The 114111-nt window shown below is 69.1% G+C and carries 104 protein-coding genes and 3 tRNA genes (2 of these 107 only partly in view); 55 read left to right on the top strand and 52 right to left on the bottom strand.

Annotated features, from left to right (window positions below; genetic code table 11):
* A protein-coding gene (locus tag ACLJQ7_RS16995) for a DUF1702 family protein (protein WP_410649157.1) crosses the window boundary here: on the top strand, positions 1-522 show its 3' portion. It extends 474 nt beyond the left edge of the window; the window shows 522 of its 996 coding nt (coding positions 475-996); the start codon falls outside the window, past its left edge; it ends in the stop codon at positions 520-522.
* 77 nt (positions 523-599) lie between these two features.
* On the opposite strand, the gene ACLJQ7_RS16990 is transcribed toward ACLJQ7_RS16995, so the two are convergent.
* Positions 600-1298 carry a helix-turn-helix domain-containing protein gene (locus ACLJQ7_RS16990; protein ID WP_410649215.1) on the bottom strand — a complete coding sequence of 233 codons (699 nt, stop codon included), beginning with the start codon at positions 1296-1298 and terminating at the stop codon, positions 600-602.
* A gap of 466 nt (positions 1299-1764) precedes the next feature.
* On the opposite strand from ACLJQ7_RS16990, the gene ACLJQ7_RS16985 reads away from it, so the two are divergent.
* A complete protein-coding gene (locus ACLJQ7_RS16985) occupies positions 1765-2370 on the top strand; it encodes a DNA-binding response regulator (protein ID WP_126730009.1) in 606 nt (201 codons plus the stop codon).
* A 12-nt stretch (positions 2371-2382) separates the two neighbouring features.
* Here ACLJQ7_RS16985 and ACLJQ7_RS16980 read toward each other — a convergent pair whose 3' ends face one another.
* A complete protein-coding gene (locus ACLJQ7_RS16980; RefSeq protein WP_410649156.1) occupies positions 2383-3462 on the bottom strand; it encodes a glutamate--cysteine ligase in 1080 nt (359 codons plus the stop codon).
* Between the two features lie 132 nt (positions 3463-3594).
* Between ACLJQ7_RS16980 and pip the strand changes: the two genes are divergently transcribed.
* Complete coding sequence (pip, locus tag ACLJQ7_RS16975) at positions 3595-4530, top strand: prolyl aminopeptidase (protein ID WP_410649155.1); 936 nt, start codon at positions 3595-3597, stop codon at positions 4528-4530.
* Between the two features lie 457 nt (positions 4531-4987).
* Here pip and ACLJQ7_RS16970 read toward each other — a convergent pair whose 3' ends face one another.
* A complete protein-coding gene (locus ACLJQ7_RS16970; RefSeq protein ID WP_410649154.1) occupies positions 4988-6244 on the bottom strand; it encodes a DUF222 domain-containing protein in 1257 nt (418 codons plus the stop codon).
* Between the two features lie 638 nt (positions 6245-6882).
* Complete coding sequence (locus ACLJQ7_RS16965) at positions 6883-7692, bottom strand: DUF4097 family beta strand repeat-containing protein (protein WP_410649153.1); 810 nt, start codon at positions 7690-7692, stop codon at positions 6883-6885.
* A gap of 175 nt (positions 7693-7867) precedes the next feature.
* On the opposite strand from ACLJQ7_RS16965, the gene ACLJQ7_RS16960 reads away from it, so the two are divergent.
* Together ACLJQ7_RS16960 and ACLJQ7_RS16955 are read left to right on the top strand one after the other, a co-directional pair.
* Positions 7868-8170: a hypothetical protein gene (locus tag ACLJQ7_RS16960; protein WP_410649152.1), complete on the top strand. Its 303-nt coding sequence runs from the start codon at positions 7868-7870 to the stop codon at positions 8168-8170.
* 6 nt (positions 8171-8176) lie between these two features.
* Positions 8177-9223: a polymorphic toxin type 44 domain-containing protein gene (locus ACLJQ7_RS16955; RefSeq protein ID WP_410649151.1), complete on the top strand. Its 1047-nt coding sequence runs from the start codon at positions 8177-8179 to the stop codon at positions 9221-9223.
* Between the two features lie 44 nt (positions 9224-9267).
* On the opposite strand, the gene ACLJQ7_RS16950 is transcribed toward ACLJQ7_RS16955, so the two are convergent.
* A complete protein-coding gene (locus tag ACLJQ7_RS16950) occupies positions 9268-9681 on the bottom strand; it encodes a VOC family protein (RefSeq protein WP_410649150.1) in 414 nt (137 codons plus the stop codon).
* Positions 9682-9785: 104 nt separating this feature from the next.
* Between ACLJQ7_RS16950 and ACLJQ7_RS16945 the strand changes: the two genes are divergently transcribed.
* Together ACLJQ7_RS16945 and ACLJQ7_RS16940 are read left to right on the top strand one after the other, a co-directional pair.
* Complete coding sequence (locus ACLJQ7_RS16945; protein WP_410649149.1) at positions 9786-10640, top strand: sigma-70 family RNA polymerase sigma factor; 855 nt, start codon at positions 9786-9788, stop codon at positions 10638-10640.
* Positions 10641-10645: 5 nt separating this feature from the next.
* Positions 10646-11044, top strand: a complete 399-nt coding sequence (locus tag ACLJQ7_RS16940) for a VOC family protein (protein ID WP_410649148.1) — start codon at positions 10646-10648, stop codon at positions 11042-11044.
* Here ACLJQ7_RS16940 and ligD (ACLJQ7_RS16935) read toward each other — a convergent pair.
* Positions 11022-11987, bottom strand: a complete 966-nt coding sequence (gene ligD, locus ACLJQ7_RS16935) for a non-homologous end-joining DNA ligase (protein WP_410649147.1) — start codon at positions 11985-11987, stop codon at positions 11022-11024. The genes ACLJQ7_RS16940 and ligD (ACLJQ7_RS16935) overlap by 23 nt on opposite strands.
* A gap of 46 nt (positions 11988-12033) precedes the next feature.
* On the opposite strand from ligD (ACLJQ7_RS16935), the gene ligD (ACLJQ7_RS16930) reads away from it, so the two are divergent.
* From ligD (ACLJQ7_RS16930) to ACLJQ7_RS16910, 5 genes are all read left to right on the top strand, one after another.
* A complete protein-coding gene (ligD, locus tag ACLJQ7_RS16930) occupies positions 12034-12951 on the top strand; it encodes a non-homologous end-joining DNA ligase (protein ID WP_410649146.1) in 918 nt (305 codons plus the stop codon).
* 60 nt (positions 12952-13011) lie between these two features.
* Positions 13012-13284 (top strand): hypothetical protein, encoded by a 273-nt coding sequence (locus ACLJQ7_RS16925; protein ID WP_410649145.1) that lies wholly within the window; start codon positions 13012-13014, stop codon positions 13282-13284.
* Positions 13285-13553: 269 nt separating this feature from the next.
* The gene (locus tag ACLJQ7_RS16920) at positions 13554-14087 is read left to right on the top strand and encodes a MarR family winged helix-turn-helix transcriptional regulator (RefSeq protein WP_410649214.1); all 534 of its coding nucleotides are present in this window, start codon (positions 13554-13556) and stop codon (positions 14085-14087) included.
* Between the two features lie 79 nt (positions 14088-14166).
* Complete coding sequence (locus tag ACLJQ7_RS16915; protein ID WP_410649144.1) at positions 14167-15531, top strand: pyridoxal phosphate-dependent decarboxylase family protein; 1365 nt, start codon at positions 14167-14169, stop codon at positions 15529-15531.
* Between the two features lie 35 nt (positions 15532-15566).
* Complete coding sequence (locus ACLJQ7_RS16910; RefSeq protein WP_410649143.1) at positions 15567-16955, top strand: amino acid permease; 1389 nt, start codon at positions 15567-15569, stop codon at positions 16953-16955.
* On the opposite strand, the gene ACLJQ7_RS16905 is transcribed toward ACLJQ7_RS16910, so the two are convergent.
* Both ACLJQ7_RS16905 and ACLJQ7_RS16900 read right to left on the bottom strand, forming a co-directional pair.
* Positions 16933-17901 carry an ROK family protein gene (locus tag ACLJQ7_RS16905; RefSeq protein WP_410649142.1) on the bottom strand — a complete coding sequence of 323 codons (969 nt, stop codon included), beginning with the start codon at positions 17899-17901 and terminating at the stop codon, positions 16933-16935. The genes ACLJQ7_RS16910 and ACLJQ7_RS16905 overlap by 23 nt on opposite strands.
* Before the next feature lie 8 nt (positions 17902-17909).
* On the bottom strand, positions 17910-18332 hold the full coding sequence (locus ACLJQ7_RS16900; RefSeq protein WP_410649141.1) for a winged helix-turn-helix transcriptional regulator: 423 nt from the start codon (positions 18330-18332) through the stop codon (positions 17910-17912).
* Positions 18333-18387: 55 nt separating this feature from the next.
* On the opposite strand from ACLJQ7_RS16900, the gene ACLJQ7_RS16895 reads away from it, so the two are divergent.
* Positions 18388-19878: an MFS transporter gene (locus ACLJQ7_RS16895; protein ID WP_410649140.1), complete on the top strand. Its 1491-nt coding sequence runs from the start codon at positions 18388-18390 to the stop codon at positions 19876-19878.
* On the opposite strand, the gene ACLJQ7_RS16890 is transcribed toward ACLJQ7_RS16895, so the two are convergent.
* Entirely contained in the window at positions 19818-20282 is a 465-nt protein-coding gene (locus ACLJQ7_RS16890) for an SRPBCC family protein (protein WP_410649139.1), read from the bottom strand. The two genes, ACLJQ7_RS16895 and ACLJQ7_RS16890, sit on opposite strands and share 61 nt — an antisense overlap.
* Positions 20283-20338: 56 nt before the next feature.
* On the opposite strand from ACLJQ7_RS16890, the gene ACLJQ7_RS16885 reads away from it, so the two are divergent.
* Positions 20339-20827 (top strand): hypothetical protein, encoded by a 489-nt coding sequence (locus tag ACLJQ7_RS16885; protein ID WP_410649138.1) that lies wholly within the window; start codon positions 20339-20341, stop codon positions 20825-20827.
* Here the strand turns inward: ACLJQ7_RS16885 and ACLJQ7_RS16880 are convergent.
* The 3 genes from ACLJQ7_RS16880 to ACLJQ7_RS16870 all read right to left on the bottom strand — a co-directional run bounded on the left by ACLJQ7_RS16880 (position 20808) and on the right by ACLJQ7_RS16870 (position 23576).
* On the bottom strand, positions 20808-21806 hold the full coding sequence (locus ACLJQ7_RS16880; protein WP_410649137.1) for an aliphatic amidase: 999 nt from the start codon (positions 21804-21806) through the stop codon (positions 20808-20810). The genes ACLJQ7_RS16885 and ACLJQ7_RS16880 overlap by 20 nt on opposite strands.
* The gene (locus ACLJQ7_RS16875) at positions 21793-22416 is read right to left on the bottom strand and encodes an AmiS/UreI family transporter (protein ID WP_410649136.1); all 624 of its coding nucleotides are present in this window, start codon (positions 22414-22416) and stop codon (positions 21793-21795) included. The genes ACLJQ7_RS16880 and ACLJQ7_RS16875 overlap by 14 nt, the downstream gene beginning before the upstream one ends.
* An 83-nt stretch (positions 22417-22499) precedes the next feature.
* On the bottom strand, positions 22500-23576 hold the full coding sequence (locus ACLJQ7_RS16870; RefSeq protein ID WP_410649135.1) for a substrate-binding domain-containing protein: 1077 nt from the start codon (positions 23574-23576) through the stop codon (positions 22500-22502).
* 87 nt (positions 23577-23663) lie between these two features.
* Between ACLJQ7_RS16870 and ACLJQ7_RS16865 the strand changes: the two genes are divergently transcribed.
* Positions 23664-24074: a MarR family transcriptional regulator gene (locus ACLJQ7_RS16865; RefSeq protein ID WP_410649134.1), complete on the top strand. Its 411-nt coding sequence runs from the start codon at positions 23664-23666 to the stop codon at positions 24072-24074.
* Between the two features lie 3 nt (positions 24075-24077).
* On the opposite strand, the gene ACLJQ7_RS16860 is transcribed toward ACLJQ7_RS16865, so the two are convergent.
* The 4 genes from ACLJQ7_RS16860 to ACLJQ7_RS16845 all read right to left on the bottom strand — a co-directional run bounded on the left by ACLJQ7_RS16860 (position 24078) and on the right by ACLJQ7_RS16845 (position 26806).
* Complete coding sequence (locus ACLJQ7_RS16860) at positions 24078-24689, bottom strand: MFS transporter (RefSeq protein ID WP_410649133.1); 612 nt, start codon at positions 24687-24689, stop codon at positions 24078-24080.
* A 174-nt stretch (positions 24690-24863) separates the two neighbouring features.
* Positions 24864-24937 (bottom strand) — tRNA-Arg (locus ACLJQ7_RS16855).
* Between the two features lie 242 nt (positions 24938-25179).
* Positions 25180-25569: a peptidase inhibitor family I36 protein gene (locus tag ACLJQ7_RS16850; RefSeq protein ID WP_410649132.1), complete on the bottom strand. Its 390-nt coding sequence runs from the start codon at positions 25567-25569 to the stop codon at positions 25180-25182.
* A gap of 187 nt (positions 25570-25756) precedes the next feature.
* Positions 25757-26806 carry a LacI family DNA-binding transcriptional regulator gene (locus tag ACLJQ7_RS16845; RefSeq protein WP_410649213.1) on the bottom strand — a complete coding sequence of 350 codons (1050 nt, stop codon included), beginning with the start codon at positions 26804-26806 and terminating at the stop codon, positions 25757-25759.
* Between the two features lie 121 nt (positions 26807-26927).
* Here ACLJQ7_RS16845 and ACLJQ7_RS16840 point away from each other — a divergent pair, with 121 nt between their 5' ends.
* On the top strand, positions 26928-28106 hold the full coding sequence (locus ACLJQ7_RS16840; protein ID WP_410649131.1) for an MFS transporter: 1179 nt from the start codon (positions 26928-26930) through the stop codon (positions 28104-28106).
* Positions 28107-28197: 91 nt separating this feature from the next.
* Positions 28198-29331 (top strand): sensor histidine kinase, encoded by a 1134-nt coding sequence (locus tag ACLJQ7_RS16835; RefSeq protein WP_410649130.1) that lies wholly within the window; start codon positions 28198-28200, stop codon positions 29329-29331.
* On the opposite strand, the gene ACLJQ7_RS16830 is transcribed toward ACLJQ7_RS16835, so the two are convergent.
* Positions 29305-29943: a histidine phosphatase family protein gene (locus ACLJQ7_RS16830; protein WP_410649129.1), complete on the bottom strand. Its 639-nt coding sequence runs from the start codon at positions 29941-29943 to the stop codon at positions 29305-29307. The genes ACLJQ7_RS16835 and ACLJQ7_RS16830 overlap by 27 nt on opposite strands.
* 42 nt (positions 29944-29985) lie before the next feature.
* Here ACLJQ7_RS16830 and ACLJQ7_RS16825 point away from each other — a divergent pair, with 42 nt between their 5' ends.
* From ACLJQ7_RS16825 to ACLJQ7_RS16790, 8 genes are all read left to right on the top strand, one after another.
* A complete protein-coding gene (locus ACLJQ7_RS16825) occupies positions 29986-32013 on the top strand; it encodes a cytochrome c oxidase assembly protein (protein WP_410649128.1) in 2028 nt (675 codons plus the stop codon).
* A 193-nt stretch (positions 32014-32206) separates the two neighbouring features.
* Positions 32207-32656, top strand: coding sequence for a single-stranded DNA-binding protein (locus ACLJQ7_RS16820; RefSeq protein WP_410649127.1), 450 nt, complete (start codon positions 32207-32209; stop codon positions 32654-32656).
* 96 nt (positions 32657-32752) lie between these two features.
* The gene (gene ettA / locus ACLJQ7_RS16815) at positions 32753-34429 is read left to right on the top strand and encodes an energy-dependent translational throttle protein EttA (protein WP_125793032.1); all 1677 of its coding nucleotides are present in this window, start codon (positions 32753-32755) and stop codon (positions 34427-34429) included.
* A 16-nt stretch (positions 34430-34445) separates the two neighbouring features.
* Complete coding sequence (locus ACLJQ7_RS16810) at positions 34446-36971, top strand: hypothetical protein (RefSeq protein ID WP_410649126.1); 2526 nt, start codon at positions 34446-34448, stop codon at positions 36969-36971.
* Positions 36972-37314: 343 nt separating this feature from the next.
* A complete protein-coding gene (locus ACLJQ7_RS16805) occupies positions 37315-42288 on the top strand; it encodes an NAD-glutamate dehydrogenase (RefSeq protein WP_410649125.1) in 4974 nt (1657 codons plus the stop codon).
* Entirely contained in the window at positions 42288-42707 is a 420-nt protein-coding gene (locus tag ACLJQ7_RS16800; protein WP_034313873.1) for an acyl-CoA thioesterase, read from the top strand. The genes ACLJQ7_RS16805 and ACLJQ7_RS16800 overlap by 1 nt, the downstream gene beginning before the upstream one ends.
* Positions 42700-43335 carry a hypothetical protein gene (locus tag ACLJQ7_RS16795; protein WP_378372559.1) on the top strand — a complete coding sequence of 212 codons (636 nt, stop codon included), beginning with the start codon at positions 42700-42702 and terminating at the stop codon, positions 43333-43335. Before ACLJQ7_RS16800 ends, ACLJQ7_RS16795 begins: the two co-directional genes overlap by 8 nt.
* A gap of 63 nt (positions 43336-43398) precedes the next feature.
* On the top strand, positions 43399-43683 hold the full coding sequence (locus tag ACLJQ7_RS16790) for a hypothetical protein (protein WP_410649124.1): 285 nt from the start codon (positions 43399-43401) through the stop codon (positions 43681-43683).
* A gap of 151 nt (positions 43684-43834) precedes the next feature.
* Here the strand turns inward: ACLJQ7_RS16790 and ACLJQ7_RS16785 are convergent, their stop codons facing one another.
* Positions 43835-44476: a DUF305 domain-containing protein gene (locus ACLJQ7_RS16785; RefSeq protein ID WP_410649123.1), complete on the bottom strand. Its 642-nt coding sequence runs from the start codon at positions 44474-44476 to the stop codon at positions 43835-43837.
* 87 nt (positions 44477-44563) lie between these two features.
* Here ACLJQ7_RS16785 and ACLJQ7_RS16780 point away from each other — a divergent pair, with 87 nt between their 5' ends.
* The gene (locus ACLJQ7_RS16780; protein ID WP_410649122.1) at positions 44564-46024 is read left to right on the top strand and encodes an LVIVD repeat-containing protein; all 1461 of its coding nucleotides are present in this window, start codon (positions 44564-44566) and stop codon (positions 46022-46024) included.
* Positions 46025-46102: 78 nt separating this feature from the next.
* Here ACLJQ7_RS16780 and ACLJQ7_RS16775 read toward each other — a convergent pair whose 3' ends face one another.
* Genes ACLJQ7_RS16775 through ACLJQ7_RS16765 form a run of 3 tightly spaced genes read right to left on the bottom strand, consistent with a single transcriptional unit; the run spans position 46103 to position 49048 of the window.
* On the bottom strand, positions 46103-47656 hold the full coding sequence (locus tag ACLJQ7_RS16775; protein WP_410649121.1) for a glycoside hydrolase family 13 protein: 1554 nt from the start codon (positions 47654-47656) through the stop codon (positions 46103-46105).
* The gene (locus ACLJQ7_RS16770) at positions 47656-48051 is read right to left on the bottom strand and encodes a globin (protein ID WP_125676391.1); all 396 of its coding nucleotides are present in this window, start codon (positions 48049-48051) and stop codon (positions 47656-47658) included. Before ACLJQ7_RS16770 ends, ACLJQ7_RS16775 begins: the two co-directional genes overlap by 1 nt.
* A 19-nt stretch (positions 48052-48070) precedes the next feature.
* Positions 48071-49048, bottom strand: a complete 978-nt coding sequence (locus tag ACLJQ7_RS16765; protein WP_410649120.1) for a mechanosensitive ion channel family protein — start codon at positions 49046-49048, stop codon at positions 48071-48073.
* Between the two features lie 431 nt (positions 49049-49479).
* Between ACLJQ7_RS16765 and ACLJQ7_RS16760 the strand changes: the two genes are divergently transcribed.
* From ACLJQ7_RS16760 to ACLJQ7_RS16750, 3 genes are all read left to right on the top strand, one after another.
* Positions 49480-49974, top strand: a complete 495-nt coding sequence (locus tag ACLJQ7_RS16760) for an HNH endonuclease (RefSeq protein WP_007034711.1) — start codon at positions 49480-49482, stop codon at positions 49972-49974.
* Between the two features lie 750 nt (positions 49975-50724).
* On the top strand, positions 50725-50982 hold the full coding sequence (locus tag ACLJQ7_RS16755; RefSeq protein ID WP_410649119.1) for a hypothetical protein: 258 nt from the start codon (positions 50725-50727) through the stop codon (positions 50980-50982).
* Complete coding sequence (locus ACLJQ7_RS16750; protein ID WP_410649118.1) at positions 50969-51451, top strand: DUF5130 family protein; 483 nt, start codon at positions 50969-50971, stop codon at positions 51449-51451. Before ACLJQ7_RS16755 ends, ACLJQ7_RS16750 begins: the two co-directional genes overlap by 14 nt.
* A gap of 174 nt (positions 51452-51625) precedes the next feature.
* On the opposite strand, the gene pepN is transcribed toward ACLJQ7_RS16750, so the two are convergent.
* Positions 51626-54199, bottom strand: a complete 2574-nt coding sequence (gene pepN, locus ACLJQ7_RS16745; RefSeq protein WP_410649117.1) for an aminopeptidase N — start codon at positions 54197-54199, stop codon at positions 51626-51628.
* A 168-nt stretch (positions 54200-54367) separates the two neighbouring features.
* Between pepN and ACLJQ7_RS16740 the strand changes: the two genes are divergently transcribed.
* On the top strand, positions 54368-54988 hold the full coding sequence (locus tag ACLJQ7_RS16740) for a disulfide bond formation protein DsbA (protein WP_410649116.1): 621 nt from the start codon (positions 54368-54370) through the stop codon (positions 54986-54988).
* A 105-nt stretch (positions 54989-55093) separates the two neighbouring features.
* Here the strand turns inward: ACLJQ7_RS16740 and ACLJQ7_RS16735 are convergent, their stop codons facing one another.
* Together ACLJQ7_RS16735 and ACLJQ7_RS16730 are read right to left on the bottom strand one after the other, a co-directional pair.
* Entirely contained in the window at positions 55094-55897 is an 804-nt protein-coding gene (locus ACLJQ7_RS16735; RefSeq protein WP_410649115.1) for an MBL fold metallo-hydrolase, read from the bottom strand.
* A complete protein-coding gene (locus ACLJQ7_RS16730) occupies positions 55894-56613 on the bottom strand; it encodes a 2-phosphosulfolactate phosphatase (protein WP_410649114.1) in 720 nt (239 codons plus the stop codon). The genes ACLJQ7_RS16735 and ACLJQ7_RS16730 overlap by 4 nt, the downstream gene beginning before the upstream one ends.
* A 45-nt stretch (positions 56614-56658) precedes the next feature.
* On the opposite strand from ACLJQ7_RS16730, the gene ACLJQ7_RS16725 reads away from it, so the two are divergent.
* On the top strand, positions 56659-57132 hold the full coding sequence (locus ACLJQ7_RS16725) for a ribose-5-phosphate isomerase (RefSeq protein ID WP_007034718.1): 474 nt from the start codon (positions 56659-56661) through the stop codon (positions 57130-57132).
* Position 57133: 1 nt separating this feature from the next.
* A complete protein-coding gene (locus tag ACLJQ7_RS16720) occupies positions 57134-57943 on the top strand; it encodes an Fpg/Nei family DNA glycosylase (RefSeq protein WP_410649113.1) in 810 nt (269 codons plus the stop codon).
* A gap of 258 nt (positions 57944-58201) precedes the next feature.
* On the opposite strand, the gene ACLJQ7_RS16715 is transcribed toward ACLJQ7_RS16720, so the two are convergent.
* On the bottom strand, positions 58202-58984 hold the full coding sequence (locus ACLJQ7_RS16715) for a hypothetical protein (RefSeq protein WP_410649112.1): 783 nt from the start codon (positions 58982-58984) through the stop codon (positions 58202-58204).
* Between the two features lie 110 nt (positions 58985-59094).
* Here ACLJQ7_RS16715 and ACLJQ7_RS16710 point away from each other — a divergent pair, with 110 nt between their 5' ends.
* Both ACLJQ7_RS16710 and ACLJQ7_RS16705 read left to right on the top strand, forming a co-directional pair.
* Positions 59095-59970 (top strand): TIGR03619 family F420-dependent LLM class oxidoreductase, encoded by an 876-nt coding sequence (locus tag ACLJQ7_RS16710; protein ID WP_410649111.1) that lies wholly within the window; start codon positions 59095-59097, stop codon positions 59968-59970.
* Positions 59971-59973: 3 nt separating this feature from the next.
* Positions 59974-60420, top strand: coding sequence for a nuclear transport factor 2 family protein (locus ACLJQ7_RS16705; protein WP_410649110.1), 447 nt, complete (start codon positions 59974-59976; stop codon positions 60418-60420).
* On the opposite strand, the gene ACLJQ7_RS16700 is transcribed toward ACLJQ7_RS16705, so the two are convergent.
* The 9 genes from ACLJQ7_RS16700 to ACLJQ7_RS16660 form a co-directional block, all read right to left on the bottom strand.
* Positions 60417-61631 (bottom strand): RNA polymerase sigma factor, encoded by a 1215-nt coding sequence (locus ACLJQ7_RS16700; RefSeq protein ID WP_410649109.1) that lies wholly within the window; start codon positions 61629-61631, stop codon positions 60417-60419. The genes ACLJQ7_RS16705 and ACLJQ7_RS16700 overlap by 4 nt on opposite strands.
* Positions 61632-61658: 27 nt before the next feature.
* Entirely contained in the window at positions 61659-62561 is a 903-nt protein-coding gene (locus ACLJQ7_RS16695) for a TauD/TfdA dioxygenase family protein (RefSeq protein WP_410649108.1), read from the bottom strand.
* A complete protein-coding gene (locus tag ACLJQ7_RS16690; protein WP_410649107.1) occupies positions 62558-63880 on the bottom strand; it encodes an LLM class flavin-dependent oxidoreductase in 1323 nt (440 codons plus the stop codon). The genes ACLJQ7_RS16695 and ACLJQ7_RS16690 overlap by 4 nt, the downstream gene beginning before the upstream one ends.
* On the bottom strand, positions 63877-64713 hold the full coding sequence (locus ACLJQ7_RS16685; protein WP_410649106.1) for an ABC transporter permease: 837 nt from the start codon (positions 64711-64713) through the stop codon (positions 63877-63879). The genes ACLJQ7_RS16690 and ACLJQ7_RS16685 overlap by 4 nt, the downstream gene beginning before the upstream one ends.
* A complete protein-coding gene (locus ACLJQ7_RS16680; protein WP_410649105.1) occupies positions 64713-65474 on the bottom strand; it encodes an ABC transporter ATP-binding protein in 762 nt (253 codons plus the stop codon). Before ACLJQ7_RS16680 ends, ACLJQ7_RS16685 begins: the two co-directional genes overlap by 1 nt.
* Positions 65471-66490 (bottom strand): ABC transporter substrate-binding protein, encoded by a 1020-nt coding sequence (locus ACLJQ7_RS16675; protein ID WP_410649104.1) that lies wholly within the window; start codon positions 66488-66490, stop codon positions 65471-65473. The genes ACLJQ7_RS16680 and ACLJQ7_RS16675 overlap by 4 nt, the downstream gene beginning before the upstream one ends.
* A gap of 90 nt (positions 66491-66580) precedes the next feature.
* On the bottom strand, positions 66581-67747 hold the full coding sequence (locus ACLJQ7_RS16670; protein ID WP_410649103.1) for an ROK family transcriptional regulator: 1167 nt from the start codon (positions 67745-67747) through the stop codon (positions 66581-66583).
* 42 nt (positions 67748-67789) lie between these two features.
* The gene (locus tag ACLJQ7_RS16665) at positions 67790-68236 is read right to left on the bottom strand and encodes a GNAT family N-acetyltransferase (RefSeq protein ID WP_410649102.1); all 447 of its coding nucleotides are present in this window, start codon (positions 68234-68236) and stop codon (positions 67790-67792) included.
* 152 nt (positions 68237-68388) lie between these two features.
* Positions 68389-68462: transfer RNA gene (locus ACLJQ7_RS16660), tRNA-Pro, on the bottom strand.
* Positions 68463-68546: 84 nt separating this feature from the next.
* On the opposite strand from ACLJQ7_RS16660, the gene ACLJQ7_RS16655 reads away from it, so the two are divergent.
* Positions 68547-68620: transfer RNA gene (locus ACLJQ7_RS16655), tRNA-Gly, on the top strand.
* A gap of 115 nt (positions 68621-68735) precedes the next feature.
* Here the strand turns inward: ACLJQ7_RS16655 and ACLJQ7_RS16650 are convergent.
* Entirely contained in the window at positions 68736-73415 is a 4680-nt protein-coding gene (locus tag ACLJQ7_RS16650) for a HAMP domain-containing protein (protein ID WP_410649101.1), read from the bottom strand.
* Between the two features lie 130 nt (positions 73416-73545).
* Between ACLJQ7_RS16650 and ACLJQ7_RS16645 the strand changes: the two genes are divergently transcribed.
* On the top strand, positions 73546-75123 hold the full coding sequence (locus tag ACLJQ7_RS16645; protein WP_410649100.1) for a SpoIIE family protein phosphatase: 1578 nt from the start codon (positions 73546-73548) through the stop codon (positions 75121-75123).
* Here ACLJQ7_RS16645 and ACLJQ7_RS16640 read toward each other — a convergent pair.
* On the bottom strand, positions 75106-76113 hold the full coding sequence (locus tag ACLJQ7_RS16640; protein WP_410649099.1) for a DNA topoisomerase IB: 1008 nt from the start codon (positions 76111-76113) through the stop codon (positions 75106-75108). The two genes, ACLJQ7_RS16645 and ACLJQ7_RS16640, sit on opposite strands and share 18 nt — an antisense overlap.
* Positions 76114-76213: 100 nt before the next feature.
* On the opposite strand from ACLJQ7_RS16640, the gene ACLJQ7_RS16635 reads away from it, so the two are divergent.
* Complete coding sequence (locus ACLJQ7_RS16635; protein ID WP_410649098.1) at positions 76214-76756, top strand: type 1 glutamine amidotransferase domain-containing protein; 543 nt, start codon at positions 76214-76216, stop codon at positions 76754-76756.
* Between the two features lie 60 nt (positions 76757-76816).
* Positions 76817-76993, top strand: a complete 177-nt coding sequence (locus ACLJQ7_RS16630; protein WP_410649097.1) for a hypothetical protein — start codon at positions 76817-76819, stop codon at positions 76991-76993.
* Here the strand turns inward: ACLJQ7_RS16630 and ACLJQ7_RS16625 are convergent.
* Together ACLJQ7_RS16625 and ACLJQ7_RS16620 are read right to left on the bottom strand one after the other, a co-directional pair.
* Positions 76986-77372 carry a hypothetical protein gene (locus ACLJQ7_RS16625; protein ID WP_410649096.1) on the bottom strand — a complete coding sequence of 129 codons (387 nt, stop codon included), beginning with the start codon at positions 77370-77372 and terminating at the stop codon, positions 76986-76988. The two genes, ACLJQ7_RS16630 and ACLJQ7_RS16625, sit on opposite strands and share 8 nt — an antisense overlap.
* Before the next feature lie 48 nt (positions 77373-77420).
* Positions 77421-78740, bottom strand: a complete 1320-nt coding sequence (locus ACLJQ7_RS16620) for a serine/threonine-protein kinase (protein WP_410649095.1) — start codon at positions 78738-78740, stop codon at positions 77421-77423.
* Between the two features lie 144 nt (positions 78741-78884).
* Here ACLJQ7_RS16620 and ACLJQ7_RS16615 point away from each other — a divergent pair, with 144 nt between their 5' ends.
* Together ACLJQ7_RS16615 and ACLJQ7_RS16610 are read left to right on the top strand one after the other, a co-directional pair.
* Positions 78885-79982 carry a hypothetical protein gene (locus tag ACLJQ7_RS16615; RefSeq protein WP_410649094.1) on the top strand — a complete coding sequence of 366 codons (1098 nt, stop codon included), beginning with the start codon at positions 78885-78887 and terminating at the stop codon, positions 79980-79982.
* Positions 79983-80121: 139 nt separating this feature from the next.
* The gene (locus ACLJQ7_RS16610) at positions 80122-80952 is read left to right on the top strand and encodes an SAM-dependent methyltransferase (protein WP_410649093.1); all 831 of its coding nucleotides are present in this window, start codon (positions 80122-80124) and stop codon (positions 80950-80952) included.
* A gap of 107 nt (positions 80953-81059) precedes the next feature.
* Here the strand turns inward: ACLJQ7_RS16610 and ACLJQ7_RS16605 are convergent, their stop codons facing one another.
* The 3 genes from ACLJQ7_RS16605 to ACLJQ7_RS16595 form a co-directional block, all read right to left on the bottom strand.
* The gene (locus ACLJQ7_RS16605; RefSeq protein ID WP_410649092.1) at positions 81060-82901 is read right to left on the bottom strand and encodes a M48 family metalloprotease; all 1842 of its coding nucleotides are present in this window, start codon (positions 82899-82901) and stop codon (positions 81060-81062) included.
* A 215-nt stretch (positions 82902-83116) separates the two neighbouring features.
* Positions 83117-83950, bottom strand: a complete 834-nt coding sequence (locus tag ACLJQ7_RS16600; protein WP_410649091.1) for an aldo/keto reductase — start codon at positions 83948-83950, stop codon at positions 83117-83119.
* 28 nt (positions 83951-83978) lie between these two features.
* A complete protein-coding gene (locus ACLJQ7_RS16595; RefSeq protein WP_410649090.1) occupies positions 83979-85160 on the bottom strand; it encodes an MFS transporter in 1182 nt (393 codons plus the stop codon).
* Between the two features lie 143 nt (positions 85161-85303).
* Between ACLJQ7_RS16595 and ACLJQ7_RS16590 the strand changes: the two genes are divergently transcribed.
* From ACLJQ7_RS16590 to ACLJQ7_RS16575, 4 genes are all read left to right on the top strand, one after another.
* Positions 85304-85756: a MarR family winged helix-turn-helix transcriptional regulator gene (locus ACLJQ7_RS16590; RefSeq protein ID WP_410649089.1), complete on the top strand. Its 453-nt coding sequence runs from the start codon at positions 85304-85306 to the stop codon at positions 85754-85756.
* A 137-nt stretch (positions 85757-85893) separates the two neighbouring features.
* Positions 85894-87351, top strand: a complete 1458-nt coding sequence (locus ACLJQ7_RS16585; protein ID WP_410649088.1) for an amidohydrolase — start codon at positions 85894-85896, stop codon at positions 87349-87351.
* A gap of 39 nt (positions 87352-87390) precedes the next feature.
* On the top strand, positions 87391-87795 hold the full coding sequence (locus ACLJQ7_RS16580) for a hypothetical protein (protein ID WP_410649087.1): 405 nt from the start codon (positions 87391-87393) through the stop codon (positions 87793-87795).
* A gap of 59 nt (positions 87796-87854) precedes the next feature.
* Positions 87855-88319 (top strand): DUF2127 domain-containing protein, encoded by a 465-nt coding sequence (locus tag ACLJQ7_RS16575; RefSeq protein WP_410649086.1) that lies wholly within the window; start codon positions 87855-87857, stop codon positions 88317-88319.
* Positions 88320-88328: 9 nt separating this feature from the next.
* Here ACLJQ7_RS16575 and ACLJQ7_RS16570 read toward each other — a convergent pair whose 3' ends face one another.
* The 7 genes from ACLJQ7_RS16570 to ACLJQ7_RS16540 all read right to left on the bottom strand — a co-directional run bounded on the left by ACLJQ7_RS16570 (position 88329) and on the right by ACLJQ7_RS16540 (position 99191).
* A complete protein-coding gene (locus tag ACLJQ7_RS16570) occupies positions 88329-89027 on the bottom strand; it encodes a PP2C family protein-serine/threonine phosphatase (protein ID WP_410649085.1) in 699 nt (232 codons plus the stop codon).
* Between the two features lie 328 nt (positions 89028-89355).
* A complete protein-coding gene (locus tag ACLJQ7_RS16565; protein WP_410649084.1) occupies positions 89356-90177 on the bottom strand; it encodes a hypothetical protein in 822 nt (273 codons plus the stop codon).
* A 44-nt stretch (positions 90178-90221) separates the two neighbouring features.
* Positions 90222-92063 carry a glycosyltransferase family 39 protein gene (locus ACLJQ7_RS16560; RefSeq protein ID WP_410649083.1) on the bottom strand — a complete coding sequence of 614 codons (1842 nt, stop codon included), beginning with the start codon at positions 92061-92063 and terminating at the stop codon, positions 90222-90224.
* 4 nt (positions 92064-92067) lie between these two features.
* Positions 92068-93321: a glycosyltransferase gene (locus tag ACLJQ7_RS16555; RefSeq protein WP_410649082.1), complete on the bottom strand. Its 1254-nt coding sequence runs from the start codon at positions 93319-93321 to the stop codon at positions 92068-92070.
* Between the two features lie 74 nt (positions 93322-93395).
* Complete coding sequence (locus ACLJQ7_RS16550; RefSeq protein WP_410649081.1) at positions 93396-95243, bottom strand: ArnT family glycosyltransferase; 1848 nt, start codon at positions 95241-95243, stop codon at positions 93396-93398.
* A gap of 4 nt (positions 95244-95247) precedes the next feature.
* A complete protein-coding gene (locus tag ACLJQ7_RS16545; RefSeq protein WP_410649080.1) occupies positions 95248-96777 on the bottom strand; it encodes a sensor histidine kinase in 1530 nt (509 codons plus the stop codon).
* 401 nt (positions 96778-97178) lie between these two features.
* Positions 97179-99191, bottom strand: coding sequence for a fatty acid desaturase (locus ACLJQ7_RS16540; protein ID WP_410649212.1), 2013 nt, complete (start codon positions 99189-99191; stop codon positions 97179-97181).
* Positions 99192-99821: 630 nt separating this feature from the next.
* Between ACLJQ7_RS16540 and tig the strand changes: the two genes are divergently transcribed.
* From tig to ACLJQ7_RS16510, 6 genes are all read left to right on the top strand, one after another.
* Positions 99822-101192: a trigger factor gene (gene tig / locus ACLJQ7_RS16535; protein ID WP_410649079.1), complete on the top strand. Its 1371-nt coding sequence runs from the start codon at positions 99822-99824 to the stop codon at positions 101190-101192.
* A 172-nt stretch (positions 101193-101364) separates the two neighbouring features.
* The gene (locus ACLJQ7_RS16530; protein ID WP_410649078.1) at positions 101365-101967 is read left to right on the top strand and encodes a ClpP family protease; all 603 of its coding nucleotides are present in this window, start codon (positions 101365-101367) and stop codon (positions 101965-101967) included.
* A 27-nt stretch (positions 101968-101994) separates the two neighbouring features.
* Positions 101995-102666, top strand: coding sequence for an ATP-dependent Clp protease proteolytic subunit (locus tag ACLJQ7_RS16525; protein WP_410649077.1), 672 nt, complete (start codon positions 101995-101997; stop codon positions 102664-102666).
* Positions 102667-102885: 219 nt separating this feature from the next.
* Positions 102886-104181, top strand: coding sequence for an ATP-dependent Clp protease ATP-binding subunit ClpX (gene clpX / locus ACLJQ7_RS16520; RefSeq protein ID WP_034313997.1), 1296 nt, complete (start codon positions 102886-102888; stop codon positions 104179-104181).
* A 116-nt stretch (positions 104182-104297) separates the two neighbouring features.
* Positions 104298-104681: a hypothetical protein gene (locus ACLJQ7_RS16515; RefSeq protein WP_410649076.1), complete on the top strand. Its 384-nt coding sequence runs from the start codon at positions 104298-104300 to the stop codon at positions 104679-104681.
* Positions 104682-104756: 75 nt separating this feature from the next.
* The gene (locus ACLJQ7_RS16510; RefSeq protein ID WP_410649075.1) at positions 104757-105677 is read left to right on the top strand and encodes an anti-sigma factor RsbA family regulatory protein; all 921 of its coding nucleotides are present in this window, start codon (positions 104757-104759) and stop codon (positions 105675-105677) included.
* 2 nt (positions 105678-105679) lie between these two features.
* Here ACLJQ7_RS16510 and ACLJQ7_RS16505 read toward each other — a convergent pair whose 3' ends face one another.
* Positions 105680-106621 (bottom strand): alpha/beta hydrolase-fold protein, encoded by a 942-nt coding sequence (locus ACLJQ7_RS16505; RefSeq protein ID WP_410649074.1) that lies wholly within the window; start codon positions 106619-106621, stop codon positions 105680-105682.
* Positions 106622-106718: 97 nt separating this feature from the next.
* Complete coding sequence (locus ACLJQ7_RS16500) at positions 106719-107417, bottom strand: TetR/AcrR family transcriptional regulator (protein ID WP_410649073.1); 699 nt, start codon at positions 107415-107417, stop codon at positions 106719-106721.
* 72 nt (positions 107418-107489) lie between these two features.
* On the opposite strand from ACLJQ7_RS16500, the gene ACLJQ7_RS16495 reads away from it, so the two are divergent.
* On the top strand, positions 107490-108935 hold the full coding sequence (locus ACLJQ7_RS16495; protein WP_410649072.1) for a carotenoid oxygenase family protein: 1446 nt from the start codon (positions 107490-107492) through the stop codon (positions 108933-108935).
* A 108-nt stretch (positions 108936-109043) separates the two neighbouring features.
* Here the strand turns inward: ACLJQ7_RS16495 and fdhD are convergent, their stop codons facing one another.
* Positions 109044-109874: a formate dehydrogenase accessory sulfurtransferase FdhD gene (gene fdhD / locus ACLJQ7_RS16490; protein WP_410649071.1), complete on the bottom strand. Its 831-nt coding sequence runs from the start codon at positions 109872-109874 to the stop codon at positions 109044-109046.
* Between the two features lie 119 nt (positions 109875-109993).
* Between fdhD and ACLJQ7_RS16485 the strand changes: the two genes are divergently transcribed.
* From ACLJQ7_RS16485 to ACLJQ7_RS16470, 4 genes are read left to right on the top strand one after another with little or no spacing between them, the layout of a single operon-like run.
* The gene (locus tag ACLJQ7_RS16485) at positions 109994-111355 is read left to right on the top strand and encodes an OFA family MFS transporter (RefSeq protein WP_410649070.1); all 1362 of its coding nucleotides are present in this window, start codon (positions 109994-109996) and stop codon (positions 111353-111355) included.
* Positions 111352-111480 (top strand): hypothetical protein, encoded by a 129-nt coding sequence (locus ACLJQ7_RS16480; protein WP_255355414.1) that lies wholly within the window; start codon positions 111352-111354, stop codon positions 111478-111480. Before ACLJQ7_RS16485 ends, ACLJQ7_RS16480 begins: the two co-directional genes overlap by 4 nt.
* Before the next feature lie 21 nt (positions 111481-111501).
* Positions 111502-112233, top strand: coding sequence for an SDR family NAD(P)-dependent oxidoreductase (locus tag ACLJQ7_RS16475; RefSeq protein WP_410649069.1), 732 nt, complete (start codon positions 111502-111504; stop codon positions 112231-112233).
* A gap of 48 nt (positions 112234-112281) precedes the next feature.
* Complete coding sequence (locus tag ACLJQ7_RS16470; RefSeq protein WP_410649068.1) at positions 112282-113685, top strand: LCP family protein; 1404 nt, start codon at positions 112282-112284, stop codon at positions 113683-113685.
* Positions 113686-113691: 6 nt separating this feature from the next.
* Here the strand turns inward: ACLJQ7_RS16470 and ACLJQ7_RS16465 are convergent, their stop codons facing one another.
* Positions 113692-114111, bottom strand: partial view of a hypothetical protein gene (locus ACLJQ7_RS16465; RefSeq protein ID WP_410649067.1) — the end only. The gene runs 468 nt beyond the window's last position; only the last 420 of its 888 coding nucleotides appear in the window; the start codon falls outside the window, past its right edge; it ends in the stop codon at positions 113692-113694.

Here is a 114111-nt window from a genome sequence, read left to right as displayed (position 1 = left end):
TACTTCGACACGCGCAAGTGGGTCGGCGAGCAGTTCGTCCCGAAGCCGTACCCGTGGGCGGGCGCCCCCGCGTACTTCCCGCGCGCCTGCGACCAGGGCATCGGACGGGCGTTGTGGTTCATCAACGGCGGTGATCCGGTGAAGGTCGCCGAGGCGGTGGACCGCTTCCCCGCCGGACGCCGCCCGGACCTGTGGAGCGGCGTCGGGCTGGCCTCGACCTTCGCGGGCGGCTGCGACCAGCCCGGGCTGGTGAGGCTGCGCGAAATGGCGGGGGAGCACCAGGACGAACTCGGTCTCGGCGTCGTGTTCGCGGTGAAGGCGAGGACGTTCTCGTCCTTCGTCCCGCCGCACACCCGCCGCGCCGCGCGGACGCTCGCCGGGCTGAGCATCGAAGAGGCCGTCGACCTGGCCGACTCGACCGAGGTCACCGAAGACGCCGCGGACGGGACGCCCGCGTACGAGCTGTGGCGGCAGAACATCCGCGACGGTCTAGCCCCCGCGGCGGGCCGCCTGTCCGCCTGAGGCCCCTGGACGCCAGGAAAGGGTCGGTCAAGACGTTCTGCGTCTTGACCGACCCTTTCCCGCCCCGCGGGTGAAGCTCAGGCCGCTCGCCTGACCGGCTCCGGCCGGTGCCGGAGATCGGGGAGCGCGAGCAGGACCGGCGGGTCGAACAGGTGCTTGGGGCGCACCCGCAGGTCCGCCAGCCGCGCCGTGACGCCCGGCTCCACGGTGATCGGCCCGTGGTGCCCGGTGAACCCGGTACCGCGGCGCGTGAGCGGCCCGGTCACGCAGTGCGCGACGAGGTGCCAGGTGCCTTCCGGGACGTCGGTCAGCTGATAGGGGCCGGGGACGTCGATGACCGTGTGCCGCACGGGCGCGCCCTCGGGGATGCGGGTCGGGAAGAGACCGACGAACACGAGGCCGGGTGAGATCTCCGGCGGCGCGGACACGAAACCGCGGACGACCGCCGGCTTCACGCCGGGAAGGGGTTCGCCCGCCAGGCGGTGCTGGAAACCGCCCTGCCGGCGGTACACGGAGGGCGAGAGGCCCACGCGGTTGCTGAACCGCGTGCTGAAGGTGCCGACACCGTTGTAACCCACGCGGTGGCTGATGTCGGCGACCGAGATCGAGGTCGTCAGCAGCAGGCGTTTGGCTTCGTCGAGCCGCAGCGCGGACAGGAACCGGCCGGGAGAGACGCCGGTGGCCTGCTGGAACACCCTGCTGAAATGGAATTTACTGAAGGTCGCGGCCCGGGCGATGTCGTCGATAGTGAGCTCTTCGCCCAGTTTCTCGTGCATGGCCCCAATGGCTCGCTCCACGGCTCGCCGGACAGTCTCATCCATTGTGCCGTCCTTTCGCTCGAGGATTTCTGGGATGTTTGCGGTTTCGACACTACTGTTCGCCACCGCTACTCCTGAAGTGCTTGATTCATCGCCCGATATGAATTCATGTGCGTGGCGACATGAAAATTTCACGGTGCGTCTTCGGCGGCGGGACCATGCGAAAACCACGGTCCGGCAATGGTGCGCACACTGGATCCCCGCACCGGGTGGCCGCAGAATTCCTGGTAGTGCATTCACGTCGGAACCACACCGACCGTGTTGGCGTGGTGCGAAGAACGTATTCCCGCGACAACACAGAACCGGCCCTTGACCGCGCACCCCCTCGGCGGTCAAGGGCCGGTTTCCATTTCGCGGATCGGGTGTGTGAGGATAGTATCGTCGGCTCAGGGGAGGGGCGCGGGTGGAAAGGCGGATGGGGTCGATGATCAAGGTGCTGGTGGCCGAGGACATGCATATTGTCCGTGGGGCCTTGGTCGCGCTGCTCGGCTTGGAAGCCGACATCGAGGTCGTCGCCGAATGCGCGAGTGGCGACGAGATCCTCCCGCTCGCCCAGTCCACGCGCCCCGACGTCGCGCTCATCGACATCGACCTGCCGGGCAAGGACGGGCTCACCGCGGCCGCCGAACTGCACGAGCGGCTTCCCGGGGTCCGCACACTGATCCTCACCTCGCTCGGCAGCCCCGGCACGTTGCGGCGGGCGCTGGCCGCGAAGGTCAACGGTTTCCTCCGCAAGGACGCGCCCGCCGACAGGCTCGCCAACGCGGTCCGCGGGGTCGCCGCCGGACGGCGCGTCGTCGACGGCGATCTGGCGCTCGCCGCCTGGGACAGCGAGGACTGCCCGCTCACCACCCGCGAGATCGAGGTGCTCCGGCTGGCGTCGGTCGGCTCCGACCCGACCGAGATCGCCGCCGAACTGTTCCTGTCCGCCGGCACCGTGCGGAACTACCTGACGACGATCGTTTCGAAGCTCAGCGCCCGCAACCGGGTCGACGCGGTGCGGATCGCCAGGGAGTCCGGCTGGCTGTGACGCCCCGGGCCCTCACCTGGCCGGGACGGTCATCGTGGCGTGGGCGAGCTCCGCGGCGAACTCGCCGGGGGACGCCGCTTCCGCGAGCAGCCGGCGCTGCCGCGCCGCGCCGGTCCCGTGGTCGAACAGCGCGTCCAACCCTCGTTCGACGTCCTCCTCGTCGCCCGCGGCCCTGAGTGCCGGCCGCACGAACTCGACGAGTTCGCCCAGCAGATCGCGCTGATCGGCCTCCCCGCCGGTGAAGACGTCGACGCCCGGCCCGTCCAGTCCCCGGCGCGCGGCCGCCGTCAACGCCGCGCCGATCCGGGCACCGCGGGCCCGCGGCGGCCTCGTCGTCGCCGCGCAGGTCGCGACCAGTCCGCGCACCAGCGCGGCGAGCAGCACCGCGTCGTCGACCGACAGGCAGACGTCGGCGATCCGCACCTCGACCGTGGGATATCGCGGGGAGAGGCGGGCGTAGAAGTACACCCCCGCCGCGTCGAGGGCGGCGCCGTGGCGCACGGCGTCCCCGATGCTCCGGTCGTACGCGGCGGCGCCGGACCATTCGTCGGGTGGCCGCGCCGTCGGCCACCGGTCCCAGAGCGGGAAGCGCCTGCTCGACCATCCGGAGTCGGCGCCGTTCTCGACCGGGGAGTTGGCACTGAGTGCCAGCAACGGCGCGAGCCACGGCCGCAGCCCGGCGAGAACCCGTGCGCCGAGGTCCCGCGACGGGAGACCGACGTGCACATGGCAGGCGCAGGTCCCCGCCTCGTGGATCAGGTCCGGGAACGCCTGTGCCATCCGCCAGTAACGGGGCTCGGGCGTCAGCGTGTCTCCCCGAAGGCCGCAGGGCGGGATTCCCGTCGCCGCCATCAGGCAACCGTCGGCCAGCGCCGCCGTCGCGACGATCTGCCGTAGTCGTGTCAGTTCCGAGCGCACCTCGTCCAGCCCGCGGCAGACGCCGGTCGCGGTCTCGATCTGGAACCGCATCAGCTCACCGGTGACGTCCGGTCCGGGGGCGAGGCTTTCGAGAAGTTCGGGGGCGCGTAACGCGACCGAGCCGTCCACCGGGTCGAGCAGGACGAACTCTTCTTCCACACCAAGGGTGAACATGGTTCCCCGTTCCGTGGTTTCGCCGGTGTCACTGAATCTGCCCGCTCACGCGCGTCGAGGAAAGGGCCGGTGTGCTGAACTTCGTTGCGGCGAAAGTGTTTCGTGGCCTCACCGACGGTCTAGCCTTGGTCCATGATCGCTCTGTATCCACCGGCCGAGCCGTACGACAGCGGGCTGCTCGATGTAGGTGACGGCAATTCCGTCTACTGGGAGACCTGCGGGAATCCGGCCGGGAAGCCGGCGGTCATGCTGCACGGCGGCCCCGGGCAGGGCTGCGCGCCGGGAATGCGGCGGATGTTCGACCCGGCCCGCTACCGTGCGGTGCTGTTCGATCAGCGCGGCTGCGGCCGCAGCACCCCGCACGCGAGCGACCCGGCGACCGATCTCCGGCACAACACGACGGATCATCTCGTCGCCGACATGGAACGGCTACGGAAACATCTGGGTATCGAACGCTGGCTTGTCACCGGAGGTTCGTGGGGCACGACGCTCGCGCTCGCCTACGCCGAACGGTTCCCGGAGCGGGTCACCGAGATCGTCGTCAGCTCCATCAGCACGACACGGCCGTCCGAGATCGACTGGCTGTATCACGGCGTCGGCCGCTTCTTCCCCGAAGAATGGGCCCGTTTCCGCGGCGATCTGACCGGCGACCTGGTCGCCGCCTACGCACGGCTTATGCAAGATCCCGACGCCCGGGTGCGGACCGACGCCGCGCGCGCCTGGTGTGTCTGGGAGGACACCGTGCTGTCCCTGGAACCCGGCGCGGCCGTCCACAATGGTCCGATCAGCGAGTGGGAACTCGCTTTCGCACGCCTCGTCACGCACTACTACTCCCACGCGGGCTGGCTGGAACCCGGCGAGCTGATCCGCGACGCCGGTCTGTTGCGGGACATTCCGGGTGTGCTGATCCACGGCCGCCGAGACCTGAGCTGCCCGGTGGACACGGCCTGGGAACTCGCCCACGCCTGGCCCGGAGCGGAGTTGCTGATCGACGACGACTCGGGACATCACTCGAGTGACGTGAAACGAGCGTGGAAGCTGGCCGCGCTGGAGCGGTTCGCGGCCTGAGGGCGGTGGGGGCTCGGGCGTGTGTTCGTGCGCCGCGCTTGATGGTCCTGGGTAGACCGGCGAGGCGGGACCGTGTGGATTCGTTCAACGCAACGAATCCACATAGTCGGCGGTTGCTTCAGGAACGCCGTTTGGCTTGGTGCTCAAGAGGAAGCAGACGGTCTGGCACCTGTCCGAGCTTTGCCTGGGTCGGTAGGCGTTCGGCACGGTGGTGCCTTGTTCGGCCAGCTCCGCGATCATAGGAGTGTTGCGCTGGCTCCGACACGGCCTCCCGTACCGCCGGAGGTCCAGTATACGACCGCGATTCCGTCGGTGGTCAGCCTCTTGTGGCTGTCCGATCGGAAAGCGCGCCGAAACGGACCGCCGGACATCGGCCGAGGGCAATCCGCCTACGTCGCACCGTTGAGGTAGCCATGTCAAGCCAGTCGAGTTCGGATGGTTTCTCACAGGGGTCGGCTTATGTCCTGAGGTGCATGGTGTTCCGTCTCGGTGTGCCGGCGGGGTCGAGGTAGCCAGGTGGGGTGAATTCGGGGAGTCCGTCTTGGGCGATGCGGACTTTCCATGTGCTGTGGTGGATGAGCCGGTGGTGTTTGGTGCACAGCAGCACGAGGTTGTCGATCTTTGTTTCGCCGTGTTGTCGCCAGAAGACGATGTGGTGGGCGGTGCAGCGGGGCACGGGCATGTCGCAGCCCGGGAACGCGCAGCCACCGTCGCGGAGGGTGAGCGCGTATTTCTGGGCGAGGGACACGGTGCGTTTCGACCGCCCGATGTCCAACGGTTCGCCTGCGGTACCCAGAACACCGGGCCGGACGCGAGCGTCGCAGGCGAGGATGCGGGCGTCGGTGGCGCTGATCGGCCCCACCAGATCCAGGTGCGCCTCACCGAGGTCGTTGATCAGATCCTCGTAGGACATGGTGACCAGAATGTGCGTCGCTTCCCCAGCTTGTCCGGGAAGATTCCGGCTGGTGGTTTTCAAGCGGACGTAGTCGGTGAAGGCGTCCCCGTAGCGCTCGTCCTGGCTACGGGAGTCCCGCACCCCGTCGACCGCCTTGTGCGGCTTCGCCATGGGATCCAGGTCGGATTTCAGGCGGGCGTAGGTTTCGAGGTCGAGTCTGGCTTTCACGCCGAGGGTGCCGTCACGGTGCTTGACGAACCGCAACTCCGGCCGGGTCTCCTTCGGATCCTCATTGCGGGGCTCTTTCCCGTCCGGATCCAGCTTGTCCAGCAGGCGGCGTCCAGCCCGGGCGATCTGCCGAGGCCCCGCCCGACGCGCCAGCTCGACCAGGATCTTCTCCCCGCCCCGCACGTCCTCCTCCGGCACACTGGACGGGATACGGGTCAGGGTGCGGATGATCGCGTCGATCTGCGAACCCCCGATCACCCCCTCCGCGGCAGCCTGGGCGGTCAACGGGGCTAGGGGTGGTTCGGGGTCGCCGCCGATCGCCGGGCCGGGATGTAGTGCCAGGACGCGGTCGGCGCGGTCGCTGGCCTCTTTGTCCGTTACGAGGAAGTCCTCGAAAATCAGTGCCGCCAACGTCGCATGCCCGCTACATCCACGGATACCGCGGGAATTGATTTCCGCGAGGATCGCGTTCTGCTCCGCATCCGCCCGACGCTTCACAACTTCGAGTTCTTGTTTGCGGGCATGCAGCGTCGCGGTGTCGACGCGCCACCACTCGGTGGACGTCCCTGGAGATGCATCGTCGCTGGCCACAACACCGACATTACCCCGAGTCGAACACCTGCGCTAGCCCAAACGGCTCAACGAAGGAAATCGCTTAAATCCGGAAGCGAAGCGCTCTTAAGGGCGCGAAGGGCCTGAAGGAACGCGAAGGTAACCGCAATTAGCCAACTAATTGCGACCGCCCCGGGCCGAGGCCCACGCGGCGTGCCGGATGTTGTCACCGAGCCGGATCGAGCACCTGCGCTAACCCGAAAGGCCGAACAGAGAAAAGTGCCCGCACTGAGCAGCGAAGCGCCCTTAAGCCCGCGAAGCACATGAAGGAACGCGAAGGTGACCGCAATTAGCCGACTAATTGCGACAACCCAGACCCGAGGGCCCACGCGGCGGGGCGGATGACGATGTCATCGGGCCGAACCGACCACCCGAGCCAGCCTCAAACCGCCCAGCATCCAAGGGCGCGAAGGACCTAAAAGTGCCCGGCGAAGAGAGCCGCGAAGGAGCCTTAAAGCGGCGAAGCGAGCGAAGAGCGCAGAGAAGTCAAAGGCGTGGGCCGCATTCGGCAACCGGGGACACACGACGTCCCGAATCCCCACCCCCGCTCGCTTCACCCGACCGGACGGAGGTGGCCGCAATTAGCCGACTAATTGCGACCACCCCGGACCCGAGCTTCACGCGGCGCGGTGGATGACGATGTCGTCGAGCCGCGTGCGCGCGTGGACCTTGACGCTCCCGCCGGCGGCGACGGAGTTGCGCACGGATCCCTTGGTGCTCTTGGCATCCACCGACGCGGCGGCCGCGTCGACGCCGACTTCGATGCCACCGGACGCGTTCGCCAGCTCGGCGGAACCGTGCGACAGGCGTCCGACGCGGATCGGGCAGTTGGCGGCCTGCGCGACGACGTCGCCGTCGGCGCGGTCGATGTCGAAACTTCCGCTCGCACCGGAGAGGTCGACGTCGGACCGGGCGTGCCCGATCCAGACCTTGCCGGTCGAACCCGAGTACCTGACGACGCCGCCGGCCTCGCCGATCCGGAGTCCGGCCGAGCCGCCTTCGAGGTCCGCCGTCCCGGCAATGTGCCCGATCGCGACCTCACCGGCCGCGAGGTTGCCGCGCACCGCCGTGACGCGGTCGATCAGAACCCGGCCCGACGACATTTCCAGCGAGCAGTCCCCGAACTGCCCTTCGGCGCTCACGTGCGACCAGGCCGAGTTCAGCACCAGCTGTGAACCGGTGGGCACCTCGATGGTGATGGCGACCGAGCCGTTCTTGCCGCCGGCCTTCTTCGTCTCGATCGACAGTTTCCCGTCGTCGAAGCCGACCTTGGTGTTCGCGGCGACCTTCACGTCCGACTTGCTCGCGGCGTCGATCGGCTCGACCAGCACCACCGTGTCCGGGCGCTCGCTCGCGGCGACGCGCACCCGGGCACCGGCGATGGTCAGCGTGGCGGTGATCGGCTGCGGCGTGGGGAAAACAGACACCTCGAACTCCTCGGTGGTGGTGATCTCTCGTGGTGAAAGCAACGATCGCCGACCGTCCTGACACCGGACCGCCACGGCACTGACACGCCGGGGACACGGGTTTGGCCGATACAGGCCACGACGGCCCGGTCTTCGCCGAGTGGCCGGAGAATCACCCGAAGGGAAGGGAGGCCCGATGTCCATCGACATGGAAGTCCCCACGGTGAACCGGATCGGGGCACAACTCGTCGCGATCGGTGACGACCTGGAACGCGAGTGGGGCAAGTTCCGGCGGATCATCGAAACCGAACGGGCCGGAATCGGCGTCGACCCGCTCGGCACGGCTTTCCTCGGCGAATACCGGCCGTCGGAGATCTCGGTGCTGAGTCACGCCGATCCGCTCCCGGCGCTGTGGCAGGCCGACGGCTACGGGGCGAAGATCTCCGCGGCGACCTACGCCCAGGCGGATCGGGACGCCGCCTCCGGGTTCGGGAAGTAGGGCCGGATGGTCGTGCCGCGGCCGGGCAACGCCCACGGATTGTGGGCGGCGGTCAGTGCCGAGATCGAAGCGGTGCGGGGGAGCCGGGAGCCCGCGATGGCCTGGCCCGACACCGACGAGGACAAGGTCCAGGCGCTCGCGGTCGCCTGGCGTGACGCCTCACTGGCGTTCACACCGGTCCGGGTCGAGCCGGACGACATCCGGGACGCGTGGCGGGACAAGGCAGGCGAGATGTTCGCGCAGCGCGTCGAGGGCACGATACGGACGACCACCAACGTCAGGACGAGCTGTCAGCAGCTGTTCGACCACGTCAGCCGGTTCGCGTCGGTGGTCGCGCAGGTGAAGCAGTCCATCCGCGCGACAGTCGACGACCGGGAGCAGCCTTACGCGAACATGCGGGACGAAGGGGAACGGCGCGATTTCGTCCTCGTCGTGGCCAACGCGGTCCGGGACCTGCTCACCGCGGGCGTCACCTCGGTCAACGGTCTCGATTCGGGCGTCACCACTCAGAACGCTTCGGAGGACCCGGTCGCCGAATACGACGCCATTCTCGCGTTCATCACCGACGAGATGGTGCGCAACGGGCAGTCGGCGGATCTCCGGAACATCCGGGATCTCTTGAAGGACAAGGTGAATCCCTTCACGTCGATCGGCGACAAGGCCGAGGCGCTCAAGGCGTGGTACGACCTCGTGAACACCGGTGCCCAGTGGGACCACAAGGGCAGGATCCTGGACATGACCACGGGGGACAACACGTTCACCCCGCTGCCGGGGCTGCGGGGACAGATCCGGTACGACGTCTGGTCCAACATCCATTACGGGTACGTCGGCACCCTCGGCGGAATCGACGAATGGACCCTGCACGCCGGCGCCAACGCCGCCGACTGGAAGGACGGCCATCCCACCGATCCCGCCGACCAGGCGTCCGTACAACTGGGTATCGAGCTCGCGCACGAGTACGGTCCGGGCGCGTTGACCCCGGAGGCCGTCACCAAGGCGATCCTCGATCACCGCGAGAGATTCGAGCAGGCAGGCGCCATCCGGCCGCTGTGAGCCTGGCCCCGCGCGCGCGACGAGGGGCCAGGCTCACGCGGTGATCACTCCGCGTACGGCTGATCCGTGCCCTTCGCGCTGTAGCCGATGCTCCAGATGTAGCCGTCCAGGTCCGCGAAGGTGCCGCCGTACCCGCCCCACGGCAGGGCGCCCGCGGCTTTCAGGATCGTGGCGCCGGCCTTCTCCGCCTCCGCGACGACCTCGTCGACGCGGGTTTCGCTGCGGACGACGTAGGTGAGGACCAGCCCGCTGAACCCGCTGCCCTCGGGGCTCGTGCCCACCTGACCGGCCAGTCCTTCGCGGCCGTAGAAGCCGACCCGCGAGCCGCCGTCCGGTTCGAAGAACACCGAGACGCCGTAGTCGTCCTTGATCTTCCAGCCGAGCCCCTCGGTGTAGAACGCCTTGGACCTGGCCAGGTCCTGGACACCGAGGAGGATCGAGCTGACGTGCGCTTTCATGATGTTCTCCTGTGGACTCGAAGGGTGGTCGGACCGGCGATGTCACATCGGGACGGGTTCGCCGGTCATTCGATGTGACCGACCCGGACGGAGGAATGTGACAGATGGCCGAGCACGATTGGGTGAGCGAGCGGTTCGCCGAGCACCAAAGCCGCCTGCGGGCGGTGGCCTACCGGATCCTCGGCTCACCCGGGGAGGCCGAGGACGCGGTGCAAGAGGCGTGGCTGCGGGTCAGCCGCGCGGAGACCGACGAGATCGAGAATCCGGCGGGCTGGCTGACCACGGTCGTCGCCAGGGTGTGCCTGAACATGCTGGAATCCCGCCGCGCCAGGCGGGAGGAGTCCGCCGGGGCGCTGCCGCCCGAGCCCGCCGTGCCGGACACCGGCCAGGAAGGCCCGGAGGACGAGGCGTTGCTGGCCGACTCGGTCGGGGTCGCGTTGATGGTGGTGCTGGACAAGCTGACCCCCGCCGAGCGGCTCGCGTTCGTCCTGCACGACGTGTTCGCCGTGTCGTTCGGCGAGATCGGCACCGTCCTCGGCCGCTCCCCGGCGGCGTCCCGCCAGCTCGCGAGCCGGGCGCGGCGCCGGGTGCAGACCGCCTCCGACGAGACCGACGCCGCGCGATCCCCGAAACGGGAGGTCATCGCCGCCTTCCTGGCCGCCGCCCGGAACGGGGATTTCGAAGCCCTGCTCGAGCTGCTCGACCCGGACGCCGTGGTCGGGGAGGTCCGCGGCGGCCAGGCGGTGGCGGCCTTCTTCTCCGGACGCGCCGAGGCGGCCAGGCTCGCCCTGGTCGACGGCGTTCCGTCGGCCGTCTGGTCGCATCGTGGCGAGGCGAAGGCCGTCTTCACGTTCGGCTTCGGCGACGGGAAGATCACCCGGATCGACATCGACACCGACCCTGAGCGCATCCGGAGCCTTGACATCGCCTTTCTCAGCGCCAAAGTCAGCGAAGCCTGACCGGCATGGACCTCCGGTTCTCCTCCTGCACACTCGTCGTCCACGATCTCGGCAGCGCGCTCGGCTTCTACCGGGACGTGCTCGGCTTCACCGTGTGGAACGACGGACCGGTGAGTGTCGGTCCGCCTTCGCAGCCGGACGTGCGGATCGTCCTCGAACCACCCGGCACCGACCGGGGCGCCTCACCGGCGGACCGGTCCGCGATCGAAGACCTGATGTCCAAAGCCCTGCTGAGCCGGCTCGTCTTCGCGACCGAAGACTGCGACGGCACCTTCGAGCGCATCGAGGCCGCGGGCGCGGAAGTGATGCAGGAACCGATCGACCGGCCCGGCGGAGTCCGCGACTGCGCCTTCCTCGACCCCTCCGGCAACATGCTGCGCTTCATCCAGCGGAGGGAAGTTTGATGTCCTCGGGCGTCTTGTCCGCCCGCAGGCCTCGCCAGGTCGTATGCCGCAGACGCCCGTCCGGGGTCCAGTTCCGGTGGACGACCTCCCCGACGAGTTCGGGCTCGACCCAGCGCACCCGCCGGGCCCGGTCGCGGGGGACCTCCGAAGTGAACGGTGGCTTCTTCCGTTCCAGTGGCGCGAGCCGGGCGTGCAGGTCTTCGAGGACCTTGTCGCTGAATCCGGTCCCGACGTCACCGATGTACCGAAGGCCGCCGGATTCGTCGTGCGCCCCGAGCAGCAACGCGCCGAGTGTTCCCGAGCGCCGTCCGTCGCCGGGACGCCAGCCGCCGATCACGACCTCTTGGGTGTGCCACAGCGCCCGTTTGACCCATTGGCGTGTCCGCTTGCCGGGGTAGTAGCGGCTGTCGAGCTTCTTCGCGATCAGCCCTTCGAGCCCGTGTTGCCGGACGACCTCGAACAGTTGCTCGGGGGAGACGTCGTCGTCGGTGTACCCCGGCGGGACGGCGATGCGACCACCGGCGCCGAGGGACGTCAGCACCTCACGCCGGGCCCCGTACGGCTCGTCGAGCAGGGCGTCACCGTCGAGGAACAGCACGTCGAAGGCGAAGAAATGCACTGGGCTGCGTTCCAGCAGCGACTCGTCCGGAGTGCGCAGATGCCGCGTTTGCAGCAACGGGAAGCTGGGCCGCCCCTGGTCGTCGAGGACGACGATCTCGCCGTCGAGGACGGCTTCGTGCCCGCTGAGCGCTTCCGCGGTCACGTCCGGGTACGTCGCCGTGATGTCGAGGCCCCGGCGGCTGGTCAGGCGCGTCTCGCCGTCCCGCGCGACACGCAGGCAGCAGCGGTAGCCGTCCCATTTGTATTCGTAACCCCAGCCGCCGGTGGGCAGGTCGCCGTCGGTCGCCAGCATCGGGGCGATCGCGTCCGGCACGGTGCTCATGCCTCACGGTACCCCGGAAACCCCGCTGGTGATCTATCGTCGAAGGGTGCCTGAAGAGCGGATAACGGTCGAGGTCGAGGGGCGGCGGCTGGGCCTGTCCAATCTGGACAAGGTGCTCTACCCTGCGCACGGTTTCACCAAGCGAGAGGTCCTCGACTACTACCGCCGGATAGCCCCTGTCCTGCTCCCCCATCTGCGCGATCGCGCCGTCACGTTCCGCCGGTTCCCCGACGGGGTCGACGGAGAACCGTTCTACGAGAAGAACGTTTCCCGGCACGCCCCCGACTGGGTGCGCACGGCGCGGCTCACCAACCGCGGCCGCCGGGGCGGGGACGAGACGCTCGACTACCCGGTCGTCGGCGACCTGCCGACGCTGATGTGGGCGGCCAATCTCGCCGCACTGGAACTGCACATTCCACAGTGGACGGTCGGTCCGCGCGGGGCGCGGAAATCGCCCGATCTGCTGGTGTTCGACCTCGATCCCGGTCCGCCCGCCGACGTCGTCGACTGCTGCCGGGTGGCCGAGATCCTCAGCGACCTGCTCATCGGAGACGGTCTCACCGTGTACGCGAAGACAAGCGGCAACAAGGGAATGCAGCTGTACTGCCCGGTGCGGACGCGGTCCGACGAGCGCACCTCCGAGTACGCCAAGGCCGTCGCGGAGGAACTCGCGCGCAGCTCGCCGGAAAACGTGGTCGCCAGGATGACCAAGGCCATCCGCCCCGGCCGGGTGTTCATCGACTGGAGCCAGAACAACACCGCCAAGACCACGATCGCGCCGTACTCGCTGCGAGGCCGCGCCATCCCGACCGTCTCCACTCCGGTGACCTGGGAGGAGGTCGAAGCCTGCCGCAAGGCCGAGGACCTGCTGTTCACCGCCGAGCAGGTCCTCGAGCGCGTCGAGGAGATGGGGGACCTGTTCGGCGACATCGCCGAGCATCGCGCGGCCGTACCCCAACGGTGACCGGGGTCATGTTTGAAGCATGGCTGACGGGAAACTCCCAGTTCAGAGGAGTGACACCCAATGAACGAGAGAGCCATAGACCTCGAAGGCCTGTCCTACCGGGCCCGGGCCATGCTGCGAGCGGTGGCCCAGGGCAGGGCCGAGATCACCGTCAGCCTGGAGCCGGATCTCTATGTCGACGGCCTGCCGTGCAGTGACCAGAGCACGGCCCACCGCCTCGCCCACGCCGGGCTGATCCGGCTTCCCGCCGGTGGCGTTCCCGGCAGCCGGGTACCGGCGCGTTTGTCCGAAACAGGACAAGAACTCGTGGAGCCGCTCGCGTCCGTCGCCTAGGCCGTGTCCTGCAAGTCTTGTTCGCGGTCTCCGCGCCCAAGCGGTCCCTGGCGGCACGGGCGGACGCGGCCGAGTACGACCCGGTACGAGGCCGGCCCGCCCGCACCGCCAGGAACCACCTGGATCACGAAGCCCATCGAACAGACTTACAGGACACGGCCTAGCCTCGGAAAGACCACTGTGGACTCCCGCCCGTTCCGCATACGATCTGCGGAGCGGGTGCGCGGGGGTGCGCGCCCACCGGGCTGGTACCTCCGGGGCCGGTGAGGATGTGGCTGTTGACCGGGTATCACACGCTGGCCGAAACCGAGAACGCCGTACGGGCCAAACTGGGCGGGATCCCGCTGCTGTGGGAGCGGATGGAGGCGGTGGCCAATCTCCACCGCGCCGCGACCGCCGTCCGGCTGCATTTCGAGAACTCGGTCCTGCGCACCGCGGGTCTCACTTGGACCGCGTTCGTGGTGCTGTGGGTGGTGTGGATCTTCGGTGAGAAGGAGACCAGGCACGTCGCCGCGGAGTCCGGTATCACGAAGGGAACGCTCACCGGGGTCATGAAGACCCTGGAGGCGCACGGTCTGGTCACCCGCCGCAAACATCCGGTCGACGGACGTTTGGTACTGCTCGCGCTGACCCCGGAAGGGGAGCGGCTGATGCGGGAGCTCTTCCCGGAGTTCAACCAGGAGGAAGCGTTCGTCACCGAACGGCTCAGCCCCGCGGACTGCACCGAGCTGGCCGCTTCGCTGCGGGAGATCGTCAGGCAGCTGGAGGAGAAGGGCGAGGAGCGGCGTACCCGGAAGATCTGACCCCTACCGAAGACGGTTGCGCGAGACCTCCGCCGACTCCTACGTTTTTTGGAGCCGAACGATACGAAGGGCGCGCTTGATGGATTTCCGGTACTGGCTCGGTCAGGCGTTGACGTCGAACGAGGCGTGGGCGGAGACGTTCCCGTCCTTCCGTCCGCATCCGGCACTGGAGATCTCCGACGGGCGGTTCGAGGCCGCGTTCGAAGAGCTCACCGAGCGGTTGAAGGACAACTACCCGTTCTTCCACCCGTCCTACGCCGGGCAGATGCTCAAACCGCCGCATCCGGCCGCGGTGGTCGGTTACCTGGCCACGATGCTGGTCAACCCCAACAACCACGCGCTCGACGGCGGCCCCGCGACCGCCGAGATGGAACGCGAGGTCGTCGGCGAGCTGGCCACGATGTTCGGCTACACCGAGCACCTGGGGCATCTGACCACCAGCGGCACGATGGCGAACCTCGAGGCGCTGTTCGTCGCGCGGGAAACGCATCCCGGCAAGGGGATCGCGTACAGCGCCGAGGCGCATTACACGCACGGCCGGATGTGCGGTGTGCTCGGCGTCGAGGGGCATACGGTGCCTGTCGATGCGCGCGGCGCGATGGATCTCGACGCGCTCGAAGACCTCTTGCGCACTGGGAAGATCGGCACCGTGGTGCTCACCGCCGGCACGACCGCGCTCGGCACGGTGGAGCCGATCCACGAGGCGCTGGCACTGCGTGAACGTTACGGCGTCCGGGTGCACGTCGACGCCGCGTACGGAGGTTTCTTCCGGCTTCTGTCCGGTTTGGACGGTCCGGAGGGGCTGCCCGAAGCCCCGTGGCTCGCCATCGCCGAGGCCGATTCGATCGTCATCGACCCGCACAAGCACGGCCTTCAGCCCTATGGTTGCGGCGCGGTGCTGTTCTCCGATCCCGCGGCGGGCCGGTTCTACCTGCACGATTCGCCGTACACCTACTTCACCTCGGAAGACCTGCATCTCGGCGAGATCAGCCTCGAATGCTCCCGGGCGGGTGCGGCCGCCGCCGCGTTGTGGCTCACCTTCCGGGTGCTGCCGCCCACCCCCGACGGGCTGGGCCGGGTGCTCGCGGCCGGGCGGCGCGCGGCGTTGCGGTGGGCGAAGCTGCTGGAGGACTCCGAGCGGTTCGACCTGTACCAGCCACCGGAACTCGACATCGTCACCTACTTCCCGCGCACGGAACCGTTTTCGCTGTCGAACATCGACCAGGCGAGCGCGCGGATCCTGCGCAACGGCATGGCCGCGGCGCGGGAACCGGTGTTCCTCAGCACGCTGCGGGTGAGCGAGTCGCAGTTCGGTCTGCGTCACACCGGGGCCGACGCGGATGCGGACGGCGCGCGGATCCTGCGTAGCGTGCTGATGAAGCCCGAAAGCGAGGACCACGTCGACCGGCTTCACGAGCGACTGGAAGAGTTGTCCCGCGGTTGAGCCGCCGTGTACCACCGCAGACGAATGGATCCGCCATGCCCGCACCAGGTCCCGCCGAGCCCGTGACCGCGATCGAGACCCGGTCGCTCGGTACCGGTTTCCGGCGGCGGCACGTCACCATGCTGGCCATCAGCGGCGCGATCGGCGCCGGGCTGTTCGTCGGCACCGGCGCGGGTATCAAGACCGCGGGCCCCGGCATCCTGCTGTCGTACGTGGTCGCGGGTCTGCTCATGGTGCTCGTGATGCGCATGCTGGGCGAGATGGCCGCCGCCGAGCCGAGCAGCGGTTCGTTCTCGGTGTACGCGGAAAAGGCGCTCGGGCGCTGGGCCGGGTTCACCGTCGGCTGGCTGTACTGGTCGCTGCTGGTGGTCGTGGTCGCGGCCGAGGCCACCGCGGCGGCCGGGATCGCGAACGGCCTGCTGCCGCAAATTCCACAGTGGACCTGGGTGCTGCTGTTCATGGCCGTGCTGACGGTGGTGAACCTGTTCGCCGTGCGCTCGTTCGGGGAGTTCGAGTTCTGGTTCGGCGCGATCAAGGTGACCGCCGTGGTCGGCTTCCTCGTCCTCGGCACGCTGGCGGTGTTCGGGATCCTGCCGGGTACCTCGCCGGTCGGCCTTGACAACCTCACCGGGCACGGCGGTTTCCTGCCCAACGGCCTCCAAGGCGTGCTGACCGGTCTGCTCGCGGTCGCGTTCTCCTTCGGTGGCATGGAACTGGTCACCATCGCCGCGGCGGAGTCCGACGACCCGGCGGATTCGATCCGGCGCACCACGCGCACGGTCATCGTGCGGCTGCTGCTGTTCTACGTCGGTTCCGTGGCGCTGATGGTGCTGTTGCTGCCGTGGGAGACCGCTTCGGCCAACACCAGCCCGTTCGTGACCATCCTGGAGCGGATCGGGGTGCCGTCGGCCGCGCTCCTGATGAGTTTCGTCGTGCTGACCTCGTTGCTCTCGGCGTTGAACGCGAACCTCTACGGCGCCTCGCGGATGGTGTTCTCCCTGGCCGACCGCGGTGAAGCGCCGCGCGCGATGCTGAAGCTGTCCGGCGCGGGCGTCCCGAGGACGGCGGTGCTCGCATCGGTGGCCTTCGGTTTCGTGGCCGTACTGCTGAACTTCCTCGCCCCCGAACACGTCCTGCCGTTCCTGCTGAACGCCATCGGCGCGAACATCCTGCTGGTCTGGATCTTCATCGCGATCTCCCAGCTCAAGCTGCGCCGCGCCGCCGACCGCGACGGCACGGCCGCGGACCTGCCGGTGCGGATGTGGGGTTTCCCGTGGCTCAGCTGGGTCGCGCTGATCGCGATGGCGGGCGTGCTCATTCTCATGTGGACGGACGCCGACGCGCGGACGCAGCTGTTCACCAGCGGTGCGGTCGCCGGGCTGATCATGGTGATCGGCCTGCTCAGGCGACATCCGCGACGCTGAACAGGTCGCGCTCCACCCGGCTCAGCGCCAGCCGGACCGCGCCGAGAGCCACCGAGTCTTCGCCGAGCGCCGACGGCTCGACGCGCACCGGGAAGAGGCACAGCCGGGCCAGTTCGGCGCGCAGCGTCGTCAGCTCCCCGCTGCCGCCGATCACCACCAGTTGCGGGTCGACGGCGAGCACGGTCGCGGCGACCAGCTCGGCGAACCCGCCGGCGGGTCGCAGGGCACCGATCTCGCCGGCCGCGCCGTGGTGGCCCGCGTGCAGTTTCCCGCCGAGCAGCAGCCCCAGCGAGACGGTGCGCCCGGCCCGCACGTAGACGACGTCGTCGACGCCGCGCGCGGCGCCGCGCCAGTGTTCGGCCAGCGTCGCGAGCTGGGTGTCGCTCCCGGCCAGCACCGGGTAGCCGCTGCCGAACTCCGAGGCCAGGTCGACGCCGGTCCAGCCGGGAAGCCGATCGTCGCGGAGGACCTTGCCGCCGGACACCACGCCGGTGGTGCCGATGCCGAGCACCCGCAGGCCGACGCAGCCTTCGACGGCCGCGGCGAGCACTCGGTGCGCGGTGCCGAGCCGGTCCGTGGCGGCCGAAGCCGGGGTGAGCCCGGCCTTCGCCCTCCCGACGACCTCGCCCCGCAGATCGGCGACCAGGCACAACGCCTGATGCGGGCCGATCTCGAGGCCCGCGACGTGCCCGGACTCGTGGCGGAAGCGGTATCGCTTGGCGGGTCTCCCCACCCGCCGCGGTGCGCCGGGAGGTAGCGGGACCTCCTCGACCAGCCCCTGTTCACCGAGGTCGGCGGCGATCTCCTCGACCGTCGGACGGGAGACTTCGCTCGCTTTGACCAGTTCCGCGAGGGTGAGTTCCTCGGCCGCGTACAGCGCCCGCAGGACGGCGATGGCGTTGAGCCGCCGCAGCAGTGACGGATCCCCTCCGGACAGCCTGGCCATGCGGCTCCCTAGACGGTGACGCGTTTGTCGTACTGCGCGCGCGCGAGGGCGATCTCGCTCTGGTGGTCCTCGGTCCAGGTGACCAGCGACTGGATCGTCTTGTGCAGCGTCATCCCCAGCGGCGTCAGCGCGTACTCGACCCGCGGCGGCACGACCGGGTAGACGGTGCGGCTCACCAGTCCGTCGCGTTCGAGATGCCGCAGCGTGGTGGTGAGCATGCGCTGGCTGATGCCGTCGATCTTGTACTTGAGCTCGGTGAACCGCAGCGTGTTCCGGTCGAGCAGCGCGATCACCAGGAGCGACCACTTGTCCGCCACCCTGTCCAGGATCTGGCGGACCTCGCAGTCCTCGCGCGTGTCCCACTGGAAGGCCTCGTAGTCCTCCTCGGTGAGTTCACAACGACTAGGTGAGTTCAAAGTGCCTTCTTCCATGGTCGTCGATGGTGACGGAAGATCCCCTTGGTTACAAGAGGGAACCGACCGGCCGATGAGTAACCGTCGGTTCCCGTTCACCGAGGGAGATCCGATCTTGAGCAACTCGCAAACGCTTCCGCGCGCCGACCGGATGGGCGGGCGGGCCTGGGGCGTGCTCGTAGTGCTGTGCGGCGCCATCTTCCTGGAGGGCATCGACGTCGCGATGCTGAACGTGGCGCTGCCGTCCATCCGGGCCGAACTCGGGCTGTCGACGGCGACGCTGAGCGGCGTCGTGTCCGCCTACGTGCTCGGTTACGGCGGGTTCATGCTGCTGGGCGGGCGCGCGGCCGACATGTACGGCCGCCGCCGCATGTTCCTCGCCTGGCTGGTGGTGTTCCTCGTCTTCTCCGGGCTTGGCGGGTTCGCCACCGAAGGCTGGATGCTGCTGCTCGCCCGGTTCGTCACCGGCGTCGCCGCGGCCTTCATGACCCCGGCCGGGCTGTCCATCATCACCACGAGCTTCGAGGAGGGCCCGAAACGCAACAAGGCGCTGCTGTTCTACGCCGGTACCGGGGCGGGCGGTTTCTCGCTCGGCCTGGTCATCGGCGGCCTGCTGACCAGGATCGACTGGCGCTGGGTGTTCTTCACGCCGGTGATCCTGTCCGCCGTCATCCTGCTCGCCGCGCTGTGGCTCATCAAGGAACCTGCCGGTGAGAAACGCGTACCGCGCCGCCTGGACTTCCCCGGAGCGCTCACCGTGACCGTGGCGATGCTGCTGATCGCCTACGCGGTGGTCCGGCTGGAACACCCCGCACAGGGCTGGGGCTGGACCCTCGCGTCGTTCGCCGGGGGAGTGGCGGCGCTGACGGCCTTCGTGGCCGTGGAACGCCGCACGCCCGCGCCGCTGGTGCGGCTGGGCATCCTGAGGTCGGGTCCGCTGGTGCGGGCGAACGTCAGCGCCCTGCTGTTCGCCGGTTCGTTCTTCGGGTTCCAGTTCCTCGTCACGCTGTACCTGCAGGAACTGCGGGGCTGGTCGACGCTGGAGACGAGCCTGGCGCTGCTGGCCGTCGGGATCGACGCGATCCTCGCGCCGACGCTGACCCCGCGGCTGGTGGCGAGGTTCGGCAACACCCGGCTGATCTTCGGCGGGCTCGTGCTGGCCGCCGTGGCGTACGCGCTCTTCCTGCCGCTGGGCCTGGACTGGACGTACGCGGCGATGTTCCCGTCGATGATCATCCTCGGTCTCGGGTTCGCGCTCGCCTACGGCCCGCTGACGATCGTCGCCACCGACGGGATCGCCGAGGACGAACAGGGGCTCGCGGGCGGGCTGCTGTACACGGCGTTCCAGTTCGGGGCGGCGCTCGGGCTGTCCGCGGTGACCGCCGTCAACGTCGCCGCGCTCGGCGACGGTTCGCGAGAGGCCGCGCTCGGCGGTTTCCGGGCGGCGCTGGTCGTGCCGCTGGTGATGGCCGTCGTCGCCGCGCTCGTGATCGCGTCCGGCCGTCAGCGCGTTTCGGCGAAGGAGGCCAGGTTGGCCAGTGAAGAGGCGATCCCGGCCTCGTGATCGGCCTGGCCGATACCGGACGGCACGTCCGTCGCGGTGACGGTCACCTCGGTGCCGTCACCCGCGGCGGCCAGGCTCCAGGTCATCGTCATGGTGCCCGCGAACGCCGGGTCCTCGGACTCGAAGACGGCCCGCTGCACCACGCGTTCGGCGGGCACCAGCTCGGCGAACCCGACTTCGACCACGTCCGTCGCGTCCGACGATTTGCCGGGCGCGGCGGACGCGTCGAGGTAGGTGAGGATCATGCGGAAACCGCCGCCGGGCCGCGGATCCCAGTGCTCGACGCGGCCGCGCATCCCCTCGGGCGGCAGCCAGGCTTCGAGCGACTCCCGGTCCAGGAGCGCCTGGTAGACGGTCTCGGGCGGGGCGGCGATCGTCCGGCTGCCGCTGTCGATCCTGTCCATGGCGACGAGTCTAGGCTGATCATCGCGGATCACGGACGACGGTGATCCGGGGAGGGGTGATCCACATCGAGTACTTCATCGCCTGGTCCGCCTTCCTCGGCGGCTGGCTCCTCGTGGCCGGGCCCATGTACCAGGGCGCGCTCGAACTCCGTGAGGAGAGCGAGCGCTTCCGCGAACTGCGCTCGGTCGAGGTGCCCCGGCCTTCGTACGGCGAGCCGATTTCGCGCTGGTGGTGGCTGCTGCCGCCGGTGGCCATCGCCAAGGAACGGCGACGGCGGCGCAAGGTGCACCGCGAGGTCATGAACTCGTTCACGGCCGAGCAGCGGCGCACCATGGCCACCTTCGCCAACAAGGCCCGCGGCTGGTTCATCGTCACCGGAGGCGCCTTCTTCATCGCCCTCAAGGAAACGTGGCACCTGAACCATCTGTACCACTGGCCTTTGTGGACCTACTTCGCGCTCGTGCTCGTCCCGCTGGTGCTGAGTTTCGCCCACACGTCACGGGGTGTTCGGCTCACCGTGCTCATCATGGGTGCCGAGGAGTGATGGTGTCGCGGGTGATCGACTCGACCTTCTCCTGCGCCTTCTTGGCGTCGGTGACCCAGAGCTGGTAGAAGTCGAACGGGCAGTCGGCCACGCCCTTGTCGCCTTCGTCCGCGTCCCGCACACCGGTGTAGCCGCGGTGCAGCAGCTTGAAGATGTGGTTCTGCGACTGGTCGTAGGCGCGCGCGTCGCGGATCGCCGAAACCGACAGCTGCGCGTACTGGATCCCGTATTCCTCCTCGCCGGTCTCACCGAGCGTGCGGCCGTCGAAGCCGATGATCGCGGAATGGCCGAAGTAGGAGTACACGCCGTCGAAACCGGCGGCGTTCGCCACGGCCACGTAACAGTTGTTGGCCCACGCCATCGCCTTGGCCATCAGGATCTGCTGTTCCTTGGCCGGGTACATGTAGCCTTGGCAGCGCACGATCAGTTCGGCGCCCTTCATCGCGCAGTCACGCCAGATCTCCGGGTAGTTCCCGTCGTCGCAGATGATCAGCGAGATCTTCATGCCCTTCGGGCCGTCGCTGACGTAGGTCTCTTCGCCCGGGTACCAGCCTTCGATCGGGCACCACGGCAGGATCTTGCGGTATTTCTGGACGATCTCGCCGCGGTCGTTGATGAGTACGAGCGTGTTGTACGGCGGCTTGTCCGGGTGGTCTTCGTGCCGCTCACCGGTGATGGAGAAGACGCCCCAGGTCTGGGCTTCCCGGCACGCGGCCGCGAAGATTTCGGTCTCTTCGCCGGGAATCGTCGCCGCGGTCTCGTACATCTCCTTGGGGTCGTACATGATGCCCTGCGTCGAGTACTCGGGGAACACCACGAGATCCATGCCGGGAAGGCCGGACTTCATGCCCACCACCATTTCGGCGATCTTGCGGGCGTTGTCGAGGACTTCGGCCTTGGTGTGCAGGCGCGGCATCTTGTAGTTGACCACCGCGACACCGACCGTGTCCGGGCTGGCGGAAATGTCACCGTGTCGCATGAAGACTCCTTTTCTCCGAACGGTTTTTCAGGACGTCGAGGGATCCGGCGGCCGCGACCAGCGCCACCGCGATCGCGGCCGCCAGCAGCGCGGTGCCGCCGTCGCTGCGGTAGGCGCCGGTGAGCCCGAGGAAGGCGGGCACCGTGCAGGTCGGCTGGCTGAGCAGCAGGACGGTCCAGCCGGTGAATCGCGTCAACTGTTCTTTGCCGAGGCCGAGTACCAGGAAGAACAACGTCCACAGCAATGCCCAGGACAGCCAGATGACCCCGAAAACAGGGTCGTTGCCGTGCCAGAAGGCGATTCCGGCGTACACCACGGCGGCGCCGGCCACGAAGAGCGAGAACCAGCCGATGCCTTCGGGATCCAGGCCGGCGAGGTTCGCGATGCCGACGTACAGGTAGGTGAAACCGAACAGGTACAGGCCGGACGCGGCCAGGATCGCGTCGGGATTCCCGTTCGCCTGGACGATCAGCACGGTCGGGGTGACGCACTGCAGCGCGCCGACGAACAGGTTCAGCACCGCCGCCGAACGCGGCGGTACCCGGCCGAGCAACATCAGGCCGTTGATCATCAAGGCGGCGCCGACGTAGAGCAGGCCCACGTTGCCCATGCCCACCTCCGCAGAACGTGCGTCACATGGAATAATTTCAAATGAAAGTATATGGTGGGCCGGAGCGAGTCAAGAGGGGGATTTCAGAGCCGCGTGAGGACTTCGAAGTCGTAACCGTCGGCGACCGCGAGATGGACGTGCTGATCGGCCTGCTGCCCGCGGAACTCGATCGTGCCGCGCGGTCCGTGATAGGCGACGCCGTCGATCGCCGCGTTGAGCGCGGGAAGCTCCGACGTCCCCGCCCTGCCGACGAGTTCGGCCAGCGTGTGCAGCCCCTCGTAACAGGATTCGGCGGCGTTGTTCAACGCCGGGGCGCCAGGGCCGTTGCGGCCCACGTACCGGCCGAGGAGGTCCATCGCGTCGGCGGTGACCATCGAGCGGAAGTAAGCGGCGGAGACGTAGAGGTTGCCGGTGGCGTGCGCGCCGCTCGCGAGGAGCATGTTCTCCTCCATCAACGGGCTGAACCGGAGCAGCCGGTCGCTGAGCCCGTGCGCGGAGAAAGCCCGGTTGAAGCGCACCGCGTCCTGCCCGACCAGCAACATGAGCACACCGTCGCTTGTGGACTGTTCGACTGCACGGACCACTGTGGACATATCGCCGGCGCCGAGCCCGACGAACGCCTCTCCGGTGATGCGCAGACCGAGATCCTTGGCGTAGTGGCGGATCGCGCGGGTCGACCGGTGCGGCCAGACGTAGTCGTCGCCGACGACGAACCAGCGCCGAGCGCCGAGGTGATCGCGCAGCCAGCGCAGGGCAGGTTCGATCTGGCAGCGCGGCGTCTCGCCCGTGCAGAAGATGCCCGAGCGGCGCTCGCCGCCTTCGTAAAGCGAGGTGTACACATACGGCACCCGGTCGGCCACGACCGGCGCGAGCGCGTGCCGGATCGACGAGATGTGCCAGCCGCTGACCGCGTCGACCTGCCCGCCGGCGACCAGCCGCCGCACTTCGTCGGCCACTCGCGCGGGTGTGCCGCCACCGTCCACCACCTCGGCCTCGACCTGCCTGCCGAGGATGCCGCCGGATTCGTTGAGCTCGTGGACGGCCAGCTCTGTGATCGCCTCGCACGACGGGCCGAACAGCCCGGCCGGTCCCTGCAACGGGACCACCATGGCCACCCGCCAGGTGTCGTCGCGGGGCCGGGTGGCGAGGCGTGGGGGCATGGCGCTCCGTGCGGTGGCCCGGTAAGGTCAAAGTGCTTTCACCTGGAAGTATCGCGAGGGTGTCCGGTTTTGGCAAGGGGACGGGATATGGGGACACGCGGCGTCACGACCGCCGGAACGTCACTCACCGGCTCGCTCACCCGCGCCGCCCGGGCCGTCGCCGCCAGGGTGGAGCAGGTGCTCGCCAAGGAAGGCCTCACCCTGGACCAATGGCTGGTGCTGGACACGCTGAGCGGTAAGGGCGGCCTCGCCATGGCCGACCTCGCCGACCGGACGCTCGCCACCGCCCCGACGTTGACCAGGGTGGTCGACAAACTCGTGACCACCGCGCAGGCCTACCGCGAGGTCGACGACGCCGACAGACGCCGCGTCCTCGTCCACCTCAGCGCCCGGGGCCGGGCGACGCACCGGCGCGTGGCCGCGAAGGTGTCGGAGGTGGAAGCTCTCCTGGACGTGCCGGACGAAGTACTCGCGGTGTTGCGGACGCTCGGCGACTGAAGGTCAGGCGTGTTTCGGCTTGGCCAGCGTGATGATGCCGACGATCCCGGCGACGACGATTGCGGCGAACACGAACAGCGCGGCCACCACGAACACCATCCGGAAGCCGGTGGCGTCCGAGAGTAGGCCGCCGAGCACCGGTGCGACCACCAGGGCGAGGACGCCGAGGCCCGCGATCACCCCGGCCGCGGCGCCGCGACCAGTGCGTAGCCGTCGGATCAGCGCGACGGTCACGCCGAGGACAGCCCCCGCGCCGAGCCCGGTGAGCACCCGCCCGACGAGGAGCAGGCCGCTGCCGGGAACGAAGGCGACCAGCAGCACGCCGAGGAGCATCAAGACGAGTGCGGGCACGGTCACCGACGTCGGGAAGCGCGGGCCGAGCAGTAAGCCTCCCGGGAACGCGATGGCGGCCGCGACGACGTACGCGACGAGACCGCTCAACAGCAGGGCCTGGCTCGACATGCCCAGCTCGATCCCCAAGGGGGACTCACCGTCGAACCGGTAGATCACGGTGAGCAGGAACAGCCCGATGAGCGCGGCGAACCCGGGGCCGATGACCAACCACCAGGGAGGACCGTCGGTGGGACGCGGGTCGCGCTGCGGCGGCACGTACATGCGGACAACCTATAGCGCCCGGCGACGTCACGGGCCGCCGCTGGGACATCCCGTGATGCCCCAGCATCAGCCCTGCTCGGACCGAGCCCGGATCGACGTGATCCGTCCTCGGTCCTCCGGACGCTTCCGCGTCCGGTTGCCTGGCCAAGAGTTACCTCTTGACCAAGCGCGACGTGCCCCCGGCAGGACTTGAACCTGCGACCTAGAGATTAGAAGGCTCTTGCTCTATCCAGCTGAGCTACGAGGGCCGACATCGGCGACGTTGGGTGTCGCCCAGCATCGGCAGCTTAGCCGTCGCCAACCTGTCGATCGTTCGACACCGCCAGATCGTTTCAGGTCGAGCCCACCCTTTTTTGGAACGCCCGTGAGCGCGTCACGACGCGGGGTGACGCGCTCACGGGCCGGGGCCGCTTCGGGGGAGCGGCCCCTGGGTTCGCGCAGGTCGCGAGTCGACTCGTCCGCGAGCGATCGGCACGAACCGCCGGGGTGGTCAGTCCCAGATCTTTAGGGCGCGGATCACGAACGGTCCCTGGGGCACGTAGGTGCCACCACCCGGATAGGTGATGAAATCTCCTTCGGTCGTGCATTCCTCGCTCTGGTAAATCGTCACGTCCCGGCTCAGCCGGTTGACGAACGAATGTCCGTCGAAGCCTTCGGGTAAGGGAATGCATTCGTCGGGATTGGAGGTGCGCAGGTCGAATTTGTGCACCGCGCCGCCGTATGAATCTGCGCCCCATACGCAGAACTCGCCCTTCTGGCAGGCGGGTTCGGGCGGCGCGGTGGTGGCGCTTGCGACTCCGGTGCTGGTCAGCAGGCCGAACATGGCCAGCAGGAGCACATGCGGGAGGCGGGCGCGCAGGTTCGTCAGACGTCGTTGCATAGCTGGGTTCTCCCCCGTGAATCGGCGGCTCGATCGCCGTCGGTGAATGTGTGATTCCACGATGGCGCGCGGGGAAGGGTTTGTCTGCCCGCATTTCTACTTCTGTGGATAAGTAGTTGTGCGCCGCTCGATCGGGGCGAGTTGTCCACATATCGCCGAGGCGCCTTGCGCACGCCGGAATCGGGTGCTACGCGGGCGCGGTGGAGTCCCGGATGACCAGTTCGGCGGGCACCTCGGCGGGCGCGGGGACCTTCTCCCCGCGCAACAGACCCAACACGAGCTCGCCGGCCGTCCGTCCCTTGGCGGCGAGGTCCTGCCGGACCGTCGTCAGCGGTGGTTCGGACCACCGGGCGGGCGGGACGTCGTCGTAACCCACGACCGAAAGGTCACCTGGGACCGACAGGCCGAGCTGCCTGGCGGCCGAAATCGCCGCCAGCGCCAGGAGATCCGACATGCACAGCAGCGCCGTCGGCCGTGGTCGCCGGTCCAGCAGGCCGAACGCGCTCGGGAGGGCTCCTTCGACCGAGAGTCCGGACGCCTCCCAGATCGGCACGTCACCCGCCGGGATCCCGGCGGCGGCCAGTGTCTCCAGGTAGCCGGCCATCCGTTCGCGGTTGTCGTGGAACCGGCTGTTCCCGGCCTCGGCCACGCTCAGTTCGCCACCGCGCGGCGCCGAGAGGCACTGCGCCGAGAAGATCCCGATCCGCCGGTGCCCGAGTTCCACCAGGTGCCGGGCCGCGGCGGCCGCTCCCGCGCGGTCCGCGACGCCGATTCGCGCCGAACCGCGGATATGCGGCTGGTCGATGACCACCAGCGGCATGCCCCGGTCTCGGACCGCGGTCAGCGCGGGCGCGCCGTCGGCCAGCGAATACGCCACCGCGATGTCGGCCTGCGCGGTCAGGATCCGCTCCGCCCGTGGCCCACCGCTCTCGCCGTCGCCGGGAAGCAGCAGCAGGGCGTGGCCCTCGGGATCGACGACGGTCGAGAGCGCGTCGAGGGTGACCGACAACGCGGGATCCGAGAACGCCGTCGAAAGATTCGTGTCGAGCAGGACGGCTATCGCGCCGGTGCGGCTGGTGGCGAGACTGCGAGCGGTCGGATTCGGCCCCGCGTACCCGATCTTCTTGGCCGCGCGAAGGACCTCTTCCCGCAGCTGGGCGGACAGCTGATCGGGCCGGTTGTAGGCGTTGGAAACGGTCGCGCGCGACACCCCGACGGCGTCGGCGACATCGTCCAACGTCGGCCTTCGCCGTCGCGTGCTGGTCACCGCCGCAGTCTAGTCCCGGCCGGGGCCGGTGGACTTTCTGAAGCGCTTAAGTCATTCTGGGGGAAGAGGAATCGAAAGGAGACTGGGGTCTATGCGTGACCGTACGGCCGTTTTCGTCGTGTTCGCGCTCAACGGGGCCGCGCTCGGCTCCTGGGCGCCGCGGACACCGGCGTTGTCGGAAAGGGTGGGCGCCTCGCCGGGCGTTTTCGGGCTGGCCCTGCTGGGTGCCAGCGTCGGCATGCTGATCGCGGCATCGGTTTCGGGGCGGTTGATCGAGCGATACGGCGCCCGCGCCGTGGTCGCGGGCAGCACGATCATCGCCACCGCGGCGTTGCCGATGATCGGCTTCTCGACGTCGGTCCTCCTGCTCGCCGGGGCGTTGTTCGTCCTCGGGGCGAGCGTCGGCGCGCTCGACGTGGCGATGAACGTCGCCGGAGTCGAGGTGGAGCGCCGGTCCGGGCGCGCGATCATGCCGATACTGCACGCCGGATTCAGCTTCGGCGCGTTGGCCGGTTCCGTCGCCGCGGGGTTCGCCGCGTCGCACCACTGGTCGCCCGGGAGGCATCTCACGGTCGCCGCGCTGGCCGCTTTGGTGGTGCTCGCCTTCGTCATCGCCGCCGTGCCCGGCGCGCGGCCCGAGCACACCGAACCCGTCGAGAAGCCGCGAGTGGCGCCGATCAAACGTCCCGTCCTCTGGCTGCTCGCCGCCATCGCGCTGTTCTCGGCGATCGCGGAGGGAGCGAGTTCGGACTGGTCCGCCCTGCTGATGACGTCCGTGCACGGGGTCGGCGACGGCGCCGCCGCCTTCGCGTACTCGGGATTCGCCCTGGCCATGGCGCTCGCCAGGCTCGCGGGCGCCTGGCTTCAGAACCGTTTCGGCGCGACGCGTGCGCTGGCGGTGGGTGCCGGGGTCGCCGCGGCGGGCCTCGTGCTCGCCGCGCTGGCCCCCGTTCCGGTGTTCGGGTTCGCCGGCTTCGCGCTGGCGGGCGCCGGGCTCGCCGCGGCCTTCCCGATCGCGTTGAGCCTCGCGGGCGCGTCCGGCAAACGTGCCGACGGAACCGGAGGCGAGCGCGAACTGGCCTTCGTCACGGCGATCGCCTACACCGGCTTCCTCGCGGGGCCGCCGCTGATCGGCGGGATCGCGCAGCTCACGTCGCTTTCGGTGTCGTTCCTGTTCGTCGGGCTGACCGCCGCGCTGATCGTGCCGTCCGCGGTGGCGGCGGCGCGGGCGCGGAAACGAGAGGAGGTGGCCGAACCCGTCGCCCGTTGACATCTCCGCCGGAACCCGGGCAAGCTGACAGCTCGGTAAACTGAAATGAATGCGCTTCGGTCGCTGTTTCAGTGGGGCTGATCCGGGAGGGATGCTGATGCTCGGGGGCGGCGGAGGTATCCCGGCGCGGCTGGTGCGGACCACGGTGCCCTGGCTGGTCCTGGTCCCGGTGGCGTTCCGGCTGGCGATGCTGGTGCAGGCACTCTGGGTGGCGGGCCTGGGTTCGTCGGTGCTGTGGACGTTCGTGGCGCTGCATGTGGTGCCCAACATCGTCGCGGCCGTCTGGATCTTCCGTTGGTCCGCGGCCGGGACGAAGCTGGTTCCTTTGGTGGACAGCGCGTTCGCCGTGCTCTTCGTCTTCGGGGCCGCGCCGTTCGCGCAGGACACCGCGATCACGTCGATCACCTGGACCCATCTGATGGGCACGGTGATGGTCTGGACCCTGCTGCGCGGCGCGACGGCCGGGGCGCTGGTCATCGGGGCCGCGGTGCCGGCGCACGCCCTGCTGGACCCGGCTTCCACGCTCGGTCTCCTTCTCACCCTCGCGACCGCGCTGGTCGTGTCGCTCGCGGTCGCCGGCCTGGTCGGCGCGTCGATGCGGTTCGCGGTCGGGTTCGGGGAGCAGCAGGGCCGGGCGGCGGAACGGGAACGGCATCGCCGCGACGTCCACGACACCGTCCTGCAGGTGATGGAGTCGTTCGCGATCCCCGCGCCCGCCGACGAACTCGACCCGGCGGCCAGCCTCGACCGCGTCCGCCGGACCGCTCGCGCCCAGGCGATGCGCATCCGGATCAGCCTCGAACACGAATCCGCCGAAGGGATCGGATTGCACCAGCGGCTTCGGCTGCTCGCCGCCGAAATGGCCGCGGAGGGGCTGCGCGTCGAGGTCGTCGTCCAGGACGACGCCGCACCGGAGCTTGCGGAGGAGACGGCCATGGCGCTGCACGACGCCGCCAGGGAAGCCCTGCGCAACACGCTGAAGCACTCCGGGACCAAGCGGGCCGTCGTGAGCGTCGAAGAGATCGGCGGCGGGGTTTCCTTGACGGTGCGTGATCACGGCGCCGGTTTCGACGTCGGGGCCGAGCGGCGCGGCTTCGGCCTCGAGAACTCGATCATCGCGCGGATGGCGGAGATCGGCGGATTCGCGCGGATCGAATCCAATCCTGGGCTGGGCACGAGGGTGGTGCTCCTCGCCCCGTCAATCCTGAGTCTCCCCGTCGGGTGAGTCCCGCCATTGGCTGAACGGGCGGTCCAGCGTCCATTTGCCGCCCACCCGCTCCACGACGCGGTACTCGCAGGTCTTCGGGTTGGACAGGGACTCGAACAGCTCGATGCTCCAGCCGAAGAGCCGACGGCACAGCAAGCGGATGGTGAGCCCGTGTGAGACGACCAGCACGGTCTCGGGGTGATCTTCGCCGCACGCCGCCAGCTCGCTGAGGAACGCCGCGACCCGATCGTCGACGTCCGCCCCGGACTCGCCGAACGGGAGCCGGTAGAAGAAGTGCCCGAACTCGTGGCGACGTTGTTTCTGGACCTCCTGCTCCAGCGGGTCCTGGAGGTTGCCCCAGTCCTGTTCCCGCAGCCTCGGTTCCGGCACGATCCGCTCGCAGGAGTCACGGATGTCCAGCAGCCGCAACGTTTCCCTGGTCCGCAGATACGGGCTGACGTAGACCGCCGTCCGCTGTCCGCCGAGGACCTCCTCGAGTTCCGGGCCGGCCAGTTTCGCCTGCTCACGCCCCGCGTCGGTGAGCGGCAGGGCGTGGTCGGGGATCCGGGTGTAGGCGAGCTCGTCGACGTTGCCGAGTGACTCGGCGTGCCTCAGCAAGATGATCCGCACGCCGCCATCTTGCCGGTTGCGCGTCCGGCATACCCTCGTGACGTGCCTTCAGACCCCGAGACGAAACCGGCCCCATCCGCGCGGAAGGCCGGTGTCCTGCCGCTGGTGTCGATCGGGGCGCTCCTGGCCGCGGTGGTGGCCGTCGGCCTGGTCGCGCTGACCGGTGGCGCCGGTTACGTCATCGCCGGACTCCCGGACCCGGGCCTGGTGACCCGCTACGGCATCACCGTCGTCCGGGTGCTGGCCGAGGCGGCTTCGGTGCTGTGCGTGGGTTCGCTGCTGCTCGCCGCGTTCCTCGTCCCGCCGCAGAAGTCCGGCACGCTCGCGGCCGACGGTTACGCGGCGATCCGGGTCGCCGGTGCCGCGGCGTGGGTCTGGTTCTTCGCGGCCGCCGCGTCGATCTTCTTCTCCGCGGCCGACGGCGCGGGCCGCCCGTTCACCGAGGTGCTCTCGCCGCAGGTGCTGATCGACCTCGTCGACGCCATCGAGCAGCCGAAGGCCTGGCTGTTCACCGCGCTGATCGCGTTGCTGGTCGCGCTCGGCTGTCGTCTCGCGCTGACTTGGGGCTGGACGACGGTGGTCTTCTTCCTGTCCGTCGGCGGCCTTGTCCCGGTCGCGGTCACCGGGCATTCCGCCAGCGGTGGCTCGCACGACATGGCGACCAACAGCCTGCTGTACCACCTCGTCGCCGCCGCGTTGTGGGTCGGCGGGCTGGTGGCGCTGCTGGCGCTCGGCTGGCGCCGCGGCGAGAACCTCAAGCTCGCCGCGACGCGGTTTTCGAAGCTGGCGCTCGTGTGCTGGATCGTGATGGCGGTCTCCGGCATCGTGAACGCGCTGGTGCGGATCAGGATCGCCGATCTGTTCACCACCGACTACGGCCTGCTGGTGGTCGCGAAGGTCGTCGCGTTGCTGCTGCTCGGTGTCTTCGGCCATCAGCAACGGCAGAAGGGGGTCGCCGGGCTGGTGAACGGCGCCGGCGGTGGTCAGCTGCTGCGGCTCGCCGCGGTCGAGGTGCTGATCATGTTCGTTACGATCGGCATCGCCACCGGGCTCGCGAAGACCCCGCCGCCGCAGGAATCGCTGACCCAGCCGTCGACGACGGAACTGCTGATCGGGTACGACCTCTACGGTCCGCCGACCGTCTTCCGGCTGCTCACGGACTGGCGGTTCGACCTCGTCTACGGCACCCTCGCGCTCGTTCTCGCCGGGCTGTACCTCGCCGGGGTCCGGCGGCTGCGGCGCCGCGGCGACACCTGGGCCACCGGACGGACGGTCGCTTGGCTCGCGGGCTGTTTCGTGCTGCTGATCGCGACGTCGTCCGGTATCGGGCGGTACGCGCCCGCGATGTTCAGCGTGCACATGGGCAACCACATGTTGCTGTCCATGGTGGCGCCGGTCCTGTTCGTGCTCGGCGGGCCCGTGACGCTCGCGCTGCGCGCGCTGCCCACGGCGGGCAAGGACGCCCCGCCCGGACCGCGCGAATGGCTGCTCGCCTTCGTGCACTCGCCGCTTTCGCGGTTCCTGACGCATCCGATCGTCGCGCTGCTGCTGTTCGTCGGTTCCTTCTACGGCCTGTACTTCTCGGGCCTGTTCGATTCGGCGCTGAACTACCACTGGGCGCATCTGGCGATGAACGCGCACTTCCTGCTCGCCGGATACGTCTTCTATTGGCCGGTGATCGGGGTCGACCCGGCGCCGCGACGGCTCCCGCCGCTGGGACGGCTGGGGATGATGTTCGCCGCCATGCCGTTCCACGCGTTCTTCGGGATCGCGCTGATGAGTATGCAGACCGTGCTCGGACAGGACTTCTATCGCGGGCTGAAGCTGCCGTGGGTCACCGATCTCCTCACCGATCAGCGGCTCGGCGGCGGGATCGCGTGGGCGTCCGGTGAGCTGCCGGTACTGCTGGTGCTCGTCGCGCTGCTGGTGCAGTGGGCGCGGCAGGACGAGCGAGAGGCGCGGCGCCGGGACCGCCGCGAGGACGTCTCCGGCGACGCGGATCTGAACGCCTACAACGCGATGCTGAAGAAACTCGCCGATCAGGGTCGGGGGCCGGGGCAGGGCTCGTAGCGTCCCGTCCCTTAGCACATTCCCGCGTCCGCGCCCGTCTTTCAGCCCGAGTTGTCCACAGGAAGCCCACAACGCCCGGAGTTGTCCACAGATCCGATTTCCGTCCCTTTCCGTCCTTGATTCCGAGGCAATCTGTGCTCAAGGGAAACGCCGGGAAGGCCCCGGATCGAGGAGAAGGGCGAGTGTGATGGCGATGGGCGAAACGTGGGTGACCATGATCGGCAACCTGACCAGCGAACCGATACACCATCCGGAGCGGGTCCACGGGCATGACGTCGTGTCGTTCGGCTTGCGGAGTGTCGAACGCCGGTACGACAAGGAAAGAGGGGAGTGGGGAGAGGGGCGGCAGCTCGCGGTCAAGGTCACCTGCTGGCGCAAGCTGGCGATGGCGGCGTTCTCCTGCCTGAGCAAGGGCGACCCGGTGATCGTGGCAGGGCGGCTGCGCGGCGCCGAGACCGCGGAGGAGATCCCGGCACCTCTGGGTCTACCTGAGCTTGAGGCCTTCTCCATCGGCCCGAACCTGGCGCGTTGCTCGGCCGAGATCCACCGGATGGGACGTGACCGGCCGAGGGCGATCCCGCCGGTGCCGCCGCCCACCGGGAATCCCATGGTCACCGCGCTGGAGGAGGCGCCCGTGGGGTGAATTTCCGATGCTCACTCAGTGATATCGGGCTGACTGTCGGTAGCTCGGTGGTGACCGCCGTCAAGGCCGCGATCGCCTCGCTCTACGATCGTTTGCATGGCCGAGTTCATCTACACCATGAAGAAGGTGCGCAAGACCGTCGGGGACAAGGTCATCCTCGACGACGTCAGCACCGCGTTCTACCCCGGCGCCAAGATCGGCGTGGTGGGGCCGAACGGCGCGGGTAAGTCCACCGTTCTGAAGATCATGGCGGGGATCGAGCAGGCCAGCAACGGCGAAGCCTTCCTCCAGCCTGGCGCCAGCGTCGGCATCCTCATGCAGGAGCCGGAGCTCAACGAGGAAAAGACCGTCCGCGAAAACGTCGAAGAGGGCCTTGGCGACATCAAGGTCAAGCTCAACCGCTTCAATGAGGTCGCCGAGCTCATGGCGACCGACTACAGCGACGAGCTGATGGAAGAGATGGGCAAGCTCCAGGAAGACCTCGACCACGCCGACGCGTGGGAGATCGACTCCGCGGTGGAGCAGGCGATGGACGCCCTGCGTTGCCCGCCGCCGGAAGAGCCCGTCACCCACCTCTCCGGTGGTGAGCGCCGCCGGGTCGCGCTGTGCAAGCTGCTCCTGTCCGCGCCCGACCTGCTGCTCCTCGACGAGCCCACCAACCATCTGGACGCCGAAAGCGTGCTGTGGCTGGAGCAGTTCCTCGCGAACTACGCCGGCGCCGTCCTCGCCGTCACCCACGACCGGTACTTCCTGGACAACGTCGCCGAGTGGATCATGGAGCTCGACCGCGGCCGCGTCGTCGGCTATGAGGGCAACTACTCGACGTACCTGGAGAAGAAGCGCGAGCGTCTCGAGGTCCAGGGCAAGAAGGACGCCAAGCTCGCCAAGCGGCTGAAGTCCGAGCTCGACTGGGTCCGGTCCAACGCCAAGGCGCGCCAGACCAAGTCGCGGTCCCGGCTCGACCGCTACGAGGAGATGGCCGCGGAGGCGGACAAGCACCGCAAGCTCGACTTCGAAGAGATCCAGATCCCGCCGGGGCCCCGGCTGGGCAGCGTGGTCGTCGAGGTCGAGAAGCTGCGCAAGGGTTTCGACGACCGGGTGCTGATCGACGGGCTGTCGTTCGACCTGCCGCGCAACGGCATCGTCGGCGTGATCGGGCCGAACGGTGTCGGCAAGACGACCCTGTTCAAGACGATCGTCGGGCTCGAGGAGCCGGACGACGGCCGGGTCAAGATCGGCGAGACGGTCAAACTGTCCTATGTGGACCAGAACCGCGGCGGGATCGACCCGAAGAAGACGGTATGGGAGGTGGTTTCGGACAAGCTGGACTACATCCACGTCGGGCAGACCGAAATGCCCTCGCGTGCCTACGTCAGCGCGTTCGGTTTCAAGGGGCCGGACCAGCAGAAGCCGGCGGGCGTGCTCTCCGGCGGTGAGCGCAACCGGCTGAACCTGGCGCTGACCCTCAAACAGGGCGGGAACCTGATCCTGCTCGACGAGCCGACGAACGACCTGGACGTCGAGACCCTCGGCTCGCTGGAGAACGCTCTCGAGCAGTTCCCCGGCTGCGCCGTGGTCATCTCGCACGACCGGTGGTTCCTCGACCGGGTCGCGACGCACATCCTCGCTTGGGAAGGCACGGACGAGAACCCCTCGCAATGGTTCTGGTTCGAAGGTAACTTCGAGGGCTACGAGAAGAACAAGGTCGAACGTCTCGGTGCCGAGGCGGCTCGTCCGCACCGCGTCACCCATCGCAAGCTGACCCGCGACTGAGGGCCGGGGGTTCCCCGTGGAAGCCAGCAAGCGCCAACGGCCGGGCTCGCCCACCACCATGGTGGGTGGGCGGACGGCTGCCACCGGGGGAACCCTGTCCGCTGTCGGCAGGTTGATCGAACGCGCGGACGCCCTGCATCTGAGGGCGCCCGAGCTCGCATTGGTCCTCGGGGAGCGCGCGGCCGCGCTCGCCGAGGCCGCCGGCGCCGACGAGCAGTGGATCCGCGCGGAGAGCCTGGTGGTGAGCGCCCGGGTGCGGCTCGGTGGCCGTCCCCGGACGGTCGGCCGGGCCGTGGCCGCCCTGCGCGCCGCGGAACACGCGGGCTACGGCGACATCGCCGCCCGGCTGAGGATCGACCTGGCGGTCTGTGCGCGCAGCGTGGGCATCCCGCTGACGGGTCTGGCGGTGTTGCGTCCGTTGCTGGCGGATCCGGTGGTTTCGGCTTCGCACCGGGCGGAGGCGTTGTGTCACCTCGTGGGTTGCTTGGCGCAGTTCGGCCGCAAAGCGGAGCTGGACCGGGTCCTCGCCGAGGCGGACAAGCTCGTGCTCGGCGACGGCTCGATGACGGCGGATTCCCAGTTGCTGATCCGCGCGTTGTTGCGGGTCGGAGTGTCGGCACACCGTCGACGGCACGGTGACCTGACTTCGGCCGCCGACGCCGCGCGGACCGGGCTCGGCATGCTCGAAAAGCTCGGGAACCCCGACGACGACGGCGGTCTCGTCCGGATCAGGCTGATCCTGCAACTCGTCTGCACGGTGCTGGACCGGGGCGACACGGAGATGGCGCTGGAGGTCGCGCAGCCGATCCTCGACGCGCCCGTCCGGGCCGCCGGGATCGCGCCGGCCGCGTGGCTGCGGCTGGCGGTGGCCACCCGTGTCCTGCTGCCCGCGGGATCCGGTGAAGCCGCGGGCATGCTCGTCCGTGAGGCGGTCGCGGGAGCCGAGGACCACAACCTGCACGCCGTCACGGCGCGGCTGTGGCTGGAACTCGCGCAGATCGAGGAACGGCTCGGCCGGGCCGAGGAGGCCATCGGCTGCCTGCACCGTTCGCGTGCCGCCGAACATCTGCACGCCCGCGCGCGCAGGCAGGCGTGCAATGTCCTGGTCGGCGAATTCGGCGCGGCCGAGAACGCCGCCGTCGACCTCGACGACGTCCTGCGGGCCGTCGCCGCGCGGCCGTCCACCGCCGCGGTCCCCGTTCCCGCGCCGGAACCGGCCGAGGTGACGGCGGTGATCCCGCCGATCCCGACGCTCGACGTGGGGCCCCCGAAGCGGGCCGCGGCCGAGCCGCCGGTTCGCCGTGAGCCGCCGCAGCCCGCGCGGCAGAGCAGGCATGCGGAATCCGCGCCCGCGCGGCACACGCCGGTCGATCCTCCGCGCCCGGTGGAGTCTCCCGTGGCGGCTCCGGTCTCGAAAGAGCGCGAAGCGCCGGTGCTGAAGCCGCCGTCCCGTCCCGAGCCCGCCAGGGAAGCGGCGGCGTCCGACAGCGACTGGCGCCGTCGGGTGCCGCAGAAGGCCAAACCGTCGATCAGGTTCGAGCCCAAGGCCGAACCCGTCGCGCCGAAACTGATGCCGCCGCCGAAGCCGGAGCCCGCGCCGCGCCCCGAACCGGTGTCGCGCCCCGAACCGGTGTCGCGTCCGGAACCGGAGCCCGTGCGCCGTCGCCGTCAGGAGGAGCCCGCGGCTCGCGAGACCGTCGCTCCCGAACCGGCGATCGCCCGGCCGGAAACCCCGGCCCCGGTCACGCGGCGTTGGACCGAGGAGCCGCTGCCCGTGGCCGCGTCGGAAACCGTCTTGCCCGAGCTGCTTCTGGCTCCCGAGCCCGCCGCCGAACCACGGCCGCGCGTGGCGGCGGAGACCCGGCCGCCGGGCACCGCCGCGCCGTTGTGGGAGAGCGACGAGTGGGCGGCCGAAGAGCGGGCGCGCCGGTCCTCGGCGCCGGTCTCGCGCAAGACCAGGCACGACGCCGAACACGGTTCCGTGGCGGCGAAATCGGTACTGGACCGGCTCGGGATCTCGAGCACGGGCGGGCAGGGCGGTGGCCGCCGTCGCGCGGACGACGCCGCGGATCCCGTGCACCCCGAACCTTTCGCCGAAGAACGCGCCGACACCGGCCGTGCCCGCCGGGAACAGCCTCCGGTCGAGTACGGCGAACCCGCCGTCCCGCTCGCGCCGCCGCCACGGGAGGACCCGGTGCCGACGCAGGCAAGCGGGACCGGGGAAGGTCCTCGCCCGAGCGCCAAGGAAGAGGTCGCGGATCCGTGGCTGCCGCGGCTGCGGATGCCGCCGGCGTTGGACCCGCTGACCGACACCGGCTCCTGGCGTCCGATCACGCCGTTCCCGGAGAGCTACGCCCGCGCGATCGCCGAGGACGAGCCGCCGCCGGACGCCGGTCTCGCCGATCTGCTCGCCCGCGCGCTCGCGGAGCACCAGGCGGGCACCGCCAGTGCCGCCGCCCTCGTGAAGCAGCTCGGGTCCCAGGACACGGGAAAGCGTCCCGTCAACGGCCGCGACCGGCACCGCGCCAACGGCAGCGACTGACCCGGGCGGTAGCAAAGGTCCCTTGCTCCCACCTCGGTGGAAGCGGAGTCTGGCTTGAACGATTCAGATCGGCGGCCGAGTTCGCCCGAAGCGGCACGGCGCGGCAATGGGTGCTGGTCACCCCCGTGCGGCGGGTCGCGGCGAGGCCGGACAGACCGCCGATGTGACCCGCGAGTAGCTGAACCGATCACGGCCATTCCGGTATCTGAGCAGGGAAATCTTCGACGGCCGGGAAGGACCCGGCCTTGTGGAGCCGACTGTCCGGAGCTGTAGGTTGGGTCTGGTCCGGTACAAAGTCGTGCCGGTCGCGGTGTCAATCTCGCTACAGTGGAGAGTTGCCTCAATGAGCTCGACGGGAGTCTCGTCCCTGCCCGGAAAAGATGTCGGCACCGAGGAAGGCGCCCGGCGCCGGTCGGCGAACCCGGAGCAGATCCGGGACGACCTGATCGACGCCGCCGCGGCGTACGCCCCGGAGATCGGCGACTTGATCCGCTTGTACTACCGGCACATCCCGGCCGAAGAGATTCTCGGTGACGACCCGGTCGACCTCGTCGGCGCCGTCCGTTCGCATCTGCAGCTCGCGAAGGACCGGATGCCCGGCCGTCCCGCAGTACGGCTGCTGAACCCGACGGGCCCCGAAGACGGCTGGACGCGTGAGGCGACCGTCGTGCAGGTCGTCACGGACGACATGCCGTACCTGGTGGATTCCGTCGCGGCGGAGTTCGCGCGCGACGGGGTGCAGGTGCAGCGCATCGTGCACCCGATCGTCGTGGTGAGCCGGGATCTGACCGGTGAGCTGCTGGAGGTCCACCCGGACGCCGACCCGGCGGAGCCGCCGGCGAATTCGGCGGCCGAGTCGTGGATGTACATCGAGATCGACCTGGTGACGGATCCGAACCGCGCGCGCGAGCTGGACAACCGGCTGTCGTCGGTGCTGGGTGACGTCCGTGAGGTCGTCGAGGACACCGACAGGATGGCGCAGACGGCGCGCGGTCTCGCCGACGAACTGGACGGGAACCCGCCGCGGTTGCCCGCCTACGAGGTCGCGGAGGGCGCCCGGCTGCTGCGCTGGCTGGCCGACGGCCACTTCACCTTCCTCGGTTACCGCCGTTACGAGCTGATCGACAACCCGCACCCGGACAGCGAAGAGCCCGCCTTGCGCGCGGTGCTCGCCACCGGGCTGGGCGTGCTGCGCCAGGACAGTCTGGCCGCGCGCAGCCTCACCGCCGGTCCGGACACGGCGGCGTCCGCGCTCGCGCCGACGCTGCTGGTGCTGACCCAGGCGAGCGCGCCGTCCACGGTGCACCGCCCGGTGTATCCGTACTACGTCGGCGTGAAAACGTTCGACGACAACGGGAACGTCACCGGTGAGCACCGGTTCCTCGGCATGTTCACCACCACCGCGCTGCACGAGAACGTGCTCGACATCCCGGTGGTCTGCAACCGGGTCCGCGAGGTCATCCACCGCGCGGGCTTCCCGATGGAGTCCTTCTCCGGCCAGCGCATGCTCGAAGTGCTGCAGAACTGGCCGCGCGCGGACCTGTTCTCGGCCGACACCGACTCGCTGTACTCGACGACGACGGGCGCGATCACGCTTTCGGATCGCAGACGGCTGCGCCTGTTCCTGCGCCGTGACCCGTACGGCCGTTTCTATTCGTGCCTCGTGTACCTCCCGCGTGACCGCTACACGACCCGTTCGCGGCTCGCGATGCAGGAGGTACTGCTCGAAGAACTCGAAGGCACGCAACTGGAGTACAGCGCGCGTATCGGCGAGACCGTGCTCGCGCAGGTGCATTTCATCGTGCACACCGATCCGTCGCAGCGGTCCGAACCGGACACCCTGCGCATCCAGGAACGGCTCAACGAAGCCGTTCGCAGCTGGGACGACAGGATGGTCGAGGCGATCCTCGCCGAACGCCGCGGGCGTGCCGGGGACGGCGGCGTCGCGATCGGCCTGATGGGCGAAGAGTCCGCCGGTGAGCAGGGGCAGCGGTTCGCCGCCGTGTTCCCCGAGGGCTACAAGGAGGACTTCACCGCGCTCGAAGCGCTCGCGGACCTCCGCGCCCTGGAGTCGCTGACCGACGAGGGCGACCTGTCGATGTCGTTCTACCTGCCCGCCGACGCGGAGGCGGGGGAGCGGCGCTTCAAGCTGTACCTGCGCGGTGAGGGCGTCACCCTCTCCCAGGTGCTCCCGGTCCTGCAGCGGATGGGCGTCGAGGTCGTCGACGAGCGGCCGTACGAACTGCGCCGCGAGGACGGCGGCCGGTCGTGGATCTACGACTTCGGCCTGCGCATCGACCCGCAGGTCCTCGACCACGCGGACAACGACCTCCGCACCCGCTTCCAGGACGCCTTCCACGCCGCCTGGCGCGGCGACTGCGAGGTCGACGGCTTCAACGGCCTCGTCCTGCGCGCCGGGCTCACCTGGCGCCAGGCGGCCATCCTGCGGGCCTATTCGCGGTACCTGCGCCAGACGAAGATCCCGTTCTCGCAGGAGTACATCGAGAACACCGTCCTCGCGCACACCGACATCGCCACCGCGCTGGTGCGGCTGTTCGAGACGCGGTTCGATCTCGCGCTCGGCGACGAGGTCCGCGTGTCGCAGGCCGAGCAGCTCACCACCGAGATCGGCAAGCTGGTCGACGAGGTGACGAGCCTCGACGAGGACCGGATCCTGCGACGGCTGATGTCGGTCATCCTCGCCACGCTGCGCACGAACTACCACGTCACCGACGCGGACGGGAACTCGCGGCAGTACCTGGCGCTCAAGCTCGACCCGAGCGCGGTGCCCGAACTGCCCGAGCCGCGGCCGAAGTACGAGATCTTCGTGTACTCGCCCCGGATCGAGGGCGTGCACCTGCGCTTCGGCGACGTCGCGCGCGGAGGCCTGCGGTGGTCCGACCGCCGGGAGGACTTCCGTACGGAGATCCTTGGCCTGGTCAAGGCCCAGGCGGTCAAGAACGCGGTCATCGTGCCTGTCGGCGCGAAGGGCGGCTTCGTGGTGAAGCGCCCGCCGACGGCCACCGGTGACCCCGGCCTGGATCGCGACGCCCAGCTGAACGAGGGCATCGCCTGCTACCGGATGTTCATCTCCGGCCTGCTGGACGTGACCGACAACCGCGTCGAGGGCAAGACCGTTCCGGCGCCGGGCGTGGTCCGCCACGACGGCGACGACAGCTACCTCGTGGTCGCCGCGGACAAGGGCACCGCGAAGTTCTCCGACATCGCGAACGAGGTCTCGGCGAACTACGGGTTCTGGCTCGGCGACGCCTTCGCGTCCGGTGGCTCGGTCGGTTACGACCACAAGGCCATGGGCATCACCGCGAAGGGTGCTTGGGAGAGCGTCAAACGCAACTTCCGCGAGCTGGGCAAGGACACCCAGACCGAGGACTTCACCGTCGTCGGCATCGGCGACATGATGGGTGACGTCTTCGGCAACGGCATGCTGCTCTCGGAGCACATCCGGCTGGTGGCCGCCTTCAACCACCTGCACATCTTCCTCGACCCGAACCCGGACGCGGCGACCTCGTTCGCCGAGCGGCGCAGGTTGTTCGACCTGCCGCGCTCGTCGTGGGAGGACTACGACCGCTCGCTGATCAGCGAGGGCGGCGGCATCTATTCGCGTTCGGCGAAGACGATCCCGGTCAGCCCGCAGGTCCGCGAAGCGCTCGGCCTCGGCGAGGACGTCACGAAACTGGCGCCCAACGACCTGATGCAGGCGATCCTGCTGGCGCCGGTCGAGCTGCTGTGGAACGGCGGTATCGGCACCTACGTCAAGGCCGAGAACGAGTCCCACGCGGACGCGGGCGACAAGGCCAACGACGCCCTGCGCGTCAACGGGAACCAGCTCCGCGTGAAGGTCGTCGGCGAGGGCGGGAACCTGGGCTTGACGCAGCTCGGCCGGATCGAGTTCGCCCGCGCCGGAGGCAAGATCAACACCGACGCGCTCGACAACTCGGCGGGCGTCGACTGCTCCGACCACGAGGTCAACATCAAGATCCTGCTGGACCACCTGGTCTCGGCCGGGTCGCTCGACGCCGAGCAGCGCAACGAGCTGCTGGAGCAGATGACCGACGAGGTCGGCGAGCTGGTGCTGGCCGACAACTACCGGCAGAACGCCGTGCTCGGGGTCAGCCGGGCCCACGCCGGCCCGATGGTCTCGGTGCACCAGCGGCTCGTCGCGGCGCTGGTCGCGAAGGGCGCTTTCGACCGCAAGCTCGAAGCACTGCCGAGTTCGGCGGAGTTCCGCGCGCTGGAGAAGGCGGGCGAAGGCCTCACCTCGCCGGAGCTGGCGACGCTGCTCGCGCACGTCAAGCTCGACCTGAAGGACGAGCTGCTGGCGAGCGAGCTGCCGGACTCCGAGGTGTTCTCGCGTCGGCTGCCCGAGTATTTCCCGAAGCCGCTTCGGGAGCGCTTCGGCGACGCGATCTTCCAGCACCCGCTGAAGCGCGAGATCATCACGACGATGGTGGCCAACGAGGTCGTCGACGGCGCCGGGATCTCGTACGTCTTCCGCCTGATGGAGGAGATGAACGCGACCGCGACCGACGCCGTCCGCGCGTACGCCGTGGTCACCCACGTGTACGACCTGCCGTCGCTGTGGGCCCAGATCGACGCGCTGGACAACGTCGTGCCGACCGAGGTCGCGGACGAGATGATGCTGGAGACCCGCAGGCTGCTCGACCGGGCCGCCCGCTGGTTCCTCACCAACCGGCCGCAGCCGCTGGCCCCGCTCGCCGAGATCAACCGGTTCGGCCGCGTGGTCGGTGAGCTGGCCCCGAGGGCGCACGAGCTGCTTCGCGGTGTCGAGTGCGCTTCGGTGGACGCGAACACCGAGCGGCTGATCGAGAAGGGCGTCCCGGCGGAACTCGCCGGGCGGGTGGCGCTGCTGCTGCACACCTTCGGCCTGCTCGACGTCACCGATGTCGCGGAGCTGGCCGAGCAGCAGGCGGGGATCGACGCGGTGCACAGCCCGGCGGAGACCGCGGGCCTGTACTACGCGCTGTCCGACCACCTCGGCATCGACAAGATGCTGACCTCGATCAGCGGTCTCGAACGCGGCAACCGCTGGCACGCGCTCGCCCGGCTGGCGCTGCGGGACGACGTCTACGGTTCCTTGCGGACGATCACGCTCGACGCCTTGCGGCACAGCGATTCGGGCACCGACCCGGACGAGAAGATCGGCCACTGGGAGAAGACGAACGCTTCGCGGTTGCAGCGGGCCCGCGTCGCGCTGGACGAGATCAGCCAGTTCGGCAAGCTCGACCTGGCGACGCTGTCGGTGGCGGCGAGGCAGATCCGGAGCACGGTGAGGTAGTGAGCTACATTTCCCTGATCCGGCCGCGCTGGTCGGATATGGACGTCTACGGGCACGTCAACCACGCGAATCTGGTGACCCTGCTCGAAGAGGCACGGATCCCCCTGCTGTTCGGGGACGCCGTCCGCGCGGGGCTCACCGAACTGCCCAAGGGCATCGTGGTGGTGAAGCTGGCCGTCCATTACCGTTCGCCGATCGTGGTGTCCGATCAGGACATCCGGGTGGAGATCTCGTTGAAGGACTTGAAGCACGCCAGCTTCACCCTCGGTTACCGGGTGCACGACGGCCCGGCCGAGGCCGACAAGGTCGCGGTCACCGCCGAGACGGTGCTCGCGCCGTTCGACACCGCGTCGGAGCGGCCCCGGCGGCTGACCGAGGACGAACGCGCCTTCCTGGAGAAGGGGTTCGCGGATGCCTGAGCTCGTCATCCCGGACGCGGGCGACCGCGAAACACTCGGCGCGTTCGTGGCCAGGGCGGTCCGGCTCGACCAGAACACGCTGGTGCGGTTGCGGCAGCGCGGTGACGGTGTCGTCGAGGCGTGGAGCACGACCCCGTTCGAGGTTCTCGCCACCAGGGCGGTCGCCGGCGACATCACGCCGTCGGACGTCACCGTGTCCGGGAACGAGCTGCTCGCCGCGCTGACCGTCGCCGGCGGTGAGCGGATGGATCCGGGCCCGGCCCGCGACCTGATGTGGCATTCCGAGCTGCCCGCCCCCGGCCGCTGGCAGCTGGTGGACGAACTGCCGGCGACGGTGATCTCGGAGCTGGCCGATCGGGGCGTCACACTGGCCCGCGACAACGTCGGCCCGCACGGCAACCCGCCCGCCTCGCTGATGGACCAGGCGGTGCTCACCGTTTCGGGCAACGAGCTGGAGATCAAGGTCCAGATGCGGTGCCTGTTCGCGCTGTCGGGGATGGGTTTCGTGGACTCGTCGATCGACGGCGACGTCGTCCGGGTGACCGCGACGGATTCGTGGATGCGCATCGACGCGCGGTACGGCGCTGTCCTCAAGCGCCGTCACGCGCTCCTGCCGCTGCTGTTCTGACGGCTTCCTTACCGCATCACACCGCGGGTGGCTTCCGGCCGCCCGCGGTGTCAGGCTGTCTCCATGAGCGACAAGGACCGGGAAGACCCGACGGCGGATTTCCTCGCCGAGGTCCGGCCGGAGGAGACCCCGTGGCGGACCGAGCGCCCGCCGGGTGAGGAGGCGCCGGAACGCGCCGAACGCCCGGAGAAATGGGGTCGCGCCAAATCCGCCGGACGGGCCGCGGCGAAGGCGGCGCCCTACGTCCAGGCCGCCGCGCTGGCGACCTGGATCGTCTCGGGCACTTTGAACGACTCAGCCGACTCCGGCGACTCCGGGTTCGACCCGGGCTCCTCCGGCGACGCCTAGAGCTTTCCTCGCGTCTCCCCAAGGGCGCTCTGCGCCCGACGGAGACTTCACGCCATGCGCCCTCTTTGGCCGAAGGCCACGGAAACGTTTTGCAGGGCACTCTCGAGCTCAGAGTGACGAGTTCGCGGCTCTGCCCTGCGAAATGTTTGCGTCAGCGCATGGCAGACAACATGGTCTTCATCCGCTCGATCTCGGCGGACTGGCCGGTGACGACCTCCTGCGCCATCTCCTGCGCCTTGATCTCCACACCCTTGCCGAGCTGGGCTTCCGCCATGGTCAGCGCGCCCTGATGGTGCGCGATCATCAGGTCGAGGAACAGCTTTTCGAACGCCACGCCGTTCGCCGCGCGCAGATCCGCCAGCTGGGCCTCGGTCGCCATCCCCGGCATGAGCGCATGGTCGTGCCCGCCGTGGCCGGCGTGCCCTTCGCCCGGGACCGGCTTGCCGCGGTCGGACAGCCAGGTCTTCATCATCGTGACCTCGCCGTCCTGCGCGACCGAGATCCGCCCGGCGATCGCCCGGATCTGCTCGTTCGCCGTCTTGCCCGGCACCAGATCCGTCATCACCTTCGCCTGCTCGTGATGCGGGATCATCATCGTCATGTACTCGACGTCGGCCTCGTTGGGCTGATCGCGGTTCACCGGGCCGGGGGAGCCGGTGCCGGCCTGCTCTCCGGGCTTCCCGGGCACGATCACCGGAGCACTTTGGGCCGGTTGCGCCGGTGTTTCGTCGCCGGTGCAGCCCGAGACTGCGAAAGCAGCGGCGACCAGTGCCGATGTCAAACTTTTTCTCATCCCGGGAGTTCCTCCGTTGGTCGGTATCTGTTGAGCCTAAATAAGGAATAAGGTGCGCGTAAAGCTGGGTGGAAGGAGAGCCATATCGTGCTGCAGCCTGGGCTGAAACGCCGCTTGACCAGGGTCTTCGTGTCGGCGGCCGCAGTCGCCGCCCTCGGGGCCTCCAGCGCGTTCGCCGCGCCGGCCGTCATCGCCGAACCGTCGGCGACCGCGATTCCGGGCGTGGACGAGATCGTCCACAGCCCCAACCTCCGGTCGATCGCGAACGTCCCGCAGCAGGGACCGTTCACCAAGGACTCGACCGGCACCGACATCGCGTTCACGAAGGGACACGCGATCGTCGGCACCTACGACGGTTTCAACGTCTTCGACGTCCGCAACCCGTACCGTCCGAAGATCGTCAGCCAGGTCCTGTGCCCCGGCGGGCAGAACGACGTGTCGATCTCCGGTGACCTGCTCTTCCTGTCGACCGACTACGCGCGCAGCGACAACTCCTGCAACAGTGTCGCGAAGCCCGCCTCGGACAAGACGTCGTGGGAGGGCATCAAGATCTTCGACATCTCGAACCTCGCGGCGCCCAAGTACGTCGCGGCGATCGAGACGGACTGCGGTTCGCACACCAACACCCTGGTGCCGGACAAGCGCGGCAAGGACGTCTACATCTACGTCTCGTCGTACGCGCCGGCGACCAACCTGCCCGACTGCCAGCCGCCGCACGACAAGCTGTCGATCATCAAGGTCCCCGTGAAGGACCCGAAGAAGGCCGCGCTCGTCGCGACCCCGGTGCTGTTCCCGGCCGTCGACGGCGGCGGCAACCCCGGTGGCACCAACCCCGACGGCACCCGCCGGTCGCCGACCACCGGCTGCCACGACCTGACGGCGCTGCCGGAGAAGGACCTGATGGCCGGTGCCTGCATGGGTGACGGCGTTCTGCTCGACATCTCCGACCGGCTCAAGCCGCGGGTCCTCAACCGTGTGCAGGACAACGTGAACTTCGCGTTCTGGCACAGCGCCACCTTCAACAACGACGCCACCAAGATCGTCTTCACCGACGAACTCGGCGGCGGTGGCATGGCGACCTGCCTGGAGAAGTTCGGCTCCACCCGCGGCGCCAACGGCATCTACCAGATCACCGGCCGCGGCGACGACCGCAAGCTGGAGTTCGTCAGCTACTACAAGATCCCGCGCCTGCAGTCCGAGACCGAGAACTGCGTGGCGCACAACGGTTCGCTGATCCCGGTGCCGGGCAAGGACATCATGGTCCAGTCCTGGTACCAGGGCGGCGTCTCGGTGTGGGACTTCACCGACGCCAAGAACCCGAAGGAGATCGCGTTCTGGGAGCGTGGCCCGCTCTCGAACGAGAAGCTCGTCGGCGGTGGGACATGGTCGGCGTACTGGTACAACGGCCACATCTACTCGTCCGACCTCGTGAAGGGCCTGGACGTCCTGGACCTCAACGACTGGCGGACCTTCCCGGCGAAGTTCGTCCGGCAGAACGAGTTCAACGCCCAGACGCAGTACAAGCTGCACCCGGGCTTCAACAAGTAGCCCATTAGCGTGAGATGAAAGGCCCCTTCATTGCAAAATTTGCAATGAAGGGGCCTTTCATTGCAACGGGGCCGAGCCTCAGACGAGCCAGGCGGCCGCGTCCGGCGGCAGTTTCCCGTCCACCAGCGGAACGCTCGACAGCAGTACCTCACCCGGCGGCAGCGCGATCGGGCTCGCCGAGGTGTTCAGCGCGCACACCAGCCCGCCGCCACGCCGCCGGAACGCGAAACACCCCGCGGGCGCGCCGTACCACTCGAGGTCTTCGCCGCGGAAAGCCTTGTGCGACTTACGGATCTCGATCGCCCGCCGGTACAGCGACAACGTCGACGCCGGATCCTCCAGCTGCGCTTCCACGGTCACCGAAGCCCACGAAGCGGGCATCGGCAGCCACGTGCGCGGATTACGCGAGAACCCGAACGGCGGCAGGTCGCCTTCCCACGGCAGCGGCACCCGTGACGCATCCCGGCCGAACTCGGCGCCGGAGGTCTTGGCCCGCGGGTCCGCGACCGCGTCGGGCGGGATGTCGACGTTGCCGAGCCCCAGTTCTTCGCCGTTGTACAGATAGACCGCCCCGGGCAGCGCGAGCTCGACGAGCGCCATCGCCCGCGCGCGCCGGACGCCGCGTTCCCCGTCGCCGTACCGGCTGACCTGCCGCCAGACGTCGTGGTTGCTCAACGTCCAGGTGGCGGGCGCTCCGGCGGACTTCGGCACCGCCAGCGACCGCTCGATGGCCGTCCGCAGCGCGTCCGCGTCGAAATGCGTGAGCACGAGCCGGAAGTTGAACGCCAGGTGCAGTTCGTCGGGCCGCAGGTAGCGCGCGAGACGTTCCTCGTCGGTCACCCAGATCTCGCCGACGGCCATGGTGCCCGGGTACTCGTCGAGCACCTTGCGGATCATCCGGTGGATCTCGTGGACGCGGTCGTTGTCGAACCGCGGATCGTAGAACTCGCTCGGCCCGAGCGCGTTCACCCGCGGGTCCATGTCCGGCAGGCCCGGCGGTTTCGCCATGCCGTGCGCGACGTCGACGCGGAAACCGTCCACGCCGTGGTCCAGCCAGAACCGCAGGGTCCGCTCCAGATCGGCGGCGACCTCGTGGTTGGTCCAGTTCAGGTCCGGCTGCTGCGGCGAGAACAGGTGCAGGTACCACTGGCCGTCCGGGACCCGCGTCCACGCCGTGCCGCCGAACGCGCTGACCCAGTTGTTCGGCGGCTGGTCGCCGCGCGGGCCGAGCCCGTCACGGAAGATGTAGCGATCCCGTTCCGGGCTGCCCGGCGGCGCCGCCATCGCCGATTTGAACCAGGCGTGGGTGTTGCTGGTGTGGTTTCCGACGACGTCGACGGTGACCTTGATGTCGCGTTTGTGCGCCTCGGTCAGCAGGACGTCGAAATCGCCGAGGGTGCCGAACATCGGGTCGACGTCGCGCGGGTCGGCGATGTCGTAGCCGTGATCGGCCATGGGGGACCGGTAGAACGGCGTCAGCCACAGCGCGTCGACCCCGAGCAGCTCCAGATACCCGAGCTTGCCGCGAATGCCTTCGAGGTCACCGACGCCGTCCCCGTCCGAATCGGCGAACGAGCGTACGTAGACCTGGTAGAAGACCGCCTGGGCCCACCAAGCCACGTCGCGTTCCATCACACGAAGCTGTTCATCATGCTGTTGGCGGCCATCTCCAGGTACGCCCACAGCTGCGAGCGGTAGGGCTCCTCGATGTTCTCCTCGTCGACCGCGATCTTGATGCAGCGCAGCCAGGCGTCGCGTTCGATCGGGCCGATCTTGAACGGAGCGTGCCGCATCCGCAGCCGAGGATGACCGCGCTGATCCGAGTAGGTGTGCGGGCCGCCCCAGTACTGCATGAGGAACAGCCGGAAACGCTCCTCGGCCGGGCCGAGGTCCTCCTCCGGATAGAGCGGGCGGAGCACCTCGTCGACCGCGACTTCGGCGTAGAACCGCGCGACGATCCGGGTGAAGACGGGTTCACCGCCGATCGCCTCGTACAAGGTGGTGGGGTCAGGTTCGGTCACGGACACAGCTCCATTCTGCCCTTGCCTACTGCGGGGCGGGGCCGGCGGACATAAAGCGCCCCAGCGGTGGCTCGAAGCCGGCTTCGTCCAACGCGGCGAGCAGATGCGCCCGCAGCGCGCGCTGCACGGCCCACTGCTTGCCGGGCCGGACCTTCACCGTCAGGCGGACCTTGATGCCCTCCGGTGTGACTGTCTCCACACCGAGCATCTCGGGCGGCTCGAGCACATTGGGCGCCAGCCCTTCACTCTCGAGGAGTGTCTTCGACTTGTCTGCCAGCAGCCCGATGGCCTTCTCGACGTCGGCGGAGTAGCTGAGCGGGACGTCGACGACGGCCACCGCGAAGCCCTGGCTCGAGTTGCCGACCCGCAGCACCTCGCCGTTGCGGACGTACCAGACGGTGCCGTTGATGTCACGCAGGGTGGTGATCCGGAGGCCGACGGCCTCGACGGTGCCGGACGCCTCACCGACGTCGACGACGTCACCGACGCCGTACTGGTCCTCGATCATCATGAACATGCCGGACAGGAAGTCCTTGACGAGGTTCTGCGCGCCGAAACCGAGCGCGACCCCGACGATGCCGGCGGAGGCGATGATCGGCGCCAGGTCGATGCCCAGTTCGCCCAGTACGAGGATGAACGCGAGGCCGTAGATCAGGAACGTCGCCATCGACTTGAGCACCGAGCCGATGGTGGCGGCGCGCTGACGGCGTCGTTCCATCACCGCCGAGCCGAGCACTTCGGGCGCCTTCTCCCGCAGCGGTCTCAACAGGGCGGGCAGCTTCGAGGAGCCGCTCGGCATCCGCGTCACGCGGTTGATCAGGCGTCGCACCAGGTACCGCAGCAGGAACGCCACGGCAAGGATCATCAGGATCCTGAGCGGCTTGGTCAGCAGCCAGCCCGCCGACGCGGCGAGCCATTCGTTCTTTGTGACCTGGAACACCTGGTAGCAGAACGTTTCGGCGTCTCGCGTGCAAGCCGGGGGTTCGGTGGGCAGCAGGTTCACTGAGAGGAAATGTCCTTTCGTACTCGGCGGGGATCACGTTCGCCGCTCGCTGCGGCGGGCGGCCGCGGCGGGGGCGAATCACCCAACTTCATGTGGCCGCCGGGTCGCGCGCATGTGACACGTCCAGTAACACACGTGCGCTTTGGGGCTGATCTGTGGTCGACTATGCCTGCACCGGTGGAGGTGGTCGAGTGCCAGACCGACAACCCATCCCCCTCGGCGTCCCGAGCCAAGCCTTGGCCGGACAGGCGCCGGAGGTCGTGTTGCGCGCCCATCCGGGAGGTGCCCCCTCGCACGGGGCTCCACCGGGCGGGCCGGGAACGCGGCCAGGGGGTGTTGCCCGCCCGCCCGGACAGCGTAGAGGGCGGGATCCGTCGACCACGGCGGTACCCACCACGACCACAGGGTCGTCCTGGGGCCGCAGACGGGTATTGCTGTTGAACGCCACGTTCGAACCGCTCACGGCGCTGCCGTTGCGGCGGGCGGTGGTCCTCGTGATGTGCGGCAAGGCCGAGGTGGTGCACGGCGACCCGGCGGGTCTCGAACTGCACGCCGCCACGGTCTCGCTGCCCGTGCCTTCGGTGATCCGGCTGAGCACCTACGTACGCGTGCCCTACCGCGCGCAGGTGCCGCTGACCCGGGCCGGGCTGATGCACCGCGACCGGTACCGCTGCGCCTACTGCGGAGGGCGGGCCGAGACGATCGACCACGTCGTCCCGCGCAGTCGTGGTGGCCCCCATAGCTGGACGAACTGCGTGGCCTGCTGCGCCAAGTGCAACCACCGGAAGGCGGACAAGCTGCTTTCCGAGATCGGCTGGCGCCTGCGCGTCGTGCCGAGGGCCCCGCACGGGCCGCACTGGCGGCTGCTCGCGCATTCGAAGGAGGCCGACCCACTGTGGCGGCCGTACCTGGGAACCGCGGCCTGACCCGGTTGTGGACACGTCGGCGCCCCGGCTGCCTTTCGGCGGCCGGGGCGGGCCGATGATGCCGTGGTGAAGCTCGTTACGAGTACGCCGTCCCCTACTTGACCGGTCGTGCCCGGGCTCAGGCGGCGAGCGAGAAGTCGCTCTGGCAGGTGACGCGGGTGCCACGGGTGACGCGGGTGCCCCGAGTGACACGCGTGCCGCAGGTGACGCGGGTTCCGGCGGTCACGCGAGTGCCGCGAGTGACCCGGGTTCCGCGCGTGACGCGGGTGCCGGCGGTGACGCGAGTGCCTCGGGTGACGCGGGTTCCCCGGGTCACCCGGGTGCCGGCGGTGACCCGCGTACCGCGAGTGACACGAGTACCGCGCGTAACCCGTGTGCCCGCCGTCACACGCGTACCGGGTACGAATTCAATTTCGAAGAGTGACGAAATGTCGTCGATGATCGCCTGGCCGGGTGTCTGGGTGCTCTGCATGACATATCCTCCTGCGACCGGTGCGTTACCTGCTGGGGTGGGGGAGCTGGGCGCAAGGCCCGTACAGGTGAAAAAGCTACGAGGATTTCAAGGCCGCGACAAGACGACAGCGCCGGGTGCGGCCGCCCGTACGTTGAGTTGCAACCTTTCGGCCTTGCGGGCTTCGCCCCAACGTGGGAGCGCTTTCGCGGCAAGCGGCGGACGGCCACCTCCGGAGGACGAGCGGTAGGTGCCGTGCGAGCGGGTGCGGCCCCGCGCCATCGGATACGCTCACGCGCGTGAACCTTGTCGAGACGATCCTGGTCTTCGCGGTGATCCCCTTGGTCATCTACGCGCTTTGCGGGGTGGCCACGCTGCGGTCGAAGGGCGCGGGCGTCGCCCGGTACCGGCCGGGGCAGCCGTGGGAGTACCCGGCCATGTGGTGGAGCGCCAACCCCGACGGTGTCGGCGCCAGGCATTCGCACGCGGGCGGCGCGACCGCCGTCGGTGCGGTGGACGGAGCTTCGGTGACGGGAGGCGCTCGTGGCAACTGGTGAACTGACCCATTCGTCCACCGCTGTTGACGAAGAGCCCGGTTACGGCGCCGCCGTTACTTCCAGCGGCCGGATTTCCGCCGCCAAGATGTACGAACCGGCTGGTCCGAACAGCCCATTCACGATCCAGCAGCTTGCCCGGCTGGACGAGGCGCTGACCCTGGCCAGCCGCGAGACCGGCCTGGACTTCAGTGTGTACCTCGGCGACCTCGGCGAGGACACCCGCGTCACCGCCGAAGGCCTGCTGAGCTCGACCGACAACCCGGCCGACGGCGTGATCGTCGCCGTGTCGCCCGGCCAGCGCGTCATCGAGATCGTGACGGGCACGCAGGCGCGGTTCCGCCTGCCGGACCGCGGCGCGAAGCTCGCCGTGGCCAGCATGGTCGCCTCCTTCAAGGAAGGCGACCTCATCGGCGGCCTCGTGAACGCCCTCCGCATGCTGAGCGACCAGGCCGGCGCTCCGCAGCACTGACGCTCTTCAGCCGCTTTACAGCCGTGAAGGCCTCCTTGCCTACCTTGAGGGTAGGGAAGGAGGCCTTCACTACTTCTGGGGCTGACGGTCTCGCTCGCTGGGCCTCCCGAACGCTATGAAAGGTCCTTTCCTTGCAAAATTTGCCAGGAAAGGACCTTTCATTGCATTACGGGACTAGAGCCCGGCCTGCGAGTCGAACTCACGGGCGGCCAGCGCCCGCACGATCCCGGCCCGGCCTTCCGACACGAGACGGCGCAGCGCCGCCGGGTGCTCCCCGGTCAGCCACGCGTCCGACGCCTCCACCGTCGACGGCTCGACGGCCCACGACGGGTACAGCCCGACCACGGTCGGCTGCGCCCGCTCGCTGGAGCGCCGCTGCCACACCTCGTCGATGACCTCGAAGTAGCGCGTCACGTAGCCGCCGAGCAGGTGCTTCTGGCCGGGGTGGGAGAAGCCGGTGATGAGCGAGTCGCTGACCGCGTTGGGCAGCTCGTCGTCGTACACCGCCCGCTGCCACGCGTCGGCCTTCGCGTCCTCGGTCGGCCGCAGCGCCCGCGAGCGCTCCGCCTGACGCCGTCCGGCGGCGGTGTCGTCCTTGGTGAGCTCCGCGTCGATCTCGGGGTTCTCCGCCTTGCCGTGCGCGACCAGCGCGTGCAGCAAGCGCCAGCGCAGGTCGGTGTCGACGGTCAGGCCCTCCAGCGGCGCCGTGCCGTCGAGCCAGCCCGCGATGATCGCCAGCGTCTTGTCGTCGAGCACGCAGCCGGCGAGCGAGTTCACGAACGCCAGCTGGTGGTCCGAACCGGCCTCCGCGCCCTGCGCCAGCTCCAGCAGCCGCGAAGAGAACTCCGGCCAGCCCTTGTCCGCCGCCCACGCCGGGTTCGCGTACGAGTTCAGCGCCGTCTGCGCCTGCAGCAGCAGCCGCTGCACCACGCCGACCTCGGTCTCGGTGTGCACGCCGCGCTGGACCAGGGTGACGAAGTCGCGGGCCTTGAGCTCGGCCTCGCGCGTCATCTCCCACGCCGCCGACCAGCACAGCGTGCGGGGCAGCGGATCGGTGATGTCGGCGATGCGGTCGATCAGCGTGGTCAGCGACGCCGGGTCGAGCCGCATCGTGCAGTAGGTCAGGTCGTCGTCGTTGACCAGCACGAGCTTGCCCGCCGGGAGACCGACCAGCGCCGGCACCTCGGTGCGCTCGCCGTCGACGTCGAGTTCGACACGGTGCTTGCGGACGATCTTGCCGTTCTCGTCCTCGTCGTAGACGCCAACCGCGACCCGGTGCGTCCGCAGCTCACCGGCACCCGGCTTGGCGCCGGTCTGGGTGACGGCGAACGCGGTGTACGCGCCGTCGGCGCCGACCTCGTAGCGCGGGCTCAGCGAGTTGAGACCAGTGGTCTCCAGCCACTGCGCGCTCCACCACGACAGGTCGCGGCCCGACGCCTCTTCCAGCGCGCCCAGCAGGTCCGCGAGGGTCGCGTTGCCCCAGGCGTGCTTGCCGAAGTAGACCTTCAGACCTTCGAGGAAGTGGTCGAGCCCGACGTAGGCGACGAGCTGCTTGAGCACGCTCGCGCCCTTGGCGTAGGTGATGCCGTCGAAGTTCACCTCGACCGCGTGCAGGTCGACGATGTCCGCGGCGATCGGATGCGTCGAGGGCAGCTGGTCCTGCCGGTACGCCCATGACTTCTCGATGTTCGCGAAGCTGGTCCACGCGTTCTTGTACTCGGTGGCCTCGGCCTGGGCCAGCACGCTCGCGAAGGTCGCGAACGACTCGTTCAGCCACAGGTCGTCCCACCAGCGCATGGTGACCAGGTCGCCGAACCACATGTGCGCCATTTCGTGCAGCAGCGTCTCGGCGCGGCGCTCGTAGGCGTAGCGGGTGACGCGGCTGCGGAAGACGTAGTCCTCCAGGAAGGTGACCGCGCCGGCGTTCTCCATCGCGCCCGCGTTGAACTCCGGCACGAACAGCTGGTCGTACTTGGAGAACGGGTACGAGGTGGCGAACTTGTCGTGGTAGAAGGCGAAACCCTGCTTGGTCTCGGTGAAGAGCTTGTCCGCGTCCATGTGCTCGGCGAGCGAGGCGCGGCAGTAGATGCCCAGCGGGATCGTGCGGTGCTCGTCGGTGAATTCGTCGCGCCACTCGCTGTACGGGCCCGCGATGAGCGCGACCAGGTACGTCGAGATCCGCTCGGACACCTTGAACACGGTGCGGACGGCCCCTTCCGGGGTCTCCTCCGTCGACTCGATCAGCGCGTTCGAAATGACCTTCCAGTCCTTCGGCGCGACCACGGTGAGCCGGTAGACCGATTTGAGGTCGGGCTGGTCGAAGCAGGCGAACATGCGCTTCGCGTCCGCGGTCTCGAACTGCGTGTAGAGGTAGACGCCGTCGTCGACCGGGTCGACGAACCGGTGCAGGCCCTCGCCGGTGTTCATGTACCGGCAGACCGCGTCCACGACGAGCTCGTTCGACCCGGCGAGCGCGGGCAGCTCGACGCCCTTGTCCTCGACGTACCCGCTGACGTCGAGTTCCGTCCCGTTGAGGACGGCCGACTCGATCCCCTCGGCGACGATGTCGACCCACGACGCTTCGCCGCTTCTGGCGCTGGCGAACTTGATCGTCGTCTTCGAAGTGAAGGTCTTTTCACCGGGACCGCCGCGGCCGTCGGTCAGATCCAGCTCGATGTCGTAGGACTCGACGTCGAGCAGCTCCGCGCGCAGCTTGGCTTGGTCTCGGGTCAGGTTGGGGGCGGGCACTGGCACCTCTGGTCATCGGTATCGGTTTTGGTTTCCAACTACAGGCATCCAATCATGTCCAGGCCGGTGCTGACGACGGGAACAACGCCGATGGCCGCGATGTTGGCTCGCTGTGTAGCACCGGTGTGCGCACCGGCCGGCCCAAGACGATGGCACTGGGAGAACCTGATGACCGCCCCGTCCGAGAAGACCAAGGTCGACTTCTACTTCGATCCGATCTGCCCCTTCGCGTGGATCAGCTCGCGCTGGATCCTCGAAGTGGAGAAGCACCGGGACCTCGATCTGAGGTTCCGGATCATGAGCCTGTCCGAGCTCAACAGCGGCCGCGAGGACCTGCCTGAGCAGTACAAGGAGCTGTTGGACCGCGGCTGGGGCCCCGTCCGCGTCGCCACCGCGCTCGCGCAGAAGAACGGCGAGGAGGCGCTGCGCGAGTTCTACACGGAGTTCGGCACGCGCCATCACAACCAGGGCGAGAAGGACATCCCGAAGGTCATCAAGGAGACCCTCGAAGCCATCGGCGCCCCGGCCGAGCTGGCCGAGGCGGCGGAGTCGACCGAGTACGACGAAGCGCTGAAAAAGAGTCACTACGAAGGTATGAATCCGGTCGGAATGGACGTCGGCACCCCGACCATCCACATCGACGGCGTCGCCTTCTTCGGCCCGGTGCTCAGCTCGATCCCGCGTGGCGAGGATGCCGTCAAGGTCTTCGACGGCGCCCGTGCGCTGGCGAGCTACCCGGACTTCTTCGAGCTGAAGCGCACCCGGTCCGGTGAGCTGAACTTCGACTAGGCGGTGTCCTGTGCGTCTGTTCGATGGGCTTCGTGATCCAGGTGGTTCCTGCCGTCAGGGGCCGCCTGGGCGCGAAGACCGCGAACATGACTTGCAGGACAACGCCTAAGGCGTTTCCAGGGCGGCCCTGGTGACATCCTCGGGGTAGGAAGACCTCGCGACGGCTTCGTCCGTCGTGAGGTCTCCCGCCGCGACCCGGGTCTTGAGCGCGACGAGCTCGCGCAGCCCGTCGCGGTGCTTCTCGAGGAACGTGGTGCCGACGGGGTCCCCATGGCCGGCCACGATGATCTTCGGCTCCAGCGCGAGGATCGCGTCCATCACGCCGGGCCATTCGGCCAGCGAGGTGCCGTCGTTGAAGGAGAACGCACTGAAGCCCGCTTCGGCGTTCTCGACGGCGTCGCCCGCGTAGACGACTCCCGCGTCGGGCAAGTGCACGAACAGGTCGTGATCGGTGTGCGCCCGGCCGAGGAACCGCAGCACGACGGTACGGCCGCCGAGGTCGATCTCGGCGGTGTCGGTGACCGGTTTGTCCGGCAAGGTGATCTCGGTGCGTTCCAGCGCCTCCGCCATCTCAGGGCGATTTTCGCCGAGGTAGTGCTGGATCCATTTGTGCCGCGCGCCCTCGCCGTAGGTGGTCAGCTCGGTCAGGCACCGTTCGTGCGCCCAGACGTCGCACGGCAGGAACGCCGTCGTGCCGAAGGCGTGGTCGAAATGCGCGTGGGTGTAGACGACCGACCACGGCAGCGGCGTGATCTCCCGTACCGCCGCGGCCAGTTCGGCACCCTGGTCGACGTCCCCGCGGACGTCGACGACCAGGCAGCGCTCACCGCCCACGACGAGGCCGACGGTCAGGTCCAGCTCCTCGTAACGGCGGGCGTACACGCCGTCCGCGAGTTCGAGCCAAGTCACGAATCCTCCAGAATTCCGTTGCGCAGCACCGGAACCGTGCTGCTTGTGTCGAGCTCCGCGGCGAGCCGCACGTCGTTCGCGTGCCCGGCCGCGGCGAGTTCACGTCCTGAAGCACACTCTGTCAGCGCTTCGGCGATGTCGATCGCTTTCACCGCGATGGCCGCGAGACGGGCTTCGGCGGACAGGCGGCCGTAGCCGTCCAGTGCCGCGGCGATCGCTCCCGCGCCGAGCTGGTCCTCGACGCACGGTCTGAGCGGGCCGAACGTCTTGGTTTCGGCGCGGAGGTCGATACCCCAGCGTTCCCCGGCCGGGACGACGCCGATCGGGCGCCCGTCCGCCAGCTCCGCCGCGCGGGCGGCGACGGCGGTCGCGTTGCGCAGGCAGCCAGCCAGGACCTGAGCACCGGTCGTGGCGGCGGCGTCGCACAGCGTGGCGCCATTGGGGGAGGGAAGCCCGAGGAGGGTGCCGGAAGGGATTTCCGTCACAGACGAAGGTCGCAAGGACCAGCGTTTTTCACCCGCGAGGATGGCGCCCCGCGCCTTCGCGGCCTCCTCACCGCGCTGATCGCTCCAGCGGACCGGAAGGACCCGGCCGCCGTTGCCGAGCACGAGATCCGTTGTGGTGCAGAAGGAAAGCACGTCGACGATGACGAGAACGGCGCAGTCGGCGCCCAAGGCGGTGACGCCCTCGCTTCCCCATTCGAGTCTGATGTCCACCCCCACAGCATGCCCGCGCCGGAACGTGATGGCAGACTCCGCGCTGTGCGTGTTTACCTTGGCTCCGACCATGCCGGTTTCGAACTGAAGAACCACCTCGTGGCCCACCTCAAGGAGCAGGGTCACGACGTCGAGGACGTCGGCCCCTTCGTCTACGACGCGGCCGACGACTACCCCGCTTTCTGCATCGAAGCGGCCCGCCGCGTCGTCGCGGACGAGGGCAGCCTCGGCATCGTCGTCGGCGGCTCCGGCAACGGCGAGCAGATCGCGGCCAACAAGGTCAAGGGCGCTCGCGCCGGCCTCGCGTGGAGCGTCGAGACCGCGAAGCTCACCCGCGAGCACAACCACGCCCAGCTGATCGGCGTCGGCGCGCGGATGCACACCACCGAAGAGGCCACGGAGATCGTCGAGGCGTTCCTCGCGACCCCGCCGAGCCCGGACGAGCGCCACGGCCGCCGCGTCCAGCAGATCCTGGACTACGAGAACACCGGCTGGCCGCCGCCGCTGCCCGAGCACTGACATGCCCGAGGGGCACACGCTCCATCGCTTGGCACGTCTGCACAAACGCCGGTTCGCCGGGCATCCGGTCGAGGTGAGCAGCCCGCAAGGACGGTTCGCCGCCGAAGCGTCCCGTTTGGACGGCCGGGTGCTGGTGAAGGCCGAGGCGTACGGGAAGCACCTGTTCCACGACTACGGTCCACACGGGACGGTGCACGTCCATCTCGGCCTCTACGGCATGTTCTCCGACGTGCCGCTGCCCGTTCCGGAACCGGTGGGGCAGGTGCGGATGCGGCTGGCCGGCCCGACACACTTCGCCGACCTGCGCGGCCCGACCCGGTGCGAACTGCTCGACGGGCCCCAGGTGGACGCGATCAAGGCGCGGCTGGGCCCTGATCCGCTGCGCCGCGACGCGAAGCCGGACAAGGCATGGGAGCGGATCTCGCGGTCGAAGACGTCGATCGCGGCACTGCTGATGGACCAGTCGGTGCTGGCGGGCGTCGGCAACGTGTATCGCGCCGAAGTGTTGTTCCGGCACGGTGTCGCCCCGCTGGTTCCAGGCCGTGCGCTCGATCGCGCGCTGTGGGAGGACATGTGGGCGGATCTCGTGACGCTCATGCGGCACGGTGTCCGGGTGGGACGGATCGACACGGTCGCGCCGGAGCATCTGCCCGAGGTCACGGGCCGCGCGCCGCGGCAGGACCGGCACGGGGGCGAGGTCTACGTCTACCGGCGCGAGGGGATGCCTTGTCTCGTATGCGGGACGGCGGTGCTGCGGAGCGATCTGGCGGCGCGGAACCTCTTCTGGTGCCCGACCTGCCAGCCCGCCTGACGGTCTCGATGCGGACACCGCACCTCTGTGGTGCACGGTTCCCCTCGGGGCCGGTGCGCGTGTTGCGAAAGCCACTTTCGCAACCTTCAGCGTTGCGAAAGTGGCTTTCGCAACACGCGCCGCCGCCGCTTACCGTCCCAAGCTGACCGTGCTCCACGACGTTCGCGAACCGGTCCCGAACGCTATGAAAGGTCCTTTCCTTGCAAAATTTGCAAGGAAAGGACCTTTCATAGCGTTGAAGGCAGGGGCAACGCCGGGCTAGAAGTCGAAGCCACCGCCGTCGAATCCGCCGCCATCGAAGCCGCCGCCGTCAAACCCACCGGCGTCCCCGCCCGCGTCGCCTCCGGCGCCCGCGTCGCCGCCGGCGGCATCACCGGCACCGGCGTCCTCCTGGCCCGCGTCGTAACCCGACTCCCAAGCCGACGCGCTCGCGATACCCGCCATGCCGGAGAACATCGCGCTGAACAGCAGCATCGAACCGAGACCCCAGGCGCCGGCGACGAGCGCGGGCTTCCACCACGGCTCGCTGTACCAGCCCTGCGGCACCGGGCGGCCCGCCACCCGGCCGCCGGGGTAGTAGTGCGGCGTCCGCTGGCTCGGGTCCGGCGAAGCCTCGTAGTGCTCGCCCTCGACGTCGACCGAGCGGTGCTCGGTGACCTTGCCCGCCCTGTCCCGCTCTTCGCTGCCAGGCAGCTCCGGACCGGGGTCCATGCCCATCGCGAGGCGGGCCGCGCGGACGTAGTAGAGCCCTTCGATGGCGGTCTCGCGCACCAGGCGGGCCTGCTCGACGGTCTGCGCCTGCTCCATCTGGGAGCCCGCCGCGGTGAAACGTTCGGACGCGTCCGCCATCGCCTGCTGCGAGGCGGTGTCCGTGCCGGTGAGGTTCATGACCTGACCGCCCAGTCGTTCGACGAGGCGCCGTGCGTCCGCCTTCGCGTCGTCCAGCTGGCGCTTCTTGGCCGCCGCCTGGGATTTCGCGAAGTAGATGCCGCCGCCGACCACGACGACGAGGAGCACGATCAGGAAGATCGCGGTGCCCATGGGTTCACTCCAGGAATCGTTCGGCCTTTGCTCGGATCAACGCCGTGCGCCCGCCGGTGGTTCCCGCGCGCACTGGCGGGAGAAACTAGAACACGTTATAGTTCGGCTCCATGAAGTTCACCCTGTCGATCGCGATGAACCCGCTCGATCAGCTCGGCGAGCTCGCCCGTGCGGCCGAAGAAGCGGGTTTCTCCTCGATCGCGCTCCCGGATTCCCTGTTCTATTCCGAAACGGTCTCGGCCGACTATCCGTACACGCCCGACGGCAGTCGCTTCTGGACCGAGGAGACGCCCTGGGCCGATCCGCTGATCGCGGCCGCGTCGATGGGCGCGGTCACCGAACGGCTCACCTTCTACACCTCCGTGCTCAAACTGGGCTCCCGCAACCCGGTCCTGCTCGCCCGTCAGGTCAACTCGGTCGCGGCGCTCACCGGCGGCCGCTTCGGGCTCGGGCTCGGCGTCGGCTGGTCGCCGGAGGAGTTCCGCTGGTGCGGCGCGCCGTACGAGAAGCGCGGTAAACGCGTGGACGAGGCCATCGAGGTGCTGCGCCTGATCCTCGACGGCGGGATGGTCGAATTCCACGGCGAGTTCTTCGACTTCGACAAGCTCCGGATGAGCCCGACGCCGCCGTCGCGCGTGCCGTTCTACATCGGCGGGCACACCGACGTCGCGCTGCGCCGGGCCGCGCGCGTCGCCGACGGCTGGTCGTCGGCGATGATGAAGTTCGACGACCTCCGCGACACGATCGCCAAACTGCGCGGGTTGCTGGCCGACCAGGGCCGCGCCGAAGATCCCTTCGAGTACCAGGCCGTCTGCATCGACAAGTTCGGTCTCGACGGCTACCGCGAGCAGGGCGACATCGGGGTCACCGACATCATCACCATGCCGTGGGTGTTCGACGGCCTCGGTTTCGACGCCGAAGTCGGCCCGAAGCTGGATTCCATCAAGAAGTTCGGCGACGAGATCATCGCGAAGATCGGAGACTGAACCATGGGTGTCGACGTCTGCTGGGATCCGGCCGCCGCGCAGCCGCCCGCGCGCCAGGCCGCGTTCCGCTCGATGACCGCCGTCACCGCCGGGGACAAGGCCGCCTGGCTCGCGCTCTTCGCCGGAGACGCCGTGGTCGAAGACCCCATCGGCCCGTCGATGTTCGACGAGGAGGGCAAGGGTCACCACGGTCAGGACGGGATCAGTGCCTTCTGGGACAAGACGATCGCGAACGTCGAACGCTTCCAGTTCACCATCCGCGATTCGCACGCGGCCGGTGACGAGGTCGCGAACGTCGGCACCATCACGACGTACCTGCCCGGCGGCTACCGCGTCGACACCGACGGCGTGTTCGTCTACCGGGTGCGTGAGGACGGGCTGATCGTGTCGATGCGCGCGTTCTGGGAAACCGAGCGCGCCATGGCCACCGCCCGCAAGGACAGCGCCTAACCGAGCCGCTCCGCGCGCCGGGTCAGGTACTGCTTCTCGGGCTCGCTCGCGGTCTTGCCGGCGGCCCGGAGGTAGGCCTCGCGCGCGGAGCCGGTGTCCCCGGCCAGTTCCAGCAGATGCCCGCGGACGGAATCGAGCCGGTGGGTCTGGCTCATCCGGCTGTCGCCGTCGAGCGTGGCCAGCAGTTCGAGGCCCGCTTCCGGCCCGTTGACCTCGGCGACCGCGACGGCGCGGTTGAGCGTGACGACCGGGCCGGGCGAGACCTTCTCGAGCACGTCGTAGAGCGCGAGGATCTGCGACCAGTCCGTGCCTGCCGCGGTGGCCGCCTCGTCGTGGACGGCGGCGATCGCGGCCTGCAGCTGGTACGGCCCGACCGGGCCCGCCGCCAAAGCCTCGCTCACCAGCGACACGCCTTCCGCGATCACTTCCGCGTTCCAGCGCGAACGGTCCTGCTCGGCGAGGGGGACAAGCGAGCCGTCTTCACCGGTGCGGGCGGCGCGCCGGGCGTCGGTCAGCAGCATGAGCGCGAGCAGGCCGGTGACCTCGTCCTCGTCCGGCATGAGCCGCCGGAGCAGCCTGGTCAGCCGGATCGCCTCGGCGGTCAGATCCGCGCGGTGCAGTTCGGGGCCGCCGCTGGTCGTGTAGCCCTCGTTGAAGATCAGGTACAGGACCTGGAGGACGACGCGGAGCCGTTCGGCCAGTTCCCCGGCGGGCGGCAGGACGAACTCGGCGCCCGCCTTCTTGATGGTCTGCTTCGCCCGGCTGATCCGCTGGGCCAGCGTCGATTCCGGGACGAGGAAGGCGTTCGCGATCTCGCCCGTGGTCAGGCCGCCGACGGCGCGCAGGGTGAGCGCGAGTTGCGACGGCGGGGACAGGGAAGGGTGGCAGCACAGGAAAAGAACGGTGAGCGTGTCGTCCGATTCGGACACGGTGGACGGGGCGAGGTCCGTCAGCGCGTCGTTTTCCTCGCGCCGTCGTCGTGCGCTCTCGCTGCGCCACTCATCCACCAGCCGCCGCGTGGCGACCGTCGCGAGCCAGGACTTCGGACTCTCCGGAATGCCCTGCTCCGGCCATTGCTGCGCGGCCGAGAGCAGGGCTTCCTGGACGGCGTCCTCGCAGGCGTCGAACTGCCCGTGCTTGCGCACCAGCAACCCGATGACCTGCGGGGCCAGCTCCCGCAGGAGCGCTTCCACCTGACGATCGTCCTTCACGACGCCAGTCTTACCCCATTCAGGGAATCAGGCGACGGGGGAGTAGTGCGAAGCGTCGCCTTCGAGGGATTCGCTCGGCACCCCGTCGATGCCCACCGGGACGTCGCCCGCCACGGTCACCCGGTGCAGGCGGCGCGGCAGATCGTCGTAGTTGTCGACGGCGTAGTGCTGGGTGATGCGGTTGTCGAACAGCACCAGCTGATTCGGCTCCCAGTTCACCCGGACGACGTTCTCCGGCCGCGTCACATAGGACTGCAGCAGCCGCAGGATGTCCCGCGACTCGCCCTTGGACAGCCCGGCGATCCGCTGCGCGAACCCGCCGATGTACAGGCCGCGTTCCCCGGTCACCGGATGGACTCGCACCACCGGGTGAACCGTGCGGAACTTCCGCGAGACGAACACCTTGCGACGTTCCTGCTCCGCGTCGTCGAGGGTTTCCGGTGCCTTCGCGTAGTCGTAGTCGTTGGTGTGCTCGGCACGCAGCGTGTCCGCGAACGCCCGAAGCGGCCCTGGCAGGTCCCGGTACGCGGCGGCCGAGTTGGCGATCAGCGTCTCGCCACCGTAGGGCGGTACGACCAGGCTGCGCAGTGTGCTGGCCTTCGGCGGGTTGAGCACGAAGGTGACATCGGTGTGCCACTGGTTCGCGCGACCTTGCTCGCTGTCGACCGGCAGGATGGCGGGCTCACCATCGACCGAGGGAACGGTCGGGTGTGCCTTGGTCAGTTCGCCGAAGTGCTCGGCAAACCGCTGCTGGCCCGCGTCGTCGAGATCGACGTCGCGGAAGACGAGCGCCTTGTGCTCGTGCAGGGCCTCGGTCACGAACGCGACGGTCGCGGCGTCGAGTTCCTTGGCCGGATCGACGCCGAGGACCTGCGCGCCGATCCTTCCGGTGATCTTGCGGACCTCGACCTGGGTGTTGAGGGCGGTCATGCGGCGTGCTCCTTCACTGGGGTGCGGGTGGCGGGACGGGCGAGGCCGTAGTGGCCCCGCAAGGTCGTGGCGGTGTATTCGGTGCGGAACAGCCCGCGCTTTCGCAGTTCGGGGACGACGAGGTCGACGAAATCCTCGAGACCACCGGGAAGCGTGGGAGGCATGACGTTGAAGCCGTCCGCGGCGCCTTCGGTGAACCAGTGCTCCAGCTGGTCGGCCACCTGCGTGGCGGTGCCGGCGAAGACGCGGTGCCCTCGCCCGCCCGCCAGCCGCTCGATCAGCTGGCGGATGGTCAGGTTCTCGCGCCGCGCCAGGCCCGTGACCAGCTCGAATCGGCTCTGCGCGCCTTCGGTGAACATGCCGACGTCGGGCAGTGGACCGTCGAGCGGGTACGGCGTCAGATCGTGGTCGAGCATGGTCGACAGCTGCCGCACGCCGTACGCGGGCGTGATGAGGGCGTTGAGTTCGGCCTCGCGGTCCTTCGCCTCGGCCTCGGTGCGACCCAGGATCGGGCTGATCCCAGGCAAGATCTTGATCTCCTCCGGCGAGCGGCCGTACTTCGCGAGCCTGCCCTTGACATCGTCGTAGAAAGCCTTGCCCTCGGCGAAAGTCTGCTGCGCGGTGAACACCGCCTCGGCGAACCGGGCCGCGTACTCCTTGCCCGTCTCCGACGAACCCGCTTGGACCAGCAACGGGTGCCCCTGTACCGGCCGCGGGATGTTTAGCGGCCCGCGCACCTGGAAATGCGGGCCGTCGTGGTCGATCGGGTGGATGCGGTCGGTGTCGGCGTAGACGCCGCTCGCCTTGTCGATGACGGCCGCTTCGTCGTCCCAGCTGTCCCAAAGTTTCTTGGCGACTTCGACGAATTCGGTGGCGCGTTCGTAGCGCAGCGCGTGCGACGGCCGGGCGTCGCGGTTGAAGTTGCGGGCCTCGTCCTCACCCGCCGACGTCACGATGTTCCAGCCCGCGCGCCCGCCGCTGAGGTGGTCGAGTGACGCGAACTTCCTGGCCAGGTGGTACGGCTCGTTGTAGGTCGTCGACGCGGTGGCGATCAGGCCGATGCGCTCGGTCGCCCCGGCCAGCGCCGAAAGCAGCGTCAGCGGCTCGAACAGGGTGTGCGAGTTGTAGCGGACGTTGCCCCACAACGCGACACCGTCGGCGAGGAACAGCGAATCCAGCTTGCCGCGTTCCGCCGTGCGGGCGATGTCGACGTAGTGCTTCAGTGTCGCGGCGCGGTGCGGATCCGTGCTCGGATGCCGCCAGGCCGCCTCGTGATGACCGTTCGGCATCACGAACGCGTTGAGGTGTAGGTGTTTCACGCCTTCTCCTTGACCCGCCAGGTGGAGAACCGCCGCTCCAGCGCGACGAAACCCGCGTTGATGGCCAGGCCCAGCACCGAAACCGTGATGATCGCGGCGTACATCTGCTGGATCTGGAAGTTGACCTGCGAGTTGTTGATCAGATAGCCGAGCCCGGCCTTCGCGCCGACCATTTCGGCGGCGATCAGGATGAGGATCGAGTACGCCGCCGCCATCCGGACACCGGTGAAGATGGTCGGCACCGCCGACGGCAGGATCACTTTGCGGAACAGGCTCGGACTCGACAGCCCGAGCGAGCGCGCCGCCTTGACCAGCAAGGGATCCACGGTGTTCACCCCGGCGATCGTGTTGAGCAGCACCGGCCAGACGCAGGCGTAGACGATCAGCGCGATCTTGGACACCTCGCCGATGCCGAGCAGGAGCGTGAATACCGGCAGCAGGGCCAGCGCGGCGGTGTTGCGGGCCAGCTCCAGCAGCGGGTTCAGGAATTCCGCGAGTGGCCGGTACCAGGCGATCAGCAGGCCGAGCGGTACCGAGACGGCCACCGCGATGACGAATCCGGCGGCGGACCGGCCGAGACTGGCCAGCAGATGGTCGGCCAGCTGCCCGTTAAGGATCAGTTCCCAGAGGGCGGCGAGATCTTCCGACAACGGCGGAAGGAAGGTCCTCGTGCCCTCGTCGAGAACGTACCGGGGAGCGAGCTCCCAGATGGCGAGGAAGAGCAGGATCGCCGCCGAACTGCGGAAAGCCATGCTGAGCTTGCTCTTCTTGCGCGGTTTCGCGACGGCCTTCGGTCCTGTGTGGACTTTTGGCGCCTCGAGGGTGGCGGTCATCAGGCGGCCCTCCGGATCTCGTCGTGCAGGAGTTCCCACAGCCGGTGGCGATGGGCCACGAACGCGGGTGCCGAGCGCAGGTCGTCGTTCGAACGGTCACCGAGGTCGATGTCGACGACGTCCTTGAGCCTGCCCGGCCGCGACGTGAGCACCGCGACCTTCTGTCCCAAGTAGACGGCTTCTTCGATGCTGTGGGTGATGAAGACGATGGTCTTGCCGGTGCGCAGCCAGATCCGCCGCAGTTCTTCCTGCAGCAGTTCGCGGGTCTGGGAGTCCAGCGCGGCGTACGGTTCGTCCATCAGCAGCACGTCCGGGTCGTAAGCGAGGCTTCGCGCGATCGCGACGCGTTGCTTCATGCCACCGGAAAGCTGGTGGGGGAGATGGTCTTCGAAGCCGGAAAGCCCGACCAGGTCGAGGAATTCCCTGGCCCTGTCCGCGCGCTGCCGTTTGGTCAGCGTGCCGCCTTCGAGACCGAACTCGACGTTGGCGCGTGCGGTGCGCCAAGGGAACAGCGCGTACTGCTGGAACACGACCCCGCGGTCCAAACCGGGCCCGGTGACGGGTTTCCCGTCGATCAGCACCTCGCCGGAGGTGGGCTTCGCGAGCCCGCCGAGCAGGTCGAGCAGCGTGGACTTGCCGGAACCGCTCGGCCCGACCAGCGAGAGGAACGTGCCTTCCTCGATGTCGAGGGAGACGTCGTCCAGCGCGGTCAGCGTGTCGAAGGTCTTGGTGACCGAGCGGAGACTGATCTTGGCGGTCATGCGCCACCGCCTTCGCGGTACGGATTGAATTCGTTGGTGTAGATCTTCTTGAGGTCGACCTGGTCGTTCTTGATGAACCCGGACTGCTTGAGCCAGTCCGTCCAGAGCGTGTAGTCGTTGTCGGAGATCAGCCCGCCCTTGGTGACGCCGGTGCTCTTCCAGTACTTGAGCGTGTCGGTGTTCTCGTTGCGGCCGCGGTTCTGGATGATCTTGGTGAACCGGGCGATGACCTCGTCGCGTGGTGTGGTGCGCGCCCATTCGATCGCCTTGGCCACGCCGGTGACGAAGGTCTTCGTGGTCTCCGGGTACTTCTTGATGAAGTCGGTCCGCAGCACGTACGGGCCGCCGTTGTAGGGGCCGAACGCCTCGACGTCCTTCACGATGGGCCGCACACCGCCTCCGGCGAGGGCGCGGTCCTGGAGGACGCCGTTGAGCGCGGCGACGTCGATCTGGCCGTTGCGCAGGGCTTGTTCGGTGTTGATCGGCGGAAGGACGACCAGTTGCACCTGGTCGATCTCCGCGTCGGAGAGGCCGCTGCGCTTGAGCCAGGTGTCGAGGGCGGCCTCCAGGTTCGCGCCGACGGTGTTGACGCCGACCTTCTTGCCGATGAGGTCACGCGGCGTGCGGATCGGGCTGTCTTCCTTGACGTAGAAGCCCAGGAAGGTCTTCTCGTCGGAGCCGTAGTAATTGACGACGGCCTTGATCGGGGCGCCGGCGTCGACGAGTTTGGCGACCGCGCCGGTGAAGGCGCCGCCGAAGTCGGTCTGGTCGGTCGCGGCGGACTGGATGTCCTGCGGTCCGCTGATCGTGTTGCCGACCCACTTGAGTTCGACCGGGCCGAAGTACCCGAGGTCCTCGGCGAGTTCGGGGAACGTGACGTTGTTCGCCGACCCTTGGTAGCGGAGTTCGAGCTTCTCGGGCTGCCCGGCCACGCCCGCCGGACTCGCGGAGGCGCCGCAGCCCGACAGCGCCAATCCGGCGAGGAGCGCGGCGATCAAGGGCACTGGTTTCTTCACGGTGGGCTCTTTCGTTCGGGTATGCGTCGATGAAGAAGATTCTTCGCAGGCCCGGTGGAGAGCGTCAATTTTGCGATTTAGTGAAGTAACTCAGGAGGCGTTGGCGAGGGTGACGAAAAGCGGATCCTCGTAGAGGGCGTTCAGCATGACCGCTCCGCCCGCGGTCGCCAGCTCGGTTCCCGGAAAGCTCGACGCCACAACGTTTTCTTGAGGGGACTGGCAGATCCAGGAGCGTCGGGCGACCTCATCCCGGATCGTGGAAAGGCAGCCTTCGACGTCACGTACACTCTGATCGAGCACGATGAGGATTTCCGGATTGAGCACGTCGAAGAGCAATGCGGCGGCCTGTCCGACAATGCGCGCGCGCTCGTGAAAAAGGGCGATGGCGCTTTTGTTCCCCGACGCCGCCAAGCGGAGCACGTCGGCGAAGATCGGTTTTTCGATGATCTGTGCTTCGACGGCCTTGCGTGCGATCGTGCGCTCGGACACGGTGGCTTCGAGACAGCCGGAACGCCCGCAGGCGCAAGGTTCCTCGCTGTCGTCGACCCGCAGATGCGCCACCGCGCCCGCCGCCGACCGCGGTCCATGATGGACGGTGTCGCCGGTGGCGAAGGCGGCGTCGACCACGTTGCCGGTGAACAACTGCACCACACTGCGGCGCGCCCTCGGCTGTCCCAGGAGGCGTTCGGCGTGGATGAGCGCCCGCGAATGCCCGTCGACGCGGACGTCGAGACCGGTGACCTCGGTGAGCAGATCGCGCAGCGGGACCCCGTGCCAGCCGAGCAGACCGTGCTCCACCACGGTTCCCGACGACTCGTCGACCCACCCGCCGGTCGCCACCCCCAACCCGAGCGGCGTCCGCTCCGGCGCGTGTCCGACGAGGAGGTCGTCGAGCAGCTCCGCGATCTGCGCGACCTGCACGGCGGGCTCGGCGCCGTGATGCGGGGTTTCGTGCTGCACCAGCACTTTCCCGCGCAGATCCAGCAGCCCGACGGTGAGCTGGTCGACCGCGACATGCGCTCCGCACACCACGAACCGTTCCGTGTCGAGGTCGACCGGCACGAACGGCCTGCCGACCGCGCCGGTGACCTCGGGAAGCTCGGTGAGGTACCCACGGCGCATCAGCTCCGCCACATGCCCTGTGACGGCCGCGGCGCTCAGCCCGGTGCGGCGCGCGATGGTGCTGCGCGCGATCGCCCCTTCGTCCAGCACCACGCGGAGCACCGCGCTGGCACTGGCGCTCCGCCTGCCGGTCACGATGCAGATGTTCGCAAGCGGGTGCCGGCGGGCCTAGGGCTCTCAACATCCGGGAGCAAGCCGTCGGATGAACCGGGCGCTGCGCTCACAGTGGTCCTCGTATCCCCGCGCGCGATAGAAGGCGTGCGCGGCGGTCCGGTGGCGGGAACTGGTGACCTCCATGGTGTCGCAACCCAAGCGGAGCGCCTCCACCTCGGCCGCGGCGACCAGCTCGCGTCCGATGCCCGTTCCTCGACGGGTCTCGTCCACCACCAGGGCCACGATCCGCCCGCCGGAACCCGGCCGCTCGAGAAGCGGGATCGCGACCACCGCGACGACGCCGACGACCGCGCCGTCCACCTCGGCGACGAACGCGGCACCCTCGGGATGGCGGGCCCAGCGTTCGAGCCGGCCGCGCACGTCGGTCTCGTTGTTGTCCGGGTAACCCAGCTCGGCGAGGAGTGCTGTGACGGCGGGGGCGTCGGTGCTGAGGGCGTGGCGGATCTCCATGATCGCCATCTTGCCGGTCCGGGGACCGGTGTGATTCGGCGTGACTCGCGTGTCCAGGCGGCGAACTCGCGTGATCGGAGCCGGGACTCGCCGAGGCCGGACGCGTGATCCGGTACGAAAAAGGGCCGGACCCGCAGGTCCGGCCCCTTGAGTCGGGATGACAGGATTTGAACCTGCGACCCTCCGCTCCCAAAGCGGATGCGCTACCAAGCTGCGCCACATCCCGTGACTTCCCCGATCTCCCGGGGGGTGTGCGCACAGCCTAGCGGGTCACGCTAAGCTGTTTTCGCACCCGGTACTCCGGGGGCACGCGGGTGTAGCTCAATGGTAGAGCCCTAGTCTTCCAAACTAGCTACGCGGGTTCGATTCCCGTCACCCGCTCCATCGTTCCACAGCAGAACCCGCAGGCGCCTGGCCTGCGGGTTCTTTCGTTTCCGGGCCTTTCTCGTGAGTGGTCAGGACGGTTAGAACCGTCCTGACCACTCACGAGAACCGCGGCTCAGTCGGAGTCCGACGGCGCCACGGCCTGCGAGAGGCCACTGGAGGCGGCGTCCGCCTCGAGGTGCGCGGCGATCAGGTCCAGCAGCTTGTCGGTGTCGACGGGCTTGGTCACGTAGTCGTCCGCGCCCGAAGCGAGCGTTCGCGCCTTGTCCTCCGCGGTCGCCTTCGCCGTGACGGCGATCACGGGCAGGTCTTCGTGCGCGGCCTCGGCGCGGATGGCGGTGATCGTGGCGTTGCCGTCCAGTTCCGGCATCATCACGTCCATCAGGACGAGCGCGGTGTCCTCGTGCCGTTCCAGCGCCCGGATGCCGGCGACGCCGGTCTCGGCGTAGATGACTTCCAGGCCGTTGCGCTCCAGCACGGCGGCCAGCGCGAAGACGTTGCGGAGGTCGTCGTCGACGATCAGGATCTTCTCGCCGTGGAACCGCTGTGACGGCGCGGTAGGGGCCACCTGCGGCACGGCCATGATCAGCGGGACACCGCTAGCCGCGGCGGCGGTCGGGACGACGAGGTTCGACGCGCTCACCGGCAGGTACAGCGTGAACGTGCTGCCCTTGCCGGGTTCGCTGCGGACGCGCAGTTCGCCGCCGAGCAGTTCCGTCAGCTGCTGGCTGATCGACAGGCCCAGCCCGGTGCCGCCGTACTTGCGGCTGGTGGTGCCGTCGGCCTGGCGGAACGCGTCGAAGATGATCGCGAGTTTGTCCGGCGCGATGCCGATCCCGGTGTCTTCGACGGCGAACGCGAGGACGCCGGGGGCGGTGCGGAGCGAGTCGGCTTCGACCTCGCCCGAATCGGCCATCCGGATGTGCAGGCGCACGCCGCCCTCGTCGGTGAACTTCGCCGCGTTGGACAGCAGGTTCCGCAGCACCTGCTGTACGCGGTGTTCGTCGGTGTGGATCGACGACGGCACCGGCGGGTCGATCAGGACGGCGAACTCGAGACCCTTGTCCGAAGTGAGCGGTCGGCAGATCGATTCGACGTACTCGACCACCTCGGGCAGCGTGACGTCGGACATCTGCAGGTCCAGGTGACCGGCCTCGACCTTGGCCATGTCCAGGATGTCGTTGATCAGCTGTTGCAGGTCGCTGCCCGCCGAGTAGATCGTCCGCGCGAACTGGATCTGCTTCTCCGACAGGTTCCCGTCCGGGTTCTCCGAAAGCAGTTTCGCGAGGATCAGCGCGCTGTTGAGCGGCGTCCGCAGTTCGTGCGACATGTTCGCCATGAACTCGGATTTGTACTGCGAGGCCATGGTCAGCTGTCCGGCGCGCTCTTCGAGTTCCTGTCGCGCCTGCTCGATCTCGCTGTTCTTGACCTCGATGTCGCGGTTCTGCTGGGCCAGCAGCGCCGCCTTCTCCGCCAGATCCGTGTTGGACCGGCGCAGTTCCCGTTGCTGCGCCTGCAACTGCTCGGACCGGGCGCGCAGTTCCTGTGCCAGGCGCTGGGATTCGGTCAGCAGCGCCTCGGTGCGAGAGTTCGACTGGATGGTGCTGACGTTGACCGCGATGGTCTCCTTCAGCTGCTCCAGCAGGTCGATGTGGACGGTGCTGAAGGCGTTGATGGTCGCCAGTTCCAACACTCCGAGGACCTCGCCCTGGAACAGCACCGGCAGCACGATCACGTTCACCGGAGCGGCCGAGCCGAGCCCTGAGGAGATGAGCGCGTACTCCGGCGGGGCTTCGTGGACCAGTATCGTGCGGCGGTCGACGGCGGCCTGGCCGATGAGCGACTCGCCGGGGGAGAACCGCAGCCCGGTCTGGGATTTCGCCAGCCCGTAGGTCGCGATGCTCTCCAGCACCACCTCTTCCTGCTCGTCTTCGCGGGCGAGGAAAAACGCGCCCTGCTGCGCGGACACGAGCGGGGTCAGTTCGGACAGGATCAGCGACGCCACCGACGCGAGGTCCCGGTGCCCCTGCATGAGCGCGGACAGCCTGGCCAGGTTGGTCTTGAGCCAGTCCTGCTCGCGGTTCGCGCGGGTGGTCTCCTTCAGGTTCGCGATCATCTGGTTGATGTTGTCCTTGAGTTCGGCCACCTCCCCGGACGCGTCGACGGTGATGTGCCGGGTCAGATCGCCGGCCGTCACCGCGGTGGCCACCTGCGCGATCGCCCGCACCTGAGTGGTCAGGTTCCCGGCGAGCTGGTTCACGCTTTCGGTCAGCCGCGACCACGTGCCCGCGACACCGGGCACCTCCGCCTGACCGCCGAGCGTGCCGTCCGTGCCGACCTCGCGGGCGACACGGGTGACTTCGGAGGCGAACGCCGACAGCTGGTCGACCATCGTGTTGATGGTCGTCTTGAGTTCGAGGATCTCGCCACGCGCGTCGATGTCGATCTTCTTCGACAGATCGCCCTGCGCCACCGCGGTGGTCACCGTCGCGATGCTGCGGACCTGGCCGGTCAGGTTGTCGGCCATGACGTTCACGTTGTCCGTCAACGCCTTCCACGTACCCGCGACGTTCGGCACGCGGGCCTGGCCGCCGAGGATGCCTTCCGTACCCACCTCGCGGGCGACCCGGGTGACCTCGTCGGCGAACGCGCGCAGCGTCTCGACCATGCTGTTGATCGTCTCGGCGAGGACCGCGACCTCGCCCTGCGCGTCGATCGAGATCTTCTTCGACAGGTCGCCGTTCGCCACCGCCGTCGTCACCGTCGCGATGCTCCGTACCTGGTCGGTGAGGTTGGTGGCCATGACGTTGACGTTGTCGGTGAGGTCCTTCCATGTCCCGGCGACGCCGCGCACCTGTGCCTGGCCGCCGAGCTTGCCCTCGGTGCCGACCTCGCGGGACACCCGGGTGACTTCGTCGGCGAACGCCGAGAGCTGGTCGACCATGATGTTGACGGTGTTCTTGAGCTCCAGGATCTCGCCGCGCGCGTCGACGATGATCTTCTGTGTCAGGTCGCCCTTCGCGACGGCGGTGGTCACCTGGGCGATGTTGCGGACCTGGTCGGTCAGGTTCTTCGCCATGAAGTTGACGTTGTCGGTCAGGTCCTTCCAGGTCCCGGCCACACCGGGCACCTGCGCCTGACCGCCGAGCCGTCCGTCGCTGCCGACCTCGCGGGCGACGCGGGTGACCTCGTCCGCGAACGCCGACAGCTGATCCACCATGGTGTTCAGCGTGTTCTTCAGTTCGAGGATCTCGCCCTTGGCGTCGACGGCGATCTTCTGCGAGAGGTCGCCCTTCGCCACCGCGGTCGCCACCTGGGCGATGTTCCGGACCTGCGCGGTGAGGTTGTTCGCCATGAAGTTGACCGACCCGGTGAGGTCGCGCCAGGTCCCGGCGACGCCGGGCACCTGTGCCTGGCCGCCGAGCTGCCCTTCCGTGCCGACCTCGCGCGCCACCCGCGTGACCTCGTCGGCGAACGACGAGAGCTGGTCGACCATCGTGTTGACGGTCGTCTTCAGTTCGAGGATCTCGCCGCGCGCGTCGACCGTGATCTTCTGCGTCAGGTCGCCCTTGGCGACCGCGGTGGTGACCTGGGCGATGTTGCGGACCTGGTCGGTCAGGTTGTCGGCCATCTGGTTCACCGAGTCGGTGAGCCCGCGCCAGGTGCCCGCCACGCCCGGCACGGTCGCCTGACCGCCGAGACGGCCTTCGCTGCCGACCTCGCGGGCGACACGGGTGACCTCGTCCGCGAACGCCGACAGCTGGTCGACCATCGTGTTCAGGGTGTTCTTGAGCTCGAGGATCTCGCCCTTGGCGTCGACGTTGATCTTCTGCGAGAGGTCGCCCTTGGCGACCGCGGTGGCCACCTGGGCGATGTTGCGGACCTGGTCGGTCAGGTTGTCCGCCATCAGGTTCACCGAGTCGGTGAGGTCGCGCCACGTGCCCGCGGCGCCGGGGACCTGCGCCTGGCCGCCGAGACGGCCTTCGCTGCCGACCTCGCGGGACACCCGGGTCACTTCGTCGGCGAACGCCGAGAGCTGGTCGACCATGATGTTGACGGTGTTCTTGAGCTCCAGGATCTCGCCGCGCGCGTCGACGTTGATCTTCTGGGTCAGGTCGCCCCGGGCCACCGCGGTGGTCACCTGGGCGATGTTGCGCACCTGGTCGGTCAGGTTGCTGGCCATGACGTTGACGTTGTCGGTGAGATCACGCCAGGTGCCCGCCACGCCAGGGACCTCGGCCTGCCCGCCGAGCCGTCCTTCGGTGGCGATCTCACGGGCCACTCTGGTGACCTCGGTCGCGAACCGCGAAAGCTGTTTGATCAGGCCGTTGACCGTCTTCGCGACTTCGGCGAACTGACCCTGCAGCGGCCGCCCGCCGACTTCCAGCGGCATCGGCTCGGACAGATCACCCTCGGCGACCGCACCGAGGACGCGGTTGAGCTCGGCAGTGGGCCTGCTCACGTCCTCGATCAGCCCGTTGACGACGTCGACCGCGGTGGCCCAGCCGCCGGGGCCGATCTCGGCCGCCACCCGCTCGGTCAGCCTGCCTTCCTTGCCGACCGCCTCGCGGACGCGCAGGAGTTCGGCCACCAGTCGCTGGTTCCGTTCGGCGATGTCGTTGAAGGCGCCCGCGAGCTGGGCCGCGAGCCCGTCTCCGTGCGCCACGAGCCGCCGCCGGAAGTTGCCGTCCCCGAGGTCACGAGCCGCCGCGAGCAGGCGTTCCAGGGTCGCTTCGTCCACCTGGCCGCCACCACCTTCCACGGGGAGCCGGTCCCTTTGGGAGTGCTGTGTCATCTGTGTCGACCCTCTCCACCACGCATGCCAAGCCATGGTCGTCGCATCAGCGTGCCATGATTCGACCTACACTTCGAGCCAGTCCGCCCGCTCACACTGCGCTACCCGCAAGGCAGGAGGAGGTCCGGGAATGGTGTCACGGCCCGCCCCGGCCTCGACGTCGCTCCCCTCGGAGTCGTCGCCCCCGACGAGCGAGGGAGCCCTGCCCGAGTCCGGGCGGTTCTGGCGTGAGCTGCTCGAAGACGTCCGTGACGCGGTGCTCGTGCAGGACGTCGGCGGCGCGCTGCGCTGGTCGAATCCGGCCGCCCGTGAGCTGTTCGGCGGCGGCCGCCCGGTGCTGACCGCCGAAGGCCCCGACGTCGGGCATGTCGAGCACACCGGCCGCCGGTTCCCGGCCCGGATCCGGACGTTGCCCGGCGGCTGGCACGCGTGGACGGTGACCTCCGCGGTCGCGGCCGACGGCCCGCGCGTGGACGGCTTCCTCGCCGCTTCGGCGCCCCGGCTCGCCTCCGCGCGGGGCAGGCACGGGACGGCGAAGGTGATCGCCGAGGTCGCCGCGGCCGAACTCGCGGACTGTGTCTTCGTGCTGCTGCCGACCACCCGCGGCCGGTGGGAGTGGTGGAGCTGCGATAACCGCACCACCCACGGGCACGGCCGGATCAGGCGCGTCCCCGCCCAGCTGGCGCCGGTGCTCGCCGGTACCTTCGCCTCCACGGACGGGATCGAGGCCAAGACGGTCCCGGAGGAGGAGATCGCGGCCCTGCCCGCGATGGTCGCGGAACGGCTCGCCGTCCATTCGTCGGTGACCGTGGTTTCACTGGGCTTCGACGGCGGAGCCGGGGTCACCGGCGCGGTGGTGCTCGGCAGGCGTGGCGCGCCCGCGTTCGGCGAGGACCACCCGCGAGCGGTGACCGAGTTCGCCCGCGCCGCCGGGACGGCATTGGCGAACGCGCACCGCTACGCCCGCCAGGAAGAGGCCACGCGAGGCCTGGAGACCACGCTGCGCCCGACGCCGCCCCCGGACGTCCACGGCGCCAAGTTCGACGTCTGGTACGAGCCCTCGGGCGGTCTGCTCGACGTCGGCGGCGACTTCTACGACGTCCTGCCGCGGGAAGGCGGCGGCGCGATGTTCGTCCTGGGCGATGTCTGCGGCAAGGGTGCCGAGGCGGCCGCGCTCACCGGCCGGGTCCGGCAGTCCCTCGCCGCGCTCGACCTCGTCGAGCACGACAACACGACGTTGCTGAGCCTGCTGAACGCCCTGCTCATCACCGGCGGCAGCGGCCGGTTCGCCACGCTGGTGCTCGGTTCGGTGCAGGCTGGCGAAGAAGGTCTCGGTGTCACCCTGGCCTCCGGCGGGCATCCCGCGCCGCTGGTGGTGCGCCGCCGCGGCGGGGTCGACGAGATCACCCTGCCCGGCACGCTGGTCGGGATCTCGCCGCAGGCCCGGTTCGCCGAGACGGCCATCCGGCTGGCCGAGGGTGACGTCTGCCTGCTCTACACCGACGGGATCACCGAAGCTCGCCACCACGAGCGGCCCTCGGACCTGTTCGGGGACGAGCGGCTGCGGGAACTGCTGGCCGGCTGCCAGGGGATGTCCGGCCGCGAGGTGGTCGCCCGGGTCCGCTCCGCGGTACGGGAATGGCTCGGCAGCGGGACGCACGACGACATCGCGGTCCTCGCCATCGAAGCCTCACGCCCCGTCCAGTAGCCGCACCACCGCCCGCTCCACGATGTCGCGGGCCTCGTCGGGATCGGCGGCCTTCTCGGCCCGTCGCGTGGCGCGCGCGATGGTCCGATCCTCGTGATAGGCGGTGACCACGCGGGGGTCCACATAGGACCGGCGGGCGACGGCAGGGGTGTTGCCCAGCCCTTCGGCCACCTCGGTCATCACCGTTTTCTCCACCCGTTTCAGGCCGCGCTGACTGGACGGCTTGTCCAGGCCCGCGAAGGCGGCCGCGGCCAGGACCGTGGCGTTCCAGGTGCGCAGATCCTTGGCGGTGAAGCCGTCGCCGACGATTTCCCGGAGCCGGTCGTTGATGTCGTCGGCCTTGACCTCGTGCCAGCCGTCACCGTCGCGGTAGGCGAGCAGGCGCACGTCGCCGCCCCGCACCCGCCGGAGTGAGCGGACCAGCCGCACCAGTGCGTCGTCCCGCAGCCGGACCTTCCGCTGGATGCCGTGTTTCGCGGGGTAGTCGCACACCAGGCAATCACCGCGGAGTTCGACGTGCTCGCACAGCAACGTCGCCACTCCGTGGGTGCCGTGCTCGTCGGCGTAGCTCTCGCCGCCGGTGCGGAAGACCCCGAGGTCGATCATGCGGAGGGCGCCGGCGAGCACGCGTTCCCGCTTCAGGCCGCGAGAGTCGAGATCGTCCTGGACCGCTTCGCGCAGTTTGGGCAGCTTTCGCGCCAGGGCGAGGACACGCTCGTGTTTCTCCTCGTCCCGGGTCCGCCGCCATTCGGGGTGATAGAGGTATTGCTTCCGGCCGGCGTCGTCGATCCCGACCGCCTGGATGTGGGCGTTCTCGTGCGGGGAGATCCACACGCGCCGCCACGCGGGCGGGATCGCCAGCGCGTTGATCCGCTCGATCGTTTCCCCGTCCGTCAGCGGCTCGCCGTCCGAGGTCAGGTAGCCGAAGCCACGACCTCTGCGCCGCCTCCGGACACCGGGGGACCCGAGGTCCGCTCGCCGAAGTCGCATGAGCGGCGGATACCCGGCGTGATCGCGGTTCATGCCCAGGGTTCGGCGCTCTTCCTCCGGGGTAGTCCGAGAGCGAACGACGACCTCAGGAGGGAATCCGATGGCGACATCGCTGAACGGACGCCGCGTGGCCATCCTGGCCGCGGACGGCGTGGAACAGGTCGAACTGGTCGAGCCCCGCAAGGCGGTCACCGACGCCGGGGCGACGGCCGAAGTGGTCTCGCTGGAGCCCGGCGAGATCCAGGCCATGAACGGCGACATCGACAAGGCGGACAAGTTCACCGTGGACCGCGTCGTCAAGGACGTCACGGTCGACGACTTCGACGCGCTCGTGCTGCCCGGCGGCACGATGAATCCGGACAATCTACGCGCGGACGAGGACGCCGTCCGCTTCGTGCGCGACTTCGTGAACAGCGGCAAACCCGTCGGGGTGATCTGTCACGGCCCGTGGACGCTGGTCGAGGCCGACGTCGTCCGCGGCCGCACGCTCACGTCGTACCCCAGCATCCGCACCGACATCCGCAACGCCGGCGGAACCGTCGTCGACCAGGAGGTCGTCACCGACGGCAACCTGACGTCGAGCCGCAATCCGGACGACCTGCCCGCGTTCTGCGCCGCGATCGTCACTGGATTCGCCGGGTAAACGAGTGGCGCACGTCACAGATCTGAGGGATCGTGGGTGGCGGGAGAAGGAGGTGCCGCGATGACCGTGCATGCCAGACGCTACGGCCGTTGGTGCCGTGAGCATTTCGACACCGAGCACGAGCCGGAACACCCGCGACCCGCGGAGACCGCGGCCGCCCCGGAGGTCACCGATGTCCAGGCCGAGCAGGCCCAGGCGGGTGACGCCCCGGAAGCGAGACCGGGCTCGCTCAACTGAGCGAGCGCCGGTACCAGACCCGTTTCGGGCCGGGGAGGCCGATCCGCGAGACCAGGTCGGTCACCACGCCGCCGATGATCAGCCACAGCAACGCGGCGAGACCGTCGTTGAACAGGGTGCGGAGTTTGGGGCCGTCCGGGGTGAACAGGTTCCGCAGCCCGAGCGAGACGGCGCGCGACCACTGGTCGATCAGCTGCGCGAACCCGTTCCCCGGATTGGCCTCGCCGAACACCAGCAGGATGTGCACGATCAGCACCAGTGCGAAGATCCAGCACACCGCATGGACGATCGCGTTGACGACCCGCACGACGCGGATCCTTGTGGGTGTCCGTTCGACGATCTCTTCCTGCGGCTCTCGCGGGTCGTTGATGTAGGTCATCGCCGTCTCCCATCATCGTCCACAATGGACATCCTGCTGCGCGATCGCTCAGCCGGGCGGCCCTGGCCTGTCGCTCTTGGTCGTCGGGGGCCGGGGTTTGGTCTTGGTCGGCTTCGTCGGGGTGGTCGGCCGGTCGCTCGAAGCGGTCGTGCCGTCCGGGGTCGGCGTGGCGCCGGTGCTCCCGGTGGCGCCGGGCTGATTCGCGGTGGCCGGGACGGCTTCAGTGACCACGACCGTGCCGTTGCTCGCCTTCGGGCCGCGGGTGGGCACCTCGACGGCCTCCGAGGATGGCGGTCCCTGGCCCGCGACCGGGCCGGACGAGCCGGTCGCCGCCGGGGGAAGCATTCCGCCCGGCTGGGCGGGCGCGGGCGCCCCGGTCTGGTTGAGCACGAGCATGACACCGAGGGTGATCGCGGCGGCGGGCGCGCTGACGGCGGCGACCACGGCCGCCCGTTTACGGGTCGCGGGCGCGAGCCGGACCACCTTCGTCCCGGTGGAATCCTCCAGCAGGATCCGCGAGATCGCCGCGGCCGTCGGACGCTGGGCCGGCTTCCGCCCGGTCATCCCGCGCAACAAGGTCGTCATGGTCACCGACAGCCCGCCGGGGATCCGGGGCGGCCGGTGCAGCCGCCCGACCGCGGCCTCCACCGGCGTCCCGGTGTACTCCCGCTCCCCGGACAGGCATTCGAGCAGGACGAGGCCGAGCGAATAGATGTCGGCGGGCGGGCCCACGTTCTCGCCGCGGACCTGTTCGGGTGCCATGTACGCGGCCGTGCCGACGACCCCGCCGGTCTCGGTCACCCTGGTCGCGTCGAAGGCGTGCGCCACGCCGAAGTCGCCGATCAACGGGCCGTCTTCGGCGATCAGGATGTTCGCCGGTTTCAGGTCGCGGTGGGTGATGCCGTGCGCGTGGACGTGCGCGAGCGCGTCGGTCAGCCGGGCGGCAAGCTCGACGACCTCGTCCTGGGGGAGCGGGCCCGACCGGAGGCGCTGGGCCAGGTTCGGGCCTTCGACCAAGCGCATCGTGAGGTAGGTGTAGCCGTCGTCGGAGCCCGCGTCGTACAGCGGGACTAGCCCGGGATGGCGGACCGCGCTGAGGGTCTGGATCTCCTGTTCGCGGCGGCGTTCGTCCCTGACCATCGTGTCCGCGTGGAAGAGTTTCAGCGCGACTTCGCGCCCTTCGCGCAGGTCCCAGGCGCGGAAGACACGCGCGGTCGCGCCGCGGCCGAGCAGTTCCCCGACCTCGTACCGGCCGGCGAGCCTGCGCGGCAGATGGTCCGGGTCGTGGACGTTCAGGCTGAACCGGCGCTGAGTGGTCCCGGGGTCTTCTTCCTCATCACCACCAGTACGCGCACCCGCGTCGTCCATCGGTGCTACCTCCGTCTCACCGGCCGAACGCCGTATACCCGGTCCGGCCCCGGGCGAAACAAGGTTTGCGAGCGTACCGGAGATGAACGGGGGGTTCACCCTGAACGGCGGGCAACCGGGGCGGGGGCCGGACGTCTCGTGGTCATGAAGCCGAACCGGTGGGCCGCGCTCGCCGCCACCGCACTGACCGCCCTGGCCGTCTTCACCCCGCCCGCCGCCGCCGACGCGCTGGTGCCCAAGGGTTTCGCCCCCGCGTCGACGAGCTGGACCGGACCGCTGCGCGGCTTCGTCCTCGGCTTTTCCCCGTGCGGCAGACCGGGATGGTGCGCGTCGCTGCTGTCGACCACCGATGGCGGGAAGCGGTGGCGCCGCGTCGGTGAACCGCCGATCTCGTTGCCGGACAACCACAATCAGGTCAAACTCACGGTGATCGACGAGCGCGACGCGTTCCTTTCCGACGGCACCCGGCTGCTCGCCAGCCACGACGGCGGCGGCAACTGGTCCGAGGTCCGGCTCGTCGGGGTCCGGGAACCCTTCTATATTTCGAAGATCGCCGAATCCGGACCGCGGGTGTTCGCGATGGTCACCGGATTCGGCACTCCGTCGACGACGACGCTGTACGCCGGGATCTCCGGCACGCGGCTGCTCCTGCCGGTCCCGGGATTCACCGTCACCGGCTCCTCGACCTACGGCGACATCGCCACCAGCGGTGGGGTCCAGGTCTCGATGGGGGCGGACCACCGTGTCCAGAAGTACTGGACTTCGTCGGACGGCCTGACCTTCACGAACGCGCCGCCGCCTTGCCCGGCGGACAGCTCGGCTTCGCTGAGCGGAGTCCGGCGGGGGCAGGTGCTGGCGCTGTGCAGCGGGGGACCGGGGACGCCGCAGCCGGGGGCGACCGTCCGGCGGCTGTGGCGCGCGCCGAAGCTCGGCGGGCATTTCACCGGGACGGGCCAAGCGCCGACACTCGGGATCGACCAGAGCTTCAGCGCGGCCTCGCCCGCGGCGGCGACCGTCGCGGCGGAAGGCGGTGGCACCGGATTCCTGCACAGCACCGCCGACGGCGGGTCGACCTGGACGACGACCGTGCTCAGCGGCCGCGGTGTCTGCCTCAACGACCTGGACTTCCCGGACGAGCGGGTCGGGGTGGTCGTGGACGGCCTGCCCGACGCGGAAGGCGGGTCCGCCGTGTACCGCACCACCGACGGCGGTGTCACCTGGCGTGAGCTCGTCTTCGGCTGATCGTCGCAGGTAGGCAAGGCCCTTGGGGAGGTTCACTTGGATGCACGCCATGTCGTAATCTGTGTACGGTCCGTCGATGTCGAGGGAGCCGTGGGCGCGTTCGCGCGGCCCGTGCGCGGCTGAAGGGTGGAACGTGTCCATGACTTCGGACGAGGTCCGGTCTGTGCCGAGGCGCCCGCTTCCCCTCGACTACAGCAAGCCCAACCTCGCCCGGATGAAGGACGTCCTTCTCGGCGGGCACGACCATTACGAGGTCGACAGGCGGGCCGTCGAGGACCTGCTCGCCGTCGCCCCCGACGCCGCGGCCATGGCCAAGGAGTTCCGCTCCTGGGCGAACCGGGTGGTCCGGTTCCTCGCCGGCGCCCGCGGTATCGACCAGTTCCTCGACCTGGGTTCCGGCCTGCCCACCTCGGAGAACACCCACCAGGCGGCGCAGCGGTACAACCCGGACGCGCTGGTCGTCTACGTCGACCAAGACCCGGTCGTCCAGGCGCACGGGCTGGCGTTGCTGGAAGACCACCTCGTCCACGTGAGCGGCGCGGATCTGACCGATCCCGGGCAGACCGTCGCCGATCCGGTCGTCGCCGAGCACATCGAGTTCGACCGCCCGGTCGCGGTGATCCTGAACTCGGTGCTGCACCACATCGAAGACCTCGGCCAGGCACAGGCCGTCGTGCGCGCCTACGTCGACGCGATCGCACCCGGCTCCTACGTGCTGATCACCCACGACTTCACCCCGGGCGAGGGCGCACGCGGCGCGCTCGCCCGGAAGCTCGACGACCTCATGGCGAGCACCGGGCACCGCACGGTGCACCGCGGCCGCGACGAGATCGAGTCGCTGTTCGACGGGCTGGAAGTGCTCGAGCCCGGCGTCGTCCACCTGCACGAATGGTGGCCGGAAGGGCCGCGGCTCGCGCCGTTGAGCGAGCTGAACCAGCTGAGCCTCGGCGGTGTGGGGATCAAGCCTTAGGGCGGGGCAGGTCGTCGTCGGCGCGTTGCGAAAGCCACTTTCGCAACCTTCAACGTTGCGAAAGTGGCTTTCGCAACGGCCCGTGGGGGACCGATACGGCCGCGCGCTCAAGCCCTCAGCGACCTGAAGAACGCCGTCAGTTCGTCGTGCGCGGTCCCGAAGTCCTCGGTGTTGCCGGTGAATGCCAGTTCCAGCGTCTCGCCGTCGGACAACTCCAGCGTCAGGTACGCGGTGAGCTTCCGGCGGGGAAAACCGCCCGCGACGATGTCCGGGAACGGGATCCGCCGGGCGCCCCGCTCGGCGCGCAGATCGTCGAGGCCGCGCTCGCGCAGCTTCCGGATCCGCTTGCGGTCCGACACACCGCGCGCCCCGATCAGGCCGGCGAGGCCGCGGCGGATCAGCACCGAACGCGCCATCGGCAGCAGCACCACTTCGGTGTCGCAGACGATCAGGTCGTAGAGCTTCCGCTTGGCCTTGAGCGCGGTGAACAGCCCGAGCATCCTGGCTTCGGCGGGATCCGGTTCCGGCTGGGGTTCCTGTTTGCAGAAGTACGCGGCGGGCACGCTCAGCAGCTGCAGGTTGTGGACCAGTTCGTCGACCGCGCGGGGGCTCCGCACCGCCGGGCCGACCAGTTCGGCGACGTCGAACGGCTCGCCGTCGCCGAGGCACAGTTCCCAGCCGCCGCCCCAGTTCAGGCGGTGCGCGGCGACGCCGTTGTCGATCATCGCGGCGGTGACGGTGTCGGCGAACAGCTCGGTGAGCAGTGCGAGGCCGTCCTCGCGGGACGGCGCCCGCAGGGGTTTGGCGAGCGCGTCGGCGTCCCCGTCACGCAGCACCCGCACGACCTCGCCGATCGTGCCGCGCGGCGCCAGCCTGCTCTCGATCCCCGCCGAGGTCAGCAGCCTCGCGCCCTCCGCCACCGAAGCGCGGCCCGCGCGTTTGACGACCTCGTCCCAGTCGGCGCGCGGTCCGACGTCGCGGACCAGCACGTTCAGTTCCGCCTCGGGCACGTCGATCTTCGGCGCGCCCAGGAGCGACCAGCCCGGCCGCGCGTCCGGCTTCACCGGGTTGTCCGGCACGCCCGCCAGCGCGGCGATCCGCCGCTTCGTGGGCGGATGGCTGTCGTACTTCGACAGCTCTTCGCCGTCGATGACGTCGTCGGCGTACTCGGTCACCCAGTCCCGCTGGACGGGGTGGTTGAGGTACGACCGGAACCCCAGCAGGACGGCGGGGGTGCGCCGCGCCGCCGCGCCGAGCGAGAGATAGCGCTCGGAGTAGTCCTTCCACAGCGGGCTCAGCGTGGCGACCTTCCGCAGCGCCGCGGCCGCCGTCCGGCTGCCCGCCGCGAGCACGGACGCCTCGTCGGCCTGCAGTTCCTGCCTGCGGTTCGCCGACCGCGCGACCAGGAGATACAGCTTGGAGTAGGCGGAGAGCAAGGCCCTGGCGGGGCCGCCGTCCAGCCTGTCGACGGTGAAGGCGAGCGTCTGGGTGCCGCGGTAGGTCAGCGCGAGCAGGCGGGTGTGGCCGCCGCTGTAGTGGCCGAGTTCGTGCGCGAGCACCGCGCGCAGCTCGCTCACGCTCAGCGCGGCCAGCAGCGGCAGCCCGATCAGCATCGTGCGGCGGCCCGGCCGCAGACCGAGGAAGCGGGCGTCCTCGCTGACCGCGGCGTTGATCTCGCCGATCAGCACGATCTCGTCCGGCGGCCGCGTCTTCACCTGGGCGGCGAGGTCGTCGATCATCTCCCACAGCGCGGGATGCGCCTCGCGGTCCAGCCGCGGTCCCTCGATCGGGGGACGCCGCGCCCGCAGCGCGCTCACCAGCCCGAAGCCGAGCGCGATCATGATCGCGAGCCCGCCGAGCATGACGTAGGTGCCGATCTTGCCCTGGATCCGCAGGCCCGCCAGCACACTGGCGACACCCACCGCGACGACCACCACTGGGAACGCCACGAGCAGAAGTGTCGCGAGGACGGCGCGTCCTCGGGCCTGCATCGTCCGGTTACCTCTTTTCGCACAAGTGCCGTCTGTGCGGCCGAATAGTAACCGGCTACGCAGCGGGCTCGGGCCGGAACAACGAGCTACGCCCGTGACCTGCGAAGTCCGTGAAGGCCTCCTTGAGGGACTCTGGGTCCCTCAAGGAGGCCTTCACGGACAGCGGACCGTGCTCAGGCGACGTTGAAGGTGTCGGGATCCGGCCCGGTCCGCTCGCCCCGGTCCAGCACGGACAGCGAAGCGATGTCCTCCTCCGACAGCGTGAACCCGAAGACGTCGAGGTTCTCCTTGATCCGCGACGGCGTCACGGACTTCGGGATGACGATGTTGCCCAGCTGCAGGTGCCACCGCAGGACGATCTGCGCCGGCGTGCGGCCGTGCTTCGAAGCCAGCGCGGTGATCGCGCCTTCGCCGAGCAGGTCGCCGCCCTTGGCGAGCGGGCTCCAGGCCTCGGTCGCGATGCCGTGTTTCGCGTCGAATTCGCGCACCGCGGCCTGCTGCAGGTACGGGTGCACCTCGACCTGGTTGACCGCCGGGGGCACCGAACCCGCGTCGAGAAGCCGTTCGAGATGCGCGGGCTGGAAATTGGACACGCCGATCGCGCGCACGCGGCCGTCGGCGTAGAGCTTCTCGAAGGCCTTCCACGTGTCGCGATAGAGATCGCGCTCCGGCGTCGGCCAGTGGATGAGGTAGAGGTCCACCTGATCGAGGCCCAGCTTGGCCAGGCTGGCGTCGAACGCCTTCAGCGTGGCGTCGTAGCCCTGTTCGCTGTTCCACAGTTTGGTGGTGATGAACAGCTCGTCGCGAGGGATCCCGGACTCGGCGAGTGCCTTGCCGACGCCCGCTTCGTTGCCGTAGATGGCGGCGGTGTCGATGCTGCGGTAGCCCGCGTCCAGCGCGGCCTTGACCGCGGCGGTGGTCTCCTCGTCCGGCACCTGGAAGACGCCGAACCCGAGCTGCGGCATCTCCACCCCGTTGTCGAGCTCGACGGTGGGAATGTCGGTCACTTGCGTTCCTTTCGTGGGTGTTTCCGGTTCAGGCGGCGGGGGCCAGTTCGGCGCGACGAGCCTTTCGCCGCCCGTGATCGAGCATGCCTGAGATGACCGCGACCAGCAGTCCGGCGAGTGCGAGCGCGGCGCCGATCCAGTTGGGCGCGGTGTAGCCGAGACCGGCGTCGATGGCCTTGCCGCCGAGCCACGCGCCCGCGGCGTTGCCGAGGTTGAACGCGGCGATGTTGGCCGCCGAAGCCAGCGCGGGCGCGCCTTCGGCCTTGTTCATGACGCGGGCCTGCAGCGGCGCGACGGTCGCGAAACCGGCGGCGCCGAAGACCGCGATGGTGATCGCGGCGGGAAGCTGGGCGTGCGCGGTGAAGACGAACACGACCAGCACGGCCGCGAGCACGGCGAGGATGACGTACAGGCTGGGCATCAGCGACCGGTCGGCCGCCTTGCCGCCGAGCAGGTTACCGACGAACAGGCCGCCGCCGAACAGCACCAGCAGCCAGGTCACCGCGCCGGGGGAGAAGCCGGCGACCTCGGTCATCATCGGGGCGATGTAGGTGAAGGACGCGAACACCCCGGCGAAACCGAGCGCGGTCATCGCCAGGGCGAGCCACACCTGCGGACGCCGGAACACGGCGAGTTCGCTGCGCAGTCCGGCGCTCTTCGTCGTCGCCTGCGCGGGCACCAGCGCGAGGATCCCGATCAGGCCGATCACGCCGAGCGCGCTGACCGCCCAGAACGTCGAACGCCAGCCCAGCGCCTGCCCGAGCGCGGTTCCGGCGGGGACGCCGAGGACGTTGGCGACGGTCAGCCCGGTGAACATCATCGCGATGGCGCCCGCCTGCGTGGTCGGCGCGACCAGCGAGGCGGCGACGACCGCGCCGACGCCGAAGAACGCGCCGTGCGAGAGCGCGGCGACCACGCGGCCGGTCATCAGCAGGCCGTAGGTGGGGGCCAGCGCGGAAACGACGTTGCCGGCGATGAACAGGACCATCAGGCCGACGAGGACCGTCTTGCGCGGCACCCGCGACGCGAGCGCGGTCAGCAGCGGGGCGCCGACCACGACGCCCAGCGCGTATCCGGAGATCAGCAACCCGGCGGAGGGGATCGAGACGCCGAAGTCGGCCGCGACCTCGGGCAGCAGGCCCATGATCACGAACTCGGTGGTGCCGATACCGAAGGCACTGATCGCCAGTGCGAGCAGAGCGGCAGGCATTGGAGGCTCACTTCTTCCCGTAGAGTGATGTTGTCTGGCGTTGGCAACTACGGGCGTCTGAAATAGTTGCACGCGCCGTATATTGCACACGCTTGATGATGCAGCACGCAACGAAGCTCGGGCAACCGGGGAAGAGGTGAACCGTGTCACTGGCCGACGACGCCGTGGAGGCACGCGCGCAGGGCTGGCGGACTCTGGCCGCACTGCACGCGCGGATCGAGGACGCGCTCGAGCGAGCGCTGGCGCAGCAGCACTCGCTGTCCGTGAGCGAGTACACCGTGCTGGACGTGCTCGCCCGTCAGGACGGTTTTCACCTGCGGATGAACCAGCTGTCGAACGCCGTCGTGCTCAGCCAGTCGGCGACGACCCGGCTGGTGTCGCGGCTGGAGGACAGGGGACTGCTGCAGCGGTACCTGTGCCCGGACGACCGGCGGGGGATCTACACGGAGGTCACGCCCGCCGGGCAGGAGCTGCTCGCGGTCGCGCGGCCGACGCACGACACCGTCCTCACCGAGGCCCTCGCCGCCGCCGAAGAACTCCCGGAACTCGCGCCTTTGGTCGCCGCGCTCGGAAAGCTCACCTTCGCCCGCTCCTGACCACTCCCGCATTTCGTCCTCTGAATGCGGTGGTTGGCATCGCGAACGACCGCATCCAGAGGACGAAACGCGGTCGGGGGCGTGCGCAAGGAGCGCATCCAGAGGACGAAACGCGGCCGGGCTGGCAAGGTGAGAGCGTGGACGATCTTCTGTTGCGCCGGGTCCGGGTCGGCTTGGCGGGTTCCCTGTCGGACGTGCGGATCGAGGGCGGCCGGATCGCGGCCATCGCGGGCCCGGGGCAGGCGGGTGAGGCGTCGGAGATCCTGGACGGGCACGGCGGCACCCTGTTGCCCGGTCTGGTCGACGCGCACGTGCACACCGCCCAGTGGTCGGCCGCGCGCCGCCGGATTCCGCTGGGGGAGGCGACTTCCGCCGCGCACACGGTCGAGCGGGTGCTGGCCCACCTGCTGGCGAATCCCGCGCCGCCCGGCGAACTCGTGCTCGGCGCCGGGTTCCGCGACGGACTCTGGCCCGACGCCCCGCACAAGGATCTGCTGCAGAAGGCACTGCCCGGTCATCCGGTCGCGCTGTTCAGCGCCGATCTCCACACGTTGTGGCTCAGTCCGGCCGCGCTGAAGCTCATCGGCCGTGAGCATCCGACCGGGGTGCTGCTGGAGAACGACTGCATGAGCGCGACGGCCGAACTCCCGATCGCACCCGAGGACGTCATCGACGGCTGGGTGGCCGACGCCCTCCACGCGGCGGCCGCCCGCGGCGTCACCAGGATCGTCGACTACGAATACGCCGACACGGTCACCGACTGGCGGCGACGGCTGGCGCGGAAACCCCTGCCGGTCCGGGTTTCCTGTGTGATCGCGAAGTACCTGCTCGACGCCGCCATCGAACGTGGCCACCGGTCCGGGGACGTTCTGGAGGGCAGTGGCGGACTGCTCACGGTCGGCCCGTTCAAGCTGTTCGTCGACGGTTCGCTGAACACACGCACCGCGTACTGCGTGGGTCACTACGCCGGAACCGACTCCCACGGGCTGCTCGAACTGCCGCCCGAGGAGCTGGAACCGTTGATGCGCAAGGCATCCCAACACGGCCTTTCACCCGCGGTGCACGCGATCGGCGACCACGCCAACAAGATCGCGCTCGACGCCTTCGCCAAGGTCGGGTGCGCGGGCCGCATCGAGCACGCGCAGCTGCTGCGCGCCGAGGACGTCGCGCGTTTCGCCGAGCTGGGTGTCGTGGCGAGTGTGCAGCCCGCCCACCAGCCGGACGACCGCGACGTCGCCGACCGGCACTGGCACGGCTGGACCGATCGGGCCTTCCCGTACGGCGCATTGCATCGCTCCGGGGTGACGCTGGAGTTCGGCTCGGACGCGCCGGTGGCACCGCTGGACCCGTGGGACGCGATCGCGTCGGCGGTCAGCCGCACCGACGACGAGCGTCCGCCGTGGCATCCCGAGCAAGCCATGCCGCTGGAGGCCGCGCTCGCGGCGTCGTCCGGTGGCCGGACCGGGGTGGCCGTCGGGGACGTCGCGGATCTGGTCGTCACCGCGGTGGATCCGGTGCGGCTGTCGCCGGCGGGCCTGCGCGACATCCCGATCACCGCCACGATCATGGACGGCCGAGTCACCTACGCGTCCTGAGGCTTTCCTTGCCCGGGCGCAACGCCTTAATGGAAGGGCATGGATCACTGCCTGCTCGACCGGCTCCGGGACCTCCACGGCTCCTTGGGCACCGACATCAGCTTCGTCACCCGGATGGTCGAAGAGGACCTGCCGCGCGCCGACGTCCTCCGTGATCTCGGGGAACGGCTCACCGAACTGGGTACGGCGCTGCTCCGCCGCTCGGACGACGTCAACGCCGACGTGCTCGCGAAGCTGCCCGACAACGGCTGGCTGCCCGAAGCGGGCGCGCACCACCGGGCGCTGGCCGTGGCCCATCACGTCGGCGAGCGGCCGCTGCGCTGCGGGCGGATCTACCTCGCCGTCTGCGGTGCGCCGTGCTTTCCCTTCTACGGCAGGGACCTCTCCGGGCGGACCGCGCGGCACGAGCGGTGCCCGACCTGCCGGGACCGCCTGTTCCGGTGACGGCGGCTGCGCGCGGCGGCGGGCTGCGGCAGGGTGAGGTGATCGCGGAGGGAGTGCCCATGAGCACTGAGAAGCTGTTCCGGATCGCCATCACCCTGAAGGGGCTCGACGGCGCTTTGCAGCTGCTGGGCGGGTTGGTGCTGATGATCGTCCCGGCGTCGGTCATCTCCGGTTTCGCGCACGCCGTGGTCACCCGAGACCTGCTCGGCGATCCCGAAGGGACGCTGGCCCGGCACCTCGAACTCGCCGCCGGCCACTTCGCCGAGGGCCGGACCTTCGCCGTCGTCTACCTCGTCGCGCACGGCCTCGTCAAACTCGGCCTGGTCTGGGCGCTGGCGAAGAAGGTGATGCGGGCGTACCCCGTCGCCGCCGTGGTGCTTTCGGCGTTCGTGGTCTACGAGATCTTCCGCGCGATCCACACGCACTCACTCGCGCTTCCGTTCTTCGCCGCCCTCGACGTCGTGATCGTCGTACTGGTCCTGCGCGAGTACCGGCAGCTCAAACGGGATCGCGTCGCGGCCTGACCGCCCGGTTCAGGCCGCGACGCGAAACTTTTCCGTGGTGACCTCCGCGCCGGGCGGATCCACCACGAGCGCGGTGGCGTTGTCGGAGCCACCGAGCGAGATCGCCGTCCGCACCAGCTCGGTGGCCGCCCTGTCCGGCATCCCGAGGATGTCGAGCATGGTCGGCCCGCTGAGCGTCTTGTGCACACCGTCGCTGGTGAGCAGAAGCCCGCCGGTGGTGACGGTGGCCGTGCCGATCTCGTGCGCACCGGCCGTGCGGACGCTGGTGGTGACGACGTGTTCCATCCGCGGTGTCACGGGTTGGCCGTGGTCGCGGAAGTACTGCGCGAGCGTATGGTCCTTCGTCACCTGCCGCACGGTGTAACCGTCCCAAGCGTACGCCCGTGCGTCCCCGACCCACGCGATGCCATACCCCTCGTCGGTCCGGACGGCCACGACGAGGACGCAGTCACCGGCGTCACCGAGGGCGAGCACGGCTCGCTGAGCAGCGAGAACGGCCCCGACCGCCCCCCGCTCGACCGGTGCCCTGGCCGCCGCCGAGGCCGCCGTCCGCGCCGCGCGTGCCGCGTTCGGGTGATCTCCGACTCCATCGGCCAGTGCGAACGCGATCCCCCGGCCGTCCGAGGCCGCGTACGCCGCGACGGCGTCCGCGTTGTGCTCGCGCGGCCCCTGCGCGCTCGCCGTGTGCCAGTGTGGAAGCTCCCTCATGGTCTTCTCCTCACCCCTGGTGATTTCCTGCCCACTTCCAGGATCCGCCTGTTTCCTGTGGACGACCTGAGGGTTCGGTGTCATGCGGCTGTCGGTCTGTGAAGCTCGAGTCCTCGTGAGGGGTAAGGCAAACATGTCGTGGCCGGCACTCCACGGGGCGTTCCGCCCGAAACCGGCGACACACCCGCCACGATCGACCCCCACCCGGCCGGCCGGCCACTCGCCGACGTTGCGAAAGCCACTTTCGCAACCTTCAACGTTGCGAAAGTGGCTTTCGCAACACGCCACTTACCCCTCAAGACCCGTCCTTACCGCTCACGAGGCCGGGTCACCGCAGGCGCGTGATCAGCGTCCGCAGCCAGCTCTCCGCCATCGCCGGTTCCTTCCGCAGATGCCGCACCAGCAGGTCTCGGCCCGCCTTCGAGCGCCCCGCATCGACGATCGCGACCGCCTCGGCCAGCCCCCGCAGCCGCTTTTCCGAATGCTCCGGCGCGCGGCCGTTCTCGTCCGACCAGCGTGGCCGCGGGAACGACGCCGTGAGCTTGGGCTGCGTGTTCCCGAAGTAGAGCCAGACCGGCTCGTCGAGCGAGATGTTCCGCACGGCGTGCGACGGCAGTTCGGCGGGCCAGCCGAAGTGCTGCTGCCAGCGGAACGCCGACGGGCTCGTGTCCTCGCGGATGGTGATCCCGAGGAATCGGAGCCGCCCGCGGATGATGCTCCAGGCCTCGCGTTCGTCGTCGATCCAGGTCCGCAGCAGCCGGTAGAGGCCGGTGAACGTCTGTCCTGTGTAGACGAGGTCGACGAACACCTTCGGCCGCCCGCGCGCCAGGTCGTGCGGGCTCAGGCCGGCCGAGGCGAGATACCCGCGAAGTGTGTCCACATCGGACTCCGTCAGGCCGTTCCAGGTGCCGGCGAAGGACAACGGCAACTGGTGGATCCTTTCCCGCCAAGGGGTTCCGCTCAGCAGATCGTGCACGCTGTCCGCGGAGCGCCCGACGAAGTACAGATCCGCGTCACCGGCGCGGGCGATCACCTTCGCGGCGCATTCGATCAGCTCGTCCAGAAACCACAGCGAGGGCTTTTCCGCGCGCTCCAGTAGCGTCCCGAGCTGGTCGGGGCGCACGAGATCCCAGCGGTACGGCCGATTCACGCCGTCCAGGATTCCCGTGGGCCCCGACCTTTGTCGACGTATTTTCAGGAAAGCAGGCGGTACACCGTCTGCTCGCCGACCGTGGTGGCGGTGAAGTTCGCGGCGACCCATTCGGCAATCTCGTCCGAGCCGCCACCGGGACCGCCGCCCCGGCCGCCTTCGAGGTAGTAGGTGATTTCCCCGTTCGCCACGTACCGCTGGAATTCCGCCAGTGTCGGTGCGGGGTCCCTGCCGCTCCAGCCGCCGATGCCGATCACCGACTTCCCGCTGGCGAGCTCCAGGCTCGCCGCCCCTTGTGAACTCGACGTCGCGGCCGCCCATTTCGTCGTGGTCGCGGCGAGCAGGGCCCCGATCTCCGCGGAGGAGACCTCTTCCATTCCCCGGGTGTCGTCCGCTGCCGGACCGGAGATCGGAATGGACCCGGAGTGCGCCTGCGAAGCGGTTTCGACGCCGAACGCGGTGGCGCCGAGGCCGACGGTCAGTACGGCGGCCGTCGCGATGACGGCGACGAGTTTCCGCATCGGCGGGACACCCACCAGCACGACGGTCGCGGTCACCAGGCCGAGCCCGGCGATGGTCCAGCGCAGCGCGGGCAGCCAGTCGGCGTTGCGATCCAGGAGGATGTACGCCCAGACGGCGCTGGCCGCTATCATCAGCGACAGGAAGACGCGCGGCGCGAGATGCGCCCGGCCGCGCCACAGCGAGGTCCCGGAGATCGCCACCACGGCGGCGATCGACGGCGCCAGCGCGACGGCGTAGTACGGGTGCACGATGCCGCTCATGAAGCTGAACACCAGTGAGGTGACGAACATCCAGCCGCCCCACAGGATCAGCGCTGCCCTCGTCCGGTCGGTCCCGGCGGCCCGCCGGGTGAACCACAGCCCGGCGACCAGCCCGATCAGCGCGGCGGGCAGCAGCCACGACACCTCGCCGCCGAAGCTCGCGCCGAACATCCGGGTCAGGCCGCTCTCGCCGCCGAAACCGACGTTCCCGCCGGCCGAGCCGCTCACGACTCCGCTCGGACCGCCGACCATCACGCCGCCGCCCATGCCGAAGATCCGGCCGAGGCCGTTGTAGCCCAGCGCCAGTTCGAGCAGGCTGTCGCCGTTCGAACCGCCGATGTACGGACGTGAATCGGTGGGCCACAGATCGACCAGCGCGATGAACCACCCCGCCGAGACGACCACGGCGATCACCGCGCCAACCAAGTGAATCAGGCGTTTGCCCAGCGATACCGGCGCCGCGATCAGGTAGGCGAGGCCGAACGCGGGCAGCACCAGGAACGCCTGCATCATCTTGGTCAGGAAGCCGAACCCGACGGCGACGCCGGCGAAGGCCAGCCAGCGCGGGCTCGCCTTTTCGATGGCGCGGATCGTGCAGTATCCGCCGGCGATCAGCAGCAGCGTCAGCAGTGCGTCGGGGTTGTTGAACTTGAACATGAGCGCGGCGACCGGGGTGACGGCGAACGCCGCCCCGGCGAACAGGCCGGCGACAGGCCCGGAGGTCCGTTTCACCGTCAGGTACAGCAGGCCTACCGAGGCGACTCCCATCAGCGCTTGCGGGGCCAGCACGGTGAAACCGGAGAAGCCGAAGATCCGGGCGAACGCCGTCGTCACCCAGAGCGCGGCCGGGGGTTTGTCGACGGTGAGCACATTCCCGGCGTCGAGTGACCCGAACAGCCACGCTTTCCAGTCCTGCGTGCCGGATTGCACCGCCGCGGCGTAGAACGAGTTGCCGTATCCGGAGGCGGTCAGGTTCCAGAAGTACAGCACCGCGGTGGCGGCGAGCAGCCCGAAGACGGCGGGCCGGACCCACCGGCCCGGCGGTTTCGTGGCGTTCTCCTCGACGTGTCCGGGCTCCGCCCGGGAAGCGAGTGCGGTGGTCATGGGGTCAGCTCTCCATCTCGGTGGCGGGGCGGCGGCGGAACACCCAGCCGCGCAGCAGCAGGAAACGCAGGACGGTGGCCGCGAGGTTCGCGAGCACGAGCGCGGTGATCTCGAGCGGCAGGCCGGGCGCCGTCATCGTGTGCAACAGCGCCAGCGCGCCACTGGTGAGCGCGAGCCCGAGGCCGAACACGATGAGGCCCTGGAACTGGTGCAACCCGGCGCCCTCCCGGCCGCGGATACCGAAGGTCAGGCGCCGGTTGAGCGCGGTGTTGCCGATCGCCGTCACCAGCAGCGCGACGAGGTTCGCCGCCTGCGCGCCGGTGAACGTCCGCAGCAGCAGGAAAAGCACGAGGTACGCGATGGTGCTGGCGACGCCGACGGCGGCGAACCGCACCAGCTGCCGCACCAGGCTCGGTGCCACCCCCGGCGCCCGCACCTGGATCGGCGCCCGGCCCAGCTGCTCGCGAAGGCCGCTGATCGGGATCTGTCCGGTCAGCGTCGCCTTGGTCAGCCGCGCGATCCCTCTGAGATCGGCGGTCGCGGTGGCGATGATGTTCACCGACGAGTCCGGGTCGTCCACCCAGTCCACCGGGACCTCGTGGATCCGCAGCCCGGCCTTCTGCGCCAGGACGAGCAGTTCGGTGTCGAAGAACCAGCCGGCGTCCTGGACATGGGGGAGCAGCCGTTCGGCGACGTCGGCGCGGATGGCCTTGAAGCCGCATTGCGCGTCGCTGAACCTCGCCGCCAGCGTGCCGCGCAGGATCAGGTTGTAGCAGCGGGAAATGAACTCCCGCTTCGGCCCGCGCACCACCCTCGCGCCGCGCGCGAGCCTGCTGCCGATGGCGAGGTCGGAGTGGCCGGACAGCAGTGGCGCGACGAGCGGTCCGAGTGCGGCCAGATCGGTCGAGAGGTCGACGTCCATGTAGGCGAGCACCGGAGCGTCCGAAGTGGACCAAACCGACCGCAGCGCGCGCCCGCGGCCTTTTTCTTCGAGGTGGCGGACTTCGACGTCGCCGAATTCCCGGCTCAGCCGCTCGGCGACCCGCAGGGTGCCGTCGGTGCTGGCGTTGTCGGCGACGGTGATCCGGAACGCGTACGGGAACTGCTCCACGAGGTGCGCGCGCAGCCGTCGGACGCACGGTTCGAGGTCGGTTTCCTCGTTGTGGACGGGGATGACGACGTCGAGCACGGGGGAGCCGTCCGGGGCGATGGCGGGGCGGCGGCCGGTGTCGGGGCCGGAGAGGGTCGCGGTGGTCATCGTGTCAATCTCGGTCATCGCGCTGAGGTCGCCTTGTGTCCGAGCTGTGCTGTCGCTGTGTCCTGTCACGGGATTCACCGGGTGAGGTCGTAGACGGCGATACCGTCCACAGTGGTCGGCCGGTAGGTGTCCGCGACCCAGGCGGCGATTCGCTCGGCGGCGTCGCTGCCGGTTTCCCCGCGCATCATCATGCCTTCGCCGAGGAAGTAGTGGATCTGTCCATTTCGGACGTATTCCTGGAACCGTTCCAGCGTGGGAGCCGGGTCCGTGCCGTTGAAGCCGCCGACGGCCATCACCGGCGCGCCGCTGCCGAGCTGATAGCCCGCCGCGTTGTTGGAGCCCACGGCCGCCGCCGCCCAGGTGTACTTCGCACTGTCTTGGCGGATCAGGGCGGCGAGGTCGGCTCCGGGCAGGCTCGTCCCGAGCAGTCCGCCGCCGCCCATCCGCATCCCCCGGCCCGTTTCCGGCCCGGCGGAGGGAAGCGCGCCGGAGTGCGGGGTCGCGGCCGTCGCGACCGTGTACGCGCCGGTGCCCGCGAGAACGGTGATCAGCGCGCCGACGGCGACCAGGCGTCTTGCCACATCGGGTAAGCGCGAGACGAAGAACGCCAGGAACGCGCACAGGAGACCGGCCACGAGGATCGCGATCGACAGTCCGGGAAGCCATTCGGACTGCCGGGAAAGCAGGAGGTACGCCGTCAACGCGGTCAAGCCGATCCCGGCGCTCAAGATGCCCGCGGCGGCCGGATTCCCCCGTGCGCGCCACAACTGCGTGCTCGCGATCCCGACGAGCGCGGCGACCGCCGGGGCGAGCGCGATCGTGTAATACGCGTGGATGATCCCGCCCATGTAGCTGAACACCGCGGCGGTCACCACGAACCAGCCACCCCAGACGATCAGCGCCGCGCGCCCGCGATCGGTGCGCGGGGCGCGCCGGGTGAACCACAGCCCGGCGGCCAGCGCGACGACGGCGGCCGGAAGCAGCCACGCGATCCCGCCCGCCATCTCGCTGCCGAACAACCGGTCCCAGCCCGTGCCGCCCCAGCCGCCGTTGGGGTTCCCGCCGACACTGCCGACCTCGTCACCGGTGATGCGACCGAGCCCGTTGTAGCCGAAAGCCAGTTCCCACAGGCTGTTCTCCTGCGAGCCGCCGATATACGGCCGGTCGGCGGCAGGCCACGACGCGACGACGGCGAGATACCAGCCGGTCGAGAGGAGGGTCGAGGTCAAAGCGCCGAGCAGGTGCAGAAGGCGGCGGCCCACCGTCGTCGGCGCGGCGATCAGGTAGGCGAGCCCGAACGCGGGCAGCACCAGGAACGCCTGCAGCATCTTGGCGAGGAAACCGAAACCGACGGCGACCCCGGCCAGCGCCAGCCAGCGCGGACTCGCCTTCTCCAGCGCGCGGACGACACAGTAGGCGCCCGCGGTCAGGAGCAGGACGAGCAGCGCGTCGGGATTGTTGAACCGGAACATCAGCGCGGCCGCCGGGGTGAGCGCGAGGACCGCACCCGCCAGCAGACCGGCGGCCGGACCGGAAGTCCGGCGCACCGCGGCGAACAGCAGCGCCACCGAACCGACGCCCATCAGCGCCTGTGGCACCAGGACACTCCAGGCATTGACGCCGAACAGGCGCGCGGAAAGGCTCATCACCCACAACGCGGCCGGTGTTTTGTCGACCGTGATCGCGTTCGCGGCGTCGCTGGAACCGAAGAACAACGCCTTCCAGCTCGCCGACCCGGCCTGCGCGGCCGCGGAGTAGAAAGCGTTGGCCCAGCCGGATTCCCCGAGGTTCCAGAGGTACAGGACGGCGGTCGCGAGCAGGAGCGCGGCCACGGAAGGGCGGACCCAGCGCGGATCGGCCGGTTCGTCTCTGGCGGGGGGAGCGGTTCGATCGGCTTCGTCGCGGGAGGCGAGGAGGGTCATGGCGTCAGCGTCGGGGGCCGACCTGGGGGATGGTTGTGCCGAGGCTGTGCACCCGCTGTGAGGATCCGATCACCGGCAGCTGGACGGCGAACTCCGTGTGCCCCGGACGGCTGTGCACCTCGATCGAGCCGTGATGGGCCACGACGATGGCCGACGCGATCGCCATCCCGAGCCCGGTACCGCCCGCGGTCCGGGACCAGGAGGAGTCGCGGGCGAACCGTTCGAACACGCTCGGCAGGAGGTCGGGGGCGATACCGGGGCCGTCGTCGGTGACGGTGAGCACCGCCGCCCCGCTGTGCGAGCGGGCCAGCGCGGTGCTCACCGTGGTGCCCGGCGGGGTGTGCGTGCGCGCGTTGGACAGCAGGTTCGCCACTACCTGGTGCAGGCGCTGGACGTCTCCGTGGACGAGCACGGGGACCGGCGGGAGCCGCAGCTCCCAGCGGTGCTCCGGACCGGCGACATACGCGTCACCGACCGCGTCCGCGGCCAGCCGGGTCAGGTCGACCTCGCCCGCTTCGAGTGGCCGTCCCGCGTCGAGTCTCGCCAGCAGGAGCAGGTCCTCGACCAGGGTGGTCATCCGCGCGGCCTCGGACTGGATCCGGGTCATCGAGCGGCCGACCTCCGGGGACACCAGCGCGCTGCCGCGGCCGGCGAGTTCGGCGTACCCGCGGATCGCCGCGAGCGGGGTGCGGAGCTCGTGGCTCGCGTCGGCGACGAACCGGCGGACCCGGGTCTCGCTGGCGTGCCGTGCTTCCAGCGCCCGCGAGATGTGCCCGAGCATGAGGTTCAGCGCCGAACCGACCTGGCCGACCTCGGTCCGGGGGTCGGTGTCGATCTCGGGCACCCGCACGGAAAGCGCGACCTGACCGCGGTCGAGCCGCATGGCCGACACCCGGCCGGCGGTCACCGCGACCCGGTCGAGCGGCCGCAACGTGCGCCGGACCGCGAACGCGCCGAGAAACCCGGCACCGGCGACCCCCACCGCCGCGACACCGGACAGGATCCACCGGACGGTGGTCAAGGTGTCCTGCATCGGCGCGAGCGGGAGCCCGGTGACGACCACGCCGCCCGGGATCGAGACGGCCTGCACGCGGTAGTCGCCGAGACCACCGAGCGCCAGCGTCAGCGGCGGCCGGTCCGCCGGGATCAGGAACAGACCGGACTCCTGCTCGGCCGACAGGCCCTGGGGGAGTCCTTGCACGGTGAGGACTCCCGCGTACAACACCCGGTCACCGGAAAGGCGCACGCTGAGCGTCCCGGAGGCCTGGCCCGGCGCGTTGAGCGGGTCGGGGCCGAGGCCGTCCTCCGGTGGACGGCTCGCGAAGTCGTGGGCGCGGGCCGACGCGGCCGAGAGCTGGTCGTCGATCTGGCGGGTGAGGAACGACCGCAGCGCGACCTCGCTGGCGACCCCGGTCACCAGGCAGACGAAGGTGAGCAGCAGCACCATCGAGCCGGTCAGCTTGGCGCGCAGGGAAAGCCGCCCCGGCCGGGTCCACCGGCGCGGGCCGGTGGTCGGGGCCGGGCCGGGTGCCATGACCCGAGGGTGCGCCGCGGTCGTATGCGCGCGTTGTGTCCCGCCTGTGAGCCCGCTGTGTGCTGTGGCCGCAGAGAAGCGGGGAGGTGTTGCGAAAGCCACTTTCGCAACCTTCAACGTTGCGAAAGTGGCTTTCGCAACCTGCCTCGCTTCACCCGGCCGGCGAAACTGTGGGCCCGCCGCGTCGTGACCGGGCGGACGACACTTGTGCTCAGACGGACGACACTTGTGCTCAGACGGACGACACGCGTGACTGGATGGACGGCACGCGTGACTGGATGGACAACACGCGTGACTGGACGGACGACACGCGTGCACGGCCGGGTCCGCCGCGTGTCGTCCGTCTGATCACGGGTGTCGTCCATCCGGGCACGCGCGATCGCCCGACGGGCCACCACACCTCAGCGGTCGTAGTCGACGGCCAGTTCGGGGGAGGTGGCCACCGCCCGGCAGGTCAGGATCCGCCCGGCCGCGACCTCGTCGTCCCCGAGCGCGTAGTGCACGTCCATCCGCGCGCTGCCCCGCACCACCGTCGCCCGGCAGGTGCCGCAGGCCCCGCCGACGCACGCATACGGCGCGTCGACGCCGTGCCGGAGCGCGGCGCTGAGCACGGTTTCGCCCACCGTCGCGGGGATTTCGGCGGTCTTCCCGCCCGCGGTCACCGTGAGGGTCGAGCCCGGCCGCCGCGAGGGGCGAACGGGCAGCGCGCCCTGGAACAGTTCGAAGTGGACGTTCTCGTCGGGGACGTCCCGGTCCGCGAGGGTCCGGCGGGCCATGTCGACGAGGTCGCGCGGGCCGCACAGGAACCACTCGTCCACCTTCGCCGGGTGCAGCCGCGCTTGCAGCAGCGCGCGGAGACGGGTCCCGTCGAGGCGGCCGCGCTGATAGCGCTCGTGCGAAATGGCGAGCGCCTCGCCGACGATGTCGAACGGCCTTTCGAGCCGTTGCGTGCGCAGATCGGGGTCGCGTTCGTCGGTGCGGTAGTGCACGACGTGCAGCCGCCCGCCCAGCCGCGTGGCGAGGGCGCCGAGTTCGTCGGCGAACATCGTGCTGGCACCGGAAGTGTTGATGTAGAGCAAGGTCGCCTTGCTGTTCGGCTCGTCCTGCAAGGTCGCGGTCAGGATCGAGAGGATCGGCGTGATCCCGCTGCCCGCGGCGAGCGCGACGTACCGCCCGGCGCGGCTCCGCGCCGGGGTCAGCGTGAACTCCCCGTCCGGTGGCAGGACGTCCAGTGCGTCGCCCGCCGCGAGTTCCGTGGTGGCGAACGTCGAGAACGCGCCGCCGAGCTGATGCTTGATCGCGATCCGCAGCACCCCGGAGTCCGGGGTCGAGCAGATCGAGTAGGCGCGCCGCACCTCTTCCCCGTCGACCTCCGCGCGGATGACCAGGTGCTGGCCGGGGAGGAACCGGAAGGTCTCCCGCAGCCGTTCCGGCACGTCGAACGTCACGGTGACGGCGCCCTCGCACAGCGGCCGGACCTCGGCGACCCGCAGCGAATAAAACCGGCTCGGCCGCCGGGGCTGCGGTGCGGGCGGTTCTTCGTCGAACGAGCCGGTGAGCTGACGCCATTCGCGGTACTCCGACGACGTCAGCTCGCGGCCCCAGGGCGTCGCGATCGGGACGTCCCTGGCGAGGTACGCGTCGCGGTTGTCCTTCCACGTGCGCAGGTACCGGTAGAACGGGATCGCCGGGTGGAGATGGTGCACCAGGTGGTAGTTCTGGCACAGCATGATCGGCGTCATCAGCCATTCGAGCCCGACGCGGACGCGCGTGGCACCGAACCGGTTCTGCCGCTGCGCGCCGAGGTCGTGATGCGGCAGCCAGTCGAACCACCAGGCCAGCACGGCCAGCCCGACGCGCTGCGGGATCAGGTAGACCATCAGCAGTTCCCAGCCGTGGCCGCTCACGGTCAGCCAGGCGAAGGCGGCGAGGCTCAGCGTGACGACGGCCGCGGTCTCGGCCCGCTCCGACGGCGGCCGCGTGCGCTGGCGCGCCAAGTAGAAGCGGGCGTACCAGAAGTCGATGGTCAGCCAGCGCAGCGGCAGCTGCCACCAGGGGCCGTGCGCGGTCCAGGCGTCGGGATCGGTGTGGGCGTCTTCGTTGGTGTTGCGGTGGTGCTCCAGATGGATGTAGCGCACCAGGGGGAAGGAGCCGTAGGCCGCCACGAACGGCATCGCGATCCTGCCGAGCAGTTCGTTGACCCAGGTGAGCCGTCCGGCCGCGTGGTGCGTGGACTCGTGCAGCACGGTGAACATGGTGAAGGTGACGAGCGCGTGCAGGGGAATGGTCACCCAGAGCGGCGCGGCCTCGTTGACGACCAGCCAGGTGGCCCCCGTCCAGACCATGGCCCCGCCGATGAACAACAACACCGTCGGCACGGAGACCAGCGGCAGCGGGAGCCGCGGGTTGGGCACACCGCGTCTCGGTCTTCTCTCGGGTGATTCCCCCGTGTCCTCGGACCGGGTTACGGCGACGGTCATCGATCGTTCCCCTCGGTCGATGCTACCGGGACAAGCTGTCACACCGTAGACAATTGGTATTGGTTTGTAAACTTCATCCGATCGCCGAAACGCGTGGTCACGGCGCCCGATGGTGAAGCGTGGCGCGCATCCGTGTCCAGGAAAGGGTCGGTTCGTAACAGAGAAGAACCGAAAACTGGTCCGATCGGGTGGTCGGGAGCCGATTGGTCCGACGCTGTTCGAAACACGCGATCGTCGGGCGAGGGCGGGCTGATGGCCCCGGGCCCGCCGCTGACCACTCCCGCAGGAAAGGTCCTTTCCTCGCAAATTTTGCAAGTAAAGGGCCTTTCCTGGCACGCGCGACGGGATCGCAGCCGTGCGAAGAGCGCTCAGGCCCGCCTAAGCGTCGCGTCGCGTGGGCCCGTTCGCGTTCTTCCCGGCCACCTGGATCACGAACCCCGTCGAACAGACCCACAGGACACGGCCTAGACTCGGACGGCCCGGTCTGCAAGGTGACCAGGGCACATCCGCCGTCGAAGACATGCGGATGCTCAAACACATCGTTTACCGCTCGAGGAGAATACGTTGAAGAGCACCGTCGAGCAGCTCAGCCCGACGCGAGTCAAGATCAATGTCGAGGTGCCGTTCGACGAGCTCAAGCCGAACTTCGACCGCGCCTACCGCAAGATCGCCCAGCAGGTGCGCATCCCCGGCTTCCGGCCGGGCAAGGCGCCGGCTCGCGTGCTGGAAAGCCGGATCGGGCGAGCCCCGGTGCTCGACGAGGTCGTCAACGAGGTCATTCCGGCCAAGTACATGGAAGCCGTGCGCGCGGGCGAGGTCCGCACGCTGGGCCAGCCCGAGTTCGAGGTGACCAAGCTGGAGGACCGTGAGGTCCTCGAGTTCACCGCCGAAGTCGACATCCGCCCGGAGATCTCGCTGCCCGACCTCGAGGGCTTCTCGGTCAGCGTCGACGACGTCGAGCTGACCGACGCGGAGGTCGACGAGCAGCTCGACGAGCTGCGCGCCCGGTTCGGCACGCTCACCGGTGTCGAGCGCCCGGCCGAGAACGGCGACTTCGTCTCGATCGACCTCGCGGCCACCGTCGACGGCGAGGAGGTCGAGGATGCCTCGACCACCGGCCTGTCCTACGAGATCGGCTCCGGCCAGCTCGTCGACGGTATCGACGAGGCGATCATCGGCGCGAACGCGGGCGAGACCAAGACCTTCACCACGAAGCTGGTCGCCGGCGAGCACACCGGCAAGGACGCCGACGTCACCGTCACCGTGCAGACCATCAAGCAGCGCGAGCTGCCCGAGGCGGACGACGAGTTCGCCCAGATGGCGAGCGAGTTCGACACGATCGACGAGCTGAAGGCCGACCTTCGCGAGCGCCTCGGCCGCGTCAAGAAGATGCAGCAGGGCGTCCAGGCCCGCGACAAGGTCCTCGAGGAGCTGCTCGAGCGCACCGAGGTCGCGATCCCGGAGAAGGTCCTCGAGGCCGAGATCGAGAACCGCAAGCACGACGCGATCCACCCCTTCGACCACGACGAGGCGCAGTTCGCGAAGGCGCTCGAGGCCGAAGGCCGCACGATCGAGGAGTTCGACACCGAGGTCCGCGAGGAGTCGGAGAAGGCGGTCCGCACGCAGCTGCTGCTGGACAGCATCGCCGACGCCGAGCAGACGTCGGTCAACGACGGCGAGCTCACCGAGCGGATCATCTACCAGGCGCAGCGCTTCGGCGTCAGCCCGGACGAGTACGTCCAGCGGGCGCAGCAGTCCGGTCAGCTGACCGCGATCTACGCCGACGTCCGTCGCGGCAAGGCACTGGCCACGGTGGTCCGCAAGACCACCGTGACCGACGCCTCCGGCGCCACGGTCGACCTCGAAGAACTCTTCGGCCCCGCAGCCGAGGAGACGCAGGTCACCGAGGAACCCGCGAAGACTGCGGCCGAGTAGGGAATATCCGGTCCGCGCGAAACGGACCGTAAAGCTGTAAGCGAACTTGGGCGGTGTCAGGCATTCTGCACCGCCCAAGTTCGTTAGGGTCGGTTGCAAGATCCTCAAGCATCTGGACATACGCGGCGGCGAACGTTCCACCCGCCGCCGTCGGCGAAAAGGCAGGCATGACGTGACGCAGCACACGCCCCAGGCGCGGACCGGTACCGCAGGGCTCAACCTCACCGACTCGGTCTTCGAGCGGTTGCTCCAGGAGCGCATCGTCGTCCTCGGCTCCGAGGTCAACGACGAGGTCGCCAACCGGATCACCGCCCAGTTGTTGCTGCTCGACGCAGACGACTCCGAGTCGGACATCCGCTTCTACATCAACTCGCCCGGTGGCTCGGTCACCGCGGGTTTCGCGATCTACGACACCATGCAGCTGATCCGCCCGGACGTCGCGACCTACGCGATGGGCCTGGCCGCGTCGATGGGGCAGTTCCTGCTCTCCTCCGGCACGCCCGGCAAGCGGTACGCGCTGCAGCACGCGCGCATCCTCATGCACCAGCCCTCGGCGGGTGTCGGCGGCACGGCCTCCGACATCGCCATCCAGGCCGAGGTGTTCGGCAAGTGGAAGCAGGAGCTGGCCAAGATCACGGCCGAGCAGACCGGCCAGACGGTCGAGCAGATCGTCAAGGACGGCGACCGCGACCGCTGGTTCACCGCGCAGGAGGCGAAGGACTACGGCTTCGTGGACCAGGTCCTCACCCGTGAGAACCCGCTTCCCACCAGCTGATCCGCGCCTCGCACACAGGAGAATCCAATGAACGACTTCCAGCTTCCGAACGGGTCGCAGGCGCCCGGGATGCAGTCGCGGCTCCAGCTGCCGCAGTCGCGGTACGTCCTGCCCTCGTACGTCGAGCGCACGAGCTACGGCATCAAGGAATCGAACCCGTACAACAAGCTGTACGAAGAGCGTCAGATCATGCTCGGCGTGCAGATCGACGACGCGTCGGCGAACGACGTCATGGTCCAGCTGCTGCACCTCGAGCACGAGGACCCGGACCGCGACATCATGATCCTGATCAACTCGCCCGGTGGTTCGTTCACCGCGCTGATGGCGATCTACGACACGATGCAGTACGTCCGCCCCGACATCGTCACCATGTGCATCGGCCAGGCCGCCTCGGCCGCCGCGGTGCTGCTGGCCGCCGGTACCCCCGGCAAGCGGTTCACCCTGCCGAACTCGCGCGTGCTGATCCACCAGCCCGCCACCGAGGGCACGTACGGCCAGGTGTCGGACCTGGAGATCCAGGCCAACGAGATCCAGCGGGTGCGGCGCCAGATGGAGGTCATCCTGGCGAAGCACACCAACAAGGACGCCGACGAGGTCAAGAAGGACATCGAGCGCGACAAGATCCTGACGGCCGACGAGGCCAAGGCGTACGGGATCGTCGACGAGGTGCTCGAGTACCGCAAGGCTTCGAGCAGCTGATCGTGGGAGGGACCGGTGCGTGTCGGGAGACGACACGCACCGGACCCCTGGTCTATGGTCAGCTTCTGGCGTGCTCAGATGTGGCGTTGGTTCTCCCGCCGACGGCATCGGGCGGGTACCGTCAGTGGCAGTGTGTGAGGCTCCGAGCGGTCATCCGTGACCGGGGCGGTAAGACAGTCAGGCGCGTACATCGCGCCGGAGGGGACGAGGTCAACGGCCATGGCACGGATCGGTGACGGCGGCGACCTGCTGAAATGTTCTTTCTGCGGCAAGAGCCAAAAGCAGGTGAAGAAGCTCATTGCCGGCCCCGGGGTCTACATCTGCGATGAGTGCATCGATCTCTGCAACGAGATCATCGAAGAGGAACTGGCCGAGGCCGGTGAGGTCAAGCTCGACGAGCTGCCCAAACCCGCCGAGATCCACGAGTTCCTCGAGCAGTACATCATCGGCCAGGACGACGCGAAGCGATCGTTGGCCGTGGCGGTGTACAACCACTACAAGCGTGTGCAGTCCGACGACAAGTCCGGGCCGAAGGATTCCAAGGACGAGACCGTCGAACTGGCGAAGTCCAACATCCTGATGCTGGGCCCGACGGGTTGCGGCAAGACCTATCTGGCCCAGACCCTGGCGAAGATGCTGAACGTCCCGTTCGCGATCGCGGACGCCACGGCGCTCACCGAAGCCGGGTACGTGGGCGAGGACGTCGAGAACATCCTGCTCAAGCTGATCCAGGCGGCGGACTACGACGTCAAGCGGGCCGAGACGGGCATCATCTACATCGACGAGGTCGACAAGATCGCCCGGAAGTCGGAGAACCCGTCGATCACCCGCGACGTGTCCGGTGAGGGTGTGCAGCAGGCGCTGCTGAAGATCCTCGAGGGCACCACCGCGTCGGTGCCGCCGCAGGGCGGCCGCAAGCATCCGCACCAGGAGTTCATCCAGATCGACACGACGAACGTGCTGTTCATCGTGGCCGGCGCGTTCGCCGGGCTGGAGAAGATCATCAACGAGCGGGTCGGCAAACGCGGCCTCGGTTTCGGCGCGGAAATCCGCACCAAGGCCGAGATCGACGAGAGCGACATCTTCTCCGACACCATGCCGGAGGACCTGATCAAGTTCGGGCTGATCCCGGAGTTCATCGGGCGCCTCCCGGTCGTGGCGACGGTGACCCATCTCGACAAGGACTCGCTGGTCAGCATCCTGACCACACCGCGCAACGCGCTGGTGAAGCAGTACAAGAAGCTCTTCGAGATGGACAACGTCGAGCTGGAGTTCACCAAGACCGCGCTCGAGGCCATCGCCGACCAGGCCGTGCTCCGCGGCACCGGCGCCCGCGGCCTGCGCGCGATCATGGAAGAGGTCCTGCAGCCGGTCATGTACGACATCCCCAGCCGCGACGACGTCGCGAAGGTCGTCATCACCGAGCAGACCGTCCGCGAGAACGTGAACCCGACGATCGTGGCGCGTCAGCCGTCACGTCGTCGCAGCAGCGAGCGCGGCGAGAAGTCCGCCTAGAAAACGCGTCTTCGAAAGTACGCTGTCGTCACCGATGCCCCGGCCGGATCCTTTCCGGCCGGGGCATCGGTTTCTCCGGCCCGGTCCGGCCGGTGACCGGACCGGGATAGGATGCGATGGTGCCCCTGACTTCCACGAAGGACGAGAACGAGGCTCCCGAGCTGGCAGCCGCGAGTCCGCGCGAGGTCAGGGGACTCGTCGAACTCACTGAACGCATCGTCGTCGGGGCCTACCGCGCGCATCCGTGGATCCCGCGCGCGCTGACGATCGCGCTGGGCGTGCTGGTGGCGACCTGCCTGGTGGCCGGGGTCGTCCGCCTGTCGCCGCTGCCGCTGATCCCGCTGCCGTTCTTCGCCGTTTCGGCGTACGCGCTCATCCGGCTCAAGGCGGCGCGGAGCGCGGAAGCGAACCAGCCGCTCGTCGCCTGGACCGGTCTCTTCACCGGTGCGACGCTCGCCGGATTCTGGTTGATCTCGATGGCGGGACGCTGGCTCGGCTGATCGCCCGGCACACTTTTCCGGATTTCCCTCCGTTAGCAGGGTTTCAGAATCCCCTGGACGGGGTAGGACGAGTCCGTGACAGTCACCACCGGGCCCTTTTCCCATGTGGGCTTGCTCTACTCCGGTGACTCCGAGTACCTGGACGGTACGATCCCGTACATCCTGGAGGGCTTGAAGCACGACGAGCCCGTCGCGGTGGCCGTGCCCGGCCGGAGCCTGGCTCTGATCGAAGTGGCCTTGGGGGATTCCGCCGCCGACGTCGAGCTCATCGACATGAGCGAAGCGGGCCGGAATCCGGGCCGCATCCTTCCCGGCGTGCTGCTCGCGTTCGCGGACGACCGGCCGGGGCCGGTCCGGATCATCGGCGAGCCGATCTGGGCGGGGCGCTCGGCCGTCGAGTACCCGGCGTGCGCGCAGCACGAAGCATTGATCAACTTCGCCTTCGCGGACCGCGACCTCAGCATCCTGTGCCCGTACGACCGGAACCGGCTCGGAGACGACGTCCTCGCCGACGCCGAGCGGACCCACCCGACCCTTTCCGGTACCGACGGCGATCGCCCGAGCGCGGGCTACGCACCCGACGCGGTCATCGAGAAGTACAACCTGCCGCTGCCCGAGCCACGGTTGGCCGACGCGTTCCGCTTCGACCTCGGGAGGCTCGCCGCGGTGCGCCGGTTCGCGCGGATCCGGGCCGAAGAGAGCGGGCTCGCCCAGGATCGGGTGGAGGATCTCGTGCTCGCCGTCGCGGAACTGTCCGCCAACAGCGTGCTGCACGGCTCGGGCAACGGCGTCGTCCGGGTTTGGCGGGACGAGGGCCACGTGCTCTGCGAGGTCATCGACGAAGGCACCTTGAGCGATCCGCTCGCCGGCCGCCGCCCCGCTTCGCCGGGACAGCTCGGCGGACGTGGCCTGGTGCTGGTGAACCAGCTCGCCGACCTGGTCCGGCAGTACCTCAGACCGGGGTCGACCGTGACCAGGATCTACTTCCGCGTCTGAATTCAGGCGTTCTTCGGGACGTGCTTGCCGAGGAACGCGACCAGGCTCGGCACGACCGTGCGGTTGAAGGTGTCGCCGTGCTTGCCGCGCGAGGTGTGCGCGACCAGGGGCCGCGCTTCGGAGATGAACTTCCGCACCCCGCCGATGAACGGGTCTTCGGTCCCGCACCAGATGCCGGTCGGCACGGTTTTGGTGACATCGATGTGGCGCAACGGATCCAGCGAGCCCCAGTCGGTGGCGTCGCGGAACGCGCGCCGTTTGCTCATCTCGGCCCACGACGTGATCAGCGCGGGCGCGAGCGCCGCGACCGCGGCGGGCGGGCGACGGCGTTCCAGACGGCGCCGGGTGTAGAGCAGCGCGCCGAAGCCTCCCATCGAAAGCCCGGTGGCGGCGAACGGCTGCCCGTCCCGGCCGCCGAGGCCGCGGGCGGCCAGCCAGCGGGGGACCTCTTCGAGCAGCATCGCCATCGGGTTGTCGCCGGGCTGGTTCTCGTGCCAGTAGTGGTCGCCGCCGTCGACGGCGACGAACCCGAACGGGGGGACCGCCTTGCGGGCGACGTCGCTGCTGAGCTGTTTGAGCAGCCCGGTCGGGGCGGCGTGGCGTGCGGTGCCGTGGAGGCCGTGCAGCATCAGTGACATCGGCAGGCCCTTGGGCGGGGCCTTGGTCGGCAGCATGAGCACCAGATCGACCTCGCGGCCGCGGGCTTCGGAGTAGACGCGTTCGACGCGGGGTGTGCCCAGCTGGGTGGCCGGAGTCGGCGACGCGACGCCGAGTGCCCGCTGAAGCGCTTCGCTGAACGGGAGGGCTCCGGTGGCCGTTCCGGCGGCGAGCCCGGCGACTCCGAGACCGGAGGCACCGGCGATCAGCACGGAACGACGGCTCAGCCACCGGCGGGCGCCGTCCACCCCCGGCAGCGTCGTGTGTCCCTGGTCGTCCTCGTTCACCGATCCCCGTTCCCGCGTAGCGCTTCCACCAGGTCAGACGTGCGTTTCCGCTCGAAGGTTGCACGATTCACCGACCTGTGACCGGGGTATCGCCGGATCAGGTGCCGATGTTTCCCTCTTTCGCGCGCCAAGCCTCGATCGAGATCCGCGCGGACCGCGTCGCGGCTTCGTAAGTGTCACCGAGACCCACCCCGAGGGCGGTGGCCAGGGGAATCAGGATGTGGTCCACACCATTCTCGCCGTCGCCGAAGTGACCGGCGACCTCCAGCGTGATGTAGCCGTGCACGGCGCTCCAGAGCTGGGCGGCGACCTCGAATTCCGGGGTGGGACGGAACCGGCCGGCGTCGATCACCCGCTTCGCGGCGCGGACGAGGTAGCCGAAGGCCTCGATGCCCTCTTCGCTGGCGTTCTGGCGGGTCTCCTCTTTGGTCATGTCGCCGAGGGCGGCCTTCTGCCCGCTGGGCTGGCTCTGTCCGAAGGCCACCGCGTAGAGCTGCGGGTCGTCCAGCACGGTCCGCCGGTACGCCAGCGCCAGGGTGAGGATGTCGGCGACCGGGTCGTCGGTTTCCCCGACTTCGCCCAGATTCGCCGACAGCCGCCGGAAGCCTTCGCGCGCGACCTCGTTCACCAAGGCGCCCATCCCACCGAAGTGGGTGTACACGGCCATGGTCGACGCGCCGATCTCGGCCGCCAGCTTGCGGGCCTGGAGTGCCTCCGGACCGCCGTCGGAAAGCAGCCGGATCGCCGCCTCGATCAGCTTGGCCTTGACCTCGGCGGCGGAGGGTTTCGATGCCATGCTTGCCAGTATCCCATAACCCTGTTATACATGAGTGCATAACATCGTTATTCCAATGGTAGGGGGCCAGTGATGGGTAACAAGTTCCTCGAGGGCAACTTCGCCCCGGTCAGCCGTGAGCACACGATCACCGAACTGCCCGTCACCGGGCATGTCCCGGAGTACCTGGACGGGCGCTATCTGCGGAACGGGCCGAACCCGCTGTCCGAAGTGGACCCGGCGACGTACCACTGGTTCATGGGCGACGGCATGGTGCACGGCGTCCGGCTGCGGGACGGCCGCGCCGAGTGGTACCGCAACCGCTGGGTGCGCAACCCGCGGCTGTCCGGGGAGCTGGGCGAGCGCTGGGACGGCGGGGTGACCGCCGGGGTCGCGTCGCTGGGGGCCAACACGAACGTGATCGGCCACGCGGGCAAGACCCTCGCGCTGATCGAGGGCGGCGCCACGAGCTTCGAGCTGACCGACGAACTCGACACCGTCGGTGCCTGCGACTTCGACGGCACCCTCCCCGGCGGCTACACCGCCCATCCGAAACGTGATCCGGAGACCGGCGAACTGCACGCCGTGTCGTACTTCTTCGGCTGGGGCAACAAGGTGCGGTACTCGGTGATCGACGCGCAAGGCCGCGCGCGGCGCAAGGTCGACGTCGAAGTCACCGGTTCGCCGATGATGCACGACTTCTCCCTGACCGAGAAGCACGTCGTCTTCTACGACCTCCCGGTCACGTTCGAGACCGAACAGGCCGTCGCCGCGTCCGTGCCGTCGTTCCTGCGCACGCCTGCCCAGCTGGTGGTCTCCGCGCTGGTGGGCAAGGTGAAGGTGCCGGACCCGCTCAGCGCGCGGCTGCGCCGGCGGATCTCGGGCAACGCGGGACTGCCGTACCGTTGGAACCCGAAATACCCGGCGCGGATCGGGGTCATGCCGAGGGAGGGCGGCACCGGCGACGTCCGCTGGTTCGAGATCGAGCCGTGCTACGTCTTCCACCCGATGAACGCCTACGACGACGGCGACGACATCGTGCTGGACGTCGTCCGGCATCCGAAGATGTTCGACACGGAACTGCTCGGACCCGCCGAGGGGCCGCCGACCTTGGACCGCTGGACCGTCGACCTGAGCGTCGGCAAAGTCATCGAGGAACGCCTCGACGACCAGGGACAGGAGTTCCCGCGCGTCGACGAGCGGCTGGTCGGGCGGCGGCACCGCTTCGGCTACTCGGTGTCCACAAGGGATGGATCGGCGTCGTCGGGTGCGTTGCTGAAGCACGATCTGTGGAACAGGTCGGTCGCGTCGAGGGAATTCGGCGCGGGCAGCCAAGTGGGGGAGTTCGTCTTCGTTCCGTCCTCTGTGGACTCAGGGGAGGACGAGGGGGTGCTGATGGGTTTCGTCTACGACGCCGCGACGCAGAAGAGCGACCTGACCATTTTGGACGCGGGAACGCTGGAGACCGTCGGCGCCGTGCATTTGCCGGACCGCGTCCCGAACGGTTTCCACGGCAACTGGGTGGGCACGGAGGGCTGACTCGGTCGCCACCAGGCCGCTCGCCGTCGCAAGGGTTGCGAAAGCCACTTTCGCAACGTTGAAGGTTGCGAAAGTGGCTTTCGCAACACGTCGCGCGCCCCGGCTGGGTCAGTCGAGGCCGAGTACCCGCTGTTCCCCGCTGTAGAGGTTCATGCTGTCGCCGCGCAGGAAACCGATGAGGGTCATGCCGTTTTCGTCGGCCAGTTCCGCGGCCAGCGACGACGGCGCGGAAACCGCCGCCAGCAGGCCGATCCCGGCCATGGCGGCCTTCTGCACCAGTTCGAACGAGGCGCGGCCGGACACCAGCAGTCCGACGTCCGCTGCGGGGATCCGGCCCTCCTGCAGCGCCCAGCCGAGGACCTTGTCGACGGCGTTGTGCCTGCCGACGTCCTCGCGGACGACGGCGACGGTCCCGTCGCCGTCGAACAGGGCGGCCGCGTGCAGCCCGCCGGTGCTGGAGAACACCTTCTGGTGCGCGCGGAGCGTGTCCGGGAGTTTGGACAGCACATCAGTGCTCACTGTGAACTCGGACTTCTCCGGCGAAAACCGGCTTTTCAGCTTCACCGCGTCGAGGGCGGCCTTGCCGCAGACGCCGCACGAGGACGTGGTGTAGAAGTTCCGCTCGACGCCCGTCTCCGGCGGGGCCACCCCTTCGGCCAGCGCGATGTCCAGGACGTTGTAGGTGTTGCGGCCCTGATCGTCGACGCCGTCGCAGTACCGCGCGACCGCGATGTCCTCGCGCGAGGTGAGCACGCCCTCCGACAGCAGGAATCCGTGCGCGAGTTCGACGTCGTTGCCGGGTGTTCGCATGGTGACCGCGAGTGCCTTGCCGCCGACGCGGATCTCGAGCGGTTCCTCCGCCGCGAGGGCATCGGGCCGCCGCACGTCCTTCGTCGCGGAGATCATCCGCACCGGACGCCGCACCGTCACCCTGCCCACGTGTGGTCCACCCTTCTGACCGGTTATTCGACGCCGAAACATTCAACACCCGGATACTGCAACGTCGGGAATTAAGTAATACATTCCCAGTGCACATCCCCAGAGTACGGAGGCGCCGGATGGCTGTCGGCTTCCTGGACCGTTCCCGCATCGTCGCATCGCCGGGCTGGAGCCGCTGGCTGGTGCCGCCCGCCGCGCTGGCCGTCCACCTGTCGATCGGGCAGGCGTACGCGTGGAGCGTCTTCAAACCGCCGCTGGAGAAGACCCTCGGGCTCAGCGGTACGGAGAGCGCTCTGCCGTTCCAGCTCGGCATCGTGATGCTCGGGCTGTCGGCGGCGTTCGGCGGGACGCTGGTCGAACGCAACGGGCCGCGCTGGGCGATGTTCGTCTCGATGGTCTGTTTCAGCTCGGGGTTTCTGCTCTCCGCGCTCGGTGTGGCGACGTCGCAATACTGGCTCGTCGTCCTCGGCTGGGGCGGGATCGGCGGCATCGGGCTCGGGATCGGCTACATCTCGCCGGTGTCGACGCTGATCAAATGGTTCCCGGACCGGCCGGGGATGGCCACCGGGATCGCGATCATGGGCTTCGGCGGCGGCGCGCTGATCGCCTCCCCGTGGTCTTCGCAGATGCTGGGCGCGGCGCCGTGGTCGACCGGGACGGTCGCGACGGCCTTCCTCGTGCACGGCCTGGTCTACGCGGTCTTCATGACCCTCGGCATCCTGCTGGTCCGGGTGCCCGCCGACGGCTGGAAGCCGTCGGGGTGGGAACCGAAGACCGACCACGGCAACGCGATGATCACCACCGCGAACGTGTCGGCGCGCAACGCCATCAGGACGCCGCAGTTCTGGCTGCTCTGGGTGGTCCTGTGCTTCAACGTGACCGCGGGCATCGGCATCCTGGAGAAGGCGTCGCCGATGATCGCGGACTTCTTCCGCGAGACCTCGACACCGGTCGGCACCGCCGCGGCCGCCGGCTTCGTCGCGTTGCTCTCGCTGACCAACATGCTCGGCCGGTTCGTCTGGTCGTCCACTTCGGACCTGGTGGGACGCAAGAACATCTACCGGCTCTACCTCGGTGCCGGTGCGCTGTTGTACCTGGTGATCGCGCTGACCACCAACGCGTCGAAGCTCGTGTTCGTCCTGTGCGCCATGCTGATCCTGTCCTTCTACGGCGGCGGCTTCGCGACCGTGCCGGCGTACCTGAAGGACCTGTTCGGCACCTACCAGGTGGGCGCCATCCACGGCAGGCTGCTGACCGCGTGGTCGATGGCGGGGGTGCTCGGGCCACTCATCGTCAACGCCATCTCCGACAGCCAGAAGGCGGCGGGCAAGGTCGGCCCCGACCTCTACACGACGTCGCTGTTCATCATGATCGGCCTGCTGGTCGTCGGTTTCGTCGCGAACGAACTGGTGCGCCCGGTCAAGCCGAAGTACCACGAGCCGGCGTCGTCCGGCGAGCCCGCGAGGAGTGAGGCCCGATGACCGAACAGGCTCCCGAACGCCGCCGCACCGGGTTGATGGTCTTCGCCTGGCTGTGGGTCGCGCTCCCGTTCGCCTACGGCGTCTACGAACTGTTCCGGAAGGTCGTCCAGCTCTTCGGGGGCTAAGGTCGGCTTGTGGGAGTTCTGGTGACCGGGGCGTCGCGCGGCATTGGCCGTGCGATCGCGCGGGCCTTCGCGGAAAAAGGCGACCGTGTCGCCGTCCATTACGCCTCGAAGCGGGAGGACGCCGAGCGGACGCTCGCCGGGCTACCGGGTTCCGGCCACGGGCTGGTCCAGGGCGACCTGTCGGATCCCGAGGTGGCGCGGCGCGTCGCCGACGAGGCCGAGGCGCTGGTGGGCGGCGTCGACGTCCTGGTGAACAACGCCGCCCTCGCGCCGTCCGCGGCGGTCGCGCATTCCCTCGCGGAAGCGTCCTATGAGGACTGGCAGCGGGCCTGGCGGCGGATGCTCGACGTCAACGTGCTCGGCACCGCGAACGTGACCTACTGCGTGGCCCGGCACATGATCGAGCGCGGAGCGGCCGGCCGGGTGGTCAACATCGGCTCACGGGGCGCCTTCAAGGGCGAGCCCGAGTTCCCGGCGTACGGCGCGAGCAAGGCCGCGCTGCATTCGCTCGGGCAGTCGCTCGCCGTCGCCCTCGCCCCGCACGGGATCGCGGTGACCTCGGTCGCGCCCGGTTTCACCGCCACGGACCGGGTCGCGGCGAAGGTCGAAGCCGCGAGCGGCGAGAGCCCGTTCGGCCGGGTCGGCACGCCGGAGGAGGTCGCGGCGGCGGTGGTCTACCTCGCTTCCGCCGAGGCCACGTGGGCGTCCGGTGCGATCCTCGACCTGAACGGCGCGTCGCATCTGCGGATGTGAACTGGATCACTTGTGCAGCACTGACGGCCTCCCACGCGTCTAAGGATCGTGCACAAGCTGGGGAAGGTCCTGGTCGCCGCGCTGGCGGTGGCGGTGTTCGGCGGGACCGCGTACGGGTACACGACGCTGGAATCGCTCGAAGGCGTCACCCGCGAAGACGTGATCGAGGCGCCGGATCCGGGGGAGCAGCCCGCTGACGGATCGCTGGACATCCTGCTGGTCGGTCGCGATTCGCGCACCGACGACCACGGGAACCCGCTGTCCCCGGAGATGCTGCGCGAGCTGCGGGTCGGTGCGAACGGCGACGACCTGACCGACACGCTCATCGTGCTCCGCATCCCCAACGGCCAGAAGGCGGTGAAGGCCTTCTCGATCCCGCGTGACTCCTGGGTCGCGGAGCCGGGGTCGAAGGACAAGACCAAGATCAACGGGATCTTCGGCCACGCCAAGTTCGCTTCGGCGAGTGCGCAGCGGGAGGCGGGCAAGACCGACAAGGCCGAGATCGACAAGGTGGCGATCACGGCCGCGCGGAAGGCGACCTTGAAGGCGGTCGAGGACCTCACCGGCGTCAAGATCGATCACTTCGCCGAGGTCAACCTGCAGAGTTTCTACGACATCAGCAAGGCCGTCGGCGGGGTCGAGGTGTGCTTGAACCGGGCGACCAAGGACCGCAAGTCCGGGGCGGACTTCCCGGCGGGGAAGCAGACGATCCAGGGCGCCGACGCGCTGGCCTTCGTCCGCCAGCGCGAGGATCTGCCTCGCAGCGACCTCGACCGCGTACGCCGTCAGCAGGTGTTCCTCGCCGGGCTGGCGAAGCAGGTGCTCTCCGCCGGGACGCTCGCCAACCCGGCCCGCCTCTCCGAACTGATCGACGCGGTGAAGCGGTCGGTCGTACTCGACGGCTCGTGGGATCTGCTCGACTTCGTCCGGCAGATGCGGGGCGTCTCCGGCGGCGGCATCGCCTTCGACACGATCCCGGTGGTCAACCCCGACTACCGCTACAACCCCAGGCAGCCGACCGCGACCGCCGTGCAGGTGGACCCCGCCCAGGTGCGGGCGTTCGCCGCGTCCCTGATCGGTGCCCAGCCCGCGACACCGCAGGCGCCCGCCGGCCCCAAGGTCGACGTCGTCAACGCGAGCGGTAAGGACGGCCTGGCCGCTCGCGTCTCGGATCTCCTGGCGGAGAAGGGATTCGGCAAGGGCGAGACGACGGCCGAACCCGGACGGCGAACCTCCGTCGTCCGGTTCAGCGACGCGTCCGGGCCCGCCACGGAGATCGCGAAACTGCTCGGTGGGCTGGAAACCGAGAAGTCCGCTTCCGTCGCGGCGGGCCATGTGCAGGTCGTCCTCGGACAGGTCTACAAGGGACCGGGCGTGTCCTCGGGCGGCGGGGCGGCCGGGGTGCGGACCGACCAGCCCATCACGTCCGAGGATACCGGCTGCATCAACTGATCCGGGTTATTTCCCCGGCGGGACCTTGCCGTTCTTGGCGACCGGAAGGCCCAGCTGAGTCGGTTCGGTGAGGACGACCTCCTCGCCGGGAAGCCGCGCCAGCACCGGATTCAGGTGGGTCAGTTTCAGCGTGACCGGTCCGACGACGCTCGGTCCGGTGCTGACGTCCGCCTTCGCCAGATCGAGCCACCGAAGGGTGCCGAGCACCTCCGGCGGGATTTCGTCACCGCGTTTCGCCACCGGGACGCACAACTGCCGCGCGTTGCCGACCTTGACGTCCACCTTCGGCCGGTCGGCCAGCACCGGGTTGAGATGGCCCAGCGTCAGCGGGAACGGGATGGTGGGGATGCCGAGGACGCGCAGGGCGTAACACTCGAGATCGATGTGCCGTACGAACGACAGGATCTCCGGCGGCGGAAGTTCGCC

It is taken from the genome of Amycolatopsis sp. cmx-4-54 (assembly GCF_046548895.1).
Taxonomy (GTDB): Bacteria; Actinomycetota; Actinomycetes; order Mycobacteriales; family Pseudonocardiaceae; genus Amycolatopsis.
Note: the sequence above shows the minus strand (reverse complement) of the source record. Positions and strands in the feature narration are given on the sequence as shown.

Coding starts and splice junctions, on each gene's coding strand:
- ACLJQ7_RS16695 (WP_410649108.1), bottom strand. CDS start 62,561: ATGACCGCCCTCAACACCCAGGTCGAGGTCCGCAAGATCACCGGAAGG.
- ACLJQ7_RS16705 (WP_410649110.1), top strand. CDS start 59,974: ATGGGTGTCGACGTCTGCTGGGATCCGGCCGCCGCGCAGCCGCCCGCG.
- ACLJQ7_RS16960 (WP_410649152.1), top strand. CDS start 7,868: ATGTCCATCGACATGGAAGTCCCCACGGTGAACCGGATCGGGGCACAA.
- ACLJQ7_RS16940 (WP_410649148.1), top strand. CDS start 10,646: ATGGACCTCCGGTTCTCCTCCTGCACACTCGTCGTCCACGATCTCGGC.
- ACLJQ7_RS16990 (WP_410649215.1), bottom strand. CDS start 1,298: ATGCACGAGAAACTGGGCGAAGAGCTCACTATCGACGACATCGCCCGG.
- ACLJQ7_RS16915 (WP_410649144.1), top strand. CDS start 14,167: ATGGATTTCCGGTACTGGCTCGGTCAGGCGTTGACGTCGAACGAGGCG.
- ACLJQ7_RS16545 (WP_410649080.1), bottom strand. CDS start 96,777: ATGGCACCCGGCCCGGCCCCGACCACCGGCCCGCGCCGGTGGACCCGG.
- ACLJQ7_RS16680 (WP_410649105.1), bottom strand. CDS start 65,474: ATGACCGCCAAGATCAGTCTCCGCTCGGTCACCAAGACCTTCGACACG.
- ACLJQ7_RS16665 (WP_410649102.1), bottom strand. CDS start 68,236: ATGGAGATCCGCCACGCCCTCAGCACCGACGCCCCCGCCGTCACAGCA.
- ACLJQ7_RS16710 (WP_410649111.1), top strand. CDS start 59,095: ATGAAGTTCACCCTGTCGATCGCGATGAACCCGCTCGATCAGCTCGGC.
- ACLJQ7_RS16480 (WP_255355414.1), top strand. CDS start 111,352: ATGACCGAACAGGCTCCCGAACGCCGCCGCACCGGGTTGATGGTCTTC.
- ACLJQ7_RS16820 (WP_410649127.1), top strand. CDS start 32,207: ATGGGCGAAACGTGGGTGACCATGATCGGCAACCTGACCAGCGAACCG.
- ACLJQ7_RS16625 (WP_410649096.1), bottom strand. CDS start 77,372: ATGACCTACATCAACGACCCGCGAGAGCCGCAGGAAGAGATCGTCGAA.
- ACLJQ7_RS16720 (WP_410649113.1), top strand. CDS start 57,134: ATGCCCGAGGGGCACACGCTCCATCGCTTGGCACGTCTGCACAAACGC.
- ACLJQ7_RS16595 (WP_410649090.1), bottom strand. CDS start 85,160: ATGCCTGCCGCTCTGCTCGCACTGGCGATCAGTGCCTTCGGTATCGGC.
- ACLJQ7_RS16840 (WP_410649131.1), top strand. CDS start 26,928: ATGCGTGACCGTACGGCCGTTTTCGTCGTGTTCGCGCTCAACGGGGCC.
- ACLJQ7_RS16895 (WP_410649140.1), top strand. CDS start 18,388: ATGAGTAACCGTCGGTTCCCGTTCACCGAGGGAGATCCGATCTTGAGC.
- ACLJQ7_RS16785 (WP_410649123.1), bottom strand. CDS start 44,476: ATGAGAAAAAGTTTGACATCGGCACTGGTCGCCGCTGCTTTCGCAGTC.
- ACLJQ7_RS16645 (WP_410649100.1), top strand. CDS start 73,546: ATGGTGTCACGGCCCGCCCCGGCCTCGACGTCGCTCCCCTCGGAGTCG.
- ACLJQ7_RS16955 (WP_410649151.1), top strand. CDS start 8,177: ATGGTCGTGCCGCGGCCGGGCAACGCCCACGGATTGTGGGCGGCGGTC.
- ettA (WP_125793032.1), top strand. CDS start 32,753: ATGGCCGAGTTCATCTACACCATGAAGAAGGTGCGCAAGACCGTCGGG.
- ACLJQ7_RS16835 (WP_410649130.1), top strand. CDS start 28,198: ATGCTGATGCTCGGGGGCGGCGGAGGTATCCCGGCGCGGCTGGTGCGG.
- ACLJQ7_RS16775 (WP_410649121.1), bottom strand. CDS start 47,656: ATGGAACGCGACGTGGCTTGGTGGGCCCAGGCGGTCTTCTACCAGGTC.
- ACLJQ7_RS16620 (WP_410649095.1), bottom strand. CDS start 78,740: ATGGACGACGCGGGTGCGCGTACTGGTGGTGATGAGGAAGAAGACCCC.
- ACLJQ7_RS16485 (WP_410649070.1), top strand. CDS start 109,994: ATGGCTGTCGGCTTCCTGGACCGTTCCCGCATCGTCGCATCGCCGGGC.
- ACLJQ7_RS16515 (WP_410649076.1), top strand. CDS start 104,298: ATGGTGCCCCTGACTTCCACGAAGGACGAGAACGAGGCTCCCGAGCTG.
- ACLJQ7_RS16900 (WP_410649141.1), bottom strand. CDS start 18,332: ATGGAAGAAGGCACTTTGAACTCACCTAGTCGTTGTGAACTCACCGAG.
- ACLJQ7_RS16860 (WP_410649133.1), bottom strand. CDS start 24,689: ATGTACGTGCCGCCGCAGCGCGACCCGCGTCCCACCGACGGTCCTCCC.
- ACLJQ7_RS16575 (WP_410649086.1), top strand. CDS start 87,855: ATGAGCACTGAGAAGCTGTTCCGGATCGCCATCACCCTGAAGGGGCTC.
- ACLJQ7_RS16865 (WP_410649134.1), top strand. CDS start 23,664: ATGGGGACACGCGGCGTCACGACCGCCGGAACGTCACTCACCGGCTCG.
- ACLJQ7_RS16555 (WP_410649082.1), bottom strand. CDS start 93,321: ATGACCACCGCGACCCTCTCCGGCCCCGACACCGGCCGCCGCCCCGCC.
- ACLJQ7_RS16495 (WP_410649072.1), top strand. CDS start 107,490: ATGGGTAACAAGTTCCTCGAGGGCAACTTCGCCCCGGTCAGCCGTGAG.
- ACLJQ7_RS16630 (WP_410649097.1), top strand. CDS start 76,817: ATGACCGTGCATGCCAGACGCTACGGCCGTTGGTGCCGTGAGCATTTC.
- ACLJQ7_RS16870 (WP_410649135.1), bottom strand. CDS start 23,576: ATGCCCCCACGCCTCGCCACCCGGCCCCGCGACGACACCTGGCGGGTG.
- pip (WP_410649155.1), top strand. CDS start 3,595: ATGATCGCTCTGTATCCACCGGCCGAGCCGTACGACAGCGGGCTGCTC.
- ACLJQ7_RS16805 (WP_410649125.1), top strand. CDS start 37,315: ATGAGCTCGACGGGAGTCTCGTCCCTGCCCGGAAAAGATGTCGGCACC.
- ACLJQ7_RS16850 (WP_410649132.1), bottom strand. CDS start 25,569: ATGCAACGACGTCTGACGAACCTGCGCGCCCGCCTCCCGCATGTGCTC.
- ligD (WP_410649147.1), bottom strand. CDS start 11,987: ATGAGCACCGTGCCGGACGCGATCGCCCCGATGCTGGCGACCGACGGC.
- ACLJQ7_RS16650 (WP_410649101.1), bottom strand. CDS start 73,415: ATGACACAGCACTCCCAAAGGGACCGGCTCCCCGTGGAAGGTGGTGGC.
- ACLJQ7_RS16500 (WP_410649073.1), bottom strand. CDS start 107,417: ATGGCATCGAAACCCTCCGCCGCCGAGGTCAAGGCCAAGCTGATCGAG.
- clpX (WP_034313997.1), top strand. CDS start 102,886: ATGGCACGGATCGGTGACGGCGGCGACCTGCTGAAATGTTCTTTCTGC.
- ACLJQ7_RS16550 (WP_410649081.1), bottom strand. CDS start 95,243: ATGACCCTCCTCGCCTCCCGCGACGAAGCCGATCGAACCGCTCCCCCC.
- ACLJQ7_RS16570 (WP_410649085.1), bottom strand. CDS start 89,027: ATGAGGGAGCTTCCACACTGGCACACGGCGAGCGCGCAGGGGCCGCGC.
- ACLJQ7_RS16880 (WP_410649137.1), bottom strand. CDS start 21,806: ATGCGACACGGTGACATTTCCGCCAGCCCGGACACGGTCGGTGTCGCG.
- ACLJQ7_RS16640 (WP_410649099.1), bottom strand. CDS start 76,113: ATGCGACTTCGGCGAGCGGACCTCGGGTCCCCCGGTGTCCGGAGGCGG.
- ACLJQ7_RS16875 (WP_410649136.1), bottom strand. CDS start 22,416: ATGGGCAACGTGGGCCTGCTCTACGTCGGCGCCGCCTTGATGATCAAC.
- ACLJQ7_RS16925 (WP_410649145.1), top strand. CDS start 13,012: ATGAACGAGAGAGCCATAGACCTCGAAGGCCTGTCCTACCGGGCCCGG.
- ACLJQ7_RS16715 (WP_410649112.1), bottom strand. CDS start 58,984: ATGGGCACCGCGATCTTCCTGATCGTGCTCCTCGTCGTCGTGGTCGGC.
- ACLJQ7_RS16615 (WP_410649094.1), top strand. CDS start 78,885: ATGAAGCCGAACCGGTGGGCCGCGCTCGCCGCCACCGCACTGACCGCC.
- ACLJQ7_RS16635 (WP_410649098.1), top strand. CDS start 76,214: ATGGCGACATCGCTGAACGGACGCCGCGTGGCCATCCTGGCCGCGGAC.
- ACLJQ7_RS16920 (WP_410649214.1), top strand. CDS start 13,554: ATGTGGCTGTTGACCGGGTATCACACGCTGGCCGAAACCGAGAACGCC.
- ACLJQ7_RS16610 (WP_410649093.1), top strand. CDS start 80,122: ATGACTTCGGACGAGGTCCGGTCTGTGCCGAGGCGCCCGCTTCCCCTC.
- ACLJQ7_RS16560 (WP_410649083.1), bottom strand. CDS start 92,063: ATGACCACCGCACTCGCTTCCCGGGCGGAGCCCGGACACGTCGAGGAG.
- ACLJQ7_RS16525 (WP_410649077.1), top strand. CDS start 101,995: ATGAACGACTTCCAGCTTCCGAACGGGTCGCAGGCGCCCGGGATGCAG.
- ACLJQ7_RS16740 (WP_410649116.1), top strand. CDS start 54,368: ATGACCGCCCCGTCCGAGAAGACCAAGGTCGACTTCTACTTCGATCCG.
- ACLJQ7_RS16910 (WP_410649143.1), top strand. CDS start 15,567: ATGCCCGCACCAGGTCCCGCCGAGCCCGTGACCGCGATCGAGACCCGG.
- ACLJQ7_RS16945 (WP_410649149.1), top strand. CDS start 9,786: ATGGCCGAGCACGATTGGGTGAGCGAGCGGTTCGCCGAGCACCAAAGC.
- ACLJQ7_RS16905 (WP_410649142.1), bottom strand. CDS start 17,901: ATGGCCAGGCTGTCCGGAGGGGATCCGTCACTGCTGCGGCGGCTCAAC.
- ACLJQ7_RS16985 (WP_126730009.1), top strand. CDS start 1,765: ATGATCAAGGTGCTGGTGGCCGAGGACATGCATATTGTCCGTGGGGCC.
- ACLJQ7_RS16790 (WP_410649124.1), top strand. CDS start 43,399: ATGAGCGACAAGGACCGGGAAGACCCGACGGCGGATTTCCTCGCCGAG.
- ACLJQ7_RS16685 (WP_410649106.1), bottom strand. CDS start 64,713: ATGACCGCCACCCTCGAGGCGCCAAAAGTCCACACAGGACCGAAGGCC.
- ACLJQ7_RS16580 (WP_410649087.1), top strand. CDS start 87,391: ATGGATCACTGCCTGCTCGACCGGCTCCGGGACCTCCACGGCTCCTTG.
- ACLJQ7_RS16890 (WP_410649139.1), bottom strand. CDS start 20,282: ATGGACAGGATCGACAGCGGCAGCCGGACGATCGCCGCCCCGCCCGAG.
- ACLJQ7_RS16795 (WP_378372559.1), top strand. CDS start 42,700: ATGCCTGAGCTCGTCATCCCGGACGCGGGCGACCGCGAAACACTCGGC.
- ACLJQ7_RS16980 (WP_410649156.1), bottom strand. CDS start 3,462: ATGTTCACCCTTGGTGTGGAAGAAGAGTTCGTCCTGCTCGACCCGGTG.
- ACLJQ7_RS16950 (WP_410649150.1), bottom strand. CDS start 9,681: ATGAAAGCGCACGTCAGCTCGATCCTCCTCGGTGTCCAGGACCTGGCC.